Genomic DNA, 115343 nt, shown 5'->3' on the forward strand with positions numbered 1-115343 from the left:
CGCAAACTTTCGGCTCAACAATACCATAAATCAGTTGAGTTAACCTCGCTCATTAATGGTGAAGCCTCTATCCATCATTAGACCTGCCTTGAAAATAGGGACTGGGAAAACCAAGATATTTTCATTGTTCCAGGACTTACGCAAAATCATGAAAAAACGTAGACGCGGAGCGGCTTGCCCCAGGCTACCGCAAAGGACGCATAGACACGTTCGCGCAGCGTCTCGTAGAGAAGTGGCTTCCCGCAGGGTAGGACACAAAGAAATAAGAGTTTCAGAGAGTTTTTGCGTAAGTCCTATGTTTCTTGTGCGTGCAACTCATGGAGTCTCTTGCAAAAGTACTTTTTGCACTCTTGTGGGAAAAGGGACTCATCTTTATTGCGTGAAGGGAAAATACCAAACCTTTGCCCCTTTTCCCGACTTCTGCAAGAAGTCTATTGTTAGAGACTTACATATGGCATTTCTAGTTCTAGTCAAGTACAAGATAGGGGCGCAAAGCTTTGCGCCCCTACAAATTTCTGTAGCTCATTTGCTTGGGAAGCGCTATATAGAAGGGGATTCTTACATTATGCCTAATTTACTTAAGTAAAACTTATTATTTTGCATAAATAAAACTTATTAGCACCTAACTGAGAAAGTATTGCTTATTTGTAACGATATTGTTATATTTCTTTACATAAAGACATAAGAGTCAAAAAATGCCTAACACTTGAGCAACACCTTCTTAGCTGGTGTTCAAATCCAAGTATCTAAGGCAACAGAAGTAATTGCTGTACCTTCGGTAGAGCGATCGCAACTGTAACCGTTTAGTCGTTAATTGTTGAGTATCTTTGCTAGCAGCTCAAGGCATTTCCCTTGTTTGCACATTTGATAGAACTGTAATTTTCATTTTGGGATTTCTGCTATGTCTTTTACCCTCCAGTCGGCTCAAAGTATTTTTCCCGGCACCCTAGTTGCTGACATTGTTCCATCTACCATTGAATCTTTTAATCAGCTCAACGCTGAAGATCAATTAGCATTACTTTGGTTTGCATACACCGAAATGGGTAAAACAATTACGGTTGCTGCTCCCGGTGCTGCAAACATGATCCTCGCTCAAGGGCTTTTGGAACAAATTAAGCAGATGCCTTTTGATGTCCAGACCCAAGTGATGTACGATTTGGCTAACCGTGCTGATACTCCTATCTGCCGTTCCTATGCATCCTTCACCGTAAACATCAAATTGGGTTTCTGGTATCAGTTAGGAGAATGGATGGCTCAGGGAATTGTCGCCCCAATACCACAGGGTTACAAGCTTTCTTCTAAAGCTGCTCAAGTGCTGCAAGCAATCCGAACTGCTGATGCAGGTCAACAAATCACCATCCTACGCAACGCCGTAGTCAGTATGGGGTTTGACCCGAACGCTCCTGGTAGTTACAAAAAAGTCTCAGTACCTGTGGCTCCTCCCATTGCACAAGCATTTCGGACTAAGGTCACCATCGAGGGCATCGATAATGCTACTGTGCTTGGCTATATCAACAACATGAATGCCAATGACTTTGACGCTGCGGTTGCTTTGTTTGACTCCGAAGGTGCTTTGCAACCTCCTTTTGAAAGGCCAATCATTGGTCAAGAGGCAATCCGCAACTATATGCGTGAAGAATGCCAAGGATTGAAGATGATGCCAGAACGGGGTATATCTGAGCCAGTAGAAGATGGCTATACCCAAGTTAAAGTGACCGGCAAAGTTCAAACCCCCTGGTTCGGTGCGAGTGTAGGGATGAACATTGCATGGCGGTTTTTGCTAGATCCCCAAGGCAAAATATTCTTTGTCGCGATTGACTTGCTAGCTTCTCCCAAAGAACTCCTGAACTTAGTACGTAAATAGAGTACTAACTTAGTCGTTGCTGCATAGGGTGGGCACTGCTTAAAACATAAAAGCAAAAGGTAAACAGTGCCCACCTTAAAAAATTTGCTGCGATCGCTTTTGAAAGTAATCTGTTTTTAATCTTGGTCTAGAGTTTTGAAAAGTCTGGTTAAGATAACAACTTTGAATCAATAGTATTCTTTGAAATTTCACATAACAGCTTTTTAATTAACACTTTTAATCCAAAATTTAGCTTGAAAAAAGGAGTAAGTAATGGGTAAAGACGCAATTAATCGCGTCAGTAGGAAGGTAGGAGAGGAAACCTTTTCTAGGTTAAGCTTTCTGCGAAAGAGTTGAGTCGGCGATCGCAGACTCCGCTGAACGCACTGTTGGTGGAAACAAGCGCTGGTGAATTTCCACAAAATCCAAAATTGTTTTGAGATATATTTCCAGCAATATATCGATTGGATACTCTAATTTTCAGGTGAGAAATGCAGACTTGGAAGGCAAATTGTATGGATGCCGAGCAAATAGTCAAACGCTATTGTGCAGGAGAGAGAAATTTTACTCAAGTAAGCTTGCACTTGGCAAACCTCAGCGAGATGTGTCTAGCGGGAATCAATTTAGATAAAGCTAACTTGACCAACGCTAGTTTATCTCATGCTAACCTGCGCGGAGCAAATTTGATTGAAGCAAATTTGACTGCTGCGGCTCTGTGGAGAACCAATCTGAGTGGAGCTAATCTCATCTGGGCAAACCTCAAGTCTGCTAATTTGATCCGAGCAACTCTTTGCAAAGCAGACTTGCACAAAGCAAACCTTGTAAAAACAGATTTACGCCTAGCAGATTTGCGCGATGCAGACCTCAGTGGTGCAAACTTAGCTGGAGCAGACTTGCGCTATGCCAACCTTAGTGGCGCCTTTTTAGCTAAGGCAAATCTCAGTAGCGCCAACCTGACTGGAGCAAACCTAAGCAACACAGACCTGAGTTATGCCAATCTCACCAAAGTTATTTTGTTTAAAACCGATTTGAGTTACGTTGATTTCACCGAAGTAAACCTGAATGAGGTCGATTTTCATCACTGCATCCTCAAAGGAGCCATTTTGCCAGAAGCGAGTTTGATTAAGACGAGTTAATCGTGGCAATTGTAAATTTTAAATTTTGCATTAAAAATTACTTTCTACTTGTGCAAAAAAGCAAGCTTTAGTACTTGCTAGGTAAGATATAAACTGCTCGAAAAATCACAACCCCAAAAGTCTTTCTTTGTTTATTACCTATTGCCTTTTGCCTGCTATAAATGCTCATTCTTACCCATAAAAAACTTGAGTTAGTAATCATTTATTCTTACCGACGTAGTTACCAATGACTGTTTCCAATTCCTTGTTGGAAGATTTGTGCCAAGTTCTACCAGATCTACAACCTCAAATCTATTTCAAGTCTTCGTTAACCGCTCTTTCTCACGCAATAGAAGACCTGGTACTGGGAGCGATAGATCAACCCCTAGTGATTGCGAATTTTCAGCAGGAGTGTTTTTATCGCCAAGAGATTCCTCGCTATGAAAAAATTGCTCAGCATACAGACCAGGTTTATGTATTAGCTGTACCAGAGACCGACTTTGGTATGGTTTCAACTCCTTATACAACCATTCCTTTTGCCCCTAATGACAAATTAGCTCAGGAATGGCATTTGATTGTGATTGGTCAGCTATATTCAGCGTGTCTGATTTGTCGAGAACATGCTTCATCTGTAGATTCAGGCTTGCTAGATCAAGTAAGGGAATTTCAGGGGATTTGGACATTTGACCCCCAAGTTTCTATTCAAGCTGCTCGCCTATTATTGGAACGCATTCTGATTTATCGGCCAGAACTTGCTCCTAAAATTCAGCAAGCGCATAAACGTTATCGACTTTTGCAGCAGTCGCAAATACAAATATCAAGAAATAATACACTAAGAATTGATTTGAAACTATTTGCCAACCGCTTAGTCACATATCTACAAGCTAGTCAATACAGGCTGCTGGAAGCTTATCGTACTATAGCTAGCAAAGAGCGCAAAGAGCGTTTGATTAATGCGATCGCCACTACTATTCGCCACTCTTTTAATCCAGAAGAGATTCTGACTGTTACTGTTAGAGAACTAGGTCAAGTTTTTAGCGAATGTCGGTGTTTAGTTTATATTTATCGACCAGGTAGTCAACAACAGCCAATTGCTTATGAATCAACACCTCCAGCATTGGCATCTTTAAAAGGAGAAGTTTGGTCGTTAGCAAGCCATCCGCTATTTCAAACAACTTTGTCATCAAGTCAAACTCAGGACGAAAACCGATGGCAAACTATAGTTATTGCTGATATCAACCAGGATTTTGGCTTACAGTCCCATCGAGAATTAAAAGCACAATTAGTGCGTTGGCAGATCCGTGCTTGCTTATTGATACCGATTTGCTATCAGGGGACTTGGTTGGGAATGTTAGAACTGCACCAGCCAGAAGCCCATTTGTGGACAGAAGATGATGTAACGTTAGTAGAGGCGATCGCCACACAGGTTGGAGTTGCTTTAATGCAAGCACAAGCTTACAGGAACTTGGAAACTTTGAACCGTCAACTGGTAGACTTGGAGCGCACCCAAAGTAACTTAATTGCGATCGTCGGCCATGAACTGCGTACTCCTTTGTCTACTATCCGAGTTTGCTTAGAAAGTTTAATTACAGAACCACAAATGCCGCTCGAATTGCAGCAAACGATGTTGCAAGCTGCTTTAGACGATGCGGATCGGTTACGCAAACTAATCCAAGATTTTATTACCTTATCTCGCTTAGAGGGCGGATTGGTGCGCTGGCAAATCGAGCCAATATCCCTTCAAGAATACCTAGATTTAGCCCTCAGCGGACTCGAATCCCGTCATAAATTACCTAAAATCGTTGTAGAATTGCCGCATTACTTACCGCCAATCCAGGTAGATGGAGAAGGTCTGATTGAAGTTTTAACAAAGTTACTCGATAATGCCTGTAAATTTACTGACAAGAGCGGACAAGTTACCATTCGTGCAAATATTTTAAATCCAGAAGAAGTTGACCCAGCCTCAAAAACATCTGTGTTAAAAATTACTATTGCAGATACGGGTCGAGGTATTGAACCGAGCCGACTAGAAACTATCTTTGAGCGTTTTTATCAAGAAGAAGGATTTTTGCAACGCACTGTAGGTGGTGCGGGACTTGGTTTGGCGATTTGTCGGCGAATTATTGATAATTTGGGAGGTAAAATTTGGGCTGAGTCTCTAGGTAAAGATCGGGGTAGCAAGTTTCATTTTACGGTTCCAGTTGCAGTGCCTATTTCTTAATTTGATGTTTGCGTTTTGAAATAGCATCCTGTTAATTCTTGTGCAAGCAAAGCGCAAGCGTCCTCTAAAATGGCCAATTGACGCTGGTCATTTAGCTGAAGCTCTAGATTTAGATATGGATTGTGGATATATACCTGCTGATGAAGAAGGTGCGATCGCAGCTATGATTCTACCCACTGAACCTAAAATTGTGATGAATGAAAACAATCTAGATTTCCCTAAGGGATTTGAAGAATCCTCGATAGCTCATGAAATAGGACATTGGGAACTTCATATAGACCAAAATGCAGTTTTTCAGTTTGTAGAAAAGCGGGAAATTGGTATTGAAATACCAGTAGAACCATTTCTATGCCGCAGTGTTAGTAGCCAAAAAGGTATTGAATGGCAAGCACAATATTTTGCTAGTTGTTTATTGATGCCCATATTTAAATTAGAAGAAGTTCAAAAGGGGCGTGATTTGACAAATTGGGGACACCTTTATCCCATGAAAGATGAGCTTGGTGTCACGATTTCTAATTTAAAAAATCGCTTGCAAGACCTTGGCTGGATTAACATTCCTAAAGGTTCCAAGCAAATATATCCAGGTAAAGCTATAACGAATGCACAGACAAATTTATTTAATAGGTAAAGTCCGATCGCCCTCCATCATTTTCTAGCAGCGATCGCACACTACTAAACTAGAAACTAAGATGTCGGGATAATGCCCTCACCCCCAGCCCCTCTCCCCTTCGTGAGAGGGGAGCCAGAGATTTAATTCCGCTTCTCCTGTGGGAGAAGGGGTTAGGGGATGAGGGCGCGAGGGATGTGCAAAACCCATGTGCGATATAGTTTTGAGCTTAAGTTGACACCAATGAACAATGCTAAAGCCCCTACCCATCTGTTGCATTCTTTTTTCAAATTGGTATAAGAAAGTTTTATTGATTAACAAACACATGGCGCATTTCAAAGCGACTTTCTTCCCAAAGCGGTTGCAAAGCTTGTTTAGCAGCATTTAACTGAGCTTGAGAGAATCTAATTTTTCCGTTTTCTATTATCCAAATATATGTCCTAGTGATTAAGTCTGCTTTGAAACTATTTTCATATTTGCTATTATTTATTTTTGCTACTTGTTCATTTAGGCAATTTAGAGCATCTTTAAAATTACACTGTGTAGAGTTATAGGGAATCTCTGCTTGTGTATTCTCCCATTTAACAGCAAGCAAATTTCTCATAATATAGTCTATCCCTGTTATAGAGCAATCAGTATTGCGTATCAAATCTGCAAATGCTTGATAATACGATTGCAAGAGTGTAGCAGCAATATTTTCTTTACATATATGTAACCAAGACTGGATATCGCGAAGATAAGGTAGTAGATCTTTAATATCATTAATTTCTTTTATCTGTATGCGATCGCTTTTATAATTTACGATTTCAGCTAGTAATTCAGCTTCAGATAATTGAAATTTATCTAAATAGTAACTAATCGCTTGAGGAATATATTTTTCTAACAACCACTGCTTAGTATATCTAGCTGTCCAGATTCCCTGTACTCCGATATCTTGCTGCCAAGAAGTAACTTTCCCTCTTTCAAGAGATTGTAAGTAAGCATAATTTATTTTATATACAATATTAATTTTATTATTAATACCTAATGATAAATTACTCTCAACTCTGGGCAAGATAAATGCATGGTCGCGAATTCCTCGGCTCACTCGAATTGAGCTATCTTCATTATGAAATAAATGCCATTCAGACTTGCCTTTAGTATAATCAAATTCATCAGCAAACTGCTGCATTAATTTCCATAATTTTTGCCCTACAGAAAACAGGATAAAACCTCGAATATTTGCAATATCTACAAGTTCAAAGTCCCAGGTTTCTAGAGAATTTTCAAATTCAATTATTGATTTTTTGTATTCTTGGCAAACTGCATCAACACAAAAACACAAATCTAATACCTCTGACTCAGATAAAATAAGTGTTGTTTTACCTAGATTCACTTCAAAATAATTTCTATCTAGCTGTTTTAAAAACTGACGACAATTCCAATCTGGCTGAGTGTTTAATCCAGTTATTAATTGACCCAAAATATCTTGATTATTTAAGCTAATTTTTAGATATCTTAAAATGATATTGCTAAAGTCTATTTCACAATTGCCTCCAGCAAAAGCTTGGGGTAAATTACAGGCGATCGCTACTTTCGGTCGCACAACAACCAAGCGATCGCCTTCTCGCTTAATTGAAGGCTCAAAATTACATGTTTCTAAAATATCCTGTAAATCTGGATAGCGTCTTATAATCTTTTCTATTAAATTATATTTAGCATTTCTCCAAATATTACTCATTTTATAAATTGTTTAATTGGCTCTGGAATCGACATCAGATAATCTACGCGATCGTATAGTTTTGCTGCATCTAATTTTATTCGTATACTTAACAATTTATCAAGTAATTTTAGATTATATGGTAATTGCCAATACTTTACCAATAATCTTTATTGGCGTGCGCGTGCAAATATTATGTATTATATCTGTAAGCCTTTTTAGTATTTCCTCAAGATAAATAGAGTAGCACAGTTATTTGTACTACCCTACAGTAGTTTATTCTGTAAATTGCTGTATATGCAGAATGCGTAAACCACCAACCGCGAGTCAAGATACATCACTATTTACTGACTAGCCATTTTGCAACCATACTCTGGCGTCCTTCGTGCGATTCTTGCACCCAAATCATTGTCAGTTTTGGTTGAGCAAATTTAAAATCGGCAACTTCAGAAGTATTAGAATTTCATTTCTGTTTCTCCTGAATTTAAATAATAAAGGTTTAATTTTTTACTTGTATAGTGTTATCATCTTAAAACTTGTTATTTATGCAAGCCTTTAGAAAAAATTATGAACTCAAAATTAGATGCGATCGCCAGTTCTTTTTTAATAAATACAAAAAGCCCTACTGTTAATTAACGGTAGGGCAAGTTAATTGGTTGTGTCGTTTTCTCAAGCTTGTGAATTCAGGAAATATTTGAATTTTAAAAATCGCTAGATTTGGTAGGCAATATAATTTATTCCTTAAAATTTTGAGTGACTAGCTTCTGTTTGCTGTTTTTGCTATATAAAGAGCTACACAATCAAAATGTAGGATTCCGGATTTTGGCCGAAATATATTAAAAACAACTTGTTATACCAATTTGGAAAAAGAATGTGACAGTTGGGTAGAGGCACAACATTGTTGTGCCCTTACGAATAATGCGTCGCAAACGTTATTTGAATTGCTATTACCAAAGGCTTGCTACTCTTGTGACTCTGGAAATGCCTAGATCGGTATTTCACCAACGACTTTTGGCGCATGGACTCGCAAATTCATCTGCTGATGACGCACAGTTAACCAAGGCTGACCTAAACCTATTTGAGAAAAAGGACTTGCAGCAGGGATTTCTAACTCAGAACCAATTAAGCCGAAGAAAGACTCAAATTCAGCAAGGAAGATGAGCAAATCAATACCCTTGGCGCTGAAAGCAGACGCGCCTAATTGTATAGGCCATGCCCAGCTTTGTTGAATATGGTTAAAACTACAGAGTTTCTGTTTTCCCTGGCGTACAGTGGCGCGTTCTCCTTCCAGGGTAAACTCAGCCAGTTCTTTCGGTAGTCCCCAAATTTCTCGACCACCAGCTACAGAATCAGGATTATCCACATAAATGTGCGAAATCCAAGGGCCCATTTTGGTTTGGTGATAAACCAAAGCCGGGGCAATAATTAACTCGTTGTACTCCAATACCGAGCCTGACCCATAATTAGATAAATACACACTACCAATGGTTTTACCAGGCCACACAGAAATAATTTCTAATTCTGAAGGAATTAAAGGGCGCACTCGGTCAATATTCACCAAATGCAGAGTTTGGATAGCGTAACCTTGCAGTGTCCAAGGTGCTTGAGGATAAGGCATAACAAAGTTAGAAGTTGAGAGTGAGGAGTGAGGAGTTAAAAATAAAGTTTAAAATTTCTAGATTTATAGTTAAAAATTAGCACTATTATTTCTGCCTCCTAACTCTTAACTCTTAACTCCTAACTTCTAAAAAAAAATCCCACCCAAGAAAAACCTTGGGTGGACAATATGAAGTGGGACAAAATAATCTTCCCGAAGAAATAGGAGGATTATTTGCTTTCTGTAAAATCAGCGTCAATTACATCATCACCGCTACCAGCAGAAGAAGAACTACCATCTTGAGGTTCAGCACCAGGTGCAGCACCGCCACCCGCTTGTTGATAGATGTTGCTACCAACGGCGAATAGTGCTTGTTGTAATTCTGGGGTCAGCTTCTTGATTTGCTCGTCGTCATCTTTAGCAATTGCTTCCCGCAGTTCTTTCACCAAACCATCGACTTTGGTCTTGTCAGCAGCCGGAACTTTATCACCCAATTCTTGCAGCTGCTTCTCGGCTTGATATGCCAAAGAGTCGGCTTGATTCTTGCGTTCAATTTTCTCGCGTCGTTCTTTGTCAGTTGAAGCGTTTTGTTCTGCTTCTCTGACCATCCGGTCAACGTCATTTTTATCCAGTGTGGAAGCGCCAGTGATACTGATGGACTGTTCTTTACCAGTACCTTTGTCCTTGGCAGTGACGTTAAGGATACCGTTAGCATCAATGTCAAATACGACTTCGATTTGGGGGACGCCACGTGGTGCGGGGGGAATTCCATCAAGGCGGAAGGTTCCCAAACTCTTGTTATCGGTAGAGAATTCGCGTTCCCCTTGGAGGACGTGAATTTCTACGTTGGTTTGGCCATCCACAGCGGTGGAGAACACTTCAGATTTCTTGGTAGGAATTGTTGTGTTACGGGGGATGATTTTGGTCATCACGCCGCCCAATGTTTCAACACCTAAAGATAGCGGTGTGACATCTAACAACAAGATACCAGTAACATCACCAGCTAATACCCCGGCTTGAATTGCTGCGCCTACTGCCACAACTTCATCGGGGTTAACGCTTTGGTTGGGGTCTTTACCCAATACCTGCTTCACAATCTGTTGGACTGCGGGAATCCGGGTAGAACCACCAACTAACACGACTTCATCAATATCGTTTTTGTTGAGCTTGGCATCCCGAAGAGCGTTTTCCACGGGGATACGGCAACGGTCGATTAAGTCAGAGCAAAGTTCTTCAAATTTAGCGCGAGTCAGGGTTGTATCCAGGTGTTTAGGCCCGTCCTGAGTAGCGGTGATAAATGGTAAGTTGATTTCTGCTTGGGTGACGCTAGAAAGTTCAATTTTTGCTTTCTCTGCGGCTTCAGTCAAACGTTGTAAAGCTTGCTTATCTTTGCGTAAATCGATGCCTTCGTCTTTCTTGAACTTCTCAGCTAGGAAGTCAACTATTTTTTTATCAAAGTCGTCACCACCAAGGTGGGTATCACCTGATGTGGCTAACACTTCAAAAACTCCATCGCCGACTTCTAGTACAGATACGTCGAAGGTACCACCACCAAGGTCAAATACTAGAATTGTTTCGTTGCTCTTTTTATCAAACCCGTATGCTAGAGAAGCGGCTGTAGGTTCGTTGATAATCCGCAGAACTTCAATCCCTGCAATTTTACCAGCGTCTTTTGTCGCTTGCCGTTGGGAGTCATTGAAGTATGCGGGAACTGTGATTACTGCTTGGGTTACAGTTTCGCCCAGGTATTTGCTAGCGTCTTCAACCAGTTTGCGGAGAACTTGTGCAGAAATTTCTTCAGGAGCAAATTGCTTACCAGCGCCGGGAGAGTCTAGCTTGACATTGCCGCCGCTGCTAAGAACTTTGTAAGAAACTTCAGTAGTCTCCTTGGTAACTTCGTCAAAGCGGCGTCCAATAAAGCGCTTGACAGAGTAAAACGTATTTTCGGGGTTCATCACCGCTTGACGTTTGGCGATTTGACCAACCAAGCGATCGCCATTTTTGGCAAACGCAACCACTGATGGTGTTGTCCGAAAACCTTCCGCATTAGCAATAACCGTGGGTTTACCACCTTCCATTACTGCCACGCAGGAGTTCGTTGTACCTAAGTCAATTCCAACTACTTTTGCCATTTTAAGTGCTGGCTCCGTATAACTACAAATGAATGAATGAGAATATTAAGGACTAAATTTTCAACCAATAGGGTCAAGAAATCAGCCAGTTCAGCATTAATACCTTAATTTGGCTTTTTCTGGGAGTTAAGACTCCAGACTATGCTGATATATATATTGAGATCCATGAAGGGTGGTTTACCGAACCTTTGTTGGGGCGGTTAAACTAACTCAACAGTTTTTAAGTTAATTCATGGATTGATTTGCTTCCACTTCGTCTAATGTATGAGAATTAATACTTTCAGTAATTAGGGTGAACCGTAACATCTGAGTGGTGTTTGCCGTCTTTAGAGGTAACAAATTACGGCATTAGTCGTCATTAGTCATTAGTCATTGGGCCTGGGGAAAGGGAAAGGGGTATGGTTCGACAAGCTCACCAACCGGGGAAAAGGGGAAAGATTAAATTTATTCCTTTTCCCTTTAACCTTTAACCTTTTCCCCTGCCTCAAGAGCCTCCCCATCTCCCTACTCACCCAAGCTCAGAAAAAAGGCTCTCCCAGTCGATCGCATCTGGTCTTTGTCCTTTATTGACTATTTCAAAAATTTTCCTGGAAGTACTTGGGTAAAAAAGACACTCGACACAAGCGTTTGCTACATCAATCCGGCTAGCATCGCCTACAAGTGTATCTCCCGTACCAAGTACCACAGCGGATTTGCCGCCTGTTTTTGCCCTCAGAAGGGTGTTTAGGTCGTATGAAGTATAAGGCCCGTCAATCAGGCGTCCTGGGCGGATAATAGTGTAGGGTAATCCTGAATTAACGATCGACTCTTCGCCCTTTTGTTTGGCATCCAAGACGCCGAATGCATTGAGGACGCTAAAAGGAAACCGATCTTTACGGAGAATGCCGCAGGAGGAAACGAAAACGAATCGTTGCAAATTCTGAGGCGCTGCTGCTACTAGGTTGCTAACACCTTGGGCATCGATTTTTGCTGGACTATTCTTTGCTTTCGCTTGGCTAGATTGGGGGTTAAGAAAAGTTAAGCCCCATTCAATCAAGTTTGGGGATTCCTCAAACTCCCATCTGGCAGAAGGAAAGGCTGTGGTTCCAGTACAACATATAATCTGGGTGACATCTGATGTTGCAGCATCAAGTGTAGCCGGCTGACGGGTATCACCAACAACAATTTCCACTTGCCGATTAAACATTTTTTCAGCTTTTGCGGCATCTCGTGTCAGAACGCGAACCCTGACACCTTTTTCCAACAACTTGCCTACCACAAGTTGTCCTACTCCACCAGTACCACCAGCAACCAGCACCAAATCCTTAACTGACGGTTCCAAAGAAGTCATAAAGTTGTCTTGAGATAGTCTATTGCTAATCTAACGTGGGTCATATAAATTACACTTAATTAGTCTAATTAAAAGACTTCTCCGTGATTTTATTACGTAAAACTTGTCGGTATTAAGCCGGGAACCCAATATTGTGTATAAAAATAATATAATTTATTTGATTCCGGTTTCTCTGGAATCATTTGTATGAAACCCCCAAAATCACACCAACCAATTTAGAAATCTGAAACAACACAACACAGAATCCATAAGTGTTTCATCTTAGAGAAACAAGTAAATTGATAACTAAAACCACCAGCTTTTAGATTGGTGGTTTTAATTATATTTGTCAACTAGCCTGGCTAATACGCCGTTGTAACTCGGTTTCAAATTCCTCATCGGTGCGAGTGATTACTTTTGGTCGCTGGTCTAACCTGTCCATTAAAATATGGAATGCCTCGGTGTCCTGTGGGTGATATCTGACCCAATCTCTTAATTCATCATCTGACATAGCTTGATAATCAGGTTTAGTCATGGAAATCAAGCTCACCGTTAGGATATATCTCTATTTGTATTGTGTCTCCAATTAATACTTATATCCGCTTTGTTCTTTCGTCCAATCGTACAACGTTAATAGGCTGAAACATATTACTTGCTCTTACACATCTACTATAAAACGCTCTCAACTGTTCTGTTGTTGGTTCGATCTAAACCCGAAATTACATACATCTTGGCTCAGTACTAGTTATGCCCTATGCCCGATCGCTCTCAAAGCGGAAATTGTACCCAAATTGCTCGGTTCTACCACTGTCACCTGTACGCAAATGGCTATAACCTCTTAGCTCTTTTCATTTTTTTTGAGCCAGAAGTATTACAGTAAGCTTGGCGATCGCTATTTTCTACTATATTTAATCACCTGATCTAATCGAGGTAAGGCACTCACCGCTGACTCCCGAACATAGGAATCGACAGTTTCATCGTTAGTCAATGCTGTCAGCACTTCTACCCCACGGACATCGCCCATTGAACCGAGTGCATTTACAATCGCCACAGCTACCGCAACATTATCTGTGGTTTTCAAAGCTTCAGTTAAAATTTCAAAGGCAGGAGAACCAATCTCACCCAGAGCCATCACAGATGCAATATACACAACACCATTTGCATCGTTGAGTGCTGTTTTTAATCCTTGCAAGCCCTCTTCTGGAAAAGGTACGTCTGGATGGTTGGCAGCCACTTGTGCCAAAGCTTTAGCACAACTGCCCCGAACGGTTGCGTTATCACTGTTGAGCAATGACTCTACCAATGCTGGCACAGCATCTACACCAATAGCACCCAAAGCCTTTACCGCAGCTCGACGATAGGTCACATCTTCATCATCCAAAATACTCATTAATCGAGGAATGGTATTTTCATCGCGGACTTCGGCTAGTTGCCACATAGCTCGTTCCCGCAGATTTGGGTTAGGGTGTTTTAACTGTTCAAATAGAGAATCTGTCGTCATAATAAAAACTTAAGTTCCAGTCAAAGATAGTAATTTAGGCTGCGAGTAGGGAGTATAAATATTCTATTTGAACGCAACTTAGTATCACTCCTAACTCTTGAATTCAGAATTCTTTCAATAACAACTGAGGGACTCTAAGTCCATCGCTCAACCTAATCTCGGCAAAGCAATAGACCCAGAGTCCCTAGTTTTAGAGTGCAACGGTCGCTCGGCTAATCAATCCGCGTATTATGACAAGGAGTTGATTACGTAGTCGAGGAGAGCGCGGAACTCGGTCAACGCTTGAGGAGACAAGTCACGAGGAGAGCAAGCGCGATCGCGGGTGTAGGCCAATGCGGTAACGTAGGGAGCGGTAGGCAGACCCAAAGAGCGATATGTTTCGCGAGCGCCTGCAATACCCCACTCATCCAATGGACCGGTACCACCAACAACTAAGCTGTAGTTGATCAAGCGTAGGTAGTGCTTGATGTCGCGGAGGCACTTGTCTTTCTTAACTTGGGTGTCGCCAGCTTCACCTGCTTGGGTTAAGTAAGGATATTTCTTAAAGGCAGCATCATAACCTTCTTTAGCTACAGCATCGATACCAGAAGCCAGCTTTTCAGCAGCTTCTAAACGAGCGTTAGCACGTTGAATGCTACCTTGAACGGATTCTAGGTCAGAGGTGGTAGGAAAACGACCTGCTGCATCAGCAGATGTAACAACTGTGGTAATAACTGATTTCATTGCTTTTTATACTCCAGATGGGATTTGATCGGGTTTTGATTTCACTTCGTTTGGCTAAATAGCCGTTAACTGTGAGCTATTAGCTCAGAGCAGAAATAACGCGATCGAAGTAGCTAGCAGCTTCAGCAGCTAGAGCAGAGCAGTCGCCTGGGATAACGTCCAACTTGCGGAACTTAGGCCCAGCATTAGCTTCGGTGTTGGTGTTGGTGATGTGAGCAACAGCGATAGCTTTGAGGATTTGAATAGCACGTACAGTAGAGCTAATGGGAACTCCCAGAGCGGTGTAGGTTTCTTTCAATCCGTTGATAGCGCGATCGTCTAATACAGAAGAATCACCAGCCAACAATGCATAGGTTACATAGCGCAGGATGATTTCGGTATCACGCAGACAAGCAGCGTGGCGACGAGTGGGGTACAAGTTACCGCCGGGTTGAAGCAAACCAGTGTTTTCGCAAGCGATTCCAGCAATGGCATCAGAAACAGCACAGCTAGCGTTGCTGGCGATCGCATTTACAGCATCAAGGCGCTTGTTGCCAGCAGCAATGAAACCCTTGAGAGCATCTAAGTCAGCACCACCAATAGCAGCACCTTTAGCATCTGCTGTAATTACAGCTCTGGAAAAAGCATCAAGAACCATGAGTTCTCCTTAATATTCACAAATGGCGGATATTATTCGTGGCGTAGTTTCGTCAGATGAACTGCGAGTAGCCAAAGTAAAACATAGGGGATTAATAGTACCCTAGTCTTTTCTATGAGAGAGAAAGTAATAATCTGTAATATTTAGTCATTAGTCATTAGTCATTAGTCATTAGTCATTATTCATTGATTATTCTTTCTCCCCCTGCCCCCCCTGCCTCCCCTGCCCCCCCTGCCTCCCCTGCCTCCCCTGCCCCCCTGCCTCCCCTGCCTCCCCTGCCCCCCTGCCCAAAAAAATTAAGACTTATGCAGCCACAGCGTAAGTCTTAAGAAAAAATATTCTTTTTTAGTGGCTTAGGCTTGTTTGAGTAGATGCTTAACCAAATTATCTTTCACCATCATCTGACGTAAAACTTCTAACAAGAATTCTTGAGCTTCTTCTTGGCTCAAATTCTCTACCTGGGTTTTCAAGTTTTGTAGGCGAAACTGTTGCTCTAAGGTTAGTTCGATGGGGAATTCCATAAGATTCACTTCTTCTAATTGACTGAATCGAAGGTGCTTGTTGTTACTCGTACTGCAAAGGCTTAGGGGTAGCCTGTTGTATACATCACTTTATTAAGTGTAGCATTGAGATATTAAAACGTCCATATTGTCAAGTCATGAGAAATTAATATTACAAAAATTTACAGTTAGCAAAAAATATGTTTGTCTGTTCCTTTGCCAGGAATTTATTGAAGCTAAACGCTCATGGTTGTAATGTTTAGAATGTTTATATACCAACAACTTTAAAAACAAAAAGCAAGGTCAACATCGTCCTTTAGGAGTCAAAGGTAGGAGTCGGAAGATTGATAGACGCAATGGAATTTTTTCAGCTAAGTGCTGGCAAATGGCGATCGCAACGTGTAACTCATCACCTGGCGTTCAAGCGCTCAGAGACGGGAGAATCAGATATACAAGTGGAAACTCTGGCAGCCGACCATCCAGAAATCATTGAACTGTGCCAGTATCATCAGATCGATCCGGCTCTTTCTGTAGGAGGATCGCGGGTGCGTTGGCTAGGCACAATGTCTTGGGATAGAGAAGATGAGGAGAATCATCAAGGGAAAACCATATTTGCGATCGTGCCTGATGCCGATAATCCAAGGCAAGGCAAATTACTCCGCGAAAGAGGCTACGCGGAAATTGTACCTGTAGTCGGTCTTTTTCACATGGATGAAGAAGATGGACTCGTGTTGACAACCGAATACGAAACAATGAGTTCCATTGAGCGATTTTGGTTCGGCGGCCCGAATATTAGACTGCGAAGCAGTACAGTCAAAAGGTTTGGCGGCTTCAGCACAGCATCGTTTTGCACTGAAACCCGCATTGATTCTTCTTTAGAAGTTTCTAATACACAAGAGGTAACTTCTAAACAACAGTTTTATTCCGTTTTAGGCTGGTGAATGATTCTCAAGCAGACCGATGCTTTTAATCGTGGGCGAGATTATCTACGTCTAGTACAGGGATTTGCCCTAGAACCAGGTATGGTGGATGTATTCGATAATCTCCGCGATCGCATTGCCATTTGCACTTGGATCGGCAAAAACATTAACAGCGTTAACGCTGCGATCGACACCTATCTGGATGCCTGTCATCAGTGCTTTCATCCCCAAGAGCGCCGCCACATCCAAATTTTTGCAGTACCCATAGCTCAATCTTTCGGTATTGACGGTCTGTGCAACATTCTCACAAACCCAATCACCATTTTGGTAGATGTCGGTCGAGTTGCACCCAAAGACTGGTTTGGTATCGTCGTCCATGAATATGCTCACGCCCATCTAGGAGACTATGGTCATAATCAGCAGTTTGCTAATATTCTGTCTCACCTGTGTTTAGGGTTGGGATTAGAACCACCATTATGGGAAGCAGGAATGGAAGCAACCTTACGTAGCTGGCCTTACTGTCAGCCAACCATAGATCCCCTGGAATTTTGGATAGGAAATGGGAGTGCGGGATAGGGATCTCTTGAGGCAGGGGAAAAGGTTAAAGGTTAAAGGGAAAAGGAATAAATTTAATCTTTCCCCTTTTCCCCTTTCCCCATACCCTGTTTGCCCCATTCTCTATTCTTCATTAATTTCTTTTGCGAAATGTTAAAAAATATTGTCTCAGTTCAAAAAAGTGAAACTGAATCTCCTAATCTGAATTATGTGAACAAAGCTTCTACATTTAGCTAAATCCAAAAAAAAGCGATCGGGTAATAAATTTATAATCTGCGATGGGGCATTTCCTGGACTTGAAAGTGAGCTTCAGCATATCCTGAATACTAGCTGGATTAGCTGATAACCTTACACCGTATGCTTTGCAAACAGTGTAGGAGATGTCAACAAGTCATAAAGCTGGAAACCGCAGCGTGTAGCTGAAGCTAGCAGTGGGCTGAATCCAGGAAGCTCAACGCTATTTCTTACGAATACTTAACCACTCTTAGTTAAGTTTCGTGAAACTTTATCAGAATCTCAGGTTCTGATCCAACTACGTCCCTTAATATGTGATTTAAAGTTGTTAACTTTAGTTAAGAGCATGGAGGCTTTAGAGTGACACTTCCTCTGTTAGAATACGCACCTTCAAGTCAAAACCAGCGTGTAGAAGCATACGAAGTACCGGGTGACGAACAACCCAGAATTTTTTCTACAGACAATCTGCTTTCTCCCTCAGATTTTAACGATCTGATCGAAGCAGCATATCGTCAACTTTTCTTCTATGCGTTTGCTGCCGATCGCGAAACATACTTAGAGTCCCAACTCCGTAATGGACAAATTACAGTGCGGGACTTTGTTCGTGGATTGGTACTTTCCAATACCTTTAAGAGAAGCTTTTACGACCTCAACAGCAACTACCGCTTTGTTGAGCAAGTAGTACAAAGAGTTCTGGGACGCGACGTATACAGCGAGCGCGAAAAAATCGCTTGGTCAATTGTAGTTGCTACCAAAGGTATTAAAGGCTTTATCGATCAAATACTCGATTCTGAAGAGTACCTCAGCAATTTTGGATACTCTACAGTGCCTTATCAACGGCGTCGAGTCCTACCATCTCGCGCTGAAGGTGAGTTGCCTTTCAATATCAAATCTCCACGATATGACGATTACTACCGCGCTAAATTGGGCTTCCCCCAAATTATTTGGCAGGTAGAAGTACGTCGGTTTATCCCCCAAGAACAAAAGCCCAAAGCTGGCGATCCAGCTAATTTCTTGGCTTTGGCACAAAGTATCAATGCAACTGGCAATGCTCCACAAAGAGTTTCGTCATTCAACATTGATATCAACAAGGATGTACCTTATCGCCAAATAGCAGGAATCAAGTAACGATTTTTGCTCGACGGCTAGCTAGTCAATCTGTTTGATTATTTGATAGCGTGCATCAGTCCTGGGTTACGTAGGAGTTTCATTTAGGTATAACTAGTGAAACAAACTCTATCCCACGTCTGATGCACGCTAATCGTTTGTTTAAATGCACGTATTAGAGGATTTTAGTTAATTGCAATCGATAGAAGATAACACCGCCACCTTTTTAATGACAGTTTCAATCCCTAATAGGGATTTTAGTTAATTGCAATACGCTTCCCATTGCTGTCACCATCGATAGCAGTGGTTTCAATCCCTAATAGGGATTTTAGTTAATTGCAATGCAAGCAGCCCAGACACCGTGTCCATTGAGGGGTTTCAATCCCTAATAGGGATTTTAGTTAATTGCAATATTGCTTTTTTGATATCCATAAAGAGCGCCTCAACTGTTTCAATCCCTAATAGGGATTTTAGTTAATTGCAATAGAACCAGGCAAAGGATTATCCAAATTTAAAGTACAAGTTTCAATCCCTAATAGGGATTTTAGTTAATTGCAATCAAAAAACAAACGATGATAGTAATCATTGTTTGCGTTTCAATCCCTAATAGGGATTTTAGTTAATTGCAATCAGCCCATTGATAATGACACCACCAAAGGATATCTCGAAGCCGGTTTCAATCCCTAATAGGGATTTTAGTTAATTGCAATACTGCTGAGGTTGATGATTCTGTTTTTAATTCCGAAATAGTTTCAATCCCTAATAGGGATTTTAGTTAATTGCAATTCTTTAACGAGCCTTGGCGAGCAGTTTGATGAACGTTTCATGTTTCAATCCCTAATAGGGATTTTAGTTAATTGCAATGACATATTCCCGCTCAAACTGTTAGCGGTGTTGCTGCTCCGTTTCAATCCCTAATAGGGATTTTAGTTAATTGCAATCATTTACAAATACGCCAACCTCATCGAATAAAATGTTTCAATCCCTAATAGGGATTTTAGTTAATTGCAATAAGTTCCCCCTGGTTCTGCGATTGACCCTGCTGAGTTTCAATCCCTAATAGGGATTTTAGTTAATTGCAATTTTAGGAGTTTTGTCCAAATCGGACGGAGGTTCGTTTCAATCCCTAATAGGGATTTTAGTTAATTGCAATCTTTTCTCTGGTTTCTATCAATTTCTCATCACTCGTTTCAATCCCTAATAGGGATTTTAGTTAATTGCAATACTGTGGTGTCTTTTGTTCGTTCATTTGTGCATTGTTTCAATCCCTAATAGGGATTTTAGTTAATTGCAATGCTGCCATTGATTCATACGCTATATCCAATGAGAAGTTTCAATCCCTAATAGGGATTTTAGTTAATTGCAATAGTATTTTGGATGATAACCTTAGTAAATCCAGTTGGATTGTTTCAATCCCTAATAGGGATTTTAGTTAATTGCAATGGCTGGCGTATGAAAGCTTTGTAATATTTGGTTTTCGAGGTTCGGTTGCGCGAATTGAAAAATCATAGCACGACGGTTTGTAATTTGGCTAGATGTAAATCGTTGAAAGCCAGTCTAGATAAGGTGCGCGGATGGGCGAGAAGTAGGAATATTCTCAAATGCTTACATTGACGAGAATACAGCCATTTTTTTACTCACTCTCGTGTCAACACCTACCCATCCGCGCTTTTTCGGAATATCGGTAAATGTATGACGACATAATTTATAGCAATTCTCAATTAAGAAACTTAGATTTAGTAAGGCTTTTCTGATTTATCCTTTGCCTAATTTTGGAGAATTGGTATTATGTTCTAAATTGCTGCTGTTTATCGCTCCATTAATAATTTGAACCATTTCTTTTAATATCTCTATACAAACTAAAATCAGAGTAAGCCACATTCAGGATATTACCTGAGTGCGATCGCTTCGTTTTTTTAAGATCTCCAAAAGTTTGGTAAATTGGCTAGGAGGAGTTGCTGTCACCTCAATCATTTCCCCAGATATGGGATGCTGTAATTTGAGTCGCCAAGCGTGGAGTGCTTGACCAGGCAAATTTACTCCCACTGAACGACCAGAACCATAAACAGGGTCACCAACAATAGGATGACCAATTTTGGCGCTGTGGACGCGAATTTGATGGGTGCGTCCAGTTTCTAGTTGAAAGTGGATTAACGTGTAATTACCGAGGCGTTCTAATACTTGCCAATGAGTGACTGCTGGCCGTCCACCTTGTTCGACGGGTATGATAGCCATTTTTTTACGGTCTTGGGGATGGCGACCAATAGGTAAGTCAATCGTGCCACTTTCAGCTTTTGGCGCACCGTAAACTACACCTAAGTATTCTCGGCGTGCTGTTTTGGCTTTGAGTTGTGCTTGGAGGTGATGATGAGCAACTTCTGTTTTGGCGATCGCGATCGCTCCTGTTGTATCCTTATCCAAGCGATGGACAATTCCCGGACGTTGGACTCCCCCGATTCCTGGTAAATTAGGACAGTGTGCCAACAGAGCATTTACCAAAGTGCCATCTGGATGACCGGGTGCGGGATGTACAACTAAGCCTGCGGGTTTGTTGAGAATGAGTAACTGGTCATCTTCATAGAGGATATCTAGGGGAATATCTTCTGCTTGCAATTCTAAAGGTTGGGCTTGTGGTATTTCTAGAGTAATGCGATCGCCTATCTTTACATTAATCTTTTTAGACGTGCAAATTTTACCGTTAAGTTGCACATTACCTTCTTCGATTAACTGTTGAATGCGGGAACGAGATAAATCTGGTAATTCTTGTGAAAGGTAGCGATCGAGGCGAACGCCCGCGTCATAACTATTTTCTTGGATTTGTAAGTTAAATTCGGTCACAATTGCTTTAGATTAATTCCTGTTCTTTAAGTCAAGTGCAGATTTAGATAAAATAAATATTGAATTACAAAATTTTTAATTTTATCAAATAGAATAAAGGCGTCATTACTCAGAATTCAATAGAGGCTGGGGGGTCTGAATTCCCCCTAATTGATTCTGAATTCTGCATTCTTTTTCAATTTTGCAAGTCAAACATTTGATTGCATTCTTAATTCTATATCTTGTTTTAATTTTATCTATCTTGTATCTGTTCTCTTACCCATTGTCGAAATTGTCTGATTGCTGAACTGCTTCCCGTTGTTCGTGCCATTTCCACAAATCGGGGCATAGAAATATGTCTATTGAATTCCGTAACTCGTTAATTCTGAATTTTGAATTCTGAATTCTAATTTACGGAATTCCTGCTTGTTGAAAAATTTGTTCTGCTGTAATTTGCAGTCCTTCAAGTAGAGAATCTTCTATAATATCTGCACCAATTTTTGTTTGAGGCGGGGCATCAGGATAAAAAATAGTGACTGTTTTAGCTTTTGCATCCACAACCCAAACTCTCAGAACACCTGCATTTAGGTAATCTGTTGCTTTTGCACTCATTTCTCCAAAAGTTTGGTCGGGAGAGATAATTTCAATAACTAAATCTGGAGGTATGGGACAAGGTTTATCTTCAATTAAGTCACTGTTAAGCCGAGAGTAAGAGACATAAAGTAAGTCTGGTACTGGCGCCCAGTCTCGACCGCGACGTTTTAAAGTAATTGCCCACTCAATACCAACCTCACCGCGGTTTTGTGCCCATTGCGTTAAAAGTATACTCAGAGCAAGGGTTAATCGTGAATGGAATCTTTTTGGTGCCATTTTGGGTTTTAATTCGCCATCAACTAATTCGTAGGTGATATCTCCTTCACCTCCAGGGAGTGCTAGGAATTCTTCTAGTGTGATTTGAGATTTTACTTGAGTCATGGTCGTTATCTCCCTGTGCAAAATCACGGTTTGTTTTGAGTTTCAGGAAGCTAGCAGCTTCTAACTTTTTTCAAATTTAAAATTAGCAACTTTATAACTAATATCTCTATTATGACTTGTGACGTGCTCCAAACACTTCCCTTCTGGAACGACACGCTACGCTAACGGGTGAGTGTGGCGTTTTGAGCAACTCATCTATGATGCAATAAGCGACTGCGAAACCCAACCTACTATTCTTCTTAACCCAAAAGCAGTTATCAAAGTATAGATTATTCTGATTATATGAGTGCAACTATAGCAGCCATAAATATTTTGTAAGTATATACCTACAAATGATTTAGAAGCCTTAGATTTTTAAACCTACTTTTCGCTTATACAGTAGTAAAGTTATACCAGCCACGACTAATGCCGCAGGTATCGAATCTGATTCAGGAATTGGTGTAATTTGGCCCAAACCACTTATTGTGTTGCTAAACCGACCAAAATCATTCACTCGACGACCAGTAGTAACTAAAAAATATTTCTGTCCTATAACGAGTTCTCGGTTGAAAGTAACAGTACTACCATTAATAGTAGTACTTGCTACAAGAACATTAGTTAATTGTTGAGTAGGATTGAAACTATCCTCATATAAAGCTAAGAAAATATCCCATTTTCTATTTGCAGGTGGCGTAGGTTCAGAGTCACCGCTGATAGTATATAAACCCGATTTATCAACTGTAAAATCAAATACACTGTAAGGTACGCTCATCCCCATATTCCCATCTCTTTCACCACTGATAAGAGTAGGAGGATTCCCTGGTGCGACACGCCGCCAAATCGGTTCATTTGTTGTATCATCCTGATAAGTAAAGACAGCAGCTTTAGAGGGTTGAGCAGTAGAAACAGTAGCTAATGCTAACCCCAGAATAACCATTAATGGTTTTTGAAAAAACTTGGTTTCTAACATAAAACTGATGACTCCTCAAACACAAACTATTAAAGATTTATGACAACTTAGTTATTTGACTTTTCTCTGCAATTTGAATGCTCTGATACAAGATTTACTCATGAAAACAAAACTCGAAATTGATAGTTATGCTACTTGAGTAATTACCAATCGAATGCTTTTTACTGGTTAGTATATAATTGTGTTAATTTGGGCTAAATAACACTCAAATAGCATCTGTTTTCCACTTAAAAGGCTTGTCGTGTTTGAATTTATAATTATCTGTGCAGATAAAAACACATTACCAGTTATCTTGGTATAAATCAATTTATTAATCTCAGGAAATGTAAAAATTAGATGTAGATGAGCCAAGCTCAAGCATTCTTTGTCAGAGGTTTATAAACGCCGTGAGACGTGGAGCCTCTTTTTTTTGGATAAAAACGAGATATCTCAGTCTATATTTGACATCAGCAAATTTAGTAGAAGCAAATGCGATTGATTTTATACAGTAAACCTGGCTGCCATTTATGTGAGGGTTTGCAAGAAAAGCTCGAACAAATCCAAACTCTTAGTTTTGAGTTGGAAATTCGAGATATTACGACTCGTGAAGATTGGTTTGGTGCGTATCAGTATGAGGTGCCAGTACTTTTTTTATCGAACAGCCAAGGCGCAGAGGGCGCACAGCAACTTTTACCGCGTCCTTCTCCTCGTGCAAGCGTGCAACAGTTGGAGCAAATATTGAGTAAGTATTTAGCCAATTAGAAAAAAATAATGCAGAATAAGCGCAAGAAAAGTTTGTGACGAGGTTCGCAAGATGAAATTGCGGGAATTACTAACAGCGGTAGACAGTGTTGAACAATTACCTAGCCATCCGGCTTTGGAGGATGCGGAAGTTAGGGGTTTGAAGACAAATTCCCATGCTTGTGGTGTGGGAGATTTGTTTATTGGAATGCCAGGAACGCGGGTTGATGGTGGGGAATTTTGGCCTAGTGCGATCGCATCCGGGGCTGTGGCAGCAATTATCTCTCCGCAAGCAGCGCAAAAACATCCTCCCACAGATGAAGCTGTGGTGATTAGCGCCAGTAATATCACTCAAGCTTGTGCCCAGATAGCCAGCGCTTTTTACGGTTATCCAGGGCAAAAACTCAAGCTAGTGGGTGTAACTGGTACTAATGGCAAAACTACAACCACCCATTTAATTGAATTTCTGCTGGCCAAAGCTAATCTAGCTACAGCTTTGATGGGAACTCTCTACACTCGTTGGCCTGGTTTTGAACAAACTGCTATCCACACAACCCCGTTTGCAGTGGAACTGCAAGAACAGCTAGCTGAAGCTGTAAACGCTGGTAATGAGTTTGGGGTGATGGAAGTTAGTTCCCACGCTTTGGCACAAGGTCGAGTGTTGGGTTGTAAATTTGAAGTTGCGGTATTCAGTAATCTTACTCAAGACCATCTCGACTACCACAGAGATATGGAAGATTATTTTGCCGCCAAAGCGTTGTTATTTAGCCCTAATTATCTCAAGGGACGGGCGATAATTAATGCTGATGATTCCTACGGTCAGCGTTTAATTGCTTCATTGAATCCAGAACAAGTTTGGAGTTATAGTGTCAACGACAACACCGCCGATTTATGGATGAGTGACTTAAGTTACGAACCGAATGGCGTCAGCGGAACTTTGCATACACCAAAAGGTGATGTAGCTTTTAGATCGCCTTTAGTTGGTCAATATAATTTAGAAAATCTTTTAGCAGCGGTAGGGGCAGTTTTACACTTAGGTTTAGATTTGCAATTAGTGGCATCTGCGATACCGGAATTTCCCGGAGTCCCCGGACGCATGGAACGAGTGCAAATTGCTTCTAATCAAGATATTAGCGTAATTGTAGATTATGCTCATACTCCAGACAGTCTAGAGAATTTACTGAAAGCCGCACGTCCATTTATACGTGGTAAGATGATTTGTGTGTTTGGTTGTGGCGGCGATCGCGATCGCACCAAGCGCCCAAAAATGGGTAAAATAGCGGCGGAATTAGCTGATGTGGCAGTAGTGACATCGGATAATCCCCGTACCGAAAACCCAGAACGGATTTTAGAGGATATTTTGGCAGGAATTCCCGAAACCGTGCAGCCAACGGTAATTTGCGATCGGGCGATCGCAATTCGTACCGCTATTTTACAAGCACAACCTGGTGATGGAGTACTACTTGCTGGTAAAGGTCACGAAGACTACCAAATTCTCGGTACCGAAAAAATCCATTTTGATGACCGAGAACACGCACGCGAAGCTTTACAGGCAAGACTAGGATAATTTGGGGAAGAGGCATTAGAGGTGTGGGAGGTGTGGGAAGATGGTGAAGAAATCTTTACCCCATCTCCCCATCTCCCCTCATTTTTTCATGCTTCACGTTTCTTACCGTGGAGATTTTGTAAAAAATGCACGTTTAAAGGTGAAAATCGAAGACAGAATTATTTCTTTGCTTCATCCCTATTGTGCTTGACTCATGAATGTTTCTTTAGCTAAGGATCTGTCTGTTTATCAACTGGTTATGGGAGTGCAAGCGCCTCCTAAACCATTGTCCCTCAGTCCGGCTACTCTGCTATCTCTGGTGAGAGCGCAAATTGACTTACTCATTGAGCAGCAAATTGCAGCCACTTTATGGGTGAAGCTACCACCAGAAAAAATTTGGCAATTAGAATTAGCCCGTTATCAATCCTCGGTGGGTGCATCTAGCCTCATCTATACTTGCCAAATTGAGGAGAATAAAGAGGATGCGCCGACGCAGGGACACGGTGACGCGGAGAAAGAACTCTCCGCGTCACCGCATCTTTCCGTCACTCCGTCTTCTTCATCTCCGCATCACGTCCCGGTTTACCTACCACCCCATAGCCAACTGCGACGGGAAAATTTTCTGATGGTATTGTCTCCCCAGTTTTGTAGTTTAATTTTGGCTCATCGCCCTTTGAAAAAACGCAAAAATCAAACTTCTGGGAAAGTAAGTACTAATAAAAATCAGCCGTTGTTGATTATTACCACTGTTGAAGGGAGAATAATTCAGCAAGTATTAAATGGTATTCAACAGGCAGCTACGCCAGAATCATCTCCAATTATACCTGCTGATTTTATTTGTCCGACTGTGCCTGAACCTGCATTAATGAATCAATTATTGGCAAAACAACTCCTGCGCCAAGATGAAATTAATCGTCAAATCGTCACAGTACGCACGACAAAGTTGCAGCAACAAAATCAAGAACTGCACAACAAGGAACAACTAAAAGATGAATACCTAAAAAATGTTTGTCAGGAACTGCGTATACCCTTGACCCATATGAAAACAGCACTATCGTTATTGAATTCACCGAATCTCAAACCACCGCAGCGACAACGTTATTTACAGATATTAAATACCCAGTGCGATCAGCAAAATTCCTTAATCACTGGTTTGTTAGATCTCGTGCAACTCGAACGCGATTTAGAAGCTACAACTTTAGAATCAGTGCGTCTTTCGGATATTGTCCCTGGAGTTGTCAGTACGTACCAACCTGTAGCCCAAGAAAAAGGAATTATGTTAGCTTACACTGTACCTACCGAACTTCCAGCTGTTTGGTGCGTCAGCGGTGGTTTGAGGCAAATTGTGATTAATCTGCTGCACAATAGTATTAAATTTACCCCCAATGGGGGCCAAGTTTGGGTACGTGCCCGCACTCAAGGCGATAGCGTGCAATTAGAATTCCGCGATACAGGTATTGGTATTGCCGATCACGAAATCCCCAAAATCTTCGATCGCTTTTATCGCGTGCGAACAACACTAGCTGAAGATCGAGGTGGTGCTGGGTTGGGGTTAACAATTGTACAGCAATTGCTATTACGCTCTGGTGGTTCTATTTCTGTGAAAAGTAAAGTAAATGAAGGTTCCACATTTACAGTGCAATTAGCCAGTGTCAGTGACATTCCAGGAGCGATCGCTACTGCAAATGAGTGATACAGTAGAATTCAGGAGTCAGAATTCAGGAGTCAGAATTCAGAATAAATTTTATAGGGCTGACGGATAGACTAGCGATTTGCCCTGTCTGCGAACGTTTGAATAACTTAGTTTCAGTGCCCTATAAAATAAATGTCCTGGTTTACAATTAGTGTCCGCTCTCAAGACTCTACTAATTGATTCTGAATTCTGAATTCTCAATTCTGGATTCTTTTTTAATTCCTTATCTTCTCTAACTTACAGCAATTTGCAGTTGAATAGACCACAGTAGGGGCTTTAGCATTGTTGTGCCCTTACGATAATTTAGTATTCAAGCATGTATTCCATCCAAATGAAAAGTGCTGTAATGATAATTATTTGCTAGAAGGTGTTGGGATAGAGGCGATAATTTGGCGGAGCATCATGACTTGCCAATAAGGTACAGGAGCTAGCAATACAGTACCAGTTCCTTCAAAAGTATTGACAAGAAATTCACCAGAGGTCATTGAACCAAAAAAAGATTTGGTAGCTTTTTCCACGCGATAATTTAAACTGGTTGTGCGAGCGATCGCAAAATTTCCATCAACAACTAATCGGTCATTTCGTAAATTGATTACTTCTACAGGGCCTTGTGCTACCATCACCACTTTACCCCTGCCTTTGACTTTGGTTTGAAACAAGCCTTCGCCGCCAATTAAGCCTGACACTAACTTGTTTCTCTCAACACCTACTTCTACGGTGCCATCACTCGCCCAATAAGCACCACTATCTAAAATCCATTCGCTACCGTCTAATTCTAAGATGTGATAGCCGGATAAAGAAGGCTCTAAATATAATTCACCTGTACCTGTATATGTAGGACGGAAAATATTTTCTCCCGTGGCTAAAGATTTTAAAAATCCACCAGCTGAAGGAGCTTTAGATTCCATTTGAATGTTGCCATGTATATAGTACATAGCACCAGATTCAGTCCGTACTGTTTCGTTTTGCAAAGTTACTTTGACTAAACGTAAACTTTCTCGTTCAACAACTTCAAAAATTGCCATATTCTCCTTTTGATTTCTGCCAAAATGTATACTTGGTTCTTGGCCAGAATTTATATACATTTTTGGCATCTATTTTTAGATATGGCAATTAAAAGGGAACAGGCAACAGTTAGATAGGAACTTCCAAATAAAAAAGATTCAATTTTTCTTGTGGGGTGGACATCTTGTCCGCCCTAACCATTGGTATTTTTCTAACTGTTAACTCCTAGCTTTTCGCGATCGCTGCTAACTTCCAAGGGGAGGAAAATTGTTAATATTTCTCCATAGTGCGGACGTTGACGAACAATCAATTTACCACCGATCGCTTGAAACAAATGCTTGGTTGCAGCCATATTCAAACTAATCGTACCTGTTTCTGGCTGGAACATCAGCAGTTGACCGAGGGCTTTACGAATTGGCGGCGTTGCTGGTGTATCGGATTTATTTGTATCTTTACACAACAGTTGCGGCGATAATTGTAACTTCAGTTGATCTCCAGCCGGAATTACCTGTACCTGAATGTGGCTACCAGGGGGTAGACTGCGAGTGAAGTTTTCCATCAAACCAGTAAGTACGCGATCGAGCATACTGGGGTTACTAACCACAGTCGGTAGTTGCTGGGGTAAAACTACATTTAAAGTTAAGTTCCGCCGCTGTGCTGCTTGTTCCCAACGGGGAATGCTTTGCTCCAACACTCGATCTAAAGACATCGGTGTCAGTTGAGTTTTGGAAGATTTTACTGGCGCAGAAGTTTCCAACTCTGCTGCTTTAAACAGTAACTCCATACGGTCAATTTGCTCGTTACACTCGCGATCGATAATTTCTAAGCGATTAATAACGCTAGGGGCTAAGTCCCGCCGCTTCAAGAGTAGGCGAGTCATAGTACGAATAGTCGTCAAAGGTGTACGAACTTCGTGAGCAAAAGCTTGGAGCAATTCGACATCGGGATTGGGCATTGAGCATTGGGGAGCCACTGCGTTGGGCGGCTGTGCCGACTTGTAGCAAGTGGCGTCATAGGGCATTGGGTATGGGGGGTTATTTTCTTTGTCTTCTTTGTTGCCAACCCCCACAAATGAATCCCTAGTTTCTTCTGGTTCTGTTAGTTCAGCAAGTAACAGCTGGCTAAATTGAACCACCATGCGGTAATCTGGTGCTACTGGAGAATAGTGTTGTACTAATGTATCTAGTTTGGTAAAAAATTCTGGATTAGTCAGCATTACCCGCGCTCCTAGCGATCGCCAAGCCTGCTGTACTACCTCTGGCTCAAAAGAAAATGAAAAGGTTTTTTTACCGTTGTTGTGTGTTGTTAAAACTAGTACTAATGTAAATTTATCTGTAAAAACTAAACAAAACTGTTCCGCCACCAATGGATCGGCGGGTAGTAAAGGAAGGACGGATTCACAAGGAGCGACTTCACAATCTTGAGACGCGTTGGCGCAGTCCAACCCAGGTATCGCATCTGGCATCTGAAATGGCATCAGCGCCAAAGGGTTAAATGGTTTTGCTGTAAAAGTTACTGTCTGTAAGCTTTGAGCCAGTTTTGGCTGACTAAATAATGGTGCTGGTGCGGCTAAAACTAATCCTTGGGTCGTGTCACCTGAAAAAGTTGCTAAACTGTTTAATAGCAAGTGTTCTGTTGCTGCAAGGCTGACACGCCACTGCCGCTCTGCTTTTGCAGGTGAACATTCAGCTACACTCGATTGATTTTGTGCCAAGATTTCCAAAAGACTTGGCAATACCCATTGGTACACAAGTTTTCACCCCTTAATTCAAGAGCGACGAATAGCGTCTAGGGTAGACACTACACTACTACCTAAGAGGTTATATTCATTAGTGTACAGGTAACAGTCGTAGAACCGAACAATTTGGGTGCAATTTCCGCTGGAGATTGAAAAATCGTAGTTTAGGGGCGCACACCTATGCACTGGTGTCAACTTAACGCGAAACCTTTATCATGACTTAGTTTTGAATTCACTCATTCAATATCACCATCTGTGTCACCCCACCCCGGTTTTGTCTAAAGCCAAAACCTCCCCTCCCCTTAGCAAGGGGAGGGGTTGGGGGTGGGGTAAAACGATTGTGGAACAAGCGTTTAAGCTTAAGTTGACACCAATGACACCTATGCGCCCCTAGCGATGATGTGATTCAAATAAAAGAAAAAACTATAATTCTCCTCTCCAACACAAAGAGGAACTGGAGAGAGGTTATCGAACTCACCTTACTAGACGCTTTTGGAAATTTAAACTTTTGCACAATTGTGCTAGTCTTCTCGTTCGCCAAAAGCTGTCTGTAAAATCACTGCAATACCTCCGTCTTGGTGATATTTATCTGCCCAAGCGCGGATAACTTCATCTAATTCTTCCATAGCTTGCTCCATTTTTTCTGGAAGAATATCAAGCTCTTCCAACAAGCGCATGGCATTTCGTCGTCGTTCTGCCCAATTTTTCATCATGCGGAAATACCGAGCCGTATCTTCTACCATGATGTAAGTGCGTTCTTGGTCGTCTGCTGGAGCATAAAAAGGACGAGTCAGAGCATAGAAGGGCATTCCCCAAGGAGAATCAATACGGGTTACCGTACCTGAGTAGAGCAGACGGCGCTTGATATGCTCGCCTAAAGCTTCACTCAAAGGCATCTGGTGTTCGGGTGGCAAGTCTTCTTGCGATCGCTTGTGCAAAAATTCGATCAAGTCCAAGAACTCAAACGAGCTAACCAGCTGGGCATCAGGTAGATTGCTTGGTAGTTTTTGCTCAATTTGTCTTTTTTCTTCACTTGTCAAACTAGTACCAGGAACGCGCGATCGCCCCGGCTGCCAAGGATATTTTTCTAACCAGACATAAGGCAATTGAATCAGATACCGAGGTTCTTGAGAACCCAGCATCTTTAGTAGTTTCCCTTCAGTTAGCGCTTGTCTAACTTCTTCTACAATAATTTTTACCCGTTTTGGCTCCAAATGGTGCAAATGTCCTGTCATTCGCAGGTTTTGTCCCTGCTCTAGATAGGTCATATAAATTGCACACTTGGCTGCTGTTGCGGCTGCGTCTAAAAATGCCCCATGCCTGTGCCCACTCGTCCGCATGGCACTAAAAGCCAGATAAAGCATGATCTGATCCATCGCACTGGGGTCAAGACGTTTGATCAGATCTATGTCGTTACTCATATTACAGACAATTGAATAGCACGTTTACACAGTTTTTAATCGAGTGAAAATAGGTAGTATACACCTGGCTGAAGGCAATGTCTTTACTTCAGACTATATTAGTATGCGATAACTATGATATCGGTGGTAGTTCAAACTACAATTATCGCATATTTTCTGGTATAGAGGCAGATCTAGTGTTGTTACTATAAATATCCCTGCATCTGTCCAGAATATGAGAAGACATCACCATGTCTACCTTGACGGTGGTTTATCTTCTCAAAGTCAACTGTGTCACAAGTAATCTACAAAGCTTTTAAGTTCTTTAGGTTTTTCTAGTTTGTTGTCCTTCAAGAGCAACAATGTCAAGCTTCTTAGGGCTAATTATGACATGATGCTAGCTACTTCAAAGTAAAAACTAGTTTACGCGGTTCATCTGGGATATCTATATCGAAAAAGATGGTTTTTATTTAGCTTTGACGAATTATTTGTAGTACGCAATCGACTGGAAATAATCCGGAGCGATCTACAAGGAAACCGCTTACCAGGTGTGTCAAAATTCACAAGCTCAGTCAAATGGCTAGTTGTGAAGTATCATCTTCTTCGCAATCAGAGAGTGATGTTTCGGCACTATAGCTCGCTGGCGAAAAATTGTAGACATCAAGTGGAACAAATAATTTCAATTTCAAAATACCTGTTTTTTTCAAACATCGCTAATCATTGTATCATCATTTTTCCTTTGAGAACATATTTATATCTTTTAAAGTTTATCATTTATCTGGATTTAAACAATTTATATTTTGAAAAAGTCAAGGTTTGTTGATTTTTTAAAAAAGCTAAAAAATCAGAGATGATTTATCTTTATTGTGTTACTGTCCTGACGCCGAAAGCTGCAACACACAAAGACTTCACCGCGCAGATATTAGGTTTTACTTCGCCGTAAAAATAGCGATTACTCAAAAATATGATAAAATATCTTGGACTAGATTAGATAGTTTCTAAAATTTATTTGTTGATAAAATTATATTTTTTTGATGAAAGTATTTTAAATTTTTACCGTTTATGGGAGTCAATATAGGAGCATAGACACCAAAAAAAAGGTCAAGATTCAAATCAAAAGTCCAGTTATTTGCAATTTGTACCTTTGATTGCGAACAACCTTGAGAAACACAAATATAAAAATTAGCTTTGATTTTTTCAATTATTTATATGGTGGGCGAACCACAGCCCAAACGCCATAGGCAGTGAGTGGCTACAGAGGCGATTAAGCCTTGTGTATATAAAATTTAGGGAATAAGAAATTAGCTTTTTCAAGTTGAGGGCGAGTTTTTTCGCCCGATTGAATAAAAGTCCGATCTCAAAATTGCATCAGTCTTAATAAATGTGGAACAGTTTAGAAAATGTTTTCAAGGTAGTACATTGTTCAAATTGGCATTAGCCTAGACATTGGTGTTACTATTCCAAAACGTGCTGCAATTGTCTCAACTCCTTGCAAATCTTGTTTACATAGGCAAGTAATCATGCTCAATTCCTTGAGTCAGTCCTACTCATACTGCTCATATATACGTGTTTTCCTATCTGGATCAGGCTAAATCTCTAAAAATACAAAGGGAGTGGGGAGTGGGGACAAGGGGACAAGGGGAAAAGGAGAATAGCTAGCTTCTCATAAGTAGGCGGACACAATTATTTAGAAGACGCATTTCGACTTCTCCCAAGGGGAGACGCTACGCCAAGCAAGATCCCGTTCGCCCTTGGCGTTCCCGTTCGCGCAGCGTCTCCGTTAGGAGAAGGGTAGGGTACGCTCAATGCTCGAACCCTGAGAAGACGAGGGTTGAGTTTCGACTACGCTCAACTTCCGCGGAGTCGAAACCCGGCAACCTTTTTTTAGTTTAATTTAGTGTTTCTGCTTACCAATTCAAATAATGTTTGCGGGACATCAATTATTGGTAAGGGCACAACAATAAACCTCTTGCTTTCATTGCTTTTTGCACTTTTGTAGGAAAAGGTTAAAGGGGAAAGGAAAAATACCAAACCTTTCCCCTTTCCCCTTTCCCCTTTTCCCGACTTCTGCAAGAAGTCTACTGTTTCAGTGAGTATGCAAGCAAAAATGTGATGATAGCTACTGTAGCTACCATCACGCCTGGGCTGGTTGAACTGGTCATTTAATTGGCGGGAGTAGAGGGTTTAACCTGATTTCGCATTGTTTCAAAGCTGAAAGCCGCCGCGCCAAAAGTTACTAACAATACTCCTAGAATTTGTACGATATCTAAATTTTCTTGAATGATTAACCCGGCGAAAATCACCGTTAAAACAGGGATACTGCCACCGATGAGGGCTGAACGTGAGGCACCTAATTTAGCAATTCCGGCATTGTTGAGCAAATAGCCAGAAAGAGTCAACACGCCCAAAATAAATGCGCTTAAAATTAGTTCCAGCATTTTTGTGGGGTCAATGAGCAAGTTCCAATTGCTTGGTAAAGGTAACATCAAGCAAATAAAGCTCAACACCAACATGGTGGCGAAGTTAATTAAAGTAAAAGTTACCGGATGCAGTTTACTCGCACAGACCCGCGTCAGAATGATGTAAGCAGCAAAAGCTACGCCAGAAATAATGGCGGCGCTAGTTCCTAGTGAAGTATTACCAAAACCAGTACTCGAAGAAGTTCCTAAAACCAATAATTCACCGCAGCAAATTGCTGCGATCGCTCCTATACGAAATACGGTGGGGCGATCGCGAAACAGAAACCACGAGAATAAACCGGTAACCATTGGATAGATAAAGAAAAGTGCGATCGCAATTCCAGTGGGAACTTGAGCAATGGCAATATAAATTAGCACTTGAGACAAAAATAAAAAGCACCCACTGACAATTGACAACACCAAAATCTGCTTTGTACCTGCATTTGTGGGTGTAGGGTTTCCTCGCACTGAATTAATCAAGTTTTCCAAATCTTGCCATAGTGTGGGATGCAGTATAGGCGACAACAGTACCAATAGCGGTACTACCACCATAAAGCGCATGGTCAAAATTAAGAAAGTATTCCCTAAAGTCGGCGGTAGCAAACGCTCTACCTCTACTACACCGAAAATCTGGGAACCTTCGTGGAAAATCACCTTAATGGCTACGTTGTAAAGCGAAGATATGACTGTGGACAAAACAATTAGTATAAAACCGACTTGGATCGCGGACAAGCCAGAGGAATTGCGCGATCGCCGTGTCGAAGTTTTTGCTTCTTTCGGCGGCTCTAGTGCAGTCACAGGTGTGGGTTTAGCTCTGCTCTGCGGCACGCTTTTGCGGAGGACAGAAGCTAGTTCGGGAGCATTAATTTTTAGTGACGGTTGTGTTGGTTGCTCCTGTGGAGTTGATGTCTCGGCAGATTCTGATGAAGTTTCGCTTTCTGAGGAGTCGTTGCTGAGAACAGAAATTGGCTCAGTGGCTTTTTCCTGTGGTGGTGGAACTAGCTGTTCGTTTGGGGATAAGTCGTTGCTGACGTTTTCTTGCGGCTGTGGCGGAGTTTCTTTTGGTGGCGGAACTATAACAGCAGGCTGTGGTGGAGTTTCGCTTTGAGATAAGTCATTGCTGAGAACAGAAATTGGCTCAGTGGTGTTTTCCTTTGGCGGTGGAACTATAACACCAGGCTGTAGTCGAGTTTCGTTTGGTGGTGGAACTATAACAGCAGGCTGTGAAGGAGTTTCGCTTTGAGATAAGTCGTTGCTGACAACGAAAATTCGCTCAATGACCTTTTCCTCTGCTGGAGTTTGGTTTTGGGAGGAGTCGTCGCTGATGGCTTTTTCTTCAACAGCAGCAGACTGCGATTCAAAAATTGGCTCAGGGGAATTCCTGACTACTTCGCCAAACTCAGGGGATGTCTCCAAAAAAGTGTTCTTTTCCGGTTCCGTCAGTTGCAAAACAGTGGGCGTACCTGTTGTTGGTGCTTTACGCGAACTTTCTTCTATAGTTTTTTCTAGTTGTCCGTGCAAGCGATTCACAAACTCAGTCAAAATCGCTTCCCCTTGCTGCTGTTGGCTGTACATCCGTGACAGCTGTTGAGAAAGATTACTTTGATAATTCTTTAATTCTTGTTGCAGCGAATTAAATGTGATAGTTACCGTGTCATCAAGACTGTCAAACATGTGTTCGACTTTTTCATTGATTTCACTTACTACATTGCTGCTCACTTCAGCGGATTTCAGTGCAGCTTGTTCGTAAGATTTACCTTCTATATTTTCCGTAGCTAAATTTGCCAGAGAGGATTGCAGTTGTGAAGATATATGCTTTGCCAGAACTTCTGCCAACTGACGAATTAATACTTGCTGTTCAGTAATTTGCCGTACTTGTTGTAATTGCTCTTTTTCTTCCTGCAAACTTTGAATGTCATCAGATAACCGATTTTTTTCTGCTTGAAGCCGCTTGATGTCTTCTTGCAATGCTCTGAGGACGTTCTGCTGGAGATTTTCTAAGTCTTCAACTACAGCCCAAAGAGCATTTTCCGCGGCTCTTGAGAGTTCGCCTCTGATTCGCGGGTTTTCTGGTTGCTTCTCGAATCGCCCCATTAGCTTCTAACCTCTAACGCCTTGACAATAAAGCTGCTTCGCGTTGACTTGATTGGCACTCATACTAATTTCCTGTATTTTGTCAGATAAATTAAAAATTTTAACAGCACTTCCGCATTTCAACGTAATTCTGTCACCCTAGACACAGGGTTGGCAAAGCATCAACCCTTAGTGGCAAATTATAGATCGCGTTCTGTTCTAATTTCAGAAAGCCAGAGATTGAGAAATCTAGCTCGCCGCAATTGAGCGCCCCGGTTTTTCGCCGGTTTCAGATTTGTTTGGAAATTCAAAATTACGATTTGCGTAAGTCCTATATTTATTGTTTCGGTGGCAATATTACGATCGAAGACTTGCTTTTGAGTGCCCGATCGCCACAAATTTGTCTGACTTGCGAAACTAGCTGTAAATTTGTGTGGAATGTAACTTGAGTGACAGTTTACATCTCCAATGGAGATTAAAGTATACTTCTCGTAGAAATTCAAGGTTACGCGATTCCCTGCACAACATTCTAATAAATGAGCAGCGATTCTGCAAAAACACCCTTTTTTTAGTGTTGTCTAGTCTTCTGGCAAGCCAAAAATTATGGATCGAGGTGGGGAGTAAGGAATTAGGCTCTCAGAGAGTAGCAAACCCCAGTATTCACTAATTGATTCTGTATTCTGAATTCTTCTAAAATAAAGTCCGAGCAATGCTAAAGAGGGCAGCGCTGAGGACTGCACTAACAGGGATTGTAATTACCCATGCGGCAGCAATACCTTGTAGAGTTTTGAACTTAATCGATTTAATATTTTGCACCAATCCAATACCCACGACACCACCGACAAGGGCATGGGAAGTGGAGACTGGCAAACCTAGCCGAGAGGCAATCAGAATAGTGGTAGCAGTAGCCAGTTCTGCACAAAATCCACTGCTAGGTTGCAAAGAAATGATATTTTCGCCAATGGTGGCAATAACTTTTTTACCCCAAACAGCTAAACCCCCAACAATACCAGCACCGCCAAGCATCAAAATCCAGATAGGGATAGCGATACCATCGGTAGGTACGCTACCAGTGCGATGGATGTAAACGATCGCAGCTAAAGGAGCGATCGCATTTCCAACATCATTAGAACCATGAGCAAAAGCCACAAAGCAAGCACTCAGCAGCTGGAATCGGGCGAATAAGCGTTCTACGCGGCTGGGGACTGGGGAGTTAGGAGTTGTTCTCCTTGTCTCCTTGTCTCCTTGTCCTCCGAAGTTTGGAGCAGAGGTTTCCTCCGCTCCAACTTCTCTCCTTGTCCCCTTGTCTTCCAATTGTCGCCAACTAATAACTGTGAGTCCAACTGCTGCTACTGCACCAGTTAAAAGTGGAATGTCGTAAGAGGGTAGGTTTAACCCGACTTGCTCAATTAAGAAATTTGTCAGCGGTTGAGTTACTGAAGGTAATACAATTACACCAAATACACCTATGAGTACAGTACTCAACCAGGGAATCCATTCTTGTAACTGCAATATTGGATTGGGTCGCTCTAAAATCCAGTGCTTAATTTGACTGTAAAATAAAGCTGCGATCGCACCACTAATTACAGGCGTTAAAATCCAGCCAACGGTAATCATGCCAATTGATGACCAATCAATTGCATCTACTCCCAAAGCTACCCAACTAAACCCAGCGATCGCACCCACAACCGCGTGAGAAGATGACACTGGTAAACCGCGCGATGTGGCAATTTGCAACCACACACCACAAGAAACCAGCACCGTAGCCATTCCAACAACAAGTATTTCTGGTGTAGCAGCAAATAAAGCGGGATTAGCAATTTTTGTTGCTAGGGTTTCCGTTACCTGATGTCCAAACAAGACAGCACCCGTAAACTCTAATACCCCAGCAATTATTAGTGCCTGTCTGAGAGTCACAGCTTTGGAACCTACAGAAGTTCCCATTGCGTTAGCAACATCATTTGCTCCGAGATTCCAAGCCACGTAGAAGGCTAGTAGGGCGACGAAAAGTAGGCTTAAGGGCATAGGGGGGATGGGGGGATGGGGAGGTGGGGAGATGGGGAGGTGGGGAGGTGGGGAGGTGGGGAGATGGTGAGATGGGGAGATGAGGAAATATTAGGACTAAAAGTTTGAAGCTCAGATATTCAGCGATGAAGTTCAGATATTCAGCGATGAAGTTCAGAGGTTCAAGCTACTAATCTTAATACTCCCTCATCCCCCTATCCCCCCATCTCCCCATCTCCCCACCTCCCCACCTCCCCATCCCCCCATCTCGCTTTTACGGATAAATTAAGATTTTATAAGTTTGCGCTGTCGGTGCGATCGCCGCTTCTACAGCTGCTGATAAATCTTTTAATGGATAGCGATCGCTAATTAATGCTTTCACATCAATTCGCTGATTAAATACAATATCGGCTGACAAATTCTGAAGCCGATAAGATGAACTGTAACTGCCCATTAAGTCAATTTCCCGGCGGTAGAGGATATTCGGGTTGATGGGAATTTCAACTTCATCAGGAAATTCAGCAAAAAACAAGATTTTACCGCCTTTACGGGTACAGTCAAGTGCTTGAAAGAAAGCTTTTTCACTGGGGACAGCAAGTAGGGTAACATCAACGCCTAGTCCACCAGTTAAGGCATGAATTTTGGCAGGTAAATCGGCGTCACGAGCATCAAAAGCCGCCTGGGCACCAACATTCAATGCTTTTTCAATTCTAGAAGGCAGTAAATCAGTAGCGATCGCTTTTGCTCCGAAATACTTCACCAACATGATAAACATTAACCCAATCGGCCCTGCACCAGTGACTAACACAGTTTGTCCTGGGGCAATTTGAGCTTTTTTCACTGCTTTCAAGCAACAGTTAGTAGGTTCGACAAAACTTGCTTCTTCAAAACTGATATTGTCAGGGATGGGAATTAACCCGCCGTTTTGCACAATATGTCCTGGTACTTTGACATAATCAGCGAAACCGCCGCCGCTAGCATTAAAGCCTGCGGTAGTGGAAATATTTTTGTAGACATCGCACATGGAAAAATTGTCATTTAGACAGTAGGCGCAATGCATACAAGGGATGTGGTGCATGACTGCTACCCGCTGTCCAACTTGCCAACCTTGGACTTGAGATCCTATTGCTGCGATCGTACCAGCAGTTTCATGTCCAAAAATGCGCGGCGGTTCATACAGTGGATAACGAATTTTTTTAATATCTGACTGACACAACCCCACAACCCGCACCTGTACCAGAACTTCATCTGCTTCCAGGGTTGGAACTGGGATCTCTTCGTAAGAAAGTTGATTGACGCCTCTAAATACCTGTGCTTTCACGTTGGTTTTTCACCGCTCAACGATACTAGATGTAACATTAGTGGTCAACGTTAGGCTATCAGGCTTTTTTAAGCTTTGTTCGTTGGTAAAACAGCTCAACAGTTGGCATCTGTAAGAGTGAGGTTAAAATACAGACATTCTTCATGGTGGGCGATCGCCTTTAAACCTTTATGTTGGGTCACTTACTGGACGGGCGTTATAAAATAATTCGAGTCTTAGGATCTGGTGGTTTTGGTCAAACCTATGTTGCCGAAGACACAAAACTTTATAACAGTCTGTGTGTGGTGAAGCAACTTAAACCAATGGCTACCGATCCGATGACTTTACAAGTTGCTAGGCGGTTGTTTGAATCAGAAGCACAATTGCTGCACAAGCTAGGAACTCACGACCAAATTCCCCAACTGCTGGCACATTTTGAAGTAAATCAAGAATTCTTTCTCGTTCAACAATTTATTGATGGTCATCCTATTAGTGATGAACTTACTCTTGGAAAACGATTGAGTGAGACTGACACTATTTCGCTATTAGAAAATATTCTGCAACCATTAGAATTTGTCCATCAAAATAATGTGATTCACCGAGATATCAAACCTGCTAATTTAATTAGACGCAAAAACGACGGTAAAGTAGTGCTGATCGATTTTGGAGCGGTGAAACAGATTGGTACTCAAGTAGTGAATGGTGCAGGTACGACTAAAATGACTGTAGGCATTGGTACTGCTGGCTATATGCCTAGCGAACAAAGTCGCGGTAGCCCCAGATTAAGCAGTGATGTTTATGCTGTGGGCGCGATCGGAATTCAAGCTTTAACAGGGTTAATGCCGCATCAGCTCGAAGAAGATGTGCAAACTGCTGAGATTGTTTGGCATCACTTGGCACAGGTAAGTCAGACACTGGCAGATATTTTAGATCGGATGGTACGCTACGACTTTCGCCAACGCTATCAATCAGCAGCAGAGGCTTTAGCAGCGGTACAGGAAGTGACAAATGCTTATTTCCCGACACAGTTTCTTACTAATTCCCATCGCCCCTTTTCTTCACCACCAACAGTTCCTATCCAATATCGTCAAGAGATTCCTCAAACAATTCACTTTGAACCTCCACTTTCTTCTCCACCCCAGCCATCACCAGTATCACCGAAACTTCCACAAGTGGGACTGGGTTTTTACCTGCAATGGGTATTAGTTAATGTTGTAGGTTTAATTGGAGGTGGTATTGTAGGAGCGATCGCTCACGAAATTTTCAAGCCACTCGGCATATTTATCGCCATGCAAGCTGCTGCTGCTACCATAGGTTCGACAATCGCGTATATGCAATTATTGGTACTACGGCGACAACTTCCCGTGTCTGAAAAATGGTGGATTTTAGGAACTACTTTAGGTACTTGTTTCGCTGTTATTATCTGTGGAAATTACCCTGAGTATTCAATATTCTGGGTTGGACTTATAGTTGGAATTATCCAATTTTTGTTACTACGGCCAGTAGTTGAACAAGCCGGCTGGTGGATATTAGTTAATAGTCTGTGGGGTTGGTTTGGCGGAATATTTTCGGGAGCAGTACTAGTTTTGCTGTTAAAAAATCGAAAAAAACTCAAGCCATAAACTTTGGCGAATAATATCGATGTCACAAGGATAAAACAGGTATCAAGTTTGAGATTTCTGTGTTTTAGCTTGTTCTAGTTCTTGTTCTAAAATTTGTTTAAATATTTGGAATACTTTGACATCAAATGATGAGAGCTTTCCTTCAATTTTACGATTTTTAACTTGTAGAATGTTCCCTCTATTATCTTTAGCAGTAATTGTTAAAATTCCGTTGTTCCGCCATACGCGATATCGTTCACCCTCCAAATATTTGCCACTTTCTGGTGATGGTCTTCCTACTATATTTCAAGCTTTGTTTGTAGTATTGAAAATACTCTCGCCGTATTCATGCAATAAAATTTTTGCGGTAAATCCAGGTATCTGTTTACTAAGTAATTCAAGTAGTTCATCAACAGTTTGGGGCTTTCTTTTATACTTTGATGACTGTTTTTGCACTACTTGAACCATTTCTTGTGGGTATTTATCGAATAGATCGCTCAGAAAATTATCAGGTGACTGTGCTTTTATATTCAAAGGAGCCAAAGCTTTAGCACTAAAGTCCCTGAGATTGTTAGTAACAATAATATCAGCCCTAGCTATTATTGCAGCAGCAAGAACGTGACGATCTTTAGGATGATTAGTCATCGCTGCCTCTATTTCCCAAGGTACTTGTTCAACCATTGCTTCAGGAAAAGCTGTTTTTATTGTCTCCTGTAGTTTTTTAGCAAGTTCGGCTGATACTTTATTCTTTACAACAAGGTTGTCCATTGCTTCATCCAAGATTTTCTGTGACCAATAAGGCATGTATAAGCCAAACTCAGCAGTGGTCAGCAAAGTATCTCGAAGGTACATTGGAAAAAGAACACAGGCATCTAATATGACACTGGGCATAGAAATTTTTCTGAGTACTTATTCATCATACTCATACAAACCAGCTTCTTCACTCATCTCAACTAGCTGCTGTAAAAGTTGGTCACGTTTTGCATCCCTTTGTTCCTTATATTTTCTCAAATCCATAAAACGAACACGTCGATGCGTTCCCACATTCACATAGGGGATTTCACCTTGCTCTAGTAACTTGATTAGATAGGGACGTGATACATTTAGAAATTCAGCTGCTTGTTGTGTCGTCAATTCCTGCTCTTGAGGAACTATAGATATAGCCTGACCTAACGCCATCGTATGTACAACTTGACGTAGTACTTGATAAACAGAATCAGGTATAACAATTTCTTCTCCGTTTGCACCTACAAGTTTCGGGTGGGAGCCTTCAACTTTTAGAAGACGCTCTATTTGCTTGATTGATTGGGTTTCTTTTTCTTGAGCCATCACTGACTCTACAGGCAGGTTTTGCCCAGATATGATAGCCATTATGGTAAACCTTAACTCTCTTGATAATGTATCTATAATAATATATTTCACATTACATAAACGCAATATCCGAAACAAAGATGAATAAATTATAGAAAAGAGATAAAACAGGCTTATGATTTACCCTCTGTAAAAATAAGGTATTGATCGCTTTGATGTTGAGGCTTTGATGTTGAGTCAGTTAATAAGCGGACGTTGGGACTTAATTATAAGCGCTATTTCGACTACGTAAACGAAATACGCGAAAAATAAAATTTCTTGTATGATGCCAACTTATCTGGAGAAAATATGTTGAAACTCCAGTGAGGTTAAGGGATGCTTTATCAGGCGTATACTGCGGATGTGTTGGTTGTCGGTGGAGGAACTTAGGAACCAGAGCAATGCACTGGCTCCCCAACCTACGAATTACGAATCAATGAATTTTTTGATTTCGCGTACTTTCAAGAAACAAAGCAGGAGGCAGGAGGGAAAAGAATTTGACTTGTTTGTTTCATTCGTAGCAGGTGAAAGTAGTACCGCTGGGGCTGCTTTTAAGGAAAAGCAAGTTACGCGTTGCGTCTGACTCCAGAAGATATTGACGACATCAGACATTAACTCTTAGTTTTAGGCTTAGATGCAAGCACCTGAACTGATTTACCTTCTTGCAGAGCATCAGTAGGATTAGTAATTAACCTTGCATTAGGGCTTAAACCAGAAACTACTTCAACTTCAGTACCATAATCTCGTCCAAGTTCTACTTTTTTGTAGCTAACTTTATTTTCTTTTGTCACAGTAGCTACTTGTATACCATCTGCATTAATCACTAAGGTATTAGCTGGTACTAATAAAGGTGGATTGACACGTTGAGCCTTAAAAGTAACTTCAGCATACATCCCAGGACGCAACACATTTTCTGAATTCCGTAATTCAATTTCAGTTAAAAGGGTATTGGAAGAGGCATCTAAGGCATCAGCAGTACGAATAACTTTACCAGAAAAAGCTTTTTTCGGTAGTTCGCGAACGCGAACGAGGGCAGTTTGTCCGGGCTGAATTGATTGAACAAAAGCCTGGGGAACGTTAATTCGGATACGTAAATTATCTGTCTGAGCAACTTTAAATAGCCAGGAATTTCCACTATTACTATTGCTCCCGGCAGAAATTAAAGCTCCTGTGTCTATATTACGAGCAGTAATTACACCGGAAAAAGGAGCAACAATTTGTTTGAATGATTGTAAAACTTTTATCCGCTGCAAGTTTGACTGAGCAGCATTTTTACTTGCAACAAAGGCTTTAATATTAGCTTTTTGAGAATTAATAGCCGCAAGAGCAGTATTTATACTTTCTTGCTCTGAATTAACGCGAGCAATTAAAGTCTCTACATTAGCTTGACTTGCATTATAAGCACTTTCACGTTCATCAGCAGCTTGTGTAGTCACTGCTCCTTGGTTTTGAAGTAATTGCCAACGTTGCCAAGTTTGACGCGCTAGTTCTAAGTTAGTCCGCGCTTCAATCAATTCAGCCTGTCTAGCTTTGAAGTTGGCTTTTGTTTGCGAAAGATTGCTGAGCTTTTGTGCTAAATCTGCCTGAACTTGAGCAATATTCGCCTCAGATTTTGCTAATTCCGCACGAGCTTGCTCTACATCTTGGTCAGTTTCAGGTGCATCAATGATAGCGAGCAACTGTCCTTTATTGACGCGATCGCCAATATCCACTAACTTCTTTTGTAAGTAGCCACTGGTACGAGCATAAATTGTGGTTTCTTGGCTTGCTTGAATATTACTAGGCAAGACTAACTCTGTAAAATTAGCTGCAAGCTTGGGTTTAACCACATTCACACCAGAAGCTTTTTTGGTTGTAGATTTAGCGAAAGCATTTAATTCTGATTGCTGTTGTATCCGAGGTATAATCCCAAGTGCTAAAAGCCCAGTGACAACAAAAGTAGTTGTAGCAATAATTCTGATATAACTGAGGCGATTTTTTTTAGTTGTTACCGGAGCTAATGTGATATTAGAATCAGCAATTTTGGTATTTTCTTGAGTATCCATGATATAGATTTCCTATTCGATCTTTTGAGTTATGAAAATCTAGCTCTTATAACTCCAAATTATGAGGAAATTCGGAGTTATGATTATTCAGGAATGATTTATCGATTTGCTACAGTTAATTTGATAGTAGAAGATAATTCTTTTTCTAAATTTTGGGGTTGTTTGCGGCGCAGAATACTGTAAATTACAGGTACAAAAATCAAAGTTGCCACTGTTGCTGCTAATAATCCACCAATTACAGCACGTCCTAAAGGAGCATTTTGTTCGCCACCTTCTCCTAAACCCAAAGACATTGGTAACATCCCCATAATCATAGCTCCAGCAGTCATCAATACCGGACGCAAACGAGTATAACCAGCTGCTAAAGCTGCAGAAATAGCTTTTTCTCCTATCAACCGTTGCTCATTGGCAAAGGTGACGAGCAAAATACTATTAGCAGTAGCAACTCCAATACTCATAATTGCACCCATCAAAGACGGCACACTAAAAGTTGTGTTAGTCACAAATAGTATCCAAACAATTCCTGCTAAAGCATTTGGCAGTGCCATCATAATAATTAGTGGATCGATCCAAGATTGAAAATTCACTACTATTAGGCAATAAACTAATCCAATAGCAAATATCAATCCTATCTCTAACCCTAGAAAAGATGAGTTCATCGTTTCTACTTGGCCTTTGACAATAATTGACGTTCCCCGCGGTAACTTCTCCTGAAATTTGTCAACTATTTTATAAATATCACTGGCTACACCACCTAAATCGCGACCTTGAACATTAGCATAAATATCAAACACAGGCTGTACGTTGTAATGATTAACAACAGCAGGTGCTTTACCACGTTGAACAACAGAAAGATTGCTTAAAAGTTGTGATGAATTAGAACCGTTAGTAATAGGTAGACTCTGTATTTTGTCCAGTGAGTTAAGTTTATATTGGGGAACTTGTACAGCTACTGGATAACTGACTCCTTTAACAGGATCGAGCCAGAAATTGGGCGATGTTTGACCGCTAGAGCTTAATGATGTGAGTAGGTTATTGGCAACATCTCGTTGAGTTAAACCGCTACGTTGTGCTTGAGAACGGTCTACATTAATACGTAGCTCTGGAGCATCGACGACTTGATGTAAATGAACGTCAACTGCTCCAGGAATTTGAGCTATTTGGGTTTTGATTTGTTTGGCAATTTTGTAGTTGTCACGGCGATTTTTAGATGGCCCTATAACCTGAATATCAATAGGGGCTGGTAAACCGAAGTTGAGAATTTGAGTTACTATATCCGCAGGTTGGAAAAAGAAGGTTAATTGAGGAAATTGGGCAGTTAACTTTTGGCGTAGTTGTTTAACATATTGCCAAGTAGAATGATGTTGACCTTCTTTAAGAGCTACAAGAATTTCTCCATCACCAGGCCCTATGGTTGCTGTGTCACTAAAAGCCAGGTTTACCCCACCTACAGGTACGCCAATATTGTCGAGAATAATTTCTAATTCTTCTTCAGGAATAACTTTGCGAATCTCATTTTCAACCTGAGTAAAAATCTGTTCTGTCCTATCAAGCCTGGTTCCCGCTGGAGCGCGGACGTGCAAGCGAAACTGACCTGCATCTACTTGAGGGAAAAAGTCTTGACCAACAAAAGGTAATAAAACTAAGGCGCTTACCCAAAAAGCACCAAACATTGCAAAAACTACACGGCGATGGTTTAGAGCTTTAGCTAAAGTATTTCGATAATTTTGACGAAATTTTTCAAATTGACGGTTAAACTGCTCGTGAATACGCCAGAAAATATTTTTTTTGCGAACAGAAGTAGATGAATGACCGTTAGCTTTGTCGGCTAAATTTTCATGTTCGGTATAAAGATGTAGTTCCTTACCAAGCAGAAACTTTGCCAACATTGGTACTACTGTACGCGAGAGTAGATAAGAGGCAAGCATAGCAAAAACAACCGCCATTCCTAAAGGCATAAATAGCGATTGTGATACTCCAGTTAAAAAGACAATCGGGATAAAAACAATACAAATTGCTAAGGTGGAAACGAAAGCTGGAACAGCTATTTGTTGTGCGCCATCTAAAATAGCTTGTTCTAGAGGTTTTCCTTGTGCCAAATTACGATGGATGTTTTCAATTTCTACTGTGGCATCATCAACTAAAATTCCAACTGCTAGAGATAGACCTCCTAAGGTCATAATATTTAGGGTCTGTCCTATTAATCGCAGGGCAATGATAGAACAAAAAATTGATAAAGGGATGGAAATTCCCACAATTAAAGTGCTACGCCAACTGCCTAAGAATAATAAAATCATGGCGGCAGTTAAACAAGCAGCAATCAATCCTTCTGTTAATACTCCGTGGATGGAAGCTTTCACAAAAATAGATTGATCGAATAAAATATCTAAATCTAATTCTTTGGGTAATGTGGCTTGAATTTTTGGTAGTCTTTCTTTGACTCTAGCTACAACATCTAAAGTTGAAGCACCACCACTTTTGAGGATAGTTAATAAGCTAGAACGTCTGCCATCTCGACGGACAATATTGTTCTGGACAGCAAAGCCATCATGGACTTGGGCGACATCACGTATATAAATGATAGTGCCGTTAATCTGTTTAATTGGTAAATTGTTTAAGGCTTCTACGACTTGGGGACTACTATTGAGGCGAACACTGTACTCGCGATCGCCTAATTTTGCATTTCCCCCAGGTAAAATCAGATTTTGGGCGGTAATCGCACTTGTGACATCTGTAGCTGAAAGTCCTTTGGCAAATAGCGCCTGCGGGTCAATATCTACCATGATTTGCCGAGGTTTACCGCCATAAGGTAACGGTACAGATGCACCTTGAACAGTTGCTAACTGAGTCCGCAGAAAATTATTACCGTTATCGTAAAGTTCTTGCTCTGATAGTGATGTGCTGCTAACACTTAGCTGAAGAATTGGCACGTTAGAAGCATTGTAGCGAACTATCAAAGGAGGCGTAATTCCTGGAGGCAAACCCCTCAGAATTGTTTGAGTAATAGAGGTAAGTTGAGCTACTGCTGCTTCAATTTTTGCTCCTGGTTGGAAGAAAACTTTAATGACACTAACACCATTAAGGGATTGTGATTCGATGTGTTCGATATCATTAACCGTGGTTGTGAAAGAGCGTTCGCTGCTTGTAACAATCCGCTGTTCCATTTCTTCTGGTGAAACACCACCATAAGACCAAATTACACTGACAACAGGAATATTAATTTCTGGAAAAATATCCGTTGCCATGCGCGTAATAGTAACTACCCCTAAGACAATAATTAGTATGGCAGTGATTACGAAGGTGTAAGGGCGACGAAGAGCAAGTTTAACAATCCACATTGTTTTTTAGTTTAAATTATTCTTTATTCTTCAGTCTGTCGGGGCAATTTATACTCCAATACAGTTCAGTTAATATCCCCCCGCCTGCGGCGCCCCCCTTAAAAAGGGGTGAAAGAGAGTTTGTTAGCCTTAAAAAGGGGGGTGGGGGATCTTAAAACATTAACTGAACCGTATTGATTTCTACTCAAGCCAATTGGAATTTTGATTGTAATTAGGTATTGACAAATAAAAAATATTCAATTGTGATTTTTCGCTACTAAATATTTGCAGTTAACTGTTAACTCTCAACAAATTCAAGCTGGATAATTTATTTATTGCCAAATCAAAATTCGCTGAACGCTTTCATCTGCGATCGCTTAAATTTAAAAGTATTAAACATTGCTTAATACGGTAATTCGATTGATTTACAGTACTTTATGTGGATTTATCTTTGCATACAGCTGTGTAAAATGCAATATCCCGTACTTTACCAAAATGAATAAGTAATATTCCATACTCCGATTGCTTGTCGGTAAGCCATGAGAAATAAAGTGCTTACTTTAAACTTGACAAAAGCTGATTTCTACAGATGAGTAACACAGCTAAGAATTGACTGAAATCAGCTAGATAGCAAAAAAAGTTCGCAAGCTAACCTTGGTGGAGGATTTGGATATGGTTCATCAGACATATACAGCTGATGTTTTGGTTGTCGGCGGTGGAACTGGAGGCACCGCAGCTGCTATCCAAGCAGCGCGACGAGGAGCTAAAACTATCCTCGTGAGTGAATTTCCTTGGTTGGGGGGAATGCTGACTTGTGCGGGAGTGTCTGCACCCGATGGTAATGAATTAGAAGCCTTACAAACGGGTTTATGGGGTGCGTTTTTGCAGGAGTTGCGACATCGACAACCAGGCGGATTAGACAACTGTTGGGTAAGCTTTTTTAGTTACGATCCCCGCATTGGAGCGGAGATTTTTGCTGATTGGGTGGAAGAATTGCCAAATCTCCAGTGGATTTCTGGACAAGTGCCAATAGATGTTTATCGCCAAGGCGATCGCATTACTGGTGTCCGCTTTGCTGATTTTGCTGTCACAGCCAAGATTATTCTCGACGGCACAGAATTAGGAGATTTATTAGCTTTAGCTGAAATACCTTACCGCTGGGGGTGGGAATTGCAATCTGAGTGGGGAGAACCCAGCGCCCCAGTAAGCTTTAACTCTTTAACCGAGAGATATCCCGTGCAAGCGCCTACTTATGTAGTCATTATGCAAGACTTTGGTGAAGCCGTTGCCCCAGAAATTCCACCTGCGCCGAATTACGATCCATCCTTATTTGCAGGTGCTTGGGATGGCTATGGAGCAGAGACATTTTTAAATTATGGACGTTTACCTGGCGATCGCTTCATGATAAATTGGCCAATCTGTGGCAATGACTACGGTCAAGGGTTAGAGCGGCTGATAAAGTCAGAGGTGACCAGAGGTGAATTTATCCAAGAATCGCGCTGGCACAGCCAAAATTTTGCCCGTTTTATTCAAAATCAACTTGGCCGTCGCTATGGTTTAGCACAACAACTATTTCCTCACACTCCTACAGCTTTTGCACTACATCCCTATTATCGGGAAAGCCGCCGTTTAGTGGGGCTAACTACCCTCCGAGAACAGGATATTTTACCAATTGCTGGGGGTAGAGTTGCATCTATATCTAATGATGCGATCGCCCTTGGCGCTTGCAAAGCGATCGCTGTTGGTAACTACGCCAACGACCATCATTATCCCGGCGTTCAATTTCCACTGCAACCAAAATCTATCCGTTGGGGGGGGCGGTGGACTGGAACTCCGTTTATAATTCCCTACAATTGTCTAATTCCAGCCACAACAGATGGTTTGTTGGTTTGTGAGAAAAATATTTCTGTCTCTCACATTGCCAATGGCGCAACCAGATTACAACCTGTGGTTATGGGCATCGGGCAAGCAGCAGGAATGGCAGCAGCTATGTGTGTCGAGTTAAACTGCCAGCCAAGGGATCTACCAGTCAGGGATCTACAAGCGGCTTTACTACAAGATGGCCGCTCAAAGGCAATAGTCATACCTTTTTTTAATCTGTCGCCTAATCTTTCGGATTGGCTGGATTGCCAACTGTATTACTTAAATAATCCACTAGCCTATCCAACTAGTGGTAATTGCCATCGGTCATCTACGGATGGGTATTCTGAATCGACTTTTGACAAGGTATTAATCCCAGAAAACAAGTGTTTTCAAGGTATTTTCTACCGCTTGAGTCATCAAGAATACAAATTCACTGTCGCTGCACCCGCCCCATATCAAGGGCAAAATTGGCAGCTTGTGACTTTGCGATCGCATATCAACGAACAATTAGAGGCTTATCCCGACCAACAATTAATTACAGTATGGGGTCGTCAGAATCACTTCAGTAATTGGTTATTAGTCGAACATTTAAATGAAGGATAAGAAGAGTTTATTTTCAGTAAAACACAATACTTTTTGACAAATTGTCCGGATATTCCTAGAAAAGCTAAGTATCAGTGAAGTGGAGAGTTCCAAAATAGACATCTGCTATGCGTGCTGCCATTTCACTTTTAGTTTCGAGTCTGGTGTTCGGCCCCTTAGCTTCTAACTGCCAAGCAATGGACAATCACTTATCAAGCGGAAAGTCTGTAGACGATTCTGCGACTTTTCCCAAGCTACGCCGACTTCCAGTAATACCAAGGGCAAACAGAACTTTCCAAGACAATTGGCTGCTTTCGATGCCTGCTTGGCAACAGTTCCTCTCGGCACAATCTGACCAAAATCCAGATGATGCGCCACGTCATCGCGGTAGTGGGCGCAGAGAAGTAATGCAAAAATTTGCCAAAAATTTCTATGCTATTGTTTAATTACCGTAGAATAATGCCTGTTTTTGCAAAACTATTTACCAGAAAAGAAGATGTTGTGCTGAAATTTTTTTTTCACAATTTTTCTGGCAGAGATGTATACAGTTAAAATCCGAAAATCTTCAGCGATCGCTTAGTATTTCAACTGCAATTTGCTGTATATACTAGTTGGTATAAAAGCTGAAAATCAAAAGGCAAATCAAGTTAACTGCCTCGATCTACAGCATCACCAACTGATTAAAAGCCACACAACTGTTACTCCTATTTCTGGGAAGCTCTGCGTCTGAACCCTCAACTGCTTTAGAAACAGATGTTACTTAGGTTATCAATTAATTTAAAACACATCTAATTCCGACATTTTGCTAATTGGGGAACAACCTTAAGGCAACTTCTCTTTATTCCCAAATAAGTTTTCTTACAGATTGAGTAGCCGATTACCTACATCAATACATAATTGGGCATGGGACAAACAGGAAGTGTGGGGGGTGTGGGAGGTGTGGGAGGATGGAGAAGAAATCTTTCCCACCACACTCCCTACACTTCGCCATCTCCTCATAGCCCCCACACTCCCCACACTTCTCTATCTCCTCATCTACCCACTCCCCATTCCTTCTCTTCAGACGGTTGTTTTCTGGCGATTATCTTCTATTCGCTGGATACCGTTGAGGAACATGGGTACAAACTTCTCGAAAAACGCTTGTGGATCGCGTTGCCAAGCTTTTTGTGCAGCTTGAATTCTAGTAAACTGCAACTCAGGTGCTAGCAACGTTTGGGGTAAGCGTTCCATCAGGTACTGAGGACGTTCCCAAAGCGGCATGGTATTTGCTACTTCCAGCAAGTTGGCAACTCGCCGCAGTTCAGCCCCCAAGGTGATATCCATTCCGGATTCAAAGGCCGCCTGTTCAATTGCGGTATATTTCCGCTTGGCTTGCTCTATTTTTTGCCGATGTTCTGGACTTTTACGGGCGAGTTCTGCTAGCCAGCGGTTACCCCAGCGCACATGTCCTGCTTCCTCTGGCAAAATTTTTTCAATTGTTTGCCGAATTTTAATGTTTTCTTCTGTTTGTGGCGCTTGCTTGAGGGCGTAAATGTGGGCGGAAAAATACTCACAGCCACGTTTTTCGGTAATGTTAATTGCTGTTAGAGCAGCAATAATGCCGTCCTCTAAGTTGCGTTTAGGATCGTAGGCATCTTTGTCAAGCAGGCGATCGAATTCATCAATATAGGAAGTTCCGGGGGGAGTTCCAACATCGCTTCCTAGTTCAACGAGTAAATCAGTCAGCCACATGGCATGACGAGCTTCATCACTGATGTGACGAGACAAATCCCGCACTAGTTCTGGCGGCTGTCCATTGAGCTGTTCGATTAAGTCAGTCAGGTCTTTACAACTGCGTTGTTCGCTGTAGCGGTAGCGATTCAGGGTAATTAGATGGATCTGGCGATCGCATACCACCCGTTTCAAGATTTCCCTCGCACCCAAAGCATTCTGAAATTTACGTGGGTAGGTGACTGTCATAAAGTTATATAAAGTTTTATAAACTCATATTCGATCCTAACTTAGTTTTTTGTAACTGCCGTATTCCTACTGGATTAGGGAAAAAGGGTAAAGTTCAAAAAACTAATTACTCAATCTGCACTTAACTATCAGACTGAAAAATATAAACTTATGTAAAGAATGTTATTGCTTTTGAATAATGATTTTGAAAAATAAAATCGCTAAAGGCTTTACTACACAAGCTTTTTATTTAATAGACACTGGCATTCAAAATCTATAATTCCAAAAATTAATCAAAAACGGTAGCTTATGTTACAGTTTTTTCTGTTATATTAGATTCAAGAAAGAACCCAAAAATATATATTCACTACAGAAGCAGAGAGGACTATGGTTATGTCTATCGCAGAAAAATCTCGTGCGTTAATGGTTCGCGAACATCAGCAAGTCAAGAATCGCCAACAATCAATGCTGATGCGTGCTGCACAAGAACTTGGTCTTCCTGAAGAAGCATCTCATTATTGGAACCCTATTCAAGGGAAGATAGATGCGACAACTCGGATGATTTATGGACGCAGCAATGCCACTATGAGTTAGTAGGAAGATGGGGCAGAGGGGGCAGGGGAAGGAGGGGAAAAGGTTAAAGGTTAAAGGGAAAAGGAATAAATTTAATCTTTCCCCTTTTCCCCGGTTGGTGAGCTTGTCGAACCATACCCCTTTCCCTTTCCCTTTCCCCATACCCAATACCCAACAGAAAAAAGCCACCCTTCAAGGTGGCGAAATTCAAACTTTTAGTTAGATACGGTACTTAAGGGATTACCAAAAAATAAATTATCCAATCTTGTGGGGTGGGCGTCTCGCCCGCCCTTTACTATAGACGGCAAGATGTTCGTCCCACAAAAAAATTGAATGTTTTTTTATTTGGAAGCCCCTTAAGCATCGTAATAGAGATAAAACTCATAGGGATGAGGACGTAGCTGCAACTGCTTGACTTCGTTAGCTAGCTTGTAGTCAATCCAATTTTCGATAAAGTCTTCTGTGAAGACGCCTGATTCTGTCAAGAAAGCGTGGTCGTTTTCTAGTGCTTCTAAGGCCAATTCCAAAGAACCTGGAGTTGAAGGAACCTTCGCCAGTTCTTCTGGAGAGAGTTCATAGATATTTTTATCTAAGGGAGAACCAGGATCTATTTTGTTTTTGATGCCATCAATACCAGCACAAAGCATGGCAGCGAACGCTAAGTAGGGGTTAGAAGTAGCATCTGGACAACGGAATTCTAACCGCTTGGCTTTGGGGTTATTGCCAGACAGAGGAATACGGATAGAAGCAGAACGGTTACCTTGGGAGTAAGCCAAGTTAACTGGTGCTTCATAACCAGGTACTAGGCGCTTGTAAGAGTTGGTACTAGGGTTGGTAATTGCCAACAGTGCTGGTGCGTGTTTGAGAAGACCGCCAATGTAATACAGTGCTGTCTCACTCAAACCAGCATACTTATCACCTGCAAACAGAGGTTGACCATCTTTCCAGATAGACTGGTGACAGTGCATTCCCGAACCGTTGTCGCCGAAAATGGGTTTTGGCATAAAGGTGACTGTTTTGCCATATTTTTTGGCAACGTTCTTGATGACATATTTGTAAATCATCAACCAGTCAGCAGCTTCGATCAACTTGCCAAAGCGGAAACCTAGTTCGCACTGACCGCCTGTAGCAACTTCGTGGTGATGCTTTTCAATGGGTACACCTAAGTCTGCCATTGTCAACAGCATTTCTGTACGGATATCTTGGAAAGAGTCCGTCGGCGAAACTGGGAAGTAACCTTCTTTGAAGCGTGGTTTGTAACCCAAGTTGGGTTTTTCAGCTGTACCGGCTTTACCAGAATTCCAAGCACCTTCTTCGGAGTCTAAGAAGTAGTAGCCTTCGTTGGCGGTTTGAGCAAACCTAGCATTGTCAAAGATAAAGAACTCAGCTTCAGGGCCAAAGTAGACTGTATCACCAATACCAGTGGAAACCAGGTAGTCTACTGCTTTTTGAGCAATTACCCGCGGACAACGGTTATACCATTCACCCGTGCGGGGTTCCTTAATACTACAAACTATACTTAGCGTTGGGACTTCCATGAATGGGTCGATCCAAGCAGTGTTGGGATCGAGTACCATCGTCATGTCCGATTCGTTGATAGCTTTCCAACCCCGGATGCTGGAACCGTCAAAAGGTACGCCATCAGTGAATGAACTTTCATCGATTTGGTTGTAGTACACAGTGAGGTGCTGCCAAGTCCCTACTGTATCAATGAATTTGAGATCGATCAGCTGAATTTTTTGGTCTTGGATTAATGTCAAGACTTCTTGTGGGGTTGTCATTGTTACTCCTTCCTGTACCAATTTCCTAAAGTAAAACCAGAATCTTCCAAAGCATCCTAGCCCTGCCGATCTCAATCAAGCCGTGACACACCTGAAATATCTTAAATTCTAGATATTAGGGTATTTTGTAGTTTGTGTTACAGATATCTGGATTACAGGTTATATTAACCTTTCGCGGATCATCTGTACAAAACTGGAAAGTTCATCACATAGGGGTCAACTTTGGCATAGAATCCTTATGTAGTGGATAGATTGTTTTTGTGCCGAATCTATTTTTAATAGCACAAAAATTTACTGTTGCATAAGTGCAGCCAAATAAATATCAAACCATAGATAGCAACGATTGGGAGAAAAAGGAATGCGCGATGCGGTAACAAGTTTAATTAAGAATTATGACGTGGCTGGTCGGTATTTTGACCGGAATGCACTTGATAGTCTAAAGTCTTACTTTGATAGTGGTACAGCACGAGTACAAGCGGCAGCAGCTATCAATTCTAATGCTGCTGGGCTTGTCAAGCAGGCTGGTTTAAAGTTATACGAAGAACTGCCGGAACTGATTCGTCCCGGTGGAAATTCCTATACAACCCGTCGTTATGCGGCTTGTTTACGGGATTTAGATTATTACTTGCGCTACGCCACTTATGCGCTGGTTGCTGGCAACACAAATGTGTTAGATGAGCGAGTGCTACAAGGTCTGCGGGAAACTTACAATTCTTTGGGAGTACCTATCGGGCCGACGGTTCGCGGCGTGCAGATACTCAAGGATTTAGCTAAAGAACAAGTGGTAGCAGCAGGTGTGGCTGATACTACTTTTGTAGATGAACCATTCGATCACATTACACGCGAGTTGAGCGAGATCGATATTTAGATTTTAGGGCAGGCTTTTCGGCCTACCCCAGAAAAATTATAAATAGCGATCGCTCTGTCAAATTCAAGTGCGATCGCTTTTTTATCAACCCTCAATTTGCTGTTTCAAATTGGCGATCGCGCCTCTGTAAAATAATTTTGCTACATTGAAGCTGTGTTTTTGGAGTTGCTTTCGACTAATGCCTGCTAGAGATATTTACCATGATGCAGTCATTAAAGCGCTTACAGCAGATGGTTGGACAATAACTAACGATCCTTTGTATCTCGCTTATGGAGGTAGAGAACTTTACGTAGATATTTGGAGCAGAAAGAGTTACTATTGCTGCCCAGAGGGATAACGAAAAAATAGCTGTTGAAATCAAAAGTTTTTTGAGTTTGTCTCCAGTAAGTGACCTGCAAGAACCAGTCGGACAGTATGAAATATATTGCACTGTACTTAAAGAATTAGAGCCAAAACGCCAGCTTTATTTAGCAGTTCCCAAACGAGTTTACGAAGGTATCTTTTCCGAACGCTTTGGTCAGCTAATTCTTAATAGCATAGGAATCAAACTAATTGTCTTTGACGAGCAACTAGAGAGGATTATCAAATGGATAAGCTAACTCACTATCGTGAAATTATTCGTCAGTTGATATTTGAATATGCTAGTCACAAACCTGCTAATGGTCAAATAGAGACGGAAGCTGTCATTGACTCACAACGAGACCATTACGAAGCGTCATATTAAACGCATTGCTGCACTCAAAAAGCCAGTCAGCCGTCATATCGAAACTGAAAAAACTAGAAATCGGTTTACAACACGTACCGTCGAAGTTTTTGATGATTTGACTTTGATCGATTCCCACTGGACGGGTATTAAGTCTTTAATCGGGGTTGAAAGAGTCGGAACCCGCACGGGTAAAGCATATCGCCAGGTTGTCTGTTATATCAGTAGTATAGTTGGCACAGCGAAAGAATTTCCTCATGGTATTCGCGGACATTGGGGTATCGAAAATCGCCTCCATTGGGGAGGCAGCGCTGTGGGCGGGTTTCCCGACTTGAGGCGACTGCCGTTTCAGGATGTAGTTTTGAATGAAGATAATTCAACTATAAGTATGGCTAAGGCTCCTGCAAATCTTTCAATTATGCGAGCGAGCGCTCTTAATATACTTCGTCGAAATGGTTCTGTTTCCATCACAATTGCCCAAAGATTTCTCTCTCATAAGATTGACAAAATACTTGCACTTGGGGAATGAAACAGCCCTGCTTTTTAAGGGGGTCGCTGCAGGCGGGGGGATCTTAACTGAACTGTATTGATTGATAACTATTGTTCAAATAAATTCTCAGAAAGTAATAGTGGATGTAACTCAACTAGTCAAAATTTCAATTATTCTCTTGCTGGTGGCTACAGGTGTAGCTTTGCTATCTCGGCAGTTACGAATTCCTTATGTCACTGGTTTAGTATTGGCAGGTTTACCAATCACTGAATTATTGTCTCGTCCCCTTGGTTTAAATCCAACCCTTGTTTTAAATCTTTTCCTGCCAATTCTCATATTTGAAGCTGGTATTAATACAGATGTCAGCCGCCTACGCAGCACTTTTAAACCAATTGCCCTGCTAGCCGGGCCTGGGGCTGTGCTTTCCAGTGGTATTATTGCCGTTCTCTTGAAATTTGGGCTGGGGCTAAGTTGGATACCTGCCTTATTTGTCGGAGTAATTTTGGCAAACACTGATACAGTTTCCATGATTGCCGTCTTTAAGGAAATACCAGTACCCCCTCGGCTTTCCACAATTGTGGAAGGAGAAACCTTATTTAATGATGCCGCTGCTCTAGTTGCCTTCAATCTAATATCGCAAGTATATTCCACAGGTTCGCTCACTTTACTAGAGGGAATTCAACAACTGTTATTTATTTCTTTAGGAGGCTGCGTTGTCGGATTAGTTTTGGGGTACTTAAGCATACCTGTATTCGCTCGTTTAGACGATCCCCTCAGCAGTCTTTTGCTAACAGTTGCAGTTGCCTTAGGAACTTTTCAAGTCGGGCAATCTTTGGGTGTATCTGGTGCCGTAGCCGTAGTTGTAGCTGGATTAATTTTTGGCAATTTAGGACTTCGCAATACTTCTGCTTCTAGTCGCATCACATTGTTGAGTTTTTGGGAATATGCCAGTTTTACCGTTAATACCTTTATTTTTCTATTAATTGGTGTCGAAATAAACCTGCTAACGCTTTGGAAAACCTTACCTGCAATCATATTTGCAGTTTTAGCTTATCAAGTCGGGCGACTTCTTACAGTCTATCCACTATTAGCAGGAATTCGTTGGTTTGACCGCCCAATTCCCGTGCGCTGGCAACATTTACTGTTTTTAGGAAATATTAAAGGTTCGCTTTCAATGGCTTTAGCTTTGAGCCTACCTACCACACTACCGGGGCGAGAAATCCTCATTGCTTTAGTATTTGGCAGTGTGTTGGTGTCATTAGTGGGACAGGGTTTGAGTTTGCCTTGGGTAGTCAAACGCTTAAAATTATCTCAATTTTCACAAGTTCAGCAACAGGTTGAAGAATTGCAAGCCGAGTTGATGACAAGCAAATCTGCACAAGACGAATTAGATAGCCTCTTGAAATCAGGAGTGTTGCCAAAAGCTGTCTATGAAGAAATGCGTTCGGCTTATCAGGTGCGAATTGCCAAAGCCGAAAAAGCAGTGCGAGAACTTTATAATCGGCGTCCTGAGGAGTTGGAAGGCAAAAATGGCGAACTCAGTAAACTTGATGCCATCCGCCGCCGTTTACTCCTGGCAGAAAAAGGAGCGCTCAATGAGGCATTACGAAAGCGAATTCTTTCAGAAGAAATTGTGCAAGAGCGAATGAGAATTATTGATGAACAATTACTAACACTTGAGGATGATTAATTGATTTTTGGCTATGGTACATAGGGCATAATTCTTTGAAAAACTAGTTTTCTAAATCATGAACAAAATCAAAAATTATCAGATTTTGCAACAAATTTATGAAAGTGAGAATTCGTTAGTATATCGAGCTATTCTTAAGTCCGATCGTCAACCAATTATCTTGAAGATTCTCAAAGAAAACTATCCTAAGACCTCAGAACTAAACCGTTATAAACAAGAATATGAAATTACGCGTTCAATTAATGCCGACGGGATTATTAAAGCCTATGGATTAGAACGATATCAAAATAGTTTAGTAATGTTTTTGGAAGATTTTGGCGGTAGCTCCTTAAAAATCTTAAGATCGCAGCGGCAGTTTGTATTAGAAGAGTTTCTGACTATTGCCGTGAAAATAACTGAGAGTTTAGCTGCTATTCACGACGCTAATATTATTCACAAAGATATTAATCCCTCAAATATTGTCTACAATCCAGAAACTAGGCAGTTAAAAATTATTGACTTTGGCATTTCTACTCGTTTATCACGAGAAAATCAGACGATTCGCAACCCAAATCAATTAGAAGGAACTTTAGCTTATATCGCTCCAGAGCAAACCGGTCGAATGAATCGGGGAATAGATTATCGCAGTGATTTTTATTCTTTGGGCGTCACATTCTATCAGCTATTGACGAATCAGTTACCTTTTGAAGCAACTGACCCAATGGAGTTAGTCCATTGCCACATCGCACAACAAGCTGATGCACCTCACCAGCGAATTCCTTCGATTCCTGTGATGGTTTCTAAGATTGTGATGAAATTATTAAACAAAATTCAAGAGGAACGATATCAAAGTACTAGGGGATTAAAAGCTGATTTAGAAAACTGTCTTTATCAGTTACAAACTTTAGGAAAAATTAAATACTTTTCTTTGGGGCGTCAGGATATTTCCGAAAAATTTCAGATTTCCCAAAAACTTTACGGTCGAGAACAGGAAATCTCTCAACTCTTAGCTAGCTTTGAGCGAGTCAGCCAAGGTACTAATGAGATAATACTAGTTTCTGGTTATTCGGGTATTGGCAAATCTGCCTTAGTCAATGAAATTCACAAACCTATTACACACAGACGAGGATATTTCATTCATGGCAAATTTGAGCAGTTACAGCGAGATATTCCCTACGGCGCAATTACCCAAGCTTTTTGTGACTTAATTCGTCAACTCCTGAGTGAATCTGAAATAACCTTACAAACTTGGAAAGAAAAAATTTTAGAAGCTTTAGGAAATAACGGCCAAATTATTATTGATGTAATTCCTGACCTGGAAAAGATTATTGGGAAACAGCCACCTATTGAGCAACTAGGAGTAACTGAAGCACAAAATCGTTTAAACTTATTTTTTGAGATATTTATTAACATTTTTTGCCAAAAAGAACATCCATTAGCTATCTTTCTTGATGATTTACAGTGGGCGGATTTAGCATCTTTAAATTTAATTGAGCTATTAATAACCAACACTGACAGCCAATATTTATTGATAATCGGAGCATATCGAAATAATGAAGTTAGTCCTACCCACCCTTTAATGCACACCTTAGAGCAAATTCAAAAGGCAGAAGCTAGAGTAAACCAAATAATGCTTCAACCTTTGGGGATTAAGGATATCAATCAATTAATTGCTGATACTCTAAATTGCTCAATCAAAAATGTAACCTCTCTGGCTAAATTAATAAATCAAAAAACTGGTGGTAATTCTTTTTTTGTAACGCAATTACTCCAAACATTATACAAAGAAAAACTGTTAGTTTTTAATGCTCCTCAGTTTGCTATTACCAAGGTAGAAAGTAAAGCGATATTTTGGCAATGGGATATTCAGAAAATCGAAATAGTAGGAATAACTGATAATGTAGTTGAGTTAATGGTCGATAAAATTGAGAAACTTGATGAAGCCACACAGAAAGTTTTAAAATTAGCCGCTTGTATAGGAAACCAATTTAATTTAGAAATTCTTTCACTTGTTAATAGAAAATCTCAAACAGATACCTCTCAAGAATTACAGCCAGCACTCAAGGAAGGATTGATTATTCCCTTAAATGATGACTATAAACTCCCCTTGCTATGGAGTCAGGAGGAAATGTCAACTGATACTTCTGAAATTTCCTCTGCTTTCATCCCCAAATATCCAAAACCTATTCCTTATAAATTTTTACACGACCGAGTTCAACAAGCCGCTTATAGTCTTATTGAAGAAGAACATAAAAAAATAGTTCATCTACAGATAGGTCGTCTTCTATTAAATAATTTCCCAGAAGATAATTTAGAAGAAAATATTTTTAATATTGTCAATCAGCTTAATGAAGGTGCAGAATTAGTTACCGAACAACTAGAAAGAGAGCAGTTAGCTAAATTAAATCTTCAAGCAGCTAAAAAGTCTAAGGCATCCACAGCTTACGAACCTGCTCTGAAATATTTAGAAACTGGATTAAAATTTTTAGCATCCAATAGCTGGGAAGAACAGTATAAATTGACGTGGGAATTACATATAGAAACTTTGGAGATGCTTTATTTAAATACTAAATTTGAACGATTTGAAAGACTATCTCAAATAGTTCTAGAACGAAGCAAGGGAATTCTCCAACGAGCCAAAATAAATCGAATAAAAATCCTATATTATTCTACCATTTTTCAAACAGATAAAGCGATAAATATTGCGCTAACAACTTTGTTAGAACTGGGAATAAGTATATCCGAACAAACTGGCGATCTAGAGAAGAAGATTGAACAACAGCAAGATTTTATAAAATTAGCTTTGCAGGGAAAGAATATTGAAGATTTAGCTAACTTACCTGTGATGAAGGAAGAGTCGAAAATAGCAGCTACACTAATATTACAACAAATTATTTCAGCTACACATACGACTAATTTTTCCCTATTTATTGAGGTCATACTAACTCAGCTTAATTTCTGCATTCAATATGGAAATCCACCTCATGCAGCTTATATTTATACTACTTATGGAATGCTTTTATGTAGCATAAAAAAAGATATTAATGATGGATATAAGTTTGGTAAACTTGGTCTAAATATACTCAAAAAAATTAATAATCCCAAGCTAGAAGCGTTTGTTACACAAATGTATTACGGCCAAATATGGCACTGGAAAGAGCCTTTAACAGATATTATTGCACGTAATAAATTAGTACATGGGTTTAAGATAGGTCTAGATACTGGAGAAAATGAGTTTGCTTCTTATGCCGCTATAAATTATTGCTTGATAAAGTTTTTATGCGGACATAGTTTAGAAGAGGTTGAGCGAGATTACCAAAAATATTCTAAGTCGCTCAAAATATTAAAACACCAATTTGCTATTTATTCCATAGAAATACTTCATAGACTAGCAATTAACTTATTAAAAATAGATTTAAAAATAAATAATCCAAACAAGTTATTTATTGGCAATTCTCAAGCGGAAGAGGAAGAATATCTACAAATTTGGCTGCAAAATAATAGTGAATGGTTAATCTTTTTTGTATATTTTGCAAGAACAGTTTATTTTTATTTTTTAAAAGATTATAGTAGTGCTTTTGTTAACGGAATTAGTGCTGAAAAATTTGTCAAAGCTTCTAGCTCATATTTAACAGCTCCGCAACATAATTTTTATTCGTCTCTTTCCTATCTTGCTCATTATAATAGTTGTGATATCGACCAGCAACAAAAATTAATTGAACGAGTAGAAGAAAATCAAGAAATTATGAAAAAATGGGCTAATCATTGCCCAGAAAATTTTCAACATAAATATGCTTTAGTGGAAGCTGAAAAAGCGCGATCGCTAAAACAAAATTGGCAAGCTGAAGAACTTTACGAACAAGCTATTCAAGGTGCAAAAAAATATCGGTTCATTCATGAAGAAGCTATAGCTTACGAACGTGCAGCCGAATTTTATCTTGCGAATGGTAGAGAAGAAATTGGTCAATTTTACCTAAAAAATGCTCATTTTTGTTATGTCCAATGGGGAGCAACAGCCAAAGTTAAAAACCTGGAAACTGAATATCCCCAATTATTGGTAAATGTTAACAGCCAAACAGGGGATAAAGACATCATTAGTACTATCTCTACAAGTAATAATGATAGTAAAAAGCTTGATTTGATAACTGTTGTCAAAGCCTCACAAACCATAGCTAGTGAAATCGCTCTTGATAAATTGCTAACAAAGCTAATGAAAATCTGTATTGAAAATGCAGGCGCTCAAAGAGGTTTTTTGATACTTGAAAAGGCAGCAAATTGGGTTATTGAAGCTGAAGGAGCAATGGATGACGATAATGTTACCGTTTTACAATCTATCGCCATAGATACTGTAGATACTGTTCGCCATTTACCTCTTCTCTCAACTGCAATTGTTAACTATGTTGCCCATAGCCAGGAAAATGTGGTTTTAGATGATGCAGAATATGAGGGGCAATTTATCACCGATCCTTACGTTACTGTTGTACAACCAAAATCGATTCTTTGCATTCCTCTACTTCATAAAGGTAAATCAAGCGGCATTTTATATTTAGAAAATAATTTAATCACACACGCATTTACTCCAGAGCGCATTGAAATCTTAAAAATCCTTTCTGCTCAAGCTGCCATATCTATTGAAAATTCCCGTTTATACGAACAATTAGAAGATTACAACCGCACTTTAGAACAAAAAGTTGAAGAACGAAATCAAGAATTGTTAAAAACGCTAGAAGAACTCAAAATTACTCAAGAAAAGCTCAAATTTGAAAACGACCTACTTAAAAGTTCAGAACAACTTTCTACCTATGATTATCAAATTGGTGGTAGTTTGCCAATGGATGCTCCCACATACGTAGTGCGTTCTGCTGACCGTGACTTTTATCAAGCACTCAGGCATAGTGAATTCTGTTACATACTAAATGCCAGACAGATGGGTAAATCAAGTTTGATGGTACGCATGATGCATTATCTCCAGCAAGAAGGATTTAGTTGTACGGCAATTGATTTAACGCGTATTGGTAGTGACAACATTACCCCTGCTCAATGGTACTTGGGGTTAGCAGTGGAATTATGGCAAAATTTTGATTTGTTAGACAAAGTAAATCTTCCAATTTGGTGGAATGAGTACAAAGATTTGTCACCCACCCAAAAATTGAGCCAATTTATTGAAAATATTTTACTCAAGCAAGTTCGGAGTGAAAAAATTTATATATTTGTCGATGAAATTGATAGTGTCTTAGGTTTAAACTTCTCTGTTAATGACTTTTTTGCTTTGGTACGCTTCTGTTACAACCAGCGTAGTATCAACTTAGAATATCAGCGTTTAACTTTTGCTTTCTTTGGCGTAGCAACACCCTCAGATTTAATCTCAGACCACAAGCGAACGCCATTTAATATTGGTCAACCAATTCAACTAGAGGGTTTCAAAGAAGATGAAGTCTATCCTTTAGGGGAAGGATTAAAAGAAAAAGTTAGCGACGCGATCGCCATTCGCAAAGTCATCAGAGAAGTATTACACTGGACTAACGGACAACCTTTTCTCACTCAAAAGCTCTGTAAGCTCATTCGTAACTCTTCATCTGTGATTCCAGCAAACACTGAAGCCGAGTGGATAAAAAATTTGGTAATAACAAATGTAATAGAAAATTGGGAATCCCAGGATGAGCCGGAGCATTTAAGAACGATTCGCGATCGCATTCTCAATAGCGATTTACAACTTAACAAACTCCTAGAGCTTTACCGACAAATTTTACACCAAGGAGAAATACTTTCCGTTGATAGTCCAGAAGAAAAAGAATTACTTTTATCAGGACTAATTATTAAACAACAAGGTTCTCTAAAAGTCCAAAACCGTATTTACCAATTAATATTCAATGGAGATTGGATTGAGCGCCATATTCAGCAGTGCTGAGTGAAGAGTTAGGAATTTTCCCCTCTGCACCTCTGCACCTCTGCCCCTCTGCCCATCATGTCTACGCGTCAACCTGAATCATAATTTTATGGGTCGCCCGGGATTCGAACCCGGAACTAATCGGTTAAAAGCCGAGTACTCTACCGTTGAGTTAGCGACCCTTGCGTTCAATTCGCAACTTTGCCATCATAGCACAGACATCTATAGATTTGTAAAGGGGTTTAGAAAAAATTTGCTGTCAACCGTACAGATGCTGTGTAGCTACCGCCTGGGTCTAATATGGTTAGATATTCGCCAGTGTTTAGGGAGTTGCGAGGAGCGCTCCACGGTTCTAGACAGTAGAAGTCTTTGCCTTTGACCGTCCAAAATACCAAAATGGGATATTCATCGCCATAATCTAAAGTCAGCTTTAGCTTGCGGTTCTTGTCCGTCACACTTGCTGATTTACTAGTTAGCTGCTTGAAGGCAACATCAATTTCATCCTGGTTGAAGTCAAAATTGCCGTTGAAGGGGTGTATTTCTTTGGTTCTTTGGTCTTGATATTCCTGAGAGGGAATTTCAAACTCTAGCCCGTTTTTATCATGGGTCAGAAAATATGGGTGAAATCCCGAAGAAAAGGGCAGGGATGCGGATGAAAGATTTTGATATTGCTGGCGAATTTCTAAGGTATTACCTTGGAGTTCGTAAGTGAAAGTTACCTGAAACTCAAAAGGATAAACAGCCCGTGTTTGCTCGTTACTGTTGAGGACGAGGGTGAGACTAACTTTATCTTGAGTTACTTGGTCGGTTACTTGCCAAGGTAAATCACGGGCAAAGCCATGTTGTTTGAGAGTGTATTGTTTGCCGTCGTGGGTGTAAACGTTATCCGGTAAATTGCCACAGATAGGAAACAAAATCGGATTTCCGCCCCTGACGCTTAAATCGGGATTTGCAAAGCGTTCGGCGTCCAGATAGAAAATTTCTTGCCCCTGTATCCGCCAACGCGTAATAATTCCACCGCGTTCTGGGACAACTTCCAGTTGAGAACCAGCGGTTTCATCTGAAAGGATGTAAGTTTTGTACTGTTGCTGTTGAACTGCAATGGTAAACACGGGTTTTAGTCCTAATGGGGAGTGGGGAGTGGGGAGATAGGGAGATAGGGAGATGGGGAGAATAACTCTTAACTCTTGTAAAGACAAAGGTTAATCGCGTCTCTACTCAGTCCCTATTCCCTATTCCCTACTCCCTACTCCCCCAAAATTACTCGTCTTCTGCAAAAACGAAACGATACAATTCGCTGGGATCTGGTTCGGGGCTGCTTTCGGCGAATTTCACTGCTTCGTCGATTAGTTCTTGAATTTTGCGGTCGATGCCTTTGATTTCTTCCTCACTGGCCAGGTTTTGCTCTAGCAAATGAGCTGCTAACTTTTTAATTGGGTCGCGGGCAAACCAAAATTCTTTCTCAGTTTTGCTACGTAGTTCGTCGGGGTCTGCTAAGGAATGACCGCGGAAACGGTAGGTCAGCGCTTCAATTAATGTCGGGCCTTCTCCAGCACGAGCGCGGGCTACGGCTTCTTGGGCAACAGCACGGACAGCTAACACGTCCATACCGTCTACTTCTACGCCCGCCATATTAAATACGCTGGCTTTTTTGTAAATCTCTGGTTGGGAAGTTGCGCGATCGTGAGCCATACCAATTGCCCACTTATTATTTTCTACCACAAACAGAATCGGCAGTTTCCAGAGAGCGGCCATGTTTAACGTCTCGAAAAACTGACCGTTGTTGGCTGCACCGTCGCCAAAAAAGCAAGCTGTCACTTGGTCGGCGCTTTCGTCTTTTAGCACTTCGCGGCGATATTTGCTTTGAAAAGCGGCTCCGGCTGCAACGGGAATTCCTTCTGCCACAAACGCATAGCCACCTAGTAAGCGATGTTCGGCAGAAAACATGTGCATAGAACCACCGCGCCCTTTACTGCAACCTGTGGCTTTGCCAAATAACTCTGCCATGACTTCTTTTGCTGGTACTCCCGCACTCAAAGCGTGAACGTGGTCGCGGTAGGTACTGCAAACGTAATCTTCACCCGGCCGCATCGCTTGGATAACGCCAGTGGAAACGGCTTCTTGACCGTTATACAAATGGACAAAACCAAACATTTTGCCCCGATAATACATTTCAGCGCATTTGTCCTCAAATAAGCGCCCTAATACCATGTCTTCATATAACCGTAACCCTTCTTCTTTAGTAATGCGGCTAGTGGCAGCATTAAATGTGGGTAAAGTACGCTCTTGAACCATTATTTTCCAGTATCCCTGTTCTACAAATTAAAGTTACGGTCTTAAATAAGTTGGTCTGATAACGTCTGAGACTATAACAGGCTAACGTTAAGAGTCAACAGTCAAACTTTATTTATGCACCAAAAAAGGACTTTAGGGAATAGGTGGATTTTTAATTTTTGGAAAAGTCGATAGTGTCGGTTTGGATACCGCTCAACTTTCCCAAGCGAAATTTTAACTTTTGCGCCCATAACCCTATGGGGATGTAACTTAAAATACGACATCTGGTGTTTGGGCTTTTTTTGTCTTACCATTCCCCTTGATAGGCTACCAATCAAGATAGACTTGTTTCTGCATACCCACTAACAATTTAAAAAAAATGAGGCAAAAGTTTCTATACCTAAATGGGTAATTGTAATTAAAGGTTAAATATGATATGATTTTCGTCTCTAGTTATCAGGGTCAAACCTCCAAAAGTAGTAGTTTATTAACTGTATACTCCGGAAAGTCCCGAAAAAATCTATATACTTCTGTAACCAAAACATTTATACCGTGACAACAGCGGTAATAGTGGTTTATGGTATCAAAGGTTGTATTAAACAAAAAATACTAAGAATTAAGACAAAAAGCTGAAGCTTTCTAGGCGAAGGCGAAAAATTAGTACTAAAATGTGACTCAAAATTTCGGGAAGGTACAAAACAAGTAGTTGCAATATACACTTGTAGAGTAGATTCTACACGGCATTATTATGGCACGGTTTTACTGGCCTGGAACGCTCTAGGTGAATTATGTCGATCGCGGTGCAGGGGAAGTGGACTGTGCGAATTCCGCTAGATTACTACCGAATTTTAGGACTACCGTTAGCGGCAAGTGACGAACAATTGCGGCAAGCATACAGCGATCGCATTGTACAATTGCCAAGACGTGAGTATTCTCAAGCAGCAATTTCTTCTCGTAAACAACTTATAGAAGAAGCTTACGTGGTTTTATCAGATCCAAAACAACGCAGTACTTACGATCACCTTTATCTCGCCCACGCCTATGACCCTGATAACGTTGCTGCCGGCACGGTAGCAGGAGAAAATCCCAAAGAAAGCCACAAAAGGAGTATTGACGCCCAAAATTTGGGCATCGATGTTTCTCAAGATGAATTAGTTGGCGCTTTGTTGATTTTGCAAGAATTAGGGGAATACGAAATCGTACTGAAACTAGGTCGTCCGTACCTAGTGAATAAAAACAGTGTTTCCGGTAACAATAAAGGCAATAATTTAGCAGACGAAGAAATACAAGAAAGTCCCGAACGTCCCGATGTCGTTCTCACTGTTGCCCTTGCTTGTTTAGAACTAGGACGCGAACAGTGGCAGCAAGGTCACTACGAAAATGCTGCTGTATCCTTAGAAACTGGTGAGGAATTGCTAGTTCGGGAAGGGTTATTTACCAGCGTACAGGCAGAAATTGAGGCAGATCTCTATAAATTGCGCCCGTATCGAATTTTAGAGTTATTGGCACTACCCCAAGAAAAAACTGCCGAACGACGCCAGGGTCTGGAATTATTGCAAAATCTTTTAGAAGATCGTGGCGGCATTGATGGCACAAATAGCGATCGCTCTGGTTTAAACATAGATGATTTTCTGCGTTTTATCCAGCAAATTCGCAACCACCTAACAGTCGCAGAACAACACAAATTATTTGAAGCCGAAAGTAAACGTCCTTCTGCTGTTGCCATTTACTTGGCTGTTTATGCTTTGATAGCCAGAGGATTTGCTCAACGACAACCGGCTTTAATTCGGCAAGCAAGGCAGATGCTAGCGCGTCTAGGCAATCGCCAAGATGTACATTTAGAACAGTCGCTATGTGCATTACTCTTGGGACAAACCGAAGAAGCAACTCGTGTTTTAGAACTTAGTCAAGAGTATGAAGCTTTAGTTTTTATTCGGGAAAAATCTCAAGACTCTCCAGATTTGCTGCCAGGGTTGTGTTTGTATACAGAACAGTGGTTGCAACACGAAGTATTTCCCCATTTTCGAGATTTGGCAAATCAGCAAGCTTCTCTTAAAGAGTACTTTGCTAACCCACAGGTGCAAGGTTATTTAGAAGCATTGCCAAGCGATGCCCAAACAACTAATGAATCTGGTGTAATTAATCCGCAGCTTTTTCAACAGCCACAGGCAAATAATCCACGTTTTCCTAACAATTCAACTGGGACTTTTCGACAGTTCGATCGCAATCCAACACCCGACCCAAATATACCAGAAACACCAACACAACAAAGACCCGAATATTCAAATATCTCCCCACCGAGATGGAATTCATCTGAAAGTGCCAAACCAGAAGTAACTGCTGCACCGCCTCCTACTGCTGAACGCATGACCAGACCTAATAATCAGCATTGGAATGGTTCGGGTAGGACTAATACACCGAGTCAAAACCAAAAGCGTAGGCGAAGAAAACCTACTCAACCTGTTAGCCGAGAACGTATACCTGATAATCGTCCTCGTCCTCGTCCGCGACGACGGCGGCGAACTTTTGCTAACACTATAGAAGGGAAAACACGGCTGGTGTGGAGAGTGTTTATTTCCCTAGTGGTTATATTAGTTTTCTGGGTGTTAGCTACAACAGCTTTTGGATGGATAAAAAACCTATTTTTTCCCACAGCACCTAAGCCTGATTTACAGTTATTTGTACAGATAAATCAACCACCTGTATTTATTCCTGAAGTAAAGAAGCCAGAATTAGCAGAAGGTACTTTGACAAATGCAACAGCACAGGAAATAATTCAAACTTGGCTGTCTACCAAAGCCGCAGCTTTAGGGCCTAACCATCAAATTAATAATTTAGACCAGATTTTAGCTGGTTCAGCTTTGTCTCAATGGCGGTTGATTGCTCAACAAGAGCGCTCAGATAACCGGTATCGCAAGTACAATCATAGCCTCAAGATTGAATCTGTAGAAAAACCTGATTTATTTAGCGATCGCGCCGCAGTGGAAGCTACAGTCAAAGAAGCCACACATTTATATGAAAACGGTCAGTTTCAAGGTTCTTCTAATGATAATTTGCGAGTTCGATACGATCTAGTTCGATACGGAACTAAATGGCGTATTCAGAGTATATCGGTTGTCGATCAAATTAGTTGGAATTTTTAGTTAATATCTATGAAAAGGCAAATATTAAATTAATTAATCATCTCCACTGTTAAAGCACAAGTCAACAAATGGTGTAAATACCATAGTCTTATATTTCCAATTAAGTGATTTTGTGCCTGCTTTTGTTTTATCATTTATTTTCACAAAAGAGTTGTGCTTTTGGTACGCGAACCGAAACTTATATACACCTGGTTGAAGATTGTTAAAAATCCAAAAGCCGCCATCTCCAGCAGCGATTTGTAAGCTCAATACATCGAGTTTCAACCAAAATAGCTTTGCATCTGGAAAGCATCTTATGCTCTCTCCTGGCATAGCTAATGGATAATCAGATTCTCTAGGTGCTTGAAGCAATCGACAAAAGTAACTTCTTTGTAGCGTTTGGCCATTGGCTCCTATAAGTTCGGGAACCAAAGTGGCAAAGAAATCGAAGCGAAAGGGGGTTTGAGTTTTATTAGTAACCTCCATTCCAATTTGCAAAGAAACCTCTGCTTCACGCTTTTTCTCTGGTATTATCAAAGATTGTGCCGCTACAGTTTCAAACTGAATACCATCTACTTCCACTGCATTAGTTTCAGTCTTTATAGGTTGAACTAAGTAGATATTCAAGAAAGAAGTTGCTAACTGACTCGACTTTGTTTCTTGTGTAATTCTGAGTTTCCTTATGTTTGAGCCACTTCTATTTTTATTAGCAGGTAAATAAATAAACCGAAGCTGATAATTTTCTGTAGGAACTACATTAAATAAGCAATATTTAGTATGCGTTATAAAACGAAACTGAGCGACATAAAACTTAAATATAAGCTGGTTATTATGCCAAAACATGCTTATATTTATATCGATAGCTCTAGTACTTCCTGCTTCTACTAACAAATAATCGCTTCGTTTAAATAACTTGGTAAAATTTGCTAACAAACGTGTTAATTTTAATCTTAAGCTTTGAGAAGAAAGTTTATTTGTTTGAACGCTGACAGCAGACTCATTTTTTGCAAAAAATTCTTGCAGGATTTCTTTGCCTGTTGTCATAAGTTCTGGAATAATAGTTTCAACAGGGTTGAAATAAAACGATTTTTTTGTGTTGTTTGTAATATAAATATCGCTTTGCACCGAACTAACAGTACGAGACATCTTTTCAGGGATAGGTAACACTATTAGGTCTGGCTGCCAGATTTGCATAGAGTTATTATCAAAATCAAAAGCGTTATCGCGGTTTGATTCAAAAGATGTCATATTAGCTATCCTGTGAATTTCTAATTATTTATATAAAGGCTAGAATTCAAAAATCATCAAGTCTTGTTTTAATTAACCAACCAAAATTCTACCAAGGGTGTAGTAACTTTACCTGCCCAAAGGTTTTCTATAACTATAGGAAGAAACAATTTATTCAATTCAGATTGTGTTGAGTTTCTATAAGTAAAGCTAATTCTATAATTTCCTAAACTAAGATTGTGAAAATACCAATAGCCACCGATATTATCCTGTCCTTGCATTACAAGTTCATTATTGTGTAAGTACCAACGTAATTCACCATCTACAAAGCTAGTCAAGCTTTCTCCAGGTAGAACTATAAAAAAATGGGACTCGTCAAGTCCAACAGTTGCGTTTGCGTGATAAATTCGCTTTAACAATTTTTCCTGACTGTTTCTAACTTCTGGCTTCAATCCAAATAACTTGAAACTATATGGGTTAGATGAAAAATTAGTGATACGCAAACCAAACTGTACAAAAGTTGTTAGATTTTCTTTTTTGAGAGGAATAATTAATCTTTGCTGTGGTACAAGTGTTTCAAAACGAACATGATTCACTTGAACAGCATTTATTCTATTTGATTCAAAAGATGTCATGGCAATTAGATGGTTATTCCCCAGAACTTTCTAACACCTCTAACAAACTCTTCAACATCAAATAAGTAGAAGTTCCTCCCGGATCTTGATGTCCTACACTCCTTTCTCCCAAATAACTAGCCCGTCCTTTTTTCGCCTGCATTGGTATAGTTTCCTCCAACCCTTTTTGGGCAGCCACTACAGCCTGTTGCATAGCTTCCACAGTACCTTGATTTTCTTCTACAGCTTGCCGAAAAGCTGCCACAGCCGGAGATAAGACATCTACCATTGTCTTGTCTCCCAGTTGGGCTTTCCCACGTTGCAGCACGCCGTCTAAACCCGCTTGCAGTAGCTCTAACATATCTTTTTCTGTTAGTTGCTGCTTAAGAACTACTACTGCACTGGCTCGCAAAAACCAAGTGCCGTAAAGAGGGCCGCTAGCACCGCCAATAGAGGAAATCAAGGTCATACTCACGGTTTTGAGAATGCTACCAATGTCCTTGTCTGCAACATTGGGTAACTGAGCGATCGCTTTTTTAAATCCACGATCCATATTTATCCCGTGATCAGCATCTCCGATCGCTGCATCTAATTCTGTTAAATATGTTTTATTCTGCTCTATTTCCGATGCAAATGCTTGCAACCATTGTAATATCTGCGCCTGAGTAACCATATTAAATTCCCCAACGCCAACTCGGCGTTTTTACTGGTGCGTCCCATAACTTGATGATTTCATCATCTACTTTCAATAAAGTAATGGAACAACCTTGCATTTCGAGAGATGTAATATAAGAGCCAATCAAATTTCGTACAATCTGCAATCCTTGTTGGTGGCAGATTTCGGCAAGTTTGCGGTAAACAAGATACAATTCCGAAACTGGAGTTCCACCCATACCATTGACAAAAGCTAACAAGCGATCGCCTTTTACAAGTGGTGGGTCGATGAGTTCCACATCAACCCATTTTCCCTTGTCTTCATCCCATTCGCGCACTGTGCGAGTGTATGCTGTATCTTCAATGAGCGATCGCGTCAAAATTTCGGTAATCTCGTCTGCTGATTTTATACTTGTGCGTTTTATTCCTGGCTCACCGTGAATACCGATACCTAATTCGATTTCGCCATCGCTCAGTTCAAATGTCGGCGTTCCTTTGGCTGGTGTCGTACAGGATGTCAGAGCAATTCCCATACTCCGCCCATGCAAATTTACCCGACGACACAAATTTGCTATTTGTGCTAAATCATACCCTTCTTCGGCAGCTGCACCGCAAATTTTTTCCGCCAGTACTGTTGTTCCGACACCGCGTCGTCCTTGGGTATACAAACTGTCCTTGACTGCCACATCGTCATCAATCAAAATATTTAGCGATCGGATGCCCTCAGCACGCACTAATTCCGTTGCCATTTCAAAGTTCATCACATCGCCACTATAATTTTTGACGATATAAAGAATACCAGCCCCTGCATCTACTTGTTTGGCTGCTTCTAGCATTTGGTCGGGGGTAGGTGAAGTGAAAACTTCCCCAGGACAAGCTGCATCGAGCATTCCTCTACCCACAAAGCCAGCGTGCATCGGTTCGTGACCGCTACCTCCACCAGAAATAATTGCTACTTTTCCCTTAACGGGTGCATCAGCTCGATAGACAAAAGCAGGGTCATAGTTGACTTTAATTAAATCAGAATGAGCGACTGCCATACCTTCTAGACTTTCGCGTACAAAGTCTTCTGGCTTGTTGATCAGCTTTTTCATGGTTTGGTCACTTCTGACAAACAGTATTTGAAATCAGTCAACAGTTAACATTCCCCAGAGCGTATGCTGCGATCGTAAACAAATTACCCAACGGATGAAACTGACAACTGATAATCAAGATACACGATTGCAGACCATTTAAACTTGATATGGAATTTTTCAGATTTATTTTAGTTTTTGCAACTTTATGAGACTCGAAATCCAACAGATTGCAAAAAAGTGAGCTACAGATAATCGTAGGGGCACAACATGTTGTGCCCCTACCCGTACACTTTATTAGCCACCTACAATTTCGCCAAATCAAATTACTTTGGAGAAAACTTTCATCTCCTAAGATTTAGTCATTAGCTGTTGATTGTGGTTTGCTGACGCCATGCAGTTTAATAAAACTATCAAAGGCATACCACGCCAATACATACCAGGGAATAATTTCAAATTGCAAACCCTTAGCTAGTAACTGTCTCACAGCAAGGATACTCAGCCCTAAGGGAAAAATAACCCGCAAGTCAATTTCGCCTTTCGTTGCGAGTTCGACTTTTTTATTTAAGTTAAAAACTGCATTTGTAATGCCTACTGCTGCTTCAGAGTTACCCTCAGTAATATCGGCGAAAATAACTCCTAAATCTGTGAGTGTGCCAATTACATTTTTCAGTGTATCATCTTTGCCATCGTGTTCGATCGCAATACTACCATGATGAATATTAGTCCGCACTTTATTAATGTAAGGTTGCGCTGCGAGTGCATTAGCAATGCGTTGCATTTGCCCGTTTTGACGATGGGGTAGAGCAACTCTCAAGCGTAGCCGTCCTGGAGTATTGCTGACAATTTTTGTAGATATTCGTTTGGAAAAATTGCTGAAAGCTTTTTGCTCAATAATTTTGGGCATCTCGGTCAGATTACCATGACTATTTGTCAACACACAACTGCCGTCCTGATTTGGAGTTGGATTTTAAATAAGGGAGTGGGGAGTGGGGGCAGGGGAGCAGGGGAGCAGGGGGGCAGGGGAGAAGTTAGAGTAATTCTTTCCCCTTGTCTCCTTGTCTCCTTGTCCCCTTGTCCCATGCCTAATTCCCCTTTTTGAGTGTTTTAGGCACCATTATCTGAGGTGTTGTCAACGGGGCTACTCGCAGCTTCAAATACTGGAGTTTGCTTGTCTTCAGCTAGTTCTGCCCTAGCTTCAGCGACAATATCTTCCCAGCTTTCACCAAGTTCTGCAATGGCTCCTCTGCTTTTTTCGTAGGCAGCAAGTCCGCCTTTGATTACGGATTTGGCTATGGGTTTACCAATTCCAGCAACGAGGGGAATTAGGACGGGAGCCAGGATAACTGCGCCAATTCCAGCTACAATTCCTACAGGGCCAGCATCTTCAATGAAATCGGTAATTTTAGGTGCCATAGTTAAAATTCCTCCTGTTAAGTTGAAAAATTGTTGTAAAGCGTTCTAGGATACTCTTCTTAAAAGAGTTGGATCATCTTGCAGATGGTAGAGCTTTTTTTGGTGAAGGTTTGAGAATTGGACGCAAACCATTGACGCCTGCAACTACTGTTGAGCCGTTGTTGACTACTGTTGCCGCTAAGGGGTTAAGACCAAAGAACACGGCAACAAACATCGCTGCAATGTTAGGAAGGGCAACAATACTGGTGTTTTGATGAATTAGTTGCTTGGCTTTACGAGCGATCGCGATCGCTTCTAATAAACCATGCAAGTCATTTTGCATTAACACCACGTCTGCCGTTTCCCGCGCAATTTCCGAACCATTAGCGAAGGATACTGAAACATCAGCGTAGGCTAAAGCTGGCGAATCGTTGATTCCATCCCCTACAAATGCAACTGTTTTACCTTGTTCGTGTAGTTGGCGGACAACTGTCGCTTTTTGTTCCGGAAAAGCTTCGGCGTGGGTATGCTTTGGCGCGATCCCCAGTTGAGCAGCTACAGCATTAGCTGTTCGCTTGTTATCTCCGGTGAGCATGTGAACTTCTACGCCATCAACTGTCAATAACTGGGTAATTACTTCCTGACTTTCAGGACGCAGAATATCACTGTAGACTATTCTACCCTGAAGTTGATTGTTACTAGCGACGTAAATCAGTGAGTCTCCTGGGTGATGCCCATTGAGAAGTTCCATGTCTATGCCTTGCTGACGCAAAAAGCGATCGCTACCAACGTAAACAGTCTCGCCGTCAATCTCGGCTTGTACGCCTAAACCCAATTGATAGTCCCACTTGCTACGGTTGGGGATCGCTACTTGTTGTGCTTCGGCATAGCGAATCACTGCTTCAGCTACGGGGTGCGTCAGCCGTTGTTCAGCCGCAGCAGCTAGTTCCAATACCCGCAAGTCTGAAGTTGCAGCATTCAGACTCTCGACTCTGACAACTGACACTTCACCTTTTGTAAGAGTGCCCGTCTTATCAAACACAACTGTATCAACTGCTGCTAGTTGTTCTAATGCCCGACCGCTACGAATCAGGATGCCGTGCTTGGCTGCATAAGTCAGTGCTGCCAAAACTGTTGTCGGAATTGATACCCTAATTCCCGTGCATAAATCTAGGGTAAGGACGCTAGCTACCCTTGCAGGATTGCGAGTTGCGGCAAATACCCCCACACCAAGCAACAAAGTTGGCACAACAGCTTTTTCGGCAACTTTGATGGCATAGTTTTCCATGCGGGTATCATGGACTGGTGCTTCTTGCATTAACTTGATGCTTTGTCCGGCACGGGTATCATTACCTACCCATTCCGCCAAGATATAAATTCGACCTTCACGCATCAAGGTTGAGGCAAAAACTGGCTGTCCTTTTCTTTTTAAGACGGGCATTGATTCGCCGGTGAGTTTCTGCTCGTCTAGCAAGGCTTTACCCCGGAGGATAGTACCATCAACTGGCACCTGTTCCCCAGGATAGACAATAACTGTATCGCCGCGTTGTACATCTTGAATCGGGATTTGTTCTTTGACTCCGTTGCGTTCAACCCAGACGAATTGCCCTAAGGAACTGAGTAAATCTAGAGTTTGCAATTTAGAAGAACGGGCAGTACGATCGCGGATGTTTTCACCGATTTCAATTAAACTCAACATCAACGATGGCGTGAGAAATTGACCTTGGACGGTGGTAATTGCGATCGCCAGAAAATCCAAAAAGTCAATGTTCAATTTGCGTTGCTTGACGATTCCTCCTACTGCCCTTTGGAAGACCGGTAAGGTTGCTAGGGCAATGGTTCCCGCCACTATGAGAGGGGGGATCGGTAGTCCTAACGGCCCTCCTAGCACAGCCAAACCGGTAGCCATAGCCGAAAATTGCATCCCAGGCCAGGGATTCTCTGCATCCTCTGTTGGTTGGGTAGCTAATGAATTGTTAGCTTTGGGCACAACTATCCCGATGTCATTGGCTGCGCCAATCAGATAACTCAAACGCGATCGCACTTTCGCATCTGCAACTGAACTCGATTGATAATTCACAACTAACGCCGCCGCCGCTGGTTTGATTCGGACGTTACTAAAGACGGGATCGGCTTCTACTAAAGCTAAAAGACGTTGAGCATAGTCGGCATCGTAACGTAATCGAGGCACGCGCAACCTCATCCTTCCCCGTATTTGATGAACAACACTGTAGGTAATTTGAGCAGTATGTCTGCGGGAATGTCCATTTTTCTCCGGCAGAGAAATGCCATTGTTTTGCACTAAAGGAATTATTTGACTCTGTTTGTCTATAATTTCCTGAGATTTTTGAATTCGTAGGGATGGTGGTTTAACTGTGACTTGTGCCATTCGTTATATCTTGTATAAATTTACAAACTTGTTTAATGCGATGAACAAGTAGTGGCTGACTTGTGAGCGTTCAGATCCCCTTAAAGAAGTCGGGGATCTATAACCTAGTGGTCTGTCAAGTAAAGGAAACAGCAGAAAATTCCAACAGAGTCAAAATTTCTCCACTCCGTACCTTTAGCTGAGTGCTAGATTTTAATGTTTGAAATTCTGTTATTAAAAGCGATCGCATTTGCCATCCCTGCTGTTACATTTCTAGCAGGTTTAATCGCGTCGGCTATGCGATATTACCGCTTCAAAGACGCTTTATTTGCAACAACTCGATTTTATGTTGCTGATATTCCAAATTTTCATTAATCCCAGGCACACATAATCCGACTCGGCTTTTATGTGTATACCTAATGCTATGAACTACGCTTGCAGATTGTCTGTAAGTGCACAGGCGCAGCCCGTCGTATACATCGCTTGAATCTAGTTGTAAGCTAGAACCCTCCATTGTTACCCTCCAGTGTTCCTAAGTGTGGAACCGTCTATAACGGAAAGTTCGCCATCATGGCTAAGGAATAAGACAAACTTGCTGGTTTTAAATCAGCCCATAAACTTGATAAGTTTAGATTTGCGTTCTCTACTTTTGTCGTTCGACTCTGTTGTAGAGTTGTGTCTTCTAACACGTTGGTGTTGTTTGATTGTGCCGTATGACTCACATTTAAAGTTGTGTCGTCCAACACAGTTGTAGTGTCTGTTTGTGTTATCTGACTCAGTTCTTCTTGAGATGTTTGTGGTTGTGCAACTTTGATGGGATCGCTAGGTGGATTAGTTTCCAATGCCAACTCCATGAGATTTACCCAATGGCTGACGCTAATCTGACTAGGCTGATAGGAAATGGCGATCGATGCTGCACCATTATTCACACGCACGCCGATCGTTTGGGGATCGTTGTTGAGCAACCTCTCTAGCCGCCATCCATAGGCACGATCTTCAGCTAGTCGAGGCAAATGAAATCTGATACGTCCCGGAATTGCATGGACTACACTGTAAGCAATTTTTGCTGGCTGTGTTATTGAATTTTTACCCTTCAAATCTTGCACCTCTTGGTTGTGACCAAAAGAATTTGCCTTATTTTTGGAGTCGGCGTCTGGCTTGCTGTTTAATTGTTGCAACTTTTCCGATCCCAAAGCTTCTTCAAAAGAATCAATTACCTTACGAGTAGCTTCTGCGGTAATCATATAGACTGGAATCGATGCCAAGCCGCTAATCCCCAGCCCACCTGTGACTGCTAACCCTGTCATCAAAGGAATCAATGAAATAGACTGTTCCTTCCAAAAATCAAGGGACTTCCATGCAGCAAACGGATCTGCTTGAGTGTTTGAGGTCGGCGAAACTTGAGCTTGGTGAATATTAAATTGTTGCAATAGTCCCAAAACCTCTGCCAGTGAAAGTTTTTCTGCATCGAAACTGACAACTATACTGCCTGTTTGCTCATTGGCAGCAACTTCTTTCACCCCATACTGCTGGCGTAAGCCTTGGGATATATTTTTGATTGTTGATTTGGAAATCCCCTCGCTAGCGCGGATTCTTACCCGCCCAGCAGTGGCATGAACAATTTCCAATGTCTCTGAAGGCAGTTGCACTTCTGACTGTGCAGCTGTGTCACTTCTACTGGTATTTAGTTTTACTTCATCACTTTGATGCTGATGAGAGGTTAAGTCAGAAGACATACTCTGATGCGGACTTAACCTCTCGTGACTACTAATAATATTGGTCATTTACCCGATAACTAGACCCAACCAAAGGTTAACAATAGGTTAAGTATAGCTTAAACTTTCTGTTAACTATCATCCCCAAGAATTATTTTGGAATTAAGTATTGTTAACTACTCGTTGTTGGTATTCTTGCTCAGTAATCATATCGAGAGTGTTTTCTAAGCGGTCTACAAATACGATGCCGTCGAGGTGGTCATATTCGTGTTGAAATATACGAGCGACGAAATCGCTTAATTCTTGCTTTTGTAGATTGCCTTGGCGATCGCTGTATTCGACTTCGATACTTTTATACCGAGGAACTAAGCCCCTAATACCTGGAACACTTAAACAACCTTCCCAATCTTTGACAACTTCGGTTGAGTGACCAATGATTCTAGGATTAATCATAGCAGTAGGTTCCATTTCTGGGGCGTTGGGATACCTGGGATTAGGGCGGGAAGCCACAATAAATAAACGATAGGATTGTGCAACTTGGGGCGCAGCAATTCCCACGCCGTTAGCTTTGGCAACAGTAGCCATTAAGTCATCGATTAATTTTTGGACACCTGGATCTTGGATATTGTCAACCCAAGCAGCTTTTTGGCGCAGTGTGGGATTGCCTAATTGAATGATTGGTTCAGACATGTAAAAACTCCTTTCTTTAGGAATGGGGAGATGAGGAGACGGGGAGATGGGGAGATGGGGAGATGGGGAGATGGGGAGATGGGGAGAAAGAGAATTTATACTTCATTGAATTATGTGGTTGACAAATTATCGTCTTGTGGTGTGGGGAGTGTGGGGGAATGGAGGATGGGGAAGTGTCGGGAGTGGGGAAAGAAAGAGAATTTATGCTTCCCTTTCCTCCCATACCTCCCACACCTCCCCATCTCCCCATCTCCCTATCTCCCCACCTCCCCACTCCTTTATCCTTCACGTCTTACAGGTAAAGGAGCAGGTCGGACTGCTACTTGGACAATTTGCCCATTGCGTTCTACTTCTATTGGTAGGGTAGTACCGATTTTGCTATTTTCTACTAGCTTCTGTACTTCTTCAATTTTAGTAACAGGCTGCTTATTAATGCTTTTAATCACATCACCTGCTCTAAGTCCAGCTACGGATGCGGGCGATCGCGGTACAATTTCGACGAGTAAAACACCTTCATCTGCTGTTAATTTTAGGCGATCGCCTGCGATATTTTTGATTCTTTCTTTGTTTTCTGGTGTCAGTGTCACCATTTGCACGCCTAAATATGGATGATCGACTCTGCCTTTGGCGATTAATTCTTGGGCAATTCTTTGCACGGTGTTGATGGGAATCGCGAAGCCCAAACCTTGAGCGCCTCGGAGGATGGCTGTGTTCATAGCTATTACTTGACCGCGAGCATTTAGTAGCGGCCCGCCAGAATTACCGGGGTTAATGGCAGCATCGGTTTGGATGTAATCAACCCGCTTATCACTAGCGCCAATATCGCTACTAGAACGACCTGTAGCACTAATAATCCCAGAAGTTACGGTATTATTCAAGCCTAATGGGTTACCAATGGCAATTACTGGCTCTCCTGGTTGTAAAACATCTGAGTTCCCTACGGCCAGCGTTGGTAAGTTATTGGCGTCAATTTTAATCGCAGCTACATCCGTTACTGGGTCTTCACCTAAAACTTTGCCGTCAAAAGTCCGACCATCTTTAAGCGTAACAGTCACTCGATCGGCACCGTCTACTACATGGGAATTGGTCAAAATTTGACCAGAGGAATTAATAATAAATCCAGAACCGCTACCCCGCTCTACTCGTTGTCTCGGCTGTGGTACTGCGTCTCCAAAAAAGCGCCGAAATAAAGGATCGTTAAATTCTTCTGGTACGCGAGAAGTAATTGTTCTGGAAGAATCAATCCTAACTACCGCAGACCCCGCATTTTGCACCACTTTTACCACAAAATTAGGATCTCCAGACGATGAGATAATTGGTGGAGGAGCAATTATCGGATTGGGAGCAATTGTGTTTTGAGGTTGAGGATCGGTTTGTTGACTCTCAAAGGTTTTGGCTCTTAGAAGAGAGCAGCTCCCCAGCAACATCACTATTGAGAGCATCCACAACCTGTGGGGCAAAACCCTGGTATTAATATTTTTGAATGTTAAGTCATGGTTTGTTGTCTTCATGTGTCGTTGCTTCTCCGTGTCAATGAGAGTGCTAGAGACGCGATTCATCGTGTCTGTACAAGAGTGGTGTTAGCTTTGTTGGGGGAGTTTAGCCTGTGCTGAGTTAAAAGACCTTACAAGCATTAGACTTCTTGCAGAAGTCGGGAAAAGGGAAAGGGGAAAGGGGGAAAGGTTTGGTATTTTCCCTTTCTCCTTTCTCCTTTAACCTTTTCCCACCTCTTGCAAAAAGCAATGAAAGCAAGAGGTCTATTGAGCTATGTGTCAGGTGACTCAGTATTAAGTTTAAAAACTTAATACCCAGTACTCAGTTTGGCCAGTGGGTGTTAGGATATTGCCTACCAGGTATGTCCCAAAATGATTACAACTTAAAAGCTTGTTCTAGGTCTAGGGTATCTCGATGGTAAATTGGTGCTTTCTCTTCTATTGTGACGATTAGGAGCAAAGGTGGTGGATTATGGAAATTTCCATAGAAAATCTGTGGACTCAGGTACTAGAGCGCCTAAAACTTGAGCTATCCCGACCTACCTTTGAAACTTGGATAAAAACTGCTAGTGCGGAGCGATTGGAAAATAATTGCTTGGTGATACGTACTCCTAACCCATTTGCTCGTAATTGGTTGCAGAAGTATTATGTAAACACCATTGCTCATGTAGTACAAGATATTTTGGGTTATCCTGTGGAAATTTACATTACTGTTGCTCAAGGTGATGAAGTTTCTCATGTTAACGAACGGGAGGTTTCTTGGGAATCACCAAATCCTACCAATATTTCTGAATCCGTTTCTCATAATATTCAAAAAACTACGGAATTAAACTCTAAATATGTTTTTTCGCGTTTTGTAGTCGGTGCGAATAATCGCATGGCTCATGCTGCTTCTTTAGCAGTTGCAGAATATCCGGGGAGAGAGTTTAATCCTTTATTTTTATGTGGCGGCGTTGGCTTGGGAAAAACTCATCTGATGCAAGCCATTGGTCATTATCGCTGGGAAATTTCTCCCGGTTGTAAAATATTTTATGTTTCTACCGAACAGTTTACTAATGATTTAATTACAGCGATTCGTCAGGATAGTATGCAAAGTTTTAGAGAGCATTATCGAGCCGCTGATGTTTTATTAGTTGATGATATTCAGTTTCTGGAAGGTAAGGAATATACCCAAGAAGAATTTTTTCATACTTTTAATACTTTACATGAAGCTGGGAAGCAAGTTGTGATTGCTTCTGACCGTCCTCCAAACCAAATTCCTAGTTTACAAGAACGTCTTTGTTCTCGGTTTTCTATGGGGTTAATCGCAGATATTCAAACGCCGGATTTAGAAACGAGAATGGCAATTCTCCAGAAAAAAGCTGAGTATGAAAATATTCGCTTGCCACGCGATGTGGTTGAGTATATAGCTTCTAACTATACTTCTAATATTCGAGAATTAGAAGGAGCTTTAATTCGGGCGTTGGCTTATATTTCTATTTGGGGTTTAGCGATGACTGTGGAAAATATCGCACCAGTTTTAGGGCCGCCGAATGAAAAAGTGGTGGCTACTCCAGAAATAATTTTGAAAGTTGTCGCTGATAATTTTGATGTTTCAGTTGACGATCTTAAAGGTAACTCGCGACGCCGGGAAATCAGCTGGGCGCGTCAAATTGGTATGTATCTAATGCGTCAACACACATCTTTGAGTTTGCCCAGAATTGGGGAAGAGTTTGGTGGTAAAGACCATACAACAGCGATCTACAGTTGTGACAAAATTGCTCAACTCCAAGAGAGCGATCGCACTTTAGCACAAACACTACGCCAACTGAGCGATCGCATTAATATGACTAGCCGCTCCCAAAAATCATCCTAATTCTGAATTCATAGTTCTGAATTTGAAGTTTTCCACAACCCGCGCCTTAATCATTAAGCCTTGATAGCTAAACAATTGGTCGAAAATATTAAGTAACGTATAAAGATTGATTAAATTTAACTTAGATTGTGGAAAAATCTTAGTTTTTTGGGGAAAAATCTGTGGAAAACTTGAAGTTTTTTTAATTAAACTTAATTAAGTATAATTACCTTGTGGAAAAACTAGGATGTTTTTCCACAAGTTTTCCACAGGTAAGCAGGTAAAAGTTAAAGGTCAAAGTTTTGCACTTTTGACAATCTAAAATTAGGTTAACAAAAGGTTATGTAACCTTAACTACTGTTCTATAATTCCTGAAACTACTATATTCCGCCGCATTTACCGCAGTTTGAGGAAAAAAATTGATGAACCAGTGGCTAAAAACTTCTCATTTGGTCAGACGCTTGATTGAGTTGGTTGAAATTTATACTATCAAATCTGTACGAGCTATCAAAAAATCGCACCTCCGTTCTATTAGAAGTTGGCTGCATAGACGTTATTTATGGAGCTTTATTAGTCTATTTTTTATCGGAGTTAGCTTGAGTGTAGCGATGACAGCTTGTTCGTCACCAAATACAGATACAGGTAGTGTTAATTCTACTGCCAAGGATAATGTCAAGCTCACGCTTGTTTCTTACTCAGTTACCAGTGAAGCGTATAAGCAAATTATTCCCAAATTTGTACAACAGTGGAAGAAAGAACATCAGCAAGATGTCACTTTTGACGAGAGTTATGAAGGTTCTGGTTCCCAAGCATTAGCTGTGATTGATGGGTTAGAAGCTGATGTAGTACATTTGTCGCTTGCTCTTGATGTTGATAAATTAGTTCAAGCAGGTTTGATTAAACAGGGTTGGGAGAAAGAAGCGCCTAATGATGCAATACTTACTCAATCTGTGGGAGCGATCGCTATTCGTCAAAATAATCCCAAGAATATCAAAACTTGGACAGACCTAACACAAAATCAGGTTCAGTTAATTACAGCTAACCCCAAAACATCTGGTGGCGCACGTTGGAACTTTCTTGGACTTTGGGGTTCAGCAATCAAAACTGGTAAAAACGAGGCTCAAGCATTAAACTTCATCTCCAATGTTTATCAACACGTACCTGTGCTGCCAAAAACTGCTCGCAATGCCACTGAACTCTTCTTTAAAAAAGGTGAGGGTGATGCTTTGCTCAACTATGAAAATGAGATGATTTTATCAGCACAAAATGGTGAAAAATTTTCGTATGTAGTGCCTGATGTGAATATTTCTATTGACAATCCTGTAGCTGTTGTAGATACAAATGCCGATAAACATGGAACTCGTTTAGTTGCAGAAGCATTTGTGAAATTTCTTTACACTCCAGAGGCACAACGAGAGTTTGTCAAATTAGGATTTCGTTCTGTCGATCCCACAATTGCCAAAGAAGTAGAAAGCAAATATCCAAAAATCAAAACTCTTTTCAAAGCTCAAGATTTGGGAGGATGGGAGAAAATTCAAAAACAATTCTTTAATGAAGGTGCTATCTTTGACCAAATAAAAAGTAAGATTCAGTTAAAAGAGGTGTAAACAAACTGGCAAGTCTAAATTGATGCAAAAATTGTAGTAGCGTGACAAGACTAAAATGTTGCAATAAATTTTATTGTGGGATGGGTGTCCTCAACCGTCCGGGCGGGCAGGATGCCATTGGTGTCAACTTAAGCCCAAAGCTTTTTCCCACAGCCGTTTACCCCACCCCTCAATCCCCTCCCCTTGCTAAGGGGAGGGGAGGTTTTGCGTCAGCAAAGCCGGGGTGGGGTAAGTCCGGACTAATTGGTAATTGAGTTAAGTTTGATATAACGTCATTACAATGTTTTGACGTTAAGTTGACACCAATGGCAGGATGCCCACCCCACATATAGTTTACTAATGCACTATTTTAAGCTTGACACGCTAATACATCTTAATTACGAATTACGAATTATCCTAACGGGACTGGTGCGACTTGAACGCACGACCTAGCGCTTCAGATTTGTGTGAGTTTCCCCACTCTCTGGACTATACCTTCACCATAGGCTTTTAGCCTTTAGGTGGTGGCTACCTAGTCTCTACACCTTCTTGAATTTAATCAAGCTTGGCTCGGTATTCCCGTGGAGTGTCAACACTGTGGTAAACACACAACCACTCCTACTTTCTATCAATAGTTCCTGTGAAACTTTTTACGATCGCACAAGCATATTAAAAGAAGGAAATTTTCACTCTTTAGGGTTCACCGAATTCAACCACATTCACTCATAAAGTTTCCCTTATGGTGCCCGATTATTCAGGAGGCGCTCGCTCTATCCAACTGAGCTACAGCCCCAAAAAATGCCATGTTGGTGATTATAGCATTTTTACTGAGACTGCCAACAGTTGTCCCAAGGCTGACCGCCGACTTCTAAACCACAAAGAAAACTTTGTGCTTTGAGGATAATTTGAGATTTTGTCCCATTTATTTTTCGTAATTCTAAATTGAGCTTTCCTTGCATTGTGTCCCGGCAACAATATCTTAAACCTTCGGCTGTGGGCGCACGTAGGGGTGTACCAGATAAATCGGTGGTTCCTGTCAATTCAATTTCGTAATTGGAGTTAGTAGCTTTCATTTGCCATTTACCCCAAGGCTGAATTTCCCAATGGACTTGAGAATTCCAGGGAACGAATTCATAAAATTTGCCTTGATAGTGCAAACCAATCATTGCTACAGATTCCATCCACCACAATACACCCCGCCGTCCGCCGCCAGCAGTTAAGGCTAAGTCTGGTTCGCCCTCAAAGCAATTACAATTTAGCCAAAACCATTTTTGGGGAAAAGCACCACCCCAATTTTTTTCGCCGTAAGCTGGCGCGTTGGTGAATTCGTAAATTTTGCCATTCCAGTCAATTTTACCTGTGGCTAATCCGTGAGCCATCAAAATTTGCCATCCAGGCTCAAAAATCTGCAAAAATGACACCCAGCCTGCGGTTGACTGCTGAATGCTATCGCGATCGCCCCAGCCGTATACTGGTTGAATTTCATACTGCCAACGGCAATAATTATTGGTGGCGCGATCGCGGATAATTCCCTGATTTAATGTCGCTGTAGCTTGATAGCCTTCTCGAACATAATGTTCAAACTCCGTTGGTAGCAGGTACAGCGGAGAAATTTGCAAATCAGTCTTACCCCAATGCCCTAAACCCAAAACATCACGACTAGCCCAGAATTTATTTACATCGGGAAAAGTACGGCATAAATACTCATCATCGGGGCCCAGGATTTGGGCTGCACCGCCGCTGTAAGGTTTATCGCCGATGGGATCTTCGATGGAGTACATAAAGGCGAATGTTTGCCCAATTTCCGGTAAAGTGACACGATAATACCAGCCTTCAAAAAAGCGGCGACTACTTCCATCCCAGTGATAACCAGAATGGGGTGTTTGGGTTGACGCAAGGAAATTTAGGGGAATAGTTAACATGGATTTACATAGTTGCTGATTTTTTCAGTATGCGCGACGATCTTGACATTTATCATGCTTATGAAATTTTGGAGTTGGAACCCGGTGCATCGCCAGCACAGCTGAAGCGAGCTTACCGTAAACTGGTGAAAGTTTGGCATCCCGATCGCTTTTTTAATCAAAGCCAAAAACAGGAAGCAGAAGAAAAAATCAAAAAAATCAACGCAGCTTACAACAAGCTCAAGTCTGAATACTCATCCAAGCCTCCCACTACTGTAAATCCATCCCCATCTTCGCCGAAAAACCCTACAAAAGTATCTGTCAAACGTTGGGATGCAGAAGCTTTTTATACTTTAGGACTAGAGAATGCTACCCAAGGAAGATATGAGGATGCGATCGCTGATTTTACCCATGCAATTCGTCTCAATCCTCACTATATAGATGCATATAAATATCGCGGGTTAATTTGCTCTCAACTGGGATACGAATATAGAGCCACTTCAGATTTAAATAAAGCCAGAGAGTTAGAACAAGAGATAAGAAATCCGGGTTTTGCTCGTAGTTCGTCATCACCAAGACGTGTATCAAAGCCTAAACTGCTAACAAGATTTTGTCAGGGAATCAAATCTTTACTGCGGCTAAATCGGCGTTGGATATGAGATGCTAAATTAGCAACTAAAAGCTCAAAATTGTTAAACCATAAATTATAAAGACACAGCATGTACAATCTTTTAATCATGCTGTGCCCTTATAATCTATCTTAACTGAATCGTATTGTGCTGTATTTAAACTACACTTTTATTCGTACTTTAGCTGTCCATCAATGTTGGCGACACGATCGTCCAAATCAATAGACGTTGCAACATCTGTTTCTTCAGTTTGATTCTTACCTTTTGATAAATCAAAACATTTAGCATTAAGCACACCGTCATTTGATACAGCGAAGTCGTAGCATCCGAATCCCACATTTTGTTTACCCCAGGATAACAATCCGCTGCCATTATTGCCAAGATAGGGATTTAATTGAATGGAAGTGTCTACATAAGAACCATCGTTTTTTTTGCAGGTTGCTGATACGGATGGTTGTCCTACCTGATTAATGACGCTGATTGCTTTACAGGTGCTGCTAAATTGACCTACCGCCCATGCCTTGCCAGTTACCAAATTCAAAGACAGACAAACAGTAAACAAAAAGGTAACTGTAATCTTCAAAAGTAGTGATAGTGTTCTCATTTTTTTGCCTCGTCAAATTTAACTTGAAATGGGTGTAATATTTGGTGAATAGTTGCTTACACCTCAATCACAAAAACTTTGCACCGAAAGCTTAATATTTCGCTTGTAAAGATACAAGGACAGTTAAGACAGTTAAGAAAATAATTTGTGCAAGTATTGAAAGATCAAGAATACAGCAGGTTACAAATTATTAACTTGTTTTTTGATTGAATTTTTTAACTGTCTTAAATGTCTTAACTGTCCTAACTGTCTTAACTGTCTTAAATGTCTTAACTGTCCTAACTGTCTTAAATGTCTTAAATGTCTTAAATTATTTAATAGGAATTTAATGATTGCCACAAACGGGGGTAATGCTGTACTTGCATCAAATGAAAATCACTTTAATATGCTTGAAAATTAATACTAATGTTAAAAAAATAAAGTTAGATTTGCTGCTAATTTCTTGATATGAGCGATCGCTTTTAATCCCAATGTTCAGTATCTTGCTAGTTATATAGGACTGTTATTTGATTTTGGAAAAAATTTTCCCTGCTTTAATCTTGCATTAACCTATTGCCTATTGCTTACTGTCTATACTCAGACTTGAATATCAGCTAACAGTTTAATAACATCTATCTCTAGGATATTCTTTCTTTTGATGAAGTATTAACTTACTAGAGATAGAGCCACTTGGCTAATCGCAGAGGTTATTCTCAGAATTACCAACGGTTGGGTAGCTAAATAAAACTCAATTTTTATCAGCAACACACATTTTTCACATCGTCAAAATCCCTTGTTTTTATAAACTTTAGTTTCTAAATATCCTATCGAGGAGTGAAACCAAAAGCTATGTCTATTCCCAATGAACGCGAAACAAAAAACAGTGAAGTTAGACAAGAAACTTACACTGGTACTAATGGTAATACTCATACCCACCTGACACGAACCACTGAAACAGTTAACAACAACACAACTAATCCCAGCTCGTACCAAAACGGTTACGTGCAAGGTCGAAATGCTGAGCGTAGATACCAAGAAGTTAATTTAGCCGAACGGGATGACAATAATACTAGTAATGGTTTGCTGATGGGTATTATCATTACGTCCTTATCTGGCTTAATTATTGGTGGTCTGTGGTACTTTAACCAAGTTAATAACGCAGCAGTTGAAAATAGTACGCCTGTCACAACCCCTGCACCGGTTAATAGCAACCCAACCCCTACAGAATCTCCTCAACCACAAACGACAATCATCGAAAGAACTAGGGAAGTACCCGTTCCTGTTCCTGTTCCACAACAACAGGCTGCTCCTCCATCTGCACCACCCCAACCAAATAATATTAATATCACTGTTCCACCCCAGCAACCAGCGCCTTCTGGAACCCAATCAACCCCCAATAGTACCCAAGAGCAAACTACTAGTCCAAGTACTAAGACTCCTACTTCCCAGAAGGATAGTTCTACTAATACCACTACTCCAGATACTCAAAGCGACACCTCTAAAACCACTAAACCTCAAGGTGTAGAACAGCCAAACAGTACATCTAATAGCGATTCCCCAGAGAATTCTGCTCAATAGTAGTTCTGATTTTTCAGCCCACTTGACAATGCTGGTATTCACACCAACAACAAGTGGGCTAATTTTTAAGCAATATTTCAGGATTATTGCAAAAAATTAATGGTATTGAATTTTAGTAAATATTTAACCAAGTTGAACAACTGTGGTGCTAGATTAAGAACAAGGTACAAACAGGTTAAAAGTTAAGTAAAACTTTTAAGTTAGAGCCTGTACCTCCTGCTCTAATTTTAGAGCGATCGCTCTTTGGTTGTGGCATCCGTTGAATGTGTTTTAGCCTTGTGTTCATCGAGTAATTTTGGAGGTTTTAGAACGCACAGCCAGAAAATGCCTACCTAGTTGGAATGTATATTAAGGATGTCAACTTTCCGTAAAGCGATCGCGAGTAGTGTCCACGTTAGTTGAATTAATTAGCTCTGAATTATCCAATCTTCAAGAAACCGCCCAAGCTACCGATATCTATCCATCGTAGCTTCAGGCGGTTTCTGTTTTGAGTATTATGCATTCAAATTGCACTCTGACCAGTAAGCACCGTCCTTTGCCCTTGTCATTTACGGTTTATTTAAACTAATGACTAATGACCAATGACTAATGACTAATTAACGTAATAACAGTCACTTCTGGCGGACAAAATAGGCGTCCTGGTTTATAAGTTCCTAAACCACGATTGACATATAATTGATTTTCTTCCACATTGTGAAATCCTTGCGCCCATTCCCAATATCGCACGACTTTCGAGCAATCTCCTAGTAAAAGTGTTAGCCAACGCCGTAATTTTTTGGGAATTTTCTTGAGAAGCTTTTTATAATAAAATACCAAAGGCCCAATGCCGGGAATTACGATGTGACCGCCGTGGGTATGACCAGATAATTGCAAATCTACGCGCCATTGTTGCAATATTTTGGCTGTATCTGGGTTATGGGATAAAACAATGCGGGGCGTAACAGAATCTAATTGATTCATGACTGGCGCAGGGTGGAATTCCCGCGACCAATAATCAGCTAGTCCTACTAGTGGTAATTCTTTTCCTAGTGGATAGGCGATTTCATTCCAAAGCACATGCACTCCAATGCTAGTTAACGCTTTTGTAACTTCTGCTTGAGAGTGGCTGTAATAAATATCGTGATTGCCCAAAACGGCGTAAATACCACAGCGACTTTGCAAATGTTTTAATCGCAGCACCAATTGATTAATAGGCGTCGGGTCATCAGTTACGTAGTCACCAGTTAATACAATTAAATCTGGTTCAGCTTCGTTAGTAAGTGCGATCGCTTTTGCTAACATATCTTCCGATAGCCGCAAACCATCGTAGTGAAAATCTGACAGTTGTACCAGCTTTGTACCTTCTAAAGATCTTGGAAGTTCCGCAATCTTAACCGTTACTTTATCTACTCTTAAATGTCCTGTAAACAACCAATGCATAAGCCAACCGATACTCCTCATACCAGCGCTTACAGCTTACCAAAAATCAAAATGCAACTTGATAAATTGCAATAATTTATGTCATCTATTCCAAATATAATTACAGCAGTTTTCAGGTATTTCAGCCGCGATGGACATGGGGAATAGGCAGTAGCCAATAGGAAGCGGTATAGTTCTCTCGGTTGAGAAGCACTGTAATTAACTGGCTTAGATTCTCAAGCTAAACTAAGCGCGTCTTGATTGAATTTGTAGCTAATCGTGAGTCAGGATAGTAACTGAAATTAAGCTGTTTCATATGGAATTTAGATATTCCTCACTCACTTTGTAGGGTGATTATAGTAACTTCTGGGCGGCAAAATAAGCGTCCAGGGAGGTAAGTTCCTAAGCCACGATTGACGTATAGCTGATTTTTTCCTAAGCGATGGAAACCCCGCGCCCATTCCCAATGGCTGACTACAGTGGCATTTTCTTCCAAAAATCGCGCCCGACGCCGTATTTTTTTGGGTATTTTTTTGGCAATTTTGTTGTAAACCAAGGCCGCTGGCCCAAATCCAGGAATCCAGATTTGACCGCCGTGAGTATGACCGGATAATTGTAAATCGACTCGCCACTTTTGTAATATCTCCGCAGTATCTGGGTTATGAGATAAAACAATGCAGGGTGTGTTTGGGTCTAGCTGGTTCATCACTAACCCAGGATTGAATTCCCGCGACCAAGCGTCAGCCAGTCCCACTAGTGGTAATTGTTCTCCCAGTGGATAGGCAATTTCGTTCCATAGGACGTGAATTCCAATGCTAGTTAACGCCTTGGTGATTTCTGCTTTTGCATCCTTGTGAATTATGTCGTGGTTGCCAAGAATAGCATAAATCCCAGAGTTACTTTGCAGATGTTTGAGTCGAAGTATTAATTGGTGAATTGGTTCGGGATCGTCAGTTACGAAGTCGCCTGTCAATAAAACTAAATCTGGTTCAGCTTCGTTGCTAAGTGCGATCGCTTTCTCTAGCATATCTTCCGACAACCGCAAACCATCGTAATGAAAATCTGACAACTGCACCAACTTCTTACCTTGTAACGGTGCAGGCAATCCTGCAATCTTAACCGTCAATTTTTCTGTACTCAACGGCCCAGATAACAACCAATGCATAATACGTTCAATAAACCATAATCATAGAGCTTATAGCTTAGCGGAACATCGCCGAATTGTGTGTAGGAACCAATGGAACTTGTTGAAAATTTCATGAAAGCTATAGATTGTGGCGTATTTATACTTACAGAGGTGGCGATTATCAAGAAGTAAATTACTACTACTTGTGGGCTAGGCGTCTTGTCTGCCCAATGCTTAGGGCGGACAAGATGTCATTGGTGTCAAGTTAAGAAAATTAGAGTCTTGTCAAGTGGGTGAAACTCAATGGTTAAACTGAACGCAATGGTGTTGATTTTAGCCGTTGAACGTGAAAGCTATGCTAATTAAGCATTATACTTTCTTTTTATCTCAATTTTTGTTTAAGTCCCGATAACTCACCTTTTCTCACCGACAGTGCGATCGCTTTGGGTGTATGACTTTGGATAACGACCAAAAATTATCCTTGGAAGTTAATATGCAACTGAATCAATATGGTTCAAATAATCACAAAATGACAATATGAAAAAATTAATTGGTTTGTTGCCATTCCTGTTACTTTTATCAACATGGCTAGCAAATTCAGATGGTGTCTGGAAATATCTTTTCTTCCTCCGTCTACCGATATTACTAGGTTTATTTCTGCTACTTTTGCCTAAACTTGCCAAAGATTGGCTACCAGCCATCTTGAAAAATCTATTTGTACTTCGTGACAAATGGCAATTGGCAACTGTAATTGTGAGCGCAATTGGAGCCGGAACTTCAGTAATTTTAGTTGCATCTATCATTTTGGACAACGCAACGGCTCGCTTTGGTGTGCCAGCAACAATCAAAATTCCTGAACTTTGGCAATATGGAATAGGTATTTTATTAAGCTTATATATTTGCATCGTTGCAATTGACCTGTCCCAAGAGAAGCTAAAAAAAGCAGAAATACAATGGGCAACAATTGTAGGTGCGCTATTAAGCGTTCTCCTATTACTTATTATTAGTTTATTCACTAATTGGTTAAATTCAAATAATTTTGTAAAAAAGATATTTTTTGGCATCTTTGATTTCGTCACCAGAAATGATTATGCTGGCTATATCAATGCTGAAACTGGTGAATTAACTGCGGGGCATCTGAGAGCAATTGCTTATTTTATCGTTGGAGTAGCTATCTATATTATAGTTGGTTTGCGTTTTAATCCCAGACCACAATCCAATCGACCAGAAGCACCTGCTCTTTTATATGTGTTACTCATCGTCTCCACGATGGTAATTATTTTTGGAGCAGCCACATTCTATCTTGACTACTTTCGGATTCCCGTGTTGGTTTTCTTTATTCTTTTCTCTGGATTAAGCTATTTAGTATTTGATGTTAATCACTTTTTTCAACTCGAATCGTTGAAGAATAGCGAATACGACGACGACAAAAAGAAAATTGATAGCGAGTCTAGTGACTTCCAACAAGTGCTAGAACAACGTCTCAAACATCAACATCAAGAAAAAACTTTAGTCATTGTTTGTGCCAGTGGTGGCGGTATTCAAGCAGCAGGATGGACAGTAGAAGTTTTGGCTGGCCTTCAAGAAGAATTAGGACAATCATTTACCAAAGCAATTGGTTTGATTAGTTCTGTTTCAGGTGGTTCGGTAGGGTCAATGTATTACTTAGACCGATTTCAAGATGGTTTCTTAAAAGAAGAAACAAAGACAATTTTCAAAGACGGAAAAGAGATAACTATAAAAGAGCCGACCACAGAGAGTTTTAATGCTGCTACCACAGATAGTTTGGATGCCGTTGGTTGGGGTTTGACCTATTTAGACTTATGGCGATTCATCGGCTTTCCCTTCCTGATTCGCTCAAAGTTCGATCGCGGTACAGCAGTTGAGACAGACTGGCAAGCAGAATTCAAGGAACCCCAAAAGAGCAAAACCTTAGCAACCTGGCGAAAACAGGTTTTTGATGGCGAAATTCCTATTCCTGTATTTAATGCCACATTAGTCGAAAATGGTTGTCGGTTTTTAATTACTCCAATGACATTTGGTGATGTTTTGGATAAAAAGTATACAGACTTTAATAGTCTTTATGGAAAATATGATTATGATATGAATGTTGTTACGGCTGCAAGATTATCAGCAACTTTTCCCTATGTTTCTCCTATCTGTCGTGCCAATGTAAATATTCCCAATCAAAATTATCACGTTGCGGATGGAGGGTATTTCGATAATTCTGGCTTTGTAACGGCAGCAGAATGGCTGGATGTAAATTTAAATCGATGGCTTGAAAATAATTTAAATATCAAACGAGTTTTGATATTACAAATCAATCCTTTTCCAGAATCTCCTGCAACTGAAAACGTTAGAGGCGATGGTGGCTGGTTTATGGCGACTATCGGGCCATTACTAACACTTTTCAAGGTACGCGATCCAATTTTGGCATCTCGAAATGCACAAGAAGCTGAATTTCTGGCAGCAAAATGGCAGAATAAGGTGGATATCAAATACTTTCCTATCTTTTTTCCCTCCTTGTCTGACATAAATGAAAAATCTGGCATAGCTGCATTTTACAAAAATGGTCGCTATCAACCACCTTTATCTTGGAAATTAACTGATAGAGAGAAACAAGCTATTAAAGATGGTTGGACGGTAATAAAAAGAGACGAAAAAGGAACAATTCAAAAAATCAAAAACCTGTGGCATGAAACCTGGAATATGCGAGATATCAAAAAATCGGGTATCTCTAGTATTTGATTGTGGGATAAATAGAAAAATATCTCAAAATTAATAGGATTTTCGATTTGAAATTTATGGCGATCGCATTTACAAACCATCACAAGTGTAAGTGCGATCGCCCTTTAATTAAAAGTACTGCATTATTCTAAAAGTAGAAAAGCAGAGATAATATTTCTATCAGCAGTAATTCTCTATCATTTATGACTCAAGCCATACCCAAGCAAGTAATACCAATTCTGTATGAAGATGCGCCAAACTAGGTCAAACTTATAGATGGGTGCATTGAGTAACTTTGTGATGAGTCGTCCATTCCAAATTGAGATTTCAGAAAGCCAAGAAGAATTGGAGAAAGCTGTCAAACATGCCACCACGGCAAGCAGTAAAGAAAGATTACAAATGCTCTATTGGCTCAAGAGTGGTCAAGTTAGCAGCAGGCGATCGCTTGCAGAACGTTTAGGACGCTCTGGTAGCAACCATAACTCGTTGGGTAAGGAAGTATAAAGATCAAGGAACAAGGGGCTTGCTTGAAGTCAAACATGCACCCGGAAAAGCTCCGAGCATTATTGGTTCAGACTTAGAACGCTTGGAACAGCGGTTACAGGAGCCATCTGGGTTTACTAGCTATGGCCAAATTCAACAATGGCTCAAGAGCGAATTAGGGGTTTCACTTGCCTACAAAACAGTCTATGAAATTGTTCGCCAGCGTTTGGGTGCGAAGTTAAAAGTGCCTCGTCCTCAAAGTACCAAACAACACCCACAAAGTCTATCTCACTTTAAAAAAAACTGCCTTTAGCATTCAAATTCTTGCAGGAGGAATTTGGAGCGGGGAAACGATTGAGGTACTTGTGCGGAGCCGGAGACGCTCCGCCTCCGGTCAGGATGAAACACGTTTAGGATTAAAGACAATTGCAGGACGTTTGATTACAGCTAGAGGAGTTAAACCTGTAGGCTTAAGTCAATGGCAACGTGAAAATTTTTATTTATACGGAGTTGTAGAACCTCTAAGTGGATACAGCTTTTTCTATGAGTTCCCCTACCTGAATGCTGATTGTTTTCAACACTTTTTGAAGTTGCTATCTGCTGATCTTGGTGATGATATTGCGGTTATCCAGTTCGACCAAGGATCTTTCCACAAAGCTAAAGCTCTCGATATCCCAGATAACATTATCCCGATTTTTCAACCTCCTCACTCTCCTGAACTCAACCCAATTGAGCGGTTTTGGGAATTTCTCAAATCTCAACTCCAATGGGAAAATTGTAAAACTCTCACACAACTACAGCACAAGTTAACTGATGTCCTCAAAGAAATTACACCTTCGATGATTGCCTCTCTCACTTCTTACGACTTTATTCTTGAAGCCTTATTTAGCGCAGCTTCATAAAGAATTGGTATTACCTTTGAGAAATTTGTCGATTGGCTACCTGAAAATCGCCGAGTACGCTACGAACTACATCAGGGAAAAATTGTTGAGATGGCGCAACCAGTAGGAAACACGAAGAAGTTAAAGGATTTTTAAGTGTCGAAATTGCTGTTGAAATCGAACGTTTAGGATTGCCCTACTTGATGCCGAACCAAGCTATCGTTAGACCACCTGAAAAAGATTCTGCTTACTTCCCAGATCTCTTGGTGCTAAACCGTGCAAATCTGGCAAACGAACCATTATGGAAAAAACAATCTACCGTTAGCCTGGGTGCATCGATACTTTGGTAATTGAGGTTGTATCAACCAAGTGGCGTGACGATTACTATTTAAAATATGCTGATTACGAGGAGATGGGTATTCCTGAATATTGGATTGTCGATTATGCTGCCTTGGGTGGACGTAATTTTATCGGTAACCCCAAGCAACCGACAATCACCGTTTGTAACTTGGTTGATGGAGAATATCAAATAAGCAAGTTTCGAGAAAGCGATGCCTGCGGCGGTAAACAACGCATCGTCTCTTAAACTTTTCCCGAATTGAATCTCACCCCAAACCAGATTTTTCAAGCTGGTGTAGTCTAGTTTATGTATAAAAATTCTAACTTATAGCTGCAAAATGGTCTTGTAGCATTTTGTGGATAAAGCGGTAACGTCCACCCACTCGTTCCAGTAATAAACGCTCAGTACAGTAGTCGAGAAAGCGTGCATAATTCCAGGGAAGCCAGCCGTTACAGTAGAGTATGAGACGTATGGTGAAGTGATTGATACAGGTTGCCCCCCCATAAAAGAGAGCAGCGGATATTGGTAAACATGACGCTAAAATTAGGACGAACTCTAAGCGAAAAGGAAAACCGAGGGCATTTTGGGAAAACACCATTAGTATTACAGAAAAAGGAAATGAAACTACAGCAAACATCAGTGAATTTTTGAAAGATTGACGAATGCCTTGATTAGGTAAAACTTTATTGTCTACATCGCGTTCGCTAAATGAAGCCACAACTGTCAATAATAATGCTGCTGAAAAAAAGCTACTCAGTGTCCAAATCAAATTATTACCCAAGAATAAGAATTGAACTAATGAAATAAAAGATGCATTCATAATACTGCTAAGTAAACTTTTTTGAAATCTCTCCCAGGAAAAAGCTATAGTTTCAAAAACATTTTGTATACCTAGCTGTAATACTGAGAAGCCTAAAAGAATTCCAATAAAACTGCCAATAATAGGATTATAGATTGGTTCGAGATATCCAAAATCTGAAAATACAAAAGGGAAACTAGCGTTTATTGATAGCCCAATTAAACCTCCAAGACAACCCAATACTGCTCCCGTTAGACAAATACTAAATATATATGTTAATTTTTGAGTCCTATTTATTAACCAGGATGTTTGTATGTCTTCAATTAAAAATTCAGTTCGAGAGTTTTTATTTAGTTGTTGACTGTTGCTTGTGCTAGCAAGTCATTATTTTTGCTGAACTTGTTCTTAATTTTATCCCAAATATCTTCACCAACTTTCTGTAAAGTACCATCACCCACTTTCGTCAAGCATTTAACTATTAAAGAGATAGACGCTATAGCAAGTTGCTCAATAGTCATAGGAAATACTCCTGTAATAATAAGGTTAGGTAGCCGTAGTTTGTGTTGTTGAAGCGTTTTTCTCAAAAATAAATAGCCTCAAAAATAACACAAACGTGCTACCTTGTATTCTAGATTATAGAGCTTACAAGTAAGTATACGGTAGTCCTAGACAGCTAAAAGTAACTACTAAACTAGCGTTTTGCCAATTCTGGAGTCCGTCCTTTTAAACCGATCATCAACTTCAGCATAAACACCTTTAACATCGGTACTCGCTGCAATAACCATAAACCTAAGCGACGAACTAACACCACAGGCAAGAAATTATTAGAAAACATCCGATCTAACAAATCGGTGAAACCCAAAATCGTCAGGTTTTCCAACTTGCGCCAGCGTTCATAACGTTTGAGAATTTGAATCTCCCCAATATCTTTACCTGCTTTGTGCGCTGCTTGGATTACTTGCGCCAAAGCTGCTGCATCCCGAATACCCAAATTTAAACCTTGTCCGCCGACGGGATGACAGTTGTGTGCAGCGTCACCAATTAATGCTAGTCGCGGTAGAACATAGCGATCGCTTTGCATGAGTTGTACCTGAAAAACGAAGCGATCGCCCAGTAATTCCAATTTACCCATCTGATTGCCATAGCGACGGCTTAATTCTCTTAAAAATTGCTCGTCATCTAACGCACACAAAGCTTTTGCTTCTTCGTGGGGGGCTGTCCACACAATTCGGCAGCGGTTCCCTGGTAAAGGTAAAATCGCAAACGGGCCGCTAGACCAAAATCTTTCGTAAGCAGTGTTATTGTGGGGTTTCTCTGGTTTGACAAATGCAACGATGCAAGACTGCCAATATTTCCAGCCAGAGGTTGTAATACCAGCAGCTTGGCGAATAGGCGATCGCGATCCATCTGCGGCTACGAGTAATTTACTCTTGATAGTTCGGAGTTCGCCAGCAACTTTAATATCTATGGCTACAGCGTCCTGTTGGTACTGCGTGTTTACCACCTCAGCCGGACACAGATAAGTCACATTTGTACAATCTCGAACAAACTCCTGTAAAGGTTCCAATATTGCTTGGTGTTCCGCCACATAACCCAACTCTGGCGTACCTATATCGTCCGTGACAAATTCCACCACACCGGGATAATCGGCATCAGAAAGACGAACCCGACAATATTTGGCGATTTGGGGCAACATTTTGTCCCAAACTCCAATTCCTTGGTAAATCAGGGACGAAAGCATGTGAACTGCATAGGCTTGACCCTTAGCTACTGCTGCTGATGCCACTTTTGCCTCAATCAGCAGCACACTCAAGCCAGAATCTTTTAAGGCGGAGGCGAGAGTTAACCCAACAATTCCACCGCCTACAATTACCAAATCATATTCGTATCCCCGCTTGTCTGATGGTGTTTGGGGAGAGTAAAAAGTTTGATTAAGCTCTGCTAGCGCCATTGTGAAGATAAATTACAGCATCTTAACTCTTATTTTGACGCGATCGCGGCTTTTTGAGCAAGAGCAGAGGAACAGTATGGCAGGCAATAGGCTTAAAAGTCTGTTTGTTCGGGGTTCTGCTAGTCCACGACTTAGGCACAAAGGCTGTCTATTGAGACTGAGTGTAAGGGCTTTCATTGGTGTCAGTTTAAAATGAAAGCCGAGTCTAATAAGCATTTCAAAATTTTTCAATTTACTACCTGGATTTTCGATCCCTCTTAACCCCCCTTAAAAAGGGAACTAGAATTTTTTGCCCCCAATTTATCGGGGGTTGAGGGATCTAATACCACACTAAATATAGTGTTTTAGCTTAATTCCTTGAGAATTAGCTTCAAAATGCTACTAGAGAATTAGACTAATTCCTTCAGTTAGATATATACCAATTGATGAGTTAATTGTTAGCTTGAGACAAACAACTATTAAAGGTCAAAAAAATGAATAAGACACTACTAAGTATTTTAATGTTTGGATTGTTACTGTTATTTATTATTTCTCCCTTTGCTGGCCTTGCTAGCTTAATGTTTATCTTGTTAGTTGCAGCATTTTTATCTTTAGCGGGGAATGTGTTCCAAGCAATTATTGGTGGCGATACAAATCCTAATAAATCTTGAAGAAGAATTCAGAACTCAGAATTCAGAATTCAGAATTAAAACGCTCGCGGACTTGGCGAATTGCTGCTCTATCAGTCGGGGATTCACCCTTGCGACTGAATTGTTGCACCACCTTTCTTGAAATTTGGTGGTGGTGGAAAAACGCTGGTTATTCAGACGCTCGCGGACTCGCTAACGCTGCGCTGTCAGTCTTGAACTACTATAATATTAATTAGAAATACCCGCTGATTATGAGAAATTACAGCGGGTTCAATAATGCAATGGTTTTGGTGTAAAACGGAGACTAAACTTGATTACAAATTTACTACAAATTTTTGTAGCTAATAGTAATTATTTATGAGCTTTGTGAACTAGGTGATGCTTGTGGTGTTTGTAGTGTTTTTGATGAACTTTGGCAGTTTTTATCTTAGTAGAGTGAATAGTTACAGCTTGAACAGCAGGTGCAGAAATAGCTACAGGGGCAGCAAATATTAAAGCCAAAACGAAAGCTTTAGCGAAGTTATTCATTTGCAATTCCTCATCAATTGTTGAACAGTACAACTATCCAATAGGTGTATGTCATTACGTTGTAATTGATGTGAATCTTTCATGTCTCTTGGGAGAGATTTTTATTAATAAATGCTGAGATTCATCAACTCTTCTGTTACTTCAAAGTTAGCCGTGACATTTTGGACATCATCTAAGCCTTCTAGAGTGTCAATTAATTTGAAAAGCGATCGCGCCTGTTCGGGGTCGGTAACTTCTACACTATTACTAGGAACCCAGCGCAATTCAGCATCAGTCACCTTAAAGCCTTTATCCTTGAGTGTCTGACTAAGGGTTTCTAAATTTCCGATTTCAGTAAATACCTCAGACATCTCATCTTCAGTCATTTCATAAGACTCGGCGCCACCTTCCAAGGATGCTTCTAAAAGCTGTTCTTCGTTAACTACACCCTGGACGACACAAACGCCTTTTTGGTCAAACATCCAGCTAACACAACCTGTTTCACCCAGATTACCGCCATTTTTACTAAAAGCTGCACGCAAATCGGCGGCTGTGCGATTGCGATTATCTGTCAGCGCTTCAATCAAAATTGCTACACCGCCGGGGCCGTAACCTTCGTAGCGAATCGCTTCAAAATTGGCACTGTCTGTACCAAAGGTGCCTGCACCTTTAGCGATCGCCCGTTCAATATTATCATTAGGAATACTTGCTGCTTTTGCCTTGTCGATCGCTGTGCGAAGTTGAAAATTCAGCGCCGGATCTGGTACGCCACTTCTAGCTGCAAGAATAATCGCCCTAGACAACTGAGTGAAGGTTTTTCCCTTTTTTGCATCTACTACCGCCTTCTGGCGCTTAATATTTGCCCATTTACTATGTCCTGCCATAACCTTAAATTATCAAAACTCTACCAAAGATTAGAATATATCTAATACGCTTGTGAAGAAAATTCCCCAAATGAAAGTATTTTTGGAGTAAGCAAAATATGGGCGATCGCGTCCGATTTTTCCTGGTTATAATGGAATTTTTGACAGCTTAGGGCGGGCAATTGAATCTGTATTGTTGGGTAAATCTTCACCAACAAAACCACTCCAACAAACCCAGCAGTGTCTAGATTTGATTTTTAAATAATCAAACCTAAAACTGGGGTAATTACGAATTATTACAGCCTTCGATAAAATCGATAACTTGGTGTAGAGATCCTGGTTTAGTTACAATCAGCACAGTTGAATCAGGTTCCAGTACTGTACTACCATTAGGAATCATCAAATTTTCGTGGGGATGAGGTTGATAGCCAATAATTAGCGAACCAGTGGGAAACTTTGAATCCTGAGCAATTTCAGCAACGCTACGACCAACAACATAGCAATTATTTGGAATAGAAAGTTTTAGCACCTCAATCTGTCCCTGCTCAAAATGCATCATCGATTCTACTTGCGGATACTCGATGGCATTTACCATTGTTGAAACCGATAGTTCAACAGTACTGATAATATGGTTCGCTCCAGCCAGACGGAGGGGTTGAGCAAAATCCGGGTGGCGCATCCGACTTAAAATATGAGGAACGCCATAATGTTTAGCAAGAGTTACCATTGCCAAGTTTAAGGCATCGCTGCGTAGGACAGCAGCCAAAGAACTGGCTTTGCGAATCCCAGCTTCTAACAACACTTCTGTACTCACAGCACTTCCTTCAAAAGCCATTGCCCCAACTTGTTCGCGGGCATAGCGACAAGCGGTAGGATCGATATCGATAACCGCAACAGTATGCCCCAACTCTACCAGCTTCTGCGCTAAACTTAGCCCCACTAAACCTGCTCCACCAATTAATACGTACATGAATATCCCTAATGCTGTTTGAGTTTTACTTTCCTATCTAAGCTAACAAAGAATGAAGGTGTGAGAGGTTTTCAATCTTTAATAGGAATAGGGATTTTGATTAATTGCAATTTCTAAGCCATGCCATAAATTCAGCAAGCTCAATGTTTCAATCCCTAATAGGGATTTTAGTTAATTGCAATATTGTGCTAAAGGTTCCCACTGCTGTTTACTAATCCGTTTCAATCCCTAATAGGGATTTAGATTAATTGCAATATGGGAAACAGGGCGGCGAATGCCTAATTTCACTTGGGTTTCAATCCCTAATAGGGATTTAGATTAATTGCAATTTTGAAGCAGAATCAAAATGGTCGCAAGCACTTAGTTTCAATCCCTAATAGGGATTTAGATTAATTGCAATTACCCCTGCCACCTTTGGAGATGCTATTCATAAACTTGTATACGTTTCAATCCCTAATAGGGATTTAGATTAATTGCAATGCTATCGAGTAAAATAATCGGTTGTCTTTCCAGTCGAGTTTCAATCCCTAATAGGGATTTAGATTAATTGCAATGTCACAGTCTTAAACCAGTTAAAAGGGCGAGTTTCAATCCCTAATAGGGATTTAGATTAATTGCAATCCCGCTGCCAGCGCCGCCGTAGCTGTGGCGTACGTTTCAATCCCTAATAGGGATTTAGATTAATTGCAATTGGTGAACCGGGTATACCAGGTAGGCAGGGCATCCCAGGGATGTTTCAATCCCTAATAGGGATTTAGATTAATTGCAATTGTAGATATTTTAAAATACTTTCTCGATGATTTCTTGTTTCAATCCCTAATAGGGATTTAGATTAATTGCAATAAAGTAGAGAGTTTGGGGATACCTATCATGAATGTTTCAATCCCTAATAGGGATTTAGATTAATTGCAATAGCATACCGTCTTGGGGTGGTAGCATCTGGGGTGTTTCAATCCCTAATAGGGATTTAGATTAATTGCAATGTGCTTGCTTTTTCTGCTGCCATTGCTGGAATCCTGTTTCAATCCCTAATAGGGATTTAGATTAATTGCAATATAAAAAATTGCGTCGCCCCAAACTTTTTTGGAGTTTCAATCCCTAATAGGGATTTAGATTAATTGCAATTGCAATTGCACATCGCTTAGGCTTTCTTCCCCGGCGTTTCAATCCCTAATAGGGATTTAGATTAATTGCAATAGTAGACGCAAATACTATAACATCTTATTACGTTTCAATCCCTAATAGGGATTTAGATTAATTGCAATCGTGTAATCTTTTGTCCACCTCTGTTCATTTCCACTTGTTTCAATCCCTAATAGGGATTTAGATTAATTGCAATTTTGACGTGTACGGCGCAAGGTAAAAAGTGCTGGTAACGACGTTTCAATCCCTAATAGGGATTTAGATTAATTGCAATTGCAACGCCAGGAGGTGTAGGCTTGACCTATGAGGGTAGTTTCAATCCCTAATAGGGATTTAGATTAATTGCAATTCGTCCGTGCAATCAGGCGCTTTTGGGTTTCACCAGGTTTCAATCCCTAATAGGGATTTAGATTAATTGCAATCTGAAACGCTTGCCTATAGCGCTCGACACCGGTTTCAATCCCTAATAGGGATTTAGATTAATTGCAATCGCGGGCGTCTAAAAGTACTGTAATATTTGGTTTTCAAGGTTCTGTTGCGCGGATGGCGTAATCATAACACAAAAATTTGTAATTTCACTAGATGCAAATCGCTGAAAGCTTGGCCAAATAAGGTGCGCGGATGCTTGAGAGATTCTATTGGCGTCAAAATCTTACATAGAGGGCAATTGAGCCATTTTTGTAGTTAGCTGCTCGTAAACACCTACCCATCCGCGCATTCAGCAAAGAGATTAATCTAATTAGACGTAAACTTGCCACTATTTATTGTAATTTTTGAATTGGTATTTTTCGAGCAATTCCTTAACTTGGGCGGCTACTAGAGGGTGTGGATCGTTTTGTAATTGAGGCAGGATTTGGAAGAGGACGCGCTGTGAAACCATATTCAAGTATGCGATCGCCGCTTCTCGAACAAAGCCAGTTGGATGGCGTAAACTGGCTAAAATCTCAGAACTTGTGAGTCGGATACGAGCAACTTGAGCAAGATGAAAACAGCAAGCTAGACACCAGTCAGAAAGCAAATTACCCAACAGCAGCAATCTGTGGAGGCGATCGCTAACTAACATACTTTCATATTCCACAATCTTTGCTTCTACCAAATGTTGTAATTTTTCTGGCTCTGTTCGCTTATCTAAAATATTCAACAATAGAGACTTGGAAGGCAAAGTTACGGTGTGTTCTAAGATTTCTAACCCCCGCGCTAAGTTTACCACTGAGAGCGATCGTAAATTAAACGCTGCTGCTTGCATCTTTTCTGGCGAGTAAAGCAGTCTCAGTAGCAGTAACAACCGTTCTCTGACATCTAATTCTAATTCTCTGAGGGAGCGTTGCAATAATTCACAGACAATGAAAATCCTCTCACTGGATTGATAATCTTCTTGTTTGTCTATTTTTTGAAAGTCTATATAAGCAGCGTAAATCTCACCTAAAAATCGTAATTCCTGTTCGATTAATTTTTCTACCCGACTTTCATAAAAGCGATCGCCTAAACCTGTAACTCCTGGTTGTTTGTGTATTTTGAGTAAGCTGTGAAGAATATGATCTCTAGTAGTACCCCAACAGGTTTCTAAGTTTTCCCATAAAACCTCCATTGCTTCTTGGGTACCAATTTGAGCAATGGTACGCCAAGCGTACATTCGCACTACTTCTGGTTTGTAAATATCCCTAGCCAACTGCAACAACATTTCTAGGGCTTCGTTTTCCAGTCGCGTTAGGGATAACATTGCTGTGCTACGGGTTGATTTGTAGTAAAGTGCGGCAATCAGGGCTGAATAGTACTCTTCTAAATGCGTTGCTGCAATCATTTCCAACACTGCACAGCGCACTCTTAATGATTCATCTTGTAACAAATTCGGAATGTGAATTCGTAACGCTTGTAAATAAACAGCTTCTCTAAGGGCTTTGACTCCATTTATCCGTTCGCGTTCTTGCTTATGAGTCAGCATCCGGCGCATGGTTTTGGTTGCTGCTACCTTTTGGATGGGGGTTCCTTGGCGCAAGACTAAAGCAGCAGCGGTGGCGCGGATAAGTGAGTTATGTCGGGAGTTTAGGTATTCTTCTAGGAGGCTTAAATTGGGATTTGGTTCAGCTAGCCAAATGTAGCGCAGCGCCAAGGCAAAGACTTCGGGGTTAGTTTCTTGGGGTTGTTCTAACAAAGGACGGATAGCGGGTACATAGGCGGGATTTGCACCCCCCATCAGCATCACTTCCAAACTTTTACACTGCAAATCTGGGGTTAACTTGACTAATAAAGGTGCTAAAACTTCCGCAGCACCTTGGGAATCAATTTGGGCTAAAAGTTCAATGCAAGAGTGTTTATCTGCCTCGTTGCCTTTTTCAGCCAATGCTTTGACTACGCCCTGCTTAAAGAATTTTAGACCGACATTCGTTGCACTCAGTTGACCCCGTGCCACACTTAAAACTAACAAGTCAACATAACGCGATCGCAATTGGCAAACTACTTTTAAACAAGTGCCAGCTATCAGCATTGTTTCTGCGACTAACACCCATTTTTGTAGCGGTTCGGGTACAAAATGCCCGGAAATTAATAAAGTGACAAAAATTACCAATCCAGTTAACCCTGTGGCGATCGCTTCCGCAGTTCCGCCAGATAAGGTTTGCATCTGGCTGCGAATTGCTTCAGGAATCGGTTGATAAAGTATGGGGCCGCTACTCATCACAAAGGTGTAGCGTAAAAGTTCATCGCAGAATTTGACAATTACTAAACCCCAGAAAAAGCTTTGCGATTGCATCCCTGGAATTAAATGCAAAAATATCAACACTCCTGGTAGTAAAAAGCCTACAGCAATCGGTAAAAGTGTGGCAGTGAAAAATACTCCCATGCGTTCGATCAGTCGGCTAGAAACAAACCACTGGATTAACAACTCACACAAACCCAACATCCCACCAAATAAACCCAAAAAGCTGGCGATTTCGCGATCGCTCAAACTCGATTGGAGTTCGCGCAAATACTGAAAATCCACTAACAACCCAATCACCTGCAACAGACCGACAAAGGCAAATAAATGCCAAACATAGCGCTTCAAAGGACTTTTGAGAAAACGCTGTCGTGAAGCTTGTTCCCCAACAATTGCAATTTGTGGAGTTTCGGGAAAAGCTGCTCGATACTGATGAGTTAAATAAAATAAAATTGCCGATCCGAATAAAATCACCACACAGGCGATGAGGATCACCTTATTCAGTCTGGCGTACTGCACCAACCAAGGCAAACTAAAACCACTGATGACATCTGCTACCAATAGACCGCTACTGACTAGGGGGTAAGTGCGCTTAATCTCTCGAATGTTAAATATTTGATTGGCAACAATCGACGTGTTGAGGTCGTTAAGCACATAAAGCGCGTCTACCCACAGCCGCAGCAGAAATACCGAAATCACTGCCAGGTAGGAAACACCGCTGCCCCAACGTAATAAAACTAATAAAACTAATGGCGTCACCATGCAAGGTGCGATCGCCACAATCACCTGACGTAAAGGAAAAACCTTTTGCAGCCAAGAATATAAAAAAACCAGCCCTGTACTCATTACAGCACTGGCAATATACATCCAAGGTAGTAGATTAGTCTCATATTCACCCAAAAACAGCGCTACTGTACTATCCTCCGCCCACCGCAATCCTACAGATACAATAGTATAAAATACGAACATCATCTGAGTGCGTTCGCTCTCCTCTGGCCGGAGATTTACCCACTGTAGCAATCGTGGTAAAGCAACTCTATTTACAGCCAACCAGTGATTTTTCAGTTCCATGCAGTTTTACGTAATGGGCATTGGGGATGGGGTATGGGGCATGGGGCATGGGGCATGGGGCATGGGGCATGGGGCATGGGGCATGGGGCAAGCGGGGAGGTGTGGGAGGTGTGGGAGGTGTGGGAGGTGTGGGAGGTGTGGGAGGTGTGGGAGGATGGAGAAGAAATCTTTCCCCCCTCTCTTCCCACACTCCCCACACTTCCTTGTCTCCCCTACCCCTCTGCTCCTCTGCTCCCCCTGCTTTGTTACCTGCCTCATTCTCATCGCCCAGACATTACAAAAGCCCTGAGCAACTGAGTATTATCTTTCCCACTCAAGCTTCAGGACTATCGATTTGAGATAAATTTATACAACCTGATACTATTGACAAAAATATCTGCAAGATATGAATCGCACAGCCTCTTTCCCATGCCCCATCCCCCAAAATGAAAAAATCCCTTGGCGAGAAGCCAGGGGATTTTCTTTCCTTATCTATTAAAAAGTTAGAAGATTATTTTTTGGGTGAGAGGAGCATCATCATATTTCGCCCTTCTTTCTTAGGCGCTTGCTGAACTTCACCAAACGGCTCTAAGTCCGTTGCCATGCGTTTGAGCAAATCTTCTGCGAGGTCACTGTGTTGAATTTCACGACCCCGAAACATCACAGTAGCTTTGACTTTATCACCATCTTTTAAAAAGCGCTCTGCTTGCTTGACACGGACGTTATAGTCGTGTTCTTCTATTTTGTAGCGCATCTTAACTTCTTTGACATCAGCCGTGTGCTGTTTTTTACGGGCTTCCCGCGCCTTTTTTTCCTGCTCAAACTTGTATTTCCCGTAGTCCATAATCCGACAAACTGGCGGGTCAGCTTTGTCACTCAGTAGCACTAAATCTAGTTCTTTCTCCTCTGCTAGTTGTAGTGCTTCTTGAGGGGGCATAATTCCTAACTGGCCGCCATCAGTGTCAATGACCCGAATTTTCGGGAAGCGAATTCGTTCGTTAATTTGGGGCAGATCGCGAGTTCTTTTTTTCTCAATCACAGGCATTATGATTTGTGGGAGCTCTGAATGAAGGATTTGGTGTGGTTTTGACTGGTATGCCTCTGAGGCAAAATACTGAAATAAGTCAGGACTGAAAACATGAGTCTTACAGTTCTAGGGTAACTAATTCATGAAATAGTTGCGTCGCTGTATTTGTCATTCTACTCATTGTGAGAGAATTTCTGTGCAATAGTTAATCTAAATTACACAATATTGCTAAATATTAAGTATTGTGAAAATTATTTGTCAATACTTTAAAACCTCAGATTGACCAGATAATGTCCACAATAGCAAGATTACAAATACAAAGCATCTAGCAAATGATAATGTAACATATTGCCTTACATTTAGTAAGATTAGTAACAATTATTATTAAAAATGTTGTTAAATTTACTTAGAAAAATAAAATAGCTATATTTAAGAAGGTACAACGGCCCAGATGCAGCAGTAGGGGCACAGTATAGAGATGTTTTTGTAGGGTGGGTAAGGTTTGCCCGCGCCGTAACTGGCAGGAAAATTTTGCTTTTAGAAGGACGTTATCGTTTAATTAAGCGAATTGGTAAAGGGGGATTCTGCAAAACCTTTTTGGCTGTAGATGAAGGTGAGTTTCCTCCAACTCCTTGTGTGATTCAAAAATTATCAGCAGAGGGCGAAACATCTAAAACTTTTGAGCAAAAGGCGCAGCAGCTAGAAGAATTAGGAAAGCATCCTCAGATTCCGGCTTTATTGGCTTATTTTCAGCAACAACAGCACTTTTATTTAGTGCAGGAGTTTATTCCAGGTAGAAATCTTGCTCAGGTGGTTGAAGAGGAAGGGGCTTTTAATGAAACTCAGGTTTGGCAAATTTTAGAGGATTTGTTACCAGTTTTGCAGTTTATTAGCGATCGCCACATGATCCACCGCGATATTAAACCCGAAAATATAATCTTTAGAACCTCCTCTGACTCTAAAGGTGAAGCAAATCTAGTCATAGTTGATTTTAGTGCTGCCAAAATTGTCACAGAACTTGATTGCCTAACAACCCAAAACAATATCGGTAGTCCAGAATATGCTGCACCAGAGCAAACGGCAGGAAAAGCTGTTTTTGCTAGCGATCTTTATAGTCTCGGCGTCACTTGCATTTATCTACTTACCCAAGTTTCTCCCTTTGATTTATTTGATGTTGCGAATAATTGCTGGGTTTGGCGAGATTATTTAACTACTAAAGGCGATATCTGGCAACAAAAAACAAAACATTTATCTTTAGCAAAAGTCCTCGATCGATTACTACAAAATCTTGTCGATCGCCGTTTTCAATCAGCTGATGAAGTCATGCAAGCAATGGGTATTGAATGTAAACCCCAACTTTTGAAATTACCAAATCCTTTGTGGCGCTGCTCATCTACTTTGGTTGAAAATTCTACTATCTTGAGTAGTGTGAATAGTCTTGCATTCTGCCCTGAAAGTAAGATTTTAGCCGGTACTTCTGATGATAAAAACATCAAATTGTGGGATTTAAATAGTAAAAAAGTTTTAGCTAGCTTATCGGGGCATTCGCAAGCGGTAAAATCAGTTGCTTTTAGTCCTGATGGCAAAATTTTGGCAACTGCTAGCGACGATAAAACTATCAAATTATGGGACATCAATACATTAAAAGAAATCACCACTTTATTGGGACACTCTCACGCTGTAAAATCAGTTGCTTTCAGTCCAGACGGCGAGATTCTTGCTAGTGGTAGCTGGGATAAAACAGTCAAACTCTGGAATGTAAATACTGGGGCTGAAATTTGTACCTTAAATGGACATCAATTACAGGTCAATTCGGTAGCCTTTAGTCCCCAAGGACAAATTATAGCCAGCGCGAGTTATGACAGAACAATTCGCCTGTGGCAGATAAGTTCCCCAAAAGAATTTAAAAACTGCCCATGCTATACCTTATTAAATATCCTTTCGGGTCATGCATGGGCAGTTTTGACAGTCGCTTTTAGTCCCGATGGAAAAATTCTGGCGACGGGTAGCGATGATAAAACTATTAAATTGTGGGAAGCGAACACTGGTCAGCTAATCACTACACTTTCAGGCCATTCCTGGTCTGTAATAAGTGTGGCTTTCACAGCCGATGCCAAAACCCTGATTAGCGCAAGTTGGGACAAGACAGTTAAACTCTGGAGAGTAAGTACAGCCCAAGAGATTGTGACTCTTTCTGGCCATACAGACTCAATATCTGCCATTGCGGTGAGCCAAGTTACACAACTGATTGCAAGTGGCAGCAAGGACAAGACTATTAAACTCTGGCAGCTTGTAGAATAGCACGAGAGTTGATTTTGGAATATCAAGCGCTACCGGTGAAGGCAACTTCCGGAAATTTCAACTGAGCTTCTGCCATTGGGCGGTTTCTGCCCTCTTCTTGCCAGTAGTTAATCACTTCAGTTGCTTTGTTAAGCAACTCGACGCGATCGAGGTCACTAATCCAGTGTTTGGATTCGAGTTCCTTCTTTAACTCTTCCCACGCATCATTTCTCGGCCAGAAAAAGTACTTGGTCAAAGGACTTGTGCCTTTGCCGACAACTTGATCGACAGCTAGAGCGACGTTTTCGTCTAACCACAGAATTTTCAAAATAAACTTGGTCAATCACACCTCCGGGAATTTCCGGGCATTACTTAACTAGGATAGCGATCGCTTATTCTAACGCAATACCCTATCAATGACCAAATACGTGGGGCATGGGGCATAGGGCATAGGGCATAGGAAGACGACAAACGAACTAATGCTAATGACCAATGACTAATTAAAGATTGAAAATGGGCTAACATCAAGTGTAGTCGGCGCTAACTACAGATGCTTATGACTGCTCAACTGCCCGAATCTCAAATAATATCTGGTTCAGATTTGTACGAGCGAGACTTTTACTTGTGGATTCAAACCACAGCAGAACTGCTCAAGCAAAAGAATTTTACACAACTGGACTTAGAGAATTTAATCGAAGAAATCGAAACAATGGGTAGGAGTGAAAAGAAAGCACTCAGAAGCAATTTGGAAGTAGTGCTAATGCATCTATTAAAGTATAAGTATCAAGCCGAAAAGCGCTCTGGTAGTTGGCGGGCAACAATTCGAGAACATCGCAAACGTCTTAAACAGGCTTTAGAAGAAAGTCCTAGTCTGAAACCCTATTTTGATGATGTTTTCAACCAGTGTTATGACGATGCTAGACTGTTGGCGGCTGATGAAACTGAATTGGATGTAGCTATTTTTCCCGAACAATCTCCCTTTACCCCAGAGCAAGTCCTCGACCCCGATTTTTTACCAAATTAATAGTTGAAAATGGGCTAACATCAAGTGTAGTCGGCGCTAACTACAGATGCTTATGACTGCTCAACTGCCCGAACCTCAAATAACATCTGGTTCAGATTTATATGAGCAAGATTTTTACTTGTGGATTCAAACCACAGCAGAACTGCTCAAGGAAAAGAATTTCACACAACTGGACTTAGAGAATTTAATTGAAGAAATTGAAACAATGGGCAGAAGCGAAAGGCGAGCATTGGAAAGCAATCTGGAAGTATTGCTGATGCATCTGCTCAAATATCAGATTCAAACCCAAAGGCGATCGCCCAGTTGGCAGTATACAATTTTGGAACACCGCAGGCGAATCGAAAAAGCACTTCACGAAAGTCCGAGTTTAAAACCTCACTTCGATCGCGTTTTTGAGGAAAGCTATCAAGCTGCTAGACGGCTGGCTGCGATTGAAACTGGGTTGTCCATCGCTACCTTCCCCGAACAATCTCCCTTCACTTCAGAGCAAGTCCTCGACGCCGATTTTTTACCTGAGTAGTAATTGTCAGCTATATGATGATGTAAAACTGTTTTGCTTCCTACTCCATGACTCAAGAAACTTCTCCAAAAGCAGCGGTCATTTTCGATATTGATGGTGTTGTGCGTGATGTGAGTGGTTCCTATCGCCGAGCGATCGCAGATACCGTAGAATACTTTACAAATGCTGCATATCGTCCAACACCTTTAGATATTGACCAACTAAAATCAGAAGGTGTGTGGAATAACGACTGGGAAGCATCCCAGGAATTAATTTACCGCTACCTTACGGCTGGTGGACAGAGCCGCGAGGAATTGCAATTAGATTACAATGCGATCGTTGCTTTTTTCCAATCGCGTTATCGAGGCCCAGACCCCAACAATTTGACGGGGTATATCTGTGACGAACCGTTATTATTACAACCTAGCTACTTAGAGCAACTTACCCAAGCTGGGATTGCTTGGGGATTTTTCAGCGGCGCTACTCGTGTTTCGGCTAACTATGTCTTAGAAAAACGCTTGGGTTTGCAATCTCCGGTGTTGATTGCGATGGAGGATGCGCCAGGTAAACCTGACCCCACTGGACTTTTTGCTACAGTTCGTGAATTAGAAAATGAAATTGAGCGATCGGCGATCGTGTATGTGGGTGATACGGTAGCAGACATGTATACTGTGGAGAAAGCACGGAGTTTAGATTCCAGTCGCACTTGGATTGGTGTAGGAGTTCTACCGCCTCATGTGCAAGAAACACCGACGCGGAGTGAGGCATATACTGAAACGCTGCTAAGAGCTGGAGCTGCGATCGTTTTGTCTAATGTGCAAGAATTGACCCCAATCCAGATTCACAAATTAATTAGCTGAGTGTGTGCTTAAAAATAAGCTAATTTAGATATAGATATTATTTCTCAATTAACCTAGAAAGGCATTGACACCTAAGCTATAAAGCGCCAGTAATTATTAATTTCCCATGAACATTTTCAGTAACTTACTTTCTCAACCAACTCAGCCTGCACCTGCAAAAAAACAACGTCGTGGAATTGAAATTAAATCCCCGCGTGAAATAGAAATCATGCGGCAATCCGCGACAATTGTAGCAACTGTGCTCAAAGAAATTTCTGAACTCGTAAAGCCAGGAATGACGACGGCTGACTTGGATGCTTATGCGGAAAAACGCATCCGCGAAATGGGTGCAACACCGAGTTTTAAAGGATATCATGGGTTTCCAGGTTCTATTTGCTCCAGTATTAATAATGAAGTAGTACATGGTATTCCTAGCCCCAAGAAAGTAATCCGCCAGGGAGATGTATTAAAAGTAGATACAGGCGCTTATTACCAAGGCTTTCATGGTGATTCTTGCATTACGATCGCTGTTGGAGAGGTGACCCCACTAGCGGCTAAACTAATTCGCGTTGCAGAAGAAGCTTTATATAAGGGCATTGAACAAGTTAAAGCCGGCGTCTACTTGCTCGATCTGGCTGGGCCGATTGAAGACCACGTGAAAGCTAACGGCTTTAGTATCGTTGAAGAGTTTACTGGACACGGTGTTGGTCGGAATTTGCATGAAGAACCTTCAGTGTTTAACTTCCGTACCCGCGAATTGCCAAATGTGAAACTTCGTGCGGGAATGACGCTGGCAATTGAGCCAATTGTAAATGCAGGTTCTAGACATACGCGGACATTATCTGACCGTTGGACAGCTGTGACTGTAGATAATGCTTTATCGGCTCAGTTTGAGCATACAGTTTTGGTGACGGAAACTGGTTATGAGATTTTAACTGACCGTTCTAAAGTTTAATTGCTAGTTCAACTTAAATGTTATTAAAAGAGGTGAAGCGTCAAAAGAAGCCGATTTGCCTCTTGATTTTTTATGTAAAGTTTTCTGGAGATTTTATACCAATTCAAACAATCTTTGCATAGATTCATACAGTTCAGTTAAGGCTAAAATTCTTTGTCAAAGTCAACTTTTTTGACGTAGACGCGAAGAGAAGAAAGAAATCCTTAACTGAACCGTTTAGATAGTAGCAAAAAATTACGAGGCGATCGCCACTACTGTCCCGATCTCCAAGACTTAAGTTTGGTTAGTAGCGGTTTAGAAGGTGTGGACAAATTCAGCCGATATTGGAATACTGGAACATAGGAACCATTACCTTCGCGGACGGTGACGAGAAAGGCTGTTTTGTTACGCGGATCTTTGTCAATTTTATCGATGTAACCAGACTGTATTTTTTCTAATTCTAAAGGTTTTGCTTGTTTAAATCCTGGTTGTGAAATACAAATAATAGTGCTTCCATCTTGATATCTACCTGAGTAAAACCAATAAGTTTGTCCTTTGGTTTTAAATTCAGATTTATAGAAAATAGTAAACCTGTCAAATTCATTTAATTGCTGATTTTGTTTGCAGCGATCGTTAATGTATATTTCTTGGGCAGTAGTTGGAGTGTTAGAAGATAAACCTAGTATTAAACTAATCGCTAATCCACTTGCCAGTGTTATTTGAGCAATACTGTTATAAATCATACGTTCTTACTGTTTCCTCGATTACTCGATAATAACGGAAAAACAGTGTCTTCCTTTACCTGGCAGTGCATTAGGCTGTTGCTAACACACCCTACATTGGCTATTTTTTTAATTGGAAGTCCCTTAACACAAAATTTACAATCTCAAAATTTGGTTATGAGTGAATTTTCCCTTTAATAAAACGGTGAAACAGGCGGCAAGGCCAGAAAAAAGCTCCACAAATACTTACCGAGACAATAACAGCGACAACTCGCCAATTTAAATGAGGCGAATTGTCAGACTCAAAGGACTGAGTTTGTATGCTTTTAACTAGTTCTGGCGCAGAATCAGAGAGCTGACTGGCTGTACTCACCCCTTCAATTGCCGCTCCAATTAGATAAGCTACCAGGGCAATTATTAGCCAGTGGTTCATTCTGTTGCACTATTTGAACTGTGAGCGTATTCTTGACAGCGAACAATCATTTAGTTTCTCGTCCTAATGATTGCCGCCTTGTTCTAAGGATAATCGACCTTCAGCCGTATCGCGGATTAGAGGCAGTTTAGATTTGATGTAAGTATTGAGCGTACTATCTACTTGAGAATCAAGCCCTTGCTTAGCTTTTAACTGCTGGAGGAGCAGTTGTACTAAAGCCGCGTCGTCAAACTGGAGCAGGGTGTTGACCTGGGTAGATTCGATTACAGCCCAGAGCTGTTGCATCATCTTGGGAGCGATCATGAGCTTGTAACTTTTTAATATTTTCTTTATATTTGCACGAAATTGTAATTTGTGCCTGGTTGCGATCTGAATATTTGTAAAGATGTTGGTTAAAGCTTGATTGTTGATGGTTAATTGGGGCGGGCAGGGGGTAGAAGGCAGGAGGGAAAAGAAGAATTTCTATATTTAATTCTCCAGTTGTGTACTCATCTATTTGCAAACTGCTGTAATAACTCTAGGACTTACGCACAGGTTTCAAGCTTGAGTGCGTAAGTCCTAAACTCCTGAGTCAACCGTCAACACTCTCAATACATAATTAACGTGCGCCTCCGTTGGAGACTCACGTTAATTATGATTGTGGCTCTATCGCACAAGAGGGTTGCCGAGCAGAAGGAGGATCGGGATAAATTGCTAGAGTGTGATAGCTTGGAGCATTTTCACCATATAACACTCGAAAAGTATACAGTTTGTTTCTACCTTGCCCTTCTGTAACAACTGTTAAAAGTGTATTGCTAGTTTTAGGAAGTCCAGGAATATTTAGTTTGGGAATTCGTCTGAGTTGAATTACGTTTGCTGCTGAGTTTTTACAATCTCCGGTAGTAGTGTTTGGTTTTTCACCAAACTGCATACATACTGGGCCATCAAAATCTATAGTTACTTGCGATGGATCGTTTAACCAAACTTTTTTAATTACTTCTCCAGCGGGAATAAAACTTAAGTTTGTTCCTTGCTGATAGGAAACTTCAATGGTAGGTACTAATCCTCCTAAACCTTGCCCTTGGCAGGAAAATATAGAGCGGAGAACGGCATTATTAGCTACGGCACGACCTATCAATAACAACATAGTAACCGAGAAAATTAAGGAACCTATAGGTAGGAAATAAGAACTATATTGGATATTTCCTGGTAACTTTGTATTATTTTTCATGGTTGTAAATGGAGATATTGGTAGATACAAT

General features: G+C 41.0%; 95 protein-coding genes, 1 tRNA gene, 2 pseudogenes and 2 CRISPR repeat arrays. Of the genes and pseudogenes, 40 read left to right on the top strand and 58 right to left on the bottom strand.

The features are described 5' to 3' along the window. The first annotated feature begins 901 nt into the window (after positions 1–901). Positions 902–1864: an orange carotenoid protein N-terminal domain-containing protein gene (locus tag NSTC745_RS06655; RefSeq protein WP_445636447.1), complete on the top strand. Its 963-nt coding sequence runs from the start codon at positions 902–904 to the stop codon at positions 1862–1864. Positions 1865–2176: 312 nt separating this feature from the next. Here NSTC745_RS06655 and NSTC745_RS06660 read toward each other — a convergent pair whose 3' ends face one another. Beyond that, positions 2177–2299, bottom strand: a complete 123-nt coding sequence (locus tag NSTC745_RS06660) for a hypothetical protein (protein WP_445636448.1) — start codon at positions 2297–2299, stop codon at positions 2177–2179. Positions 2300–2358: 59 nt separating this feature from the next. On the opposite strand from NSTC745_RS06660, the gene NSTC745_RS06665 reads away from it, so the two are divergent. The 3 genes from NSTC745_RS06665 (at position 2359) to NSTC745_RS06675 (ending at position 5807) form a co-directional block, all read left to right on the top strand. Next, complete coding sequence (locus NSTC745_RS06665) at positions 2359–2979, top strand: pentapeptide repeat-containing protein (protein ID WP_445636449.1); 621 nt, start codon at positions 2359–2361, stop codon at positions 2977–2979. A 226-nt stretch (positions 2980–3205) separates the two neighbouring features. After that, complete coding sequence (locus NSTC745_RS06670) at positions 3206–5179, top strand: DICT sensory domain-containing protein (RefSeq protein ID WP_445636450.1); 1974 nt, start codon at positions 3206–3208, stop codon at positions 5177–5179. Between the two features lie 40 nt (positions 5180–5219). Next, positions 5220–5807, top strand: coding sequence for an ImmA/IrrE family metallo-endopeptidase (locus NSTC745_RS06675; RefSeq protein ID WP_445636451.1), 588 nt, complete (start codon positions 5220–5222; stop codon positions 5805–5807). A gap of 286 nt (positions 5808–6093) precedes the next feature. On the opposite strand, the gene NSTC745_RS06680 is transcribed toward NSTC745_RS06675, so the two are convergent. The 10 genes from NSTC745_RS06680 to NSTC745_RS06725 all read right to left on the bottom strand — a co-directional run bounded on the left by NSTC745_RS06680 (position 6094) and on the right by NSTC745_RS06725 (position 15905). Continuing rightward, positions 6094–7506: a hypothetical protein gene (locus NSTC745_RS06680; RefSeq protein ID WP_445636452.1), complete on the bottom strand. Its 1413-nt coding sequence runs from the start codon at positions 7504–7506 to the stop codon at positions 6094–6096. 964 nt (positions 7507–8470) lie between these two features. Next, a complete protein-coding gene (locus NSTC745_RS06685; protein ID WP_445636453.1) occupies positions 8471–9103 on the bottom strand; it encodes an acetoacetate decarboxylase family protein in 633 nt (210 codons plus the stop codon). Between the two features lie 209 nt (positions 9104–9312). Beyond that, the gene (gene dnaK / locus NSTC745_RS06690; protein ID WP_445636454.1) at positions 9313–11214 is read right to left on the bottom strand and encodes a molecular chaperone DnaK; all 1902 of its coding nucleotides are present in this window, start codon (positions 11212–11214) and stop codon (positions 9313–9315) included. Positions 11215–11722: 508 nt separating this feature from the next. After that, positions 11723–12544, bottom strand: coding sequence for an SDR family oxidoreductase (locus NSTC745_RS06695; RefSeq protein ID WP_445636455.1), 822 nt, complete (start codon positions 12542–12544; stop codon positions 11723–11725). 328 nt (positions 12545–12872) lie between these two features. After that, a complete protein-coding gene (locus tag NSTC745_RS06700; RefSeq protein ID WP_445636456.1) occupies positions 12873–13058 on the bottom strand; it encodes a DUF6887 family protein in 186 nt (61 codons plus the stop codon). Positions 13059–13116: 58 nt separating this feature from the next. Then, positions 13117–13230: a DUF6888 family protein gene (locus tag NSTC745_RS06705; protein WP_445638547.1), complete on the bottom strand. Its 114-nt coding sequence runs from the start codon at positions 13228–13230 to the stop codon at positions 13117–13119. Between the two features lie 185 nt (positions 13231–13415). After that, positions 13416–14024, bottom strand: a complete 609-nt coding sequence (locus tag NSTC745_RS06710; RefSeq protein ID WP_445636457.1) for a HEAT repeat domain-containing protein — start codon at positions 14022–14024, stop codon at positions 13416–13418. Between the two features lie 228 nt (positions 14025–14252). After that, on the bottom strand, positions 14253–14747 hold the full coding sequence (locus NSTC745_RS06715; RefSeq protein WP_445636458.1) for a bleomycin hydrolase: 495 nt from the start codon (positions 14745–14747) through the stop codon (positions 14253–14255). A gap of 79 nt (positions 14748–14826) precedes the next feature. Further along, a complete protein-coding gene (locus NSTC745_RS06720; protein WP_445636459.1) occupies positions 14827–15384 on the bottom strand; it encodes a bleomycin hydrolase in 558 nt (185 codons plus the stop codon). A 353-nt stretch (positions 15385–15737) separates the two neighbouring features. Continuing rightward, positions 15738–15905, bottom strand: a complete 168-nt coding sequence (locus NSTC745_RS06725) for an NblA/ycf18 family protein (protein ID WP_445636460.1) — start codon at positions 15903–15905, stop codon at positions 15738–15740. 326 nt (positions 15906–16231) lie between these two features. On the opposite strand from NSTC745_RS06725, the gene NSTC745_RS06730 reads away from it, so the two are divergent. From NSTC745_RS06730 to NSTC745_RS06740, 3 genes are all read left to right on the top strand, one after another. Continuing rightward, positions 16232–16825 carry a phycobiliprotein lyase gene (locus tag NSTC745_RS06730; RefSeq protein ID WP_096539342.1) on the top strand — a complete coding sequence of 198 codons (594 nt, stop codon included), beginning with the start codon at positions 16232–16234 and terminating at the stop codon, positions 16823–16825. Then, a complete protein-coding gene (locus NSTC745_RS06735; RefSeq protein ID WP_445636461.1) occupies positions 16826–17380 on the top strand; it encodes a hypothetical protein in 555 nt (184 codons plus the stop codon). It abuts the gene before it with no gap. 573 nt (positions 17381–17953) lie between these two features. Further along, the gene (locus tag NSTC745_RS06740) at positions 17954–18721 is read left to right on the top strand and encodes a phycobilisome rod-core linker polypeptide (RefSeq protein WP_445636462.1); all 768 of its coding nucleotides are present in this window, start codon (positions 17954–17956) and stop codon (positions 18719–18721) included. Between the two features lie 214 nt (positions 18722–18935). Then, a CRISPR array of direct repeats spans positions 18936–20143; the repeat unit is 37 nt; unit sequence GTTTCAATCCCTAATAGGGATTTTAGTTAATTGCAAT. 438 nt (positions 20144–20581) lie between these two features. Here the strand turns inward: NSTC745_RS06740 and NSTC745_RS06745 are convergent. The 3 genes from NSTC745_RS06745 to NSTC745_RS06755 all read right to left on the bottom strand — a co-directional run bounded on the left by NSTC745_RS06745 (position 20582) and on the right by NSTC745_RS06755 (position 23441). After that, complete coding sequence (locus NSTC745_RS06745) at positions 20582–21538, bottom strand: RluA family pseudouridine synthase (protein WP_445636463.1); 957 nt, start codon at positions 21536–21538, stop codon at positions 20582–20584. Between the two features lie 390 nt (positions 21539–21928). Further along, positions 21929–22492: a Uma2 family endonuclease gene (locus tag NSTC745_RS06750; protein ID WP_445636464.1), complete on the bottom strand. Its 564-nt coding sequence runs from the start codon at positions 22490–22492 to the stop codon at positions 21929–21931. Between the two features lie 346 nt (positions 22493–22838). Beyond that, positions 22839–23441 carry a PEP-CTERM sorting domain-containing protein gene (locus NSTC745_RS06755; protein WP_445636465.1) on the bottom strand — a complete coding sequence of 201 codons (603 nt, stop codon included), beginning with the start codon at positions 23439–23441 and terminating at the stop codon, positions 22839–22841. A gap of 468 nt (positions 23442–23909) precedes the next feature. Here NSTC745_RS06755 and NSTC745_RS06760 point away from each other — a divergent pair, with 468 nt between their 5' ends. The 3 genes from NSTC745_RS06760 to NSTC745_RS06770 all read left to right on the top strand — a co-directional run bounded on the left by NSTC745_RS06760 (position 23910) and on the right by NSTC745_RS06770 (position 27400). Continuing rightward, positions 23910–24182, top strand: a complete 273-nt coding sequence (locus tag NSTC745_RS06760) for a glutaredoxin family protein (RefSeq protein WP_445636466.1) — start codon at positions 23910–23912, stop codon at positions 24180–24182. A 52-nt stretch (positions 24183–24234) separates the two neighbouring features. Further along, positions 24235–25728, top strand: a complete 1494-nt coding sequence (locus NSTC745_RS06765; RefSeq protein WP_445636467.1) for a UDP-N-acetylmuramoyl-L-alanyl-D-glutamate--2,6-diaminopimelate ligase — start codon at positions 24235–24237, stop codon at positions 25726–25728. Between the two features lie 193 nt (positions 25729–25921). Further along, positions 25922–27400 carry a DICT sensory domain-containing protein gene (locus NSTC745_RS06770; RefSeq protein WP_445636468.1) on the top strand — a complete coding sequence of 493 codons (1479 nt, stop codon included), beginning with the start codon at positions 25922–25924 and terminating at the stop codon, positions 27398–27400. A 353-nt stretch (positions 27401–27753) separates the two neighbouring features. On the opposite strand, the gene NSTC745_RS06775 is transcribed toward NSTC745_RS06770, so the two are convergent. The 7 genes from NSTC745_RS06775 to NSTC745_RS06805 all read right to left on the bottom strand — a co-directional run bounded on the left by NSTC745_RS06775 (position 27754) and on the right by NSTC745_RS06805 (position 39400). Continuing rightward, positions 27754–28425, bottom strand: coding sequence for an AIM24 family protein (locus tag NSTC745_RS06775; protein WP_096534884.1), 672 nt, complete (start codon positions 28423–28425; stop codon positions 27754–27756). Between the two features lie 191 nt (positions 28426–28616). After that, positions 28617–30155: a sensor histidine kinase gene (locus NSTC745_RS06780; protein WP_445636469.1), complete on the bottom strand. Its 1539-nt coding sequence runs from the start codon at positions 30153–30155 to the stop codon at positions 28617–28619. A gap of 509 nt (positions 30156–30664) precedes the next feature. After that, complete coding sequence (gene hetR / locus NSTC745_RS06785) at positions 30665–31564, bottom strand: heterocyst differentiation master regulator HetR (RefSeq protein WP_096534886.1); 900 nt, start codon at positions 31562–31564, stop codon at positions 30665–30667. A 2141-nt stretch (positions 31565–33705) separates the two neighbouring features. Continuing rightward, the gene (locus NSTC745_RS06790; RefSeq protein ID WP_445636470.1) at positions 33706–36096 is read right to left on the bottom strand and encodes an EamA family transporter; all 2391 of its coding nucleotides are present in this window, start codon (positions 36094–36096) and stop codon (positions 33706–33708) included. 179 nt (positions 36097–36275) lie between these two features. Then, a complete protein-coding gene (locus tag NSTC745_RS06795; protein ID WP_445636471.1) occupies positions 36276–36578 on the bottom strand; it encodes a hypothetical protein in 303 nt (100 codons plus the stop codon). A gap of 187 nt (positions 36579–36765) precedes the next feature. Further along, a complete protein-coding gene (locus NSTC745_RS06800; protein WP_445636472.1) occupies positions 36766–38100 on the bottom strand; it encodes an inorganic phosphate transporter in 1335 nt (444 codons plus the stop codon). Between the two features lie 253 nt (positions 38101–38353). Beyond that, on the bottom strand, positions 38354–39400 hold the full coding sequence (locus NSTC745_RS06805) for a zinc-dependent dehydrogenase (RefSeq protein WP_445636473.1): 1047 nt from the start codon (positions 39398–39400) through the stop codon (positions 38354–38356). Positions 39401–39570: 170 nt separating this feature from the next. Here NSTC745_RS06805 and NSTC745_RS06810 point away from each other — a divergent pair, with 170 nt between their 5' ends. Then, positions 39571–41001, top strand: a complete 1431-nt coding sequence (locus NSTC745_RS06810; protein ID WP_445636474.1) for a protein kinase domain-containing protein — start codon at positions 39571–39573, stop codon at positions 40999–41001. A 42-nt stretch (positions 41002–41043) separates the two neighbouring features. On the opposite strand, the gene NSTC745_RS06815 is transcribed toward NSTC745_RS06810, so the two are convergent. From NSTC745_RS06815 to NSTC745_RS06835, 5 genes are all read right to left on the bottom strand, one after another. After that, positions 41044–41247, bottom strand: coding sequence for a hypothetical protein (locus NSTC745_RS06815; RefSeq protein WP_445636475.1), 204 nt, complete (start codon positions 41245–41247; stop codon positions 41044–41046). 39 nt (positions 41248–41286) lie between these two features. Next, on the bottom strand, positions 41287–41871 hold the full coding sequence (locus tag NSTC745_RS06820) for a PIN domain-containing protein (RefSeq protein ID WP_445636476.1): 585 nt from the start codon (positions 41869–41871) through the stop codon (positions 41287–41289). An 18-nt stretch (positions 41872–41889) separates the two neighbouring features. Further along, entirely contained in the window at positions 41890–42309 is a 420-nt protein-coding gene (locus NSTC745_RS06825; RefSeq protein ID WP_445636477.1) for a helix-turn-helix domain-containing protein, read from the bottom strand. A 632-nt stretch (positions 42310–42941) separates the two neighbouring features. Beyond that, complete coding sequence (locus tag NSTC745_RS06830; protein WP_445636478.1) at positions 42942–44375, bottom strand: efflux RND transporter periplasmic adaptor subunit; 1434 nt, start codon at positions 44373–44375, stop codon at positions 42942–42944. Between the two features lie 98 nt (positions 44376–44473). Continuing rightward, positions 44474–47713: an efflux RND transporter permease subunit gene (locus NSTC745_RS06835; RefSeq protein WP_445636479.1), complete on the bottom strand. Its 3240-nt coding sequence runs from the start codon at positions 47711–47713 to the stop codon at positions 44474–44476. Positions 47714–48364: 651 nt separating this feature from the next. Here NSTC745_RS06835 and NSTC745_RS06840 point away from each other — a divergent pair. Next, entirely contained in the window at positions 48365–50158 is a 1794-nt protein-coding gene (locus tag NSTC745_RS06840; RefSeq protein ID WP_445636480.1) for an FAD-dependent oxidoreductase, read from the top strand. A gap of 107 nt (positions 50159–50265) precedes the next feature. Further along, positions 50266–50583 carry a heterocyst-inhibiting protein PatX gene (gene patX / locus NSTC745_RS06845; protein ID WP_096534893.1) on the top strand — a complete coding sequence of 106 codons (318 nt, stop codon included), beginning with the start codon at positions 50266–50268 and terminating at the stop codon, positions 50581–50583. 613 nt (positions 50584–51196) lie between these two features. Here patX and NSTC745_RS06850 read toward each other — a convergent pair. Then, positions 51197–52096 carry a DUF455 family protein gene (locus NSTC745_RS06850; RefSeq protein ID WP_445636481.1) on the bottom strand — a complete coding sequence of 300 codons (900 nt, stop codon included), beginning with the start codon at positions 52094–52096 and terminating at the stop codon, positions 51197–51199. A 372-nt stretch (positions 52097–52468) separates the two neighbouring features. Here NSTC745_RS06850 and NSTC745_RS06855 point away from each other — a divergent pair, with 372 nt between their 5' ends. Continuing rightward, on the top strand, positions 52469–52669 hold the full coding sequence (locus NSTC745_RS06855; protein ID WP_073638537.1) for a hypothetical protein: 201 nt from the start codon (positions 52469–52471) through the stop codon (positions 52667–52669). Positions 52670–53004: 335 nt separating this feature from the next. Here NSTC745_RS06855 and glnA read toward each other — a convergent pair whose 3' ends face one another. Beyond that, complete coding sequence (gene glnA, locus NSTC745_RS06860) at positions 53005–54429, bottom strand: type I glutamate--ammonia ligase (RefSeq protein ID WP_445636482.1); 1425 nt, start codon at positions 54427–54429, stop codon at positions 53005–53007. A gap of 358 nt (positions 54430–54787) precedes the next feature. Here glnA and apcB point away from each other — a divergent pair, with 358 nt between their 5' ends. The 7 genes from apcB to NSTC745_RS06895 all read left to right on the top strand — a co-directional run bounded on the left by apcB (position 54788) and on the right by NSTC745_RS06895 (position 64067). After that, entirely contained in the window at positions 54788–55297 is a 510-nt protein-coding gene (gene apcB, locus NSTC745_RS06865; protein ID WP_445636483.1) for an allophycocyanin subunit beta, read from the top strand. A 178-nt stretch (positions 55298–55475) separates the two neighbouring features. Further along, positions 55476–55634 carry an element excision factor XisH family protein gene (locus NSTC745_RS06870; RefSeq protein WP_445636484.1) on the top strand — a complete coding sequence of 53 codons (159 nt, stop codon included), beginning with the start codon at positions 55476–55478 and terminating at the stop codon, positions 55632–55634. 19 nt (positions 55635–55653) lie between these two features. Beyond that, the gene (locus NSTC745_RS06875; RefSeq protein WP_445638548.1) at positions 55654–55896 is read left to right on the top strand and encodes an element excision factor XisH family protein; all 243 of its coding nucleotides are present in this window, start codon (positions 55654–55656) and stop codon (positions 55894–55896) included. Then, positions 55884–56021 (top strand): element excision factor XisI family protein, encoded by a 138-nt coding sequence (locus tag NSTC745_RS06880; RefSeq protein ID WP_445636485.1) that lies wholly within the window; start codon positions 55884–55886, stop codon positions 56019–56021. Before NSTC745_RS06875 ends, NSTC745_RS06880 begins: the two co-directional genes overlap by 13 nt. Next, entirely contained in the window at positions 55984–56529 is a 546-nt protein-coding gene (locus NSTC745_RS06885) for an ISAs1 family transposase (protein WP_445636486.1), read from the top strand. Before NSTC745_RS06880 ends, NSTC745_RS06885 begins: the two co-directional genes overlap by 38 nt. 100 nt (positions 56530–56629) lie before the next feature. Continuing rightward, positions 56630–58180 (top strand): cation:proton antiporter, encoded by a 1551-nt coding sequence (locus NSTC745_RS06890; RefSeq protein ID WP_445636487.1) that lies wholly within the window; start codon positions 56630–56632, stop codon positions 58178–58180. A gap of 58 nt (positions 58181–58238) precedes the next feature. Then, the gene (locus NSTC745_RS06895; protein WP_445636488.1) at positions 58239–64067 is read left to right on the top strand and encodes an AAA family ATPase; all 5829 of its coding nucleotides are present in this window, start codon (positions 58239–58241) and stop codon (positions 64065–64067) included. Between the two features lie 89 nt (positions 64068–64156). Here the strand turns inward: NSTC745_RS06895 and NSTC745_RS06900 are convergent. The 3 genes from NSTC745_RS06900 to pdhA all read right to left on the bottom strand — a co-directional run bounded on the left by NSTC745_RS06900 (position 64157) and on the right by pdhA (position 66341). Further along, a tRNA-Lys gene (locus NSTC745_RS06900) sits at positions 64157–64228 on the bottom strand. A gap of 60 nt (positions 64229–64288) precedes the next feature. Continuing rightward, positions 64289–65158: an aldose epimerase family protein gene (locus NSTC745_RS06905; protein ID WP_445638549.1), complete on the bottom strand. Its 870-nt coding sequence runs from the start codon at positions 65156–65158 to the stop codon at positions 64289–64291. 148 nt (positions 65159–65306) lie between these two features. Then, a complete protein-coding gene (gene pdhA / locus NSTC745_RS06910; RefSeq protein WP_445636489.1) occupies positions 65307–66341 on the bottom strand; it encodes a pyruvate dehydrogenase (acetyl-transferring) E1 component subunit alpha in 1035 nt (344 codons plus the stop codon). A 797-nt stretch (positions 66342–67138) separates the two neighbouring features. Between pdhA and NSTC745_RS06915 the strand changes: the two genes are divergently transcribed. Further along, on the top strand, positions 67139–69463 hold the full coding sequence (locus tag NSTC745_RS06915) for an IMS domain-containing protein (RefSeq protein WP_445636490.1): 2325 nt from the start codon (positions 67139–67141) through the stop codon (positions 69461–69463). Positions 69464–69496: 33 nt separating this feature from the next. Here the strand turns inward: NSTC745_RS06915 and NSTC745_RS06920 are convergent, their stop codons facing one another. The 7 genes from NSTC745_RS06920 to NSTC745_RS06950 form a co-directional block, all read right to left on the bottom strand. Beyond that, positions 69497–70690 (bottom strand): hypothetical protein, encoded by a 1194-nt coding sequence (locus tag NSTC745_RS06920; protein WP_445636491.1) that lies wholly within the window; start codon positions 70688–70690, stop codon positions 69497–69499. A 68-nt stretch (positions 70691–70758) separates the two neighbouring features. Continuing rightward, complete coding sequence (locus tag NSTC745_RS06925; RefSeq protein WP_445636492.1) at positions 70759–71304, bottom strand: hypothetical protein; 546 nt, start codon at positions 71302–71304, stop codon at positions 70759–70761. Positions 71305–71317: 13 nt separating this feature from the next. Beyond that, positions 71318–71956, bottom strand: coding sequence for a dihydroxyacetone kinase subunit DhaL (dhaL, locus tag NSTC745_RS06930; RefSeq protein ID WP_445636493.1), 639 nt, complete (start codon positions 71954–71956; stop codon positions 71318–71320). Position 71957: 1 nt separating this feature from the next. Continuing rightward, entirely contained in the window at positions 71958–73031 is a 1074-nt protein-coding gene (gene dhaK / locus NSTC745_RS06935) for a dihydroxyacetone kinase subunit DhaK (RefSeq protein ID WP_445636494.1), read from the bottom strand. A gap of 337 nt (positions 73032–73368) precedes the next feature. After that, complete coding sequence (locus NSTC745_RS06940) at positions 73369–73950, bottom strand: HMA2 domain-containing protein (protein ID WP_445636495.1); 582 nt, start codon at positions 73948–73950, stop codon at positions 73369–73371. Between the two features lie 167 nt (positions 73951–74117). Further along, positions 74118–74426 (bottom strand): DUF5132 domain-containing protein, encoded by a 309-nt coding sequence (locus NSTC745_RS06945; RefSeq protein WP_445636496.1) that lies wholly within the window; start codon positions 74424–74426, stop codon positions 74118–74120. A gap of 73 nt (positions 74427–74499) precedes the next feature. Further along, complete coding sequence (locus NSTC745_RS06950; RefSeq protein ID WP_445636497.1) at positions 74500–76794, bottom strand: heavy metal translocating P-type ATPase; 2295 nt, start codon at positions 76792–76794, stop codon at positions 74500–74502. Positions 76795–76989: 195 nt separating this feature from the next. Here NSTC745_RS06950 and NSTC745_RS06955 point away from each other — a divergent pair, with 195 nt between their 5' ends. Next, a complete protein-coding gene (locus NSTC745_RS06955; RefSeq protein ID WP_445636498.1) occupies positions 76990–77148 on the top strand; it encodes a hypothetical protein in 159 nt (52 codons plus the stop codon). 173 nt (positions 77149–77321) lie between these two features. Here NSTC745_RS06955 and NSTC745_RS06960 read toward each other — a convergent pair whose 3' ends face one another. The 3 genes from NSTC745_RS06960 to NSTC745_RS06970 all read right to left on the bottom strand — a co-directional run bounded on the left by NSTC745_RS06960 (position 77322) and on the right by NSTC745_RS06970 (position 80689). Beyond that, the gene (locus NSTC745_RS06960) at positions 77322–78509 is read right to left on the bottom strand and encodes an HMA2 domain-containing protein (RefSeq protein WP_445636499.1); all 1188 of its coding nucleotides are present in this window, start codon (positions 78507–78509) and stop codon (positions 77322–77324) included. A 141-nt stretch (positions 78510–78650) separates the two neighbouring features. Beyond that, positions 78651–79178, bottom strand: a complete 528-nt coding sequence (gene def / locus NSTC745_RS06965) for a peptide deformylase (protein WP_445636500.1) — start codon at positions 79176–79178, stop codon at positions 78651–78653. 278 nt (positions 79179–79456) lie between these two features. After that, on the bottom strand, positions 79457–80689 hold the full coding sequence (locus NSTC745_RS06970) for an HhoA/HhoB/HtrA family serine endopeptidase (protein WP_445636501.1): 1233 nt from the start codon (positions 80687–80689) through the stop codon (positions 79457–79459). A 454-nt stretch (positions 80690–81143) separates the two neighbouring features. On the opposite strand from NSTC745_RS06970, the gene dnaA reads away from it, so the two are divergent. After that, positions 81144–82526, top strand: a complete 1383-nt coding sequence (gene dnaA / locus NSTC745_RS06975) for a chromosomal replication initiator protein DnaA (RefSeq protein ID WP_445636502.1) — start codon at positions 81144–81146, stop codon at positions 82524–82526. A gap of 401 nt (positions 82527–82927) precedes the next feature. Beyond that, a complete protein-coding gene (locus tag NSTC745_RS06980) occupies positions 82928–84112 on the top strand; it encodes a sulfate ABC transporter substrate-binding protein (protein ID WP_445636503.1) in 1185 nt (394 codons plus the stop codon). Between the two features lie 803 nt (positions 84113–84915). Here the strand turns inward: NSTC745_RS06980 and NSTC745_RS06985 are convergent. Further along, a complete protein-coding gene (locus NSTC745_RS06985; RefSeq protein WP_445636504.1) occupies positions 84916–86013 on the bottom strand; it encodes a tocopherol cyclase family protein in 1098 nt (365 codons plus the stop codon). A 29-nt stretch (positions 86014–86042) separates the two neighbouring features. On the opposite strand from NSTC745_RS06985, the gene NSTC745_RS06990 reads away from it, so the two are divergent. Further along, complete coding sequence (locus tag NSTC745_RS06990; RefSeq protein WP_445636505.1) at positions 86043–86651, top strand: J domain-containing protein; 609 nt, start codon at positions 86043–86045, stop codon at positions 86649–86651. Between the two features lie 139 nt (positions 86652–86790). On the opposite strand, the gene NSTC745_RS06995 is transcribed toward NSTC745_RS06990, so the two are convergent. After that, positions 86791–87225: a CVNH domain-containing protein gene (locus NSTC745_RS06995; RefSeq protein WP_445636506.1), complete on the bottom strand. Its 435-nt coding sequence runs from the start codon at positions 87223–87225 to the stop codon at positions 86791–86793. Between the two features lie 828 nt (positions 87226–88053). Between NSTC745_RS06995 and NSTC745_RS07000 the strand changes: the two genes are divergently transcribed. Further along, on the top strand, positions 88054–88782 hold the full coding sequence (locus tag NSTC745_RS07000) for a hypothetical protein (RefSeq protein WP_445636507.1): 729 nt from the start codon (positions 88054–88056) through the stop codon (positions 88780–88782). A 585-nt stretch (positions 88783–89367) separates the two neighbouring features. On the opposite strand, the gene NSTC745_RS07005 is transcribed toward NSTC745_RS07000, so the two are convergent. Both NSTC745_RS07005 and NSTC745_RS07010 read right to left on the bottom strand, forming a co-directional pair. Then, positions 89368–90201: a metallophosphoesterase gene (locus tag NSTC745_RS07005; protein WP_445636508.1), complete on the bottom strand. Its 834-nt coding sequence runs from the start codon at positions 90199–90201 to the stop codon at positions 89368–89370. A 313-nt stretch (positions 90202–90514) separates the two neighbouring features. Next, positions 90515–91345, bottom strand: a complete 831-nt coding sequence (locus NSTC745_RS07010; protein ID WP_445636509.1) for a metallophosphoesterase — start codon at positions 91343–91345, stop codon at positions 90515–90517. A gap of 498 nt (positions 91346–91843) precedes the next feature. Between NSTC745_RS07010 and NSTC745_RS07015 the strand changes: the two genes are divergently transcribed. From NSTC745_RS07015 to NSTC745_RS07035, 5 genes and pseudogenes are all read left to right on the top strand, one after another. Further along, entirely contained in the window at positions 91844–94054 is a 2211-nt protein-coding gene (locus tag NSTC745_RS07015; RefSeq protein WP_445636510.1) for a patatin-like phospholipase family protein, read from the top strand. A 279-nt stretch (positions 94055–94333) separates the two neighbouring features. Continuing rightward, positions 94334–94537, top strand: coding sequence for a hypothetical protein (locus tag NSTC745_RS07020; protein ID WP_445632650.1), 204 nt, complete (start codon positions 94334–94336; stop codon positions 94535–94537). A gap of 19 nt (positions 94538–94556) precedes the next feature. Continuing rightward, complete coding sequence (locus NSTC745_RS07025) at positions 94557–94829, top strand: winged helix-turn-helix domain-containing protein (protein ID WP_445632651.1); 273 nt, start codon at positions 94557–94559, stop codon at positions 94827–94829. Positions 94830–94881: 52 nt separating this feature from the next. Then, positions 94882–95418 carry an IS630 family transposase gene (locus tag NSTC745_RS07030; RefSeq protein ID WP_445632652.1) on the top strand — a complete coding sequence of 179 codons (537 nt, stop codon included), beginning with the start codon at positions 94882–94884 and terminating at the stop codon, positions 95416–95418. A 3-nt stretch (positions 95419–95421) separates the two neighbouring features. After that, positions 95422–95983, top strand: a pseudogene (locus tag NSTC745_RS07035) (Uma2 family endonuclease). Between the two features lie 73 nt (positions 95984–96056). Here the strand turns inward: NSTC745_RS07035 and NSTC745_RS07040 are convergent. The 3 genes from NSTC745_RS07040 to NSTC745_RS07050 form a co-directional block, all read right to left on the bottom strand. Beyond that, complete coding sequence (locus tag NSTC745_RS07040) at positions 96057–96557, bottom strand: hypothetical protein (RefSeq protein ID WP_445636511.1); 501 nt, start codon at positions 96555–96557, stop codon at positions 96057–96059. Between the two features lie 329 nt (positions 96558–96886). Continuing rightward, positions 96887–97054 carry a hypothetical protein gene (locus tag NSTC745_RS07045; protein ID WP_445636512.1) on the bottom strand — a complete coding sequence of 56 codons (168 nt, stop codon included), beginning with the start codon at positions 97052–97054 and terminating at the stop codon, positions 96887–96889. Between the two features lie 173 nt (positions 97055–97227). After that, on the bottom strand, positions 97228–98487 hold the full coding sequence (locus NSTC745_RS07050; protein WP_445636513.1) for an FAD-dependent hydroxylase: 1260 nt from the start codon (positions 98485–98487) through the stop codon (positions 97228–97230). A gap of 473 nt (positions 98488–98960) precedes the next feature. On the opposite strand from NSTC745_RS07050, the gene NSTC745_RS07055 reads away from it, so the two are divergent. Continuing rightward, complete coding sequence (locus NSTC745_RS07055) at positions 98961–99137, top strand: hypothetical protein (protein ID WP_445636514.1); 177 nt, start codon at positions 98961–98963, stop codon at positions 99135–99137. 330 nt (positions 99138–99467) lie between these two features. On the opposite strand, the gene NSTC745_RS07060 is transcribed toward NSTC745_RS07055, so the two are convergent. Together NSTC745_RS07060 and NSTC745_RS07065 are read right to left on the bottom strand one after the other, a co-directional pair. Continuing rightward, positions 99468–99644: a hypothetical protein gene (locus NSTC745_RS07060; RefSeq protein ID WP_445636515.1), complete on the bottom strand. Its 177-nt coding sequence runs from the start codon at positions 99642–99644 to the stop codon at positions 99468–99470. A gap of 104 nt (positions 99645–99748) precedes the next feature. Continuing rightward, positions 99749–100507, bottom strand: a complete 759-nt coding sequence (locus NSTC745_RS07065) for a YebC/PmpR family DNA-binding transcriptional regulator (protein WP_445636516.1) — start codon at positions 100505–100507, stop codon at positions 99749–99751. A 52-nt stretch (positions 100508–100559) separates the two neighbouring features. On the opposite strand from NSTC745_RS07065, the pseudogene NSTC745_RS07070 reads away from it, so the two are divergent. After that, positions 100560–100751, top strand: a pseudogene (locus tag NSTC745_RS07070) (ABC transporter substrate-binding protein); the annotation flags it as partial. 21 nt (positions 100752–100772) lie between these two features. On the opposite strand, the gene NSTC745_RS07075 reads toward NSTC745_RS07070, so the two are convergent. Both NSTC745_RS07075 and NSTC745_RS07080 read right to left on the bottom strand, forming a co-directional pair. Next, entirely contained in the window at positions 100773–101456 is a 684-nt protein-coding gene (locus tag NSTC745_RS07075) for a potassium channel family protein (protein ID WP_445636517.1), read from the bottom strand. A 145-nt stretch (positions 101457–101601) separates the two neighbouring features. Next, a CRISPR array of direct repeats spans positions 101602–103089; the repeat unit is 37 nt; unit sequence GTTTCAATCCCTAATAGGGATTTAGATTAATTGCAAT. Positions 103090–103356: 267 nt separating this feature from the next. Next, positions 103357–106365: an MFS transporter gene (locus tag NSTC745_RS07080; RefSeq protein WP_445636518.1), complete on the bottom strand. Its 3009-nt coding sequence runs from the start codon at positions 106363–106365 to the stop codon at positions 103357–103359. A 47-nt stretch (positions 106366–106412) separates the two neighbouring features. Between NSTC745_RS07080 and NSTC745_RS07085 the strand changes: the two genes are divergently transcribed. Beyond that, complete coding sequence (locus NSTC745_RS07085) at positions 106413–106703, top strand: hypothetical protein (protein ID WP_445636519.1); 291 nt, start codon at positions 106413–106415, stop codon at positions 106701–106703. 152 nt (positions 106704–106855) lie between these two features. Here NSTC745_RS07085 and infC read toward each other — a convergent pair whose 3' ends face one another. Further along, positions 106856–107389 carry a translation initiation factor IF-3 gene (infC, locus tag NSTC745_RS07090; protein WP_099069477.1) on the bottom strand — a complete coding sequence of 178 codons (534 nt, stop codon included), beginning with the start codon at positions 107387–107389 and terminating at the stop codon, positions 106856–106858. A 513-nt stretch (positions 107390–107902) separates the two neighbouring features. Between infC and NSTC745_RS07095 the strand changes: the two genes are divergently transcribed. Beyond that, positions 107903–109672, top strand: a complete 1770-nt coding sequence (locus NSTC745_RS07095; protein WP_445636520.1) for a protein kinase domain-containing protein — start codon at positions 107903–107905, stop codon at positions 109670–109672. A 22-nt stretch (positions 109673–109694) separates the two neighbouring features. Here NSTC745_RS07095 and NSTC745_RS07100 read toward each other — a convergent pair whose 3' ends face one another. Next, a complete protein-coding gene (locus tag NSTC745_RS07100; protein ID WP_045870192.1) occupies positions 109695–109994 on the bottom strand; it encodes a 30S ribosomal protein PSRP-3 in 300 nt (99 codons plus the stop codon). A gap of 213 nt (positions 109995–110207) precedes the next feature. On the opposite strand from NSTC745_RS07100, the gene NSTC745_RS07105 reads away from it, so the two are divergent. The 4 genes from NSTC745_RS07105 (at position 110208) to map (ending at position 112968) form a co-directional block, all read left to right on the top strand. After that, positions 110208–110675, top strand: coding sequence for a DUF29 domain-containing protein (locus tag NSTC745_RS07105; protein WP_445636521.1), 468 nt, complete (start codon positions 110208–110210; stop codon positions 110673–110675). A 52-nt stretch (positions 110676–110727) separates the two neighbouring features. Continuing rightward, on the top strand, positions 110728–111195 hold the full coding sequence (locus tag NSTC745_RS07110) for a DUF29 domain-containing protein (protein WP_445636522.1): 468 nt from the start codon (positions 110728–110730) through the stop codon (positions 111193–111195). A 47-nt stretch (positions 111196–111242) separates the two neighbouring features. Then, the gene (locus tag NSTC745_RS07115; RefSeq protein WP_445636523.1) at positions 111243–112034 is read left to right on the top strand and encodes a TIGR01548 family HAD-type hydrolase; all 792 of its coding nucleotides are present in this window, start codon (positions 111243–111245) and stop codon (positions 112032–112034) included. 106 nt (positions 112035–112140) lie between these two features. Beyond that, complete coding sequence (map, locus tag NSTC745_RS07120) at positions 112141–112968, top strand: type I methionyl aminopeptidase (RefSeq protein WP_445636524.1); 828 nt, start codon at positions 112141–112143, stop codon at positions 112966–112968. 251 nt (positions 112969–113219) lie between these two features. On the opposite strand, the gene NSTC745_RS07125 is transcribed toward map, so the two are convergent. From NSTC745_RS07125 to NSTC745_RS07140, 4 genes are all read right to left on the bottom strand, one after another. Beyond that, complete coding sequence (locus tag NSTC745_RS07125; RefSeq protein WP_445636525.1) at positions 113220–113690, bottom strand: hypothetical protein; 471 nt, start codon at positions 113688–113690, stop codon at positions 113220–113222. Positions 113691–113844: 154 nt separating this feature from the next. After that, on the bottom strand, positions 113845–114102 hold the full coding sequence (locus tag NSTC745_RS07130; RefSeq protein WP_445636526.1) for a hypothetical protein: 258 nt from the start codon (positions 114100–114102) through the stop codon (positions 113845–113847). A 63-nt stretch (positions 114103–114165) separates the two neighbouring features. Next, positions 114166–114405 carry a hypothetical protein gene (locus NSTC745_RS07135; protein WP_096535257.1) on the bottom strand — a complete coding sequence of 80 codons (240 nt, stop codon included), beginning with the start codon at positions 114403–114405 and terminating at the stop codon, positions 114166–114168. 328 nt (positions 114406–114733) lie between these two features. Continuing rightward, complete coding sequence (locus NSTC745_RS07140) at positions 114734–115312, bottom strand: hypothetical protein (protein WP_445636527.1); 579 nt, start codon at positions 115310–115312, stop codon at positions 114734–114736. Between the last annotated feature and the right edge of the window lie 31 nt (positions 115313–115343).

The sequence above is a fragment of the Nostoc sp. DSM 114161 genome, assembly GCF_052692665.1.

Coding starts and splice junctions, on each gene's coding strand:
- NSTC745_RS06655 (WP_445636447.1), top strand. CDS start 902: ATGTCTTTTACCCTCCAGTCGGCTCAAAGTATTTTTCCCGGCACCCTA.
- NSTC745_RS06665 (WP_445636449.1), top strand. CDS start 2,359: ATGGATGCCGAGCAAATAGTCAAACGCTATTGTGCAGGAGAGAGAAAT.
- NSTC745_RS06670 (WP_445636450.1), top strand. CDS start 3,206: ATGACTGTTTCCAATTCCTTGTTGGAAGATTTGTGCCAAGTTCTACCA.
- NSTC745_RS06680 (WP_445636452.1), bottom strand. CDS start 7,506: ATGAGTAATATTTGGAGAAATGCTAAATATAATTTAATAGAAAAGATT.
- NSTC745_RS06685 (WP_445636453.1), bottom strand. CDS start 9,103: ATGCCTTATCCTCAAGCACCTTGGACACTGCAAGGTTACGCTATCCAA.
- dnaK (WP_445636454.1), bottom strand. CDS start 11,214: ATGGCAAAAGTAGTTGGAATTGACTTAGGTACAACGAACTCCTGCGTG.
- NSTC745_RS06695 (WP_445636455.1), bottom strand. CDS start 12,544: ATGACTTCTTTGGAACCGTCAGTTAAGGATTTGGTGCTGGTTGCTGGT.
- NSTC745_RS06700 (WP_445636456.1), bottom strand. CDS start 13,058: ATGACTAAACCTGATTATCAAGCTATGTCAGATGATGAATTAAGAGAT.
- NSTC745_RS06710 (WP_445636457.1), bottom strand. CDS start 14,024: ATGACGACAGATTCTCTATTTGAACAGTTAAAACACCCTAACCCAAAT.
- NSTC745_RS06715 (WP_445636458.1), bottom strand. CDS start 14,747: ATGAAATCAGTTATTACCACAGTTGTTACATCTGCTGATGCAGCAGGT.
- NSTC745_RS06720 (WP_445636459.1), bottom strand. CDS start 15,384: ATGGTTCTTGATGCTTTTTCCAGAGCTGTAATTACAGCAGATGCTAAA.
- NSTC745_RS06725 (WP_445636460.1), bottom strand. CDS start 15,905: ATGGAATTCCCCATCGAACTAACCTTAGAGCAACAGTTTCGCCTACAA.
- NSTC745_RS06735 (WP_445636461.1), top strand. CDS start 16,826: ATGATTCTCAAGCAGACCGATGCTTTTAATCGTGGGCGAGATTATCTA.
- NSTC745_RS06750 (WP_445636464.1), bottom strand. CDS start 22,492: ATGACTCAAGTAAAATCTCAAATCACACTAGAAGAATTCCTAGCACTC.
- NSTC745_RS06755 (WP_445636465.1), bottom strand. CDS start 23,441: ATGTTAGAAACCAAGTTTTTTCAAAAACCATTAATGGTTATTCTGGGG.
- NSTC745_RS06760 (WP_445636466.1), top strand. CDS start 23,910: ATGCGATTGATTTTATACAGTAAACCTGGCTGCCATTTATGTGAGGGT.
- NSTC745_RS06765 (WP_445636467.1), top strand. CDS start 24,235: ATGAAATTGCGGGAATTACTAACAGCGGTAGACAGTGTTGAACAATTA.
- NSTC745_RS06770 (WP_445636468.1), top strand. CDS start 25,922: ATGAATGTTTCTTTAGCTAAGGATCTGTCTGTTTATCAACTGGTTATG.
- NSTC745_RS06775 (WP_096534884.1), bottom strand. CDS start 28,425: ATGGCAATTTTTGAAGTTGTTGAACGAGAAAGTTTACGTTTAGTCAAA.
- hetR (WP_096534886.1), bottom strand. CDS start 31,564: ATGAGTAACGACATAGATCTGATCAAACGTCTTGACCCCAGTGCGATG.
- NSTC745_RS06790 (WP_445636470.1), bottom strand. CDS start 36,096: ATGGGGCGATTCGAGAAGCAACCAGAAAACCCGCGAATCAGAGGCGAA.
- NSTC745_RS06800 (WP_445636472.1), bottom strand. CDS start 38,100: ATGCCCTTAAGCCTACTTTTCGTCGCCCTACTAGCCTTCTACGTGGCT.
- NSTC745_RS06810 (WP_445636474.1), top strand. CDS start 39,571: ATGTTGGGTCACTTACTGGACGGGCGTTATAAAATAATTCGAGTCTTA.
- NSTC745_RS06820 (WP_445636476.1), bottom strand. CDS start 41,871: ATGCCCAGTGTCATATTAGATGCCTGTGTTCTTTTTCCAATGTACCTT.
- NSTC745_RS06825 (WP_445636477.1), bottom strand. CDS start 42,309: ATGGCTCAAGAAAAAGAAACCCAATCAATCAAGCAAATAGAGCGTCTT.
- NSTC745_RS06830 (WP_445636478.1), bottom strand. CDS start 44,375: ATGGATACTCAAGAAAATACCAAAATTGCTGATTCTAATATCACATTA.
- NSTC745_RS06835 (WP_445636479.1), bottom strand. CDS start 47,713: ATGTGGATTGTTAAACTTGCTCTTCGTCGCCCTTACACCTTCGTAATC.
- NSTC745_RS06840 (WP_445636480.1), top strand. CDS start 48,365: ATGGTTCATCAGACATATACAGCTGATGTTTTGGTTGTCGGCGGTGGA.
- patX (WP_096534893.1), top strand. CDS start 50,266: ATGCGTGCTGCCATTTCACTTTTAGTTTCGAGTCTGGTGTTCGGCCCC.
- NSTC745_RS06850 (WP_445636481.1), bottom strand. CDS start 52,096: ATGACAGTCACCTACCCACGTAAATTTCAGAATGCTTTGGGTGCGAGG.
- NSTC745_RS06855 (WP_073638537.1), top strand. CDS start 52,469: ATGTCTATCGCAGAAAAATCTCGTGCGTTAATGGTTCGCGAACATCAG.
- glnA (WP_445636482.1), bottom strand. CDS start 54,429: ATGACAACCCCACAAGAAGTCTTGACATTAATCCAAGACCAAAAAATT.
- apcB (WP_445636483.1), top strand. CDS start 54,788: ATGCGCGATGCGGTAACAAGTTTAATTAAGAATTATGACGTGGCTGGT.
- NSTC745_RS06870 (WP_445636484.1), top strand. CDS start 55,476: ATGCCTGCTAGAGATATTTACCATGATGCAGTCATTAAAGCGCTTACA.
- NSTC745_RS06880 (WP_445636485.1), top strand. CDS start 55,884: ATGGATAAGCTAACTCACTATCGTGAAATTATTCGTCAGTTGATATTT.
- NSTC745_RS06895 (WP_445636488.1), top strand. CDS start 58,239: ATGAACAAAATCAAAAATTATCAGATTTTGCAACAAATTTATGAAAGT.
- pdhA (WP_445636489.1), bottom strand. CDS start 66,341: ATGGTTCAAGAGCGTACTTTACCCACATTTAATGCTGCCACTAGCCGC.
- NSTC745_RS06920 (WP_445636491.1), bottom strand. CDS start 70,690: ATGACATCTTTTGAATCAAACCGCGATAACGCTTTTGATTTTGATAAT.
- NSTC745_RS06925 (WP_445636492.1), bottom strand. CDS start 71,304: ATGACATCTTTTGAATCAAATAGAATAAATGCTGTTCAAGTGAATCAT.
- dhaL (WP_445636493.1), bottom strand. CDS start 71,956: ATGGTTACTCAGGCGCAGATATTACAATGGTTGCAAGCATTTGCATCG.
- dhaK (WP_445636494.1), bottom strand. CDS start 73,031: ATGAAAAAGCTGATCAACAAGCCAGAAGACTTTGTACGCGAAAGTCTA.
- NSTC745_RS06945 (WP_445636496.1), bottom strand. CDS start 74,426: ATGGCACCTAAAATTACCGATTTCATTGAAGATGCTGGCCCTGTAGGA.
- NSTC745_RS06950 (WP_445636497.1), bottom strand. CDS start 76,794: ATGGCACAAGTCACAGTTAAACCACCATCCCTACGAATTCAAAAATCT.
- NSTC745_RS06955 (WP_445636498.1), top strand. CDS start 76,990: ATGTTTGAAATTCTGTTATTAAAAGCGATCGCATTTGCCATCCCTGCT.
- NSTC745_RS06960 (WP_445636499.1), bottom strand. CDS start 78,509: ATGTCTTCTGACTTAACCTCTCATCAGCATCAAAGTGATGAAGTAAAA.
- def (WP_445636500.1), bottom strand. CDS start 79,178: ATGTCTGAACCAATCATTCAATTAGGCAATCCCACACTGCGCCAAAAA.
- NSTC745_RS06970 (WP_445636501.1), bottom strand. CDS start 80,689: ATGAAGACAACAAACCATGACTTAACATTCAAAAATATTAATACCAGG.
- dnaA (WP_445636502.1), top strand. CDS start 81,144: ATGGAAATTTCCATAGAAAATCTGTGGACTCAGGTACTAGAGCGCCTA.
- NSTC745_RS06980 (WP_445636503.1), top strand. CDS start 82,928: ATGAACCAGTGGCTAAAAACTTCTCATTTGGTCAGACGCTTGATTGAG.
- NSTC745_RS06985 (WP_445636504.1), bottom strand. CDS start 86,013: ATGTTAACTATTCCCCTAAATTTCCTTGCGTCAACCCAAACACCCCAT.
- NSTC745_RS06990 (WP_445636505.1), top strand. CDS start 86,043: ATGCGCGACGATCTTGACATTTATCATGCTTATGAAATTTTGGAGTTG.
- NSTC745_RS06995 (WP_445636506.1), bottom strand. CDS start 87,225: ATGAGAACACTATCACTACTTTTGAAGATTACAGTTACCTTTTTGTTT.
- NSTC745_RS07000 (WP_445636507.1), top strand. CDS start 88,054: ATGTCTATTCCCAATGAACGCGAAACAAAAAACAGTGAAGTTAGACAA.
- NSTC745_RS07005 (WP_445636508.1), bottom strand. CDS start 90,201: ATGCATTGGTTGTTTACAGGACATTTAAGAGTAGATAAAGTAACGGTT.
- NSTC745_RS07010 (WP_445636509.1), bottom strand. CDS start 91,345: ATGCATTGGTTGTTATCTGGGCCGTTGAGTACAGAAAAATTGACGGTT.
- NSTC745_RS07015 (WP_445636510.1), top strand. CDS start 91,844: ATGAAAAAATTAATTGGTTTGTTGCCATTCCTGTTACTTTTATCAACA.
- NSTC745_RS07020 (WP_445632650.1), top strand. CDS start 94,334: ATGAGTCGTCCATTCCAAATTGAGATTTCAGAAAGCCAAGAAGAATTG.
- NSTC745_RS07040 (WP_445636511.1), bottom strand. CDS start 96,557: ATGAATGCATCTTTTATTTCATTAGTTCAATTCTTATTCTTGGGTAAT.
- NSTC745_RS07045 (WP_445636512.1), bottom strand. CDS start 97,054: ATGACTATTGAGCAACTTGCTATAGCGTCTATCTCTTTAATAGTTAAA.
- NSTC745_RS07050 (WP_445636513.1), bottom strand. CDS start 98,487: ATGGCGCTAGCAGAGCTTAATCAAACTTTTTACTCTCCCCAAACACCA.
- NSTC745_RS07055 (WP_445636514.1), top strand. CDS start 98,961: ATGAATAAGACACTACTAAGTATTTTAATGTTTGGATTGTTACTGTTA.
- NSTC745_RS07060 (WP_445636515.1), bottom strand. CDS start 99,644: ATGAATAACTTCGCTAAAGCTTTCGTTTTGGCTTTAATATTTGCTGCC.
- NSTC745_RS07065 (WP_445636516.1), bottom strand. CDS start 100,507: ATGGCAGGACATAGTAAATGGGCAAATATTAAGCGCCAGAAGGCGGTA.
- NSTC745_RS07075 (WP_445636517.1), bottom strand. CDS start 101,456: ATGTACGTATTAATTGGTGGAGCAGGTTTAGTGGGGCTAAGTTTAGCG.
- NSTC745_RS07080 (WP_445636518.1), bottom strand. CDS start 106,365: ATGGAACTGAAAAATCACTGGTTGGCTGTAAATAGAGTTGCTTTACCA.
- NSTC745_RS07085 (WP_445636519.1), top strand. CDS start 106,413: ATGGGGCATGGGGCATGGGGCATGGGGCATGGGGCATGGGGCAAGCGG.
- infC (WP_099069477.1), bottom strand. CDS start 107,389: ATGCCTGTGATTGAGAAAAAAAGAACTCGCGATCTGCCCCAAATTAAC.
- NSTC745_RS07105 (WP_445636521.1), top strand. CDS start 110,208: ATGACTGCTCAACTGCCCGAATCTCAAATAATATCTGGTTCAGATTTG.
- NSTC745_RS07110 (WP_445636522.1), top strand. CDS start 110,728: ATGACTGCTCAACTGCCCGAACCTCAAATAACATCTGGTTCAGATTTA.
- NSTC745_RS07115 (WP_445636523.1), top strand. CDS start 111,243: ATGACTCAAGAAACTTCTCCAAAAGCAGCGGTCATTTTCGATATTGAT.
- map (WP_445636524.1), top strand. CDS start 112,141: ATGAACATTTTCAGTAACTTACTTTCTCAACCAACTCAGCCTGCACCT.
- NSTC745_RS07125 (WP_445636525.1), bottom strand. CDS start 113,690: ATGATTTATAACAGTATTGCTCAAATAACACTGGCAAGTGGATTAGCG.
- NSTC745_RS07130 (WP_445636526.1), bottom strand. CDS start 114,102: ATGAACCACTGGCTAATAATTGCCCTGGTAGCTTATCTAATTGGAGCG.
- NSTC745_RS07135 (WP_096535257.1), bottom strand. CDS start 114,405: ATGATCGCTCCCAAGATGATGCAACAGCTCTGGGCTGTAATCGAATCT.
- NSTC745_RS07140 (WP_445636527.1), bottom strand. CDS start 115,312: ATGAAAAATAATACAAAGTTACCAGGAAATATCCAATATAGTTCTTAT.